The sequence below is a fragment of the Streptomyces sp. NPDC015139 genome (assembly GCF_043079785.1).
In the GTDB taxonomy this organism is placed as follows: Bacteria; Actinomycetota; Actinomycetes; order Streptomycetales; family Streptomycetaceae; genus Streptomyces; species Streptomyces albidocamelliae.
Genome location: NZ_JBIBUW010000006.1, coordinates 1 through 111,070, shown reverse-complemented (window position 1 = coordinate 111,070; position 111,070 = coordinate 1). Strand labels below are relative to the sequence as shown.

Sequence of the window (111,070 nt, the reverse complement as noted above, 5' to 3'; positions counted from 1 at the left end):
CCAGCGAGGCCAGCGCCCGCTCCAGGGAGGGCCACAGGTCCCGGCTGTAGAGGGCCTGCGCGAGGGCGCCCACCAGGTCCTGGCCGGAGAACGAGCCGCCGAGATCCGTCGGCACCGGGTTCTCGTCGAGCGAGCGCACGATCCGGACCACCTCGTCGCCCGCCGCACGCCGGTCGGTCCCGAACGGACACGCGATGTCCGTCGTACACCAGTCCAGGAAGTCGTCCAGCGCGGTCTGCTGCCCCTGGGCACCCGCCACTCCCTGCTCGGACAGCGGCTCGGTCAGGGTGTCCACCCCGTCCAGGACCAGTCGGCCGACGTGGTGCGGGAACTGCGCCGCGTACACCGCGCCGAGCCGCGTTCCGTAGGAGAAACCGAGGTAGTTGAGCTTCTTGTCACCGAGTGCCTGACGGATGACGTCCATGTCGTGGGCGGCGTTCACGGTGCCTACGTGCGGCAGCACCGGGCCCGAGTGCCGGGCGCACGCGTCGGCGGCCCGCCGCAACTGCTTGAACAGCGCCTGCGGATGATCGATGTCCGGCTGCCGGCCGGTCGGCGCCGCGGTGTCGTCGGTGCCGTCGCCGCAGCTGACGGGGGAGGAGCGGCCGACCCCGCGCGGGTCGAAGGTGACGACGTCGTAGCCGTTGGTCAGGTCCATGAACTGCCGGCCGTCGTCGGCGAGTTCGTTGACGCCCGCACCGCCCGGGCCGCCGAAGTTCAGCAGCACCGAGCCGCGCGACGTGCCGGTGGCGCGATAGCGGGCCAGCGCCACGTCCAGGGTGCCCGCGCGCGGGTGGGCGTAGTCGACCGGGACCGTGACCTTGCCGCACTGGAGGTCCTTCGGCACGTCGGGCGTCTGGCAGGCGGCCCACTTCACGTGCTGCCGGTAGAAGCGCGACAGATCCGGCTGCGGCTGTTCGGCGGCGGCCGCGGGCAGCCCGGCCCCGACGAGCGCCAGGGCGAGGGCCCCGGCGCCCGCGCAGCGCCGCACAGCGGGCCGTGGGGACAGCTTGACCAGCATCGATCGCCTCCCGGGGCGCCCCCGCGGACCGGGACCGCGCCCTCGGATCACCATAAGCGGGCCCCGCGGGACCCGCCTCCCGACGAGCGGACTGGCACCCGGTGCCGTACCCTTCGCACCCTCCGTCCCGGCCTTCCGGTTGGTGATCATTGGTCGGCTTTCCCTGCAGTTCGATAAGCCTGCCACTCGATGGGGTGAAAGACCGATAAGCCATAACTCGGATGGTGCGTCTGCGTTTGAAGAGGTGCGGGTGAGTGCCCGCGACGATGTCTGGAAGGCAGGGAACCTATGAGACGGGCTACCCGAAACGGTGTGATCGCCGTCGCCGCCGCGTCCGGCGCGATGGCCATGGCGCTCCCGGTGTCCGCCGCCTTCGCGGCGGACGGCGCCTCGGCCGACGGCGCCGCGGTCGGCTCGCCCGGGCTGATCTCCGGCAACGGCATCCAGCTCCCGGTGGACGTGCCGGTGAACGTCTGCGGCAACACCGTGGACGTGGTGGGGCTGCTCAACCCGGCGGCGGGCAACACCTGCGCGAACACCGGCGGCGCCGGAAAGGGCGGATCGTCCTCGTCCGGCGGGGCGTCCGCCCACGGTACGGCGCAGGACTCGCCGGGAGTGGCGTCCGGCAACGCCGTCCAGCTCCCCGTCCACCTGCCGGTGAACATCAGCGGGAACAGTGTCGACGTCGTCGGAGTGGGCAACCCCGCCACCGGCAACCAGTCGGTCAACGGCCCCACCGAGCAGCCGCGCACCCCGCGCCACCCGCACACCCCGGCGCCGAGGCCGCCGGCCCCCGTGAAGGCGCACCCGCATCGTGCCCCGCGGCCGGCCGGGGCCTCGCTGGCCCACACCGGTGCGGATCTGACGGCGCCCGCGGTCGCCGGCAGCGCCGCGCTGCTCGTCACGGGCGCGGTCCTCTACCGCCGCTTCCGCCCGGACCGCACCCGCTGATCGGGCGGGCTCCGAGGCCCCACCCGGCCGCGGCCCGGTGGGGCTTCGTCGCGCACCGGGCACGACGGCCGAACTCCTCATGGCGCCGCGGTCGTTGATCGGAAAGGATGCTGCGGGCGGCCCCGGCCGGGGCCGCTCCGCACGGCAGCCCGACCCCGAAGGAAACGGAGCGCACCGATGACCTCTGCGGCCCCCCACGACCTCGTCGTCACCCAGGCCACCCTCGCCGACTGGCCGGTGATCAGCGGGTGGGCGGCGGCGGAGGGCTGGAATCCGGGACTGTCCGACGGGCCCGCCTTCTTCGCCCAGGACCCCGACGGATTCTTCCTCGGCCGGATCGACGGCGAGCCGGTGTCCGCCGTCTCCGTCGTCAACCACGGCCCCGACTACGCCTTCCTCGGCTGCTACCTCGTCCGGTCCGACCTGCGCGGCCACGGCCACGGCCTCACCACCTGGAAGACCGCCCTGGCCCACGCCGGCGACCGCACGGTGGGTCTGGACGGCGTGGTCGCCCAGCAGGACAACTACCGCCAGTCCGGCTTCGAACTCGCCCACCGCACCGTCCGGTTCACCGGGATCGCCCACGAGCAGCGGCCGGCAGCGGGAGTACGGCCCGCGGGTCCCGCCGACCTCGCCGACATCGTGGTCTACGACGGCGCCTGCTGCCCGGCCGACCGCCCGCGTTTCCTCGCCGAGTGGCTCACCGGCCCCGGCCACCGCGCCTTCGTCCGTCACGACGGCGGCCGGCTCGCCGGGTACGGCGTACTCCGCCCCGGTGTCGACACCCTGCGCATCGGGCCCCTCTTCGCGGACACCGCCGAGGACGCCCGTGCCCTGTTCTCCGCCCTCGTCGCCGACGCCGCCGGACGCGAGGTCGCCGTCGACGTGCCCGAGCCGAACGCGGCCGGTGTCGCCCTCGCCGAAGAGGCCGGACTGCGGCCCTCCTTCGAGACCGCCCGCATGTACACCGGGCCGGTGCGGGCGCACGCGCGGGAGCGGGTGTTCGGTGTCACCACACTCGAACTGGGCTGACCCCGGCCGGTGTCACCCGCGCGGTGCCCGGCACCGGCGGTGCAGTTCCCGCACCTCGGCCACCAGCTCCGGCACCGGGCCCTCGACGGCCACACCGGGCGCGACCTCCCGCACGGGCAGGGGTCGCACCGGCGGCGCGGGCACGCCCAGCTCGGTCAGCCAGCCCGTGAGCTGCTCCGCGGAGGCGACGTAGACGATCCGGCCGAGCCCCACCCAGGCGTGCGCCGCCGCGCACATCGGGCAGTGCTCGCCGGAGGTGTACACGGTCGCCGCCGCACGCTCGCCGGGTGCGAGACGCTCGGCGGCCCAGCGGGCCAGTTCGAACTCCGGGTGCCGGGTGCGGTCGCCGCCGGCCACCCGGTTGCGGTCCTCCGCCAGCACCGTCCCGTCGCCGGCCACGAGCACCGAGCCGAAGGGCTCGTCCCCCGCCTCCAGCGCTTCGGCCGCCAGCTCCACGCAGCGGCGCAGATGTCCGAGCTCACTGTCCCGCACCATCGGCGCACCTCCTCACGGCATGATCTCCGGCCGGGCGGATTACGGCCACCGAGGCCGCCCCGGCCACCGGCCCTGCCTCCGCGGCGACCCCGCGCCGCCGCGCGGGAAAGGCGTGCCGTCGTGCGGCCAGGACCGTTGCGAGCGCCAGCAGAACCGGGGGCAGGGCGGTCCAGGGCAGTGCCCCGGGGCCCGCCGTGTCCAGGGCCAGGCCGCCGGTGAGCGAGCCGGCGGCGATGCCCATGTTGTACACCGTGGTCTGCAGCGAGGTCGCCACATCGGCGTCGGCCGGCCCGGAGGCGTCGACCAGCGCGGTCTGGATCAGGGTCGGCGCCCCGCCGAAGGCCACGCCCCACAGCGATACGGCGGCGACCAGCGGAACGGGCCGCCCGGCGCTCGCGCCCAGCACCGGCAGCACCCCGGCGAACAGGGCCAGCGCCCCGAGCAGGGTGCGGCGCGGCCACCGGTCGACCAGCAGGCCCGTGACCCAGATCCCGGCCACCGTCGCGCCGCCGAACACCGCGAGCAGCAGGTCCGTACGGCCGTACCCGGAGTGCGCGGCGAACGGGGCGACGTACGTGTACATCACCTGGTGCCCCAGCAGCAGGAACAGCGTCACGGCCAGCACGGGGCGGATTCCCGGACGCGTGGCGACGCGGGCGACCGGCACGCGCGCGTGCGCGGGTTCCCCGGGCAGGGCGGGCACCCGTGCCCGCACCCAGCCGACGAGCAGCACGGTGAGCAGGGCCTGCACGGCGAACGCGGCCCGCCAGCCCAGCGCGCCCGCCAGCGCGGTACCGGCGGGCAGCCCGCACGCCAGGGCCAGGGTGATCCCGGCGAGGACGACGGCGATCGCCCGGCCGCGCCGCTCGGCCGGCACCATACGGGCCGCGTAGCCGACCAGCATCGCCCACAGCGTGCCGCCCGTCGCCCCGGCGAGCAGCCGGGCCGCGAAGGTGAGCGGGTACGACCCGGAGAGCGCGACCAGTGTGTTGCTCAGGGCGAGCCCCAGCAGCGCACCGCACAGCACCCGCCGCCGCGGCAGTCCGCGCAGCGCGGCGGTCAGCGGGACCGCGGCCAGGAAGGAGGCGGCCGCGTAGGCGGTGACGAGGAAGCCGATCCGTGACCCGGCGACGCCGAGGGCCGGTGCCATCGCGGGCAGCAGGCCGGCCGGAAGGAGCTCGGTCAGAACGGCGGTGAACGCGGCGCAGGACAGGGCGAGCAGCCCCGGCCACGGCAGCGCACCGCCCTTGACGTGGGAGGACGCAGTCATGCGACCATGGTGGAAGTTTGACATCAGTGTGAAGGTCAAGCGGGTCCCAGGAGGTCGGCATGCGGATCGGTGAGCTCTCGCGCCGGACGGACGTCCCCACCCGGCTGCTGCGCTACTACGAGGAGCAGGGACTGCTGTCCCCCGACCGGACCGGCAACGGCTACCGCAGCTACCCCGAGTCCTCGGTCGCCGACGTCCGGCAGATCCGCGGCCTGCTCGACTCCGGACTCACCACCGAGATGATCCGCGTGATCCTGCCGTACCTCTCCGGGCCCGGCGAACTGCACCCGCCCGCGGAGTGCGTGACCCCGCGGACGGCCGCGCTGCTCCAGGACCACATCGACCGCATCCAGACCCGCATCGACTGCCTCGCCCGCAACCGCGACCGGCTGAGCACCTATCTGGCCGCGGTACGGCCGGGGGCGGGCACGTCCGGCCTCCCGTAACTCCGTTGCCCGGCGCGGGACGGGCGTGCTGGAGTGGGCGCATGGATCACACCGCGGTGCTCGCCCTCTTCGACCGCGACATGCGCGAGGGCGCCCGGCCCGACGGCCCCACCGCACGGATCGAGCGAACCGGCGCGGTGGTACGGCAGATCGCGGACGAGCGGGGCTGGAACGGCGTGCTCTGGTCCGGCCTGGACGAGGCCGGCGCGGACCGGGCGATCGACGAGCAGATCGCCTTTTTCACCGGCCTCGGCCGCGACTTCGAGTGGAAGCTGTACGGCCACGACCGGCCCGTGGACCTCGGCCGCCGGCTCGCCGCCGCGGGCTTCCGGGCCGAGCCCGAGGAGACGCTGATGATCGGCGAGGTGTCCCGGCTCGTCCTGGACGGCGAACCGCCCGACGGCGTACGGCTCGTGGAGGTCACCGACGCGGCCGGGGTCGACCTCGTCGTGGACGTCCACGAGCGGGCCTTCGGGACCGACGGCACCCGGCTGCGGCACCGGTTGCTCGACGGCCTCGCGGCCGCCCCCGCGGCGGTCGTCGCCGTGGTCGCGCTCGCGGATGGCGAAGCCGTCAGCGCCGCGCGCATGGAGTTGGTGCCCAGTACCCGGTTCGCCGGGCTGTGGGGCGGCGGCACCGTCGAGGCCTGGCGGGGCCGGGGTGTCTACCGCGCCCTGGTCGCCCACCGCGCCCGCGTCGCCGCCGCCCGCGGGTACCGCTACCTCCAGGTCGACGCCTCACCCATGAGCCGCCCGATCCTGGAGCGCCTGGGCTTCCACGCGCTCAGCACCACCACCCCCTACCTGTACGGCGGTTGACCGCGCCCAGGGCCTGCCGTTTGGATCATGCCCGCGTCGCGGGGCGTGGCACGCGCATCTGCGGCGTCGTCGTCGGTTGTCGACGCTCCGCGTCGCCGCCCTCCTCCGCCTTGCGGCTGAACGCACCACGCCCCGCTCGGGCCGGCCGACAAGGCACCGTGAGCCGGGCCGGCCTGATCCGAACGACAGGCCCTAGCGGCGGACCCGGGCCCGGTCGAGCGCCGCGACGCCCACGGCCGCCAGGGCGATCTGGACGAACCACTCGATCCAGTCCGGCCCGTTGGTGTCCGCGACTCCGAACCCGGCGGCGATCGCCGAGCCCAGCAGCGCGGCGACGATGCCGACGGCGATGGTCCACAGCACGCCGATGTGCTGGCGTCCCGGCACCACCAGCCTGCCCAGTACGCCGATGACGAGCCCGATGACGATGGCGCTGATGACGCCCGAGATCTCCATGGCTCTTCCCTTCCACGCTCCCCGCGGCGAACCCCGCTGCCGAGGATGTGCCCGCTGCGGGCCGAGGGCACGCCACCCCGAATGCCGCCACGACTTCTGTTCACCGCGCCTTCATGCCATGTACCTTTCAACCAATCGACGCGTGTAGAACCCTCAAGCGGGTTCTACGCGCGCAGACTTGGCGCCCCCACCGCCTTCTCCCCACCCCTCATGGAGGTTCGCCGGATGCCTGGATCCAGGAGATCCCGCCGCAGACTCACCACCGCCCTCGCCGGTTTCGGGCTGCTCCTCACCGGAGCCGCCCTCCAGGTCGGCACGGGCGCCCCCGCGCACGCGGCGACGACGCACCGCATCCTGTTCGACAACGCCCATGCGGAGACGGCCGGCAACGCCGACTGGATCATCTCCACCAGCCAGCCCGACCCGCTCGGGCAGAACTCCACCCCGTCCGCCGAGACTGACTGGACCGGCGCCCTCTCCTCGTGGGGCGTCGCCCTGCAGAAGGCCGGCGGCTACAGCCAGAAGACCCTGCCGTCCGGCTCCGGCCTGAGCTACGGCGGGTCGTCGGCGACCGACCTGTCGAACTTCGACACGCTGGTCCTGCCGGAGCCCAACACGATGTTCTCGAGCGCCGAGAAGACGGCGATCATGAACTTCGTGAAGAACGGCGGCGGCCTGTTCATGATCTCCGACCACACGGGCGCCGACCGCAACAACGACGGCTACGACGCGGTCGAGATCTTCAACGACCTGATGAGCAACAACAGCGTCGACTCCACCGACCCGTTCGGCTTCTCCGTCGACACGCTGAGCATCAGCTCCGATCACCCGGCGGCCATCAGCGACAGCACCGACCCCGTCCTGCACGGCGCCTTCGGCACGGTCACCAAGAGCCTGATCGCCAGCGGCACCACCGCCACCCTCAAGCCCGCCGACAACCCGGCCGTCAAGGGCCTGCTGTACCGCACCGGTTACTCCGGCAACACCGGCGCCTTCTTCGCCACGTCCACCTTCGGCAGCGGCCGGGTCGCCTTCTGGGGCGACAGCTCCCCGATCGACGACGGCACCGGCCAGTCCGGCAACACCCTGTACGACGGCTGGCACGACTCCACCGCCACCAACGCGCCCCTCGCCCTCAACGCCACCGCCTGGCTGGCCGGTTCGGGCACCACCGGCGGCGGTGGCGACGGAGGCGGCACCTGCACCGCCGCCCAGCTCCTCGGCAACAGCGGCTTCGAGTCCGGCGCCACCACCTGGACCGCCTCCAGCGGCGTCATCACGAACGACACCGGCGAGGCCGCCCGCACCGGCTCCTACAAGGCGTGGCTGAACGGCTACGGCTCGGCCCACACCGACACCCTCGCCCAGACGGTGACCGTCCCCGCCGGATGCACGCGCGCCGACCTCGGCTTCTACCTCCACGTCGACACCGACGAGACGACCACCTCGACGGCCTACGACACCCTGAAGGTCCAGGTCCTCAACAGCGGCGGGACCGTGCTGTCGACCCTCGCGACGTACTCGAACCTGAACGCGGCGAGCGGTTACACCCGGCGCGCGTTCAGCCTCGCGGGCTACGCGGGCCAGACCGTCACGATCAAGTTCACCGGCACCGAGGGCTCCACCCTCCCGACGTCGTTCGTCATCGACGACACGGCGCTCGACGTCGGCTGAACCCCGAGGGGGTGGGCCCGCCCGGCCCACCCCCGCTCCTTTCAGGCGGCCGGTACCGTCCGCTCCGCCGTGTTCCACCCGGAGACCCGCACACCCGGCGCCGAGCCGTGCAGATCGGCCGTCCGGTAGGTGGCGGTCAGCGTCACCGACTCGCCGGGCCACAGGCTCACGTCGTTGTCGGACCAGCGCACCGGCAGGACCGGACCGCCCTGCCCGCCGACCACACGGACGTCCGTGAGCAGCGACGGCGTCGTGCCGGCCCCCGTGTTGCGGAGGGTCACCGTGGTCGTCGACGTACCGCCGGACGACTCGGTCGAGGCCGTCGCCTCCACCGGCACCCGTGCCATCGAGGCCAGCCCGGTGAGATCCGCCGAGCTGGTCGTCGGCGTGTAGTACCAGGTGGTGCCGTTCCAGTCGAGGGTGTCGGCCTTGCCGGAGAGCCAGTAGACGTTCCGGCTCACCTCCCGGCCGGCCGCGTCGGTCAGCACCAGGCGGAGCAGATACGTCGGCTTCAGACCGCTCACCGAGGACGGCAGCGTGAGGGGCTTCGCGTGCGCCCCGTCGCCCTCCACCGAGACGCCCGGGGCGGTGCGGTCGTACCTCTGGGTGCCGTCCGGGTCGAACAGCGTCGCCCGTGCGGTCAGGCCCTGGGCGGGGGTGTGCAGGTTGTTGACCACCACGACCGAGCGGTCGTCGTAGGAGTACTGGACGTGCAGCGGCTCGTTCGCCTTCTTCGCCCCGAAGTAGGCGCCGTTCTGGTCGAGATAGCGGTCCACCAGCTGCCAGTGCAGCGACGTCCAGCCGCTGTTGAACATCCAGTGGATCACCCCGGTGGCGGGACGGTCGGTGTCGGCGGCGTTGCGTCCGTAGGCCTCGAACTGGGCGCGGACGTTCTCGTACTGGGCGAGCTGCGCCTTGCGCACGTAGTCGGTGAGGCTCGTGGGCGGCCCGTAGCGGTGGGCGAGGGCGTCGTCGTAGATCTTGAGCGTGCCGAACGTCGTGGACGGGGAGCGGTGGTACTGCCGGGCGCCCGGATCCTTCCAGAGGGTGTCGAGCTCCGCGGGCGTCATCATCCGGCGCAGGGTGTCGAGCGTGGGGATGCTGGGGCCGGCGCTGGTCTCGGAGTTGAATCCGGTGGCCCCGCCCTCCCGTTTGGCGTACCAGTAGCCGGGCGGCACCCAGTCGTACGGCCCGGTCATCTTCATGCCCGACGCGCCCAGTTGGGGCGAGGAGGCGTCGGAGGCGGCGGGCACGACGGGGACCGGCCAGTCGGCGGCCTTCAGGGCGTCCAGGTAGCCCTTCTCGATCGCCGCGTTCGGGGCGGAGTCGCTGCCGATCAGGAAGGAGAGCACGCTCGGGTGGCCGCGCAGCCGGGCGGCCTCGGCGGCCATGGACGCCTTCGCCACAAAGTGGTCGGCGTCGGTCCACTTCTTCCCCGACCCGCTGGGGTTGACCTGCCCCTCCCACTTGTCGCAGCACTCCCAGCCCGGCAGCGTCAGCACGCCGTACCGGTCGGCCAGGTCGAAGAACTCGTCGGGCTCCAGGTGGCCCTCCAGCCGGAGGGTGTTCAGGCCCAGGTCGACGGCGTACTTCAGGCGGTCCTCGACATAGGCGCGGTCCCAGCGCAGGAACTCGTCCGGTGACCAGCCACCGCCCTTGACCAGCAGCTTGCGGCCGTTGATCCGGTACTGGCGGGCACCGGCGGAGTTCAGCGGCGCCCGCACGTCGCGGATGCCGAAGGTCCGGTGCGCGGTGTCCGACGTCCCACCGGCGACGTCGGCGGTGAGATCGAGGTCGTACAGCGGCTGCCCGCCCATACCGGCGGGCCACCACACCCGCGGCGAGGTGAGGTGCAGGCCCGGCACGTCGGCGGGGGAGAAGGTGACCGTCTTCGTCTCGTGGGCGGCCAGCGGCACGCTCCGGGTGAAGTGCGTCCCGCCGACGCTCCCGGAGATCTCCGCGGTGACCGGCGCGCCGGAGTCGTTGCGGGCCAGGGTCTTCACCGTCAGGTCGGCGGTGGCGAGCGAGGGGACGGCCAGATCGGTGACCACGTGCGCGTCGCGCAGCGCGACCGGGCCGCCCCTGCGCACCAGGACGTCGCGGACGAGGCCCATGTTCCGGTCGGGGGGCGGCTGGAGCCAGTCCAGCCAGCCCATCGTCAGGTCCTGGTCCGGGTCGTTGGGGCGGACGCGCAGGGCGACCGTGTTGGTGCCGGACCTGACCAGCGAGGTGATGTCCAGCTCGTGGTGGGTGTAGGCGCCCGTCACGTCCGCAGCGGCCGCGACCCGGTGGCCGTTGACGTAGACGTCGGCCGCCGAGACGACCCCGCTGAAGTCGAGGGAGGTGCGCCGGCCGGTGTCCTCGACCGTGAAGTCCGAGCGGTACCACCAGGGGACCTGGAAGTCCGCGCGGGGGATCTTCTGCAGGTTCGTGGAGTGGAACGGGTCGGCGTACACGCCGTCGGCGAGCAGCGCCGCCAGGACTGTCGAACGCGGACCCGCCGGGTGCCAGCCGGCCGCCCGGTAGCCGGGGGAGGAGACCGCCTCGGGGGAGTCGCTCACCTTCGCCGTGGACTGGACGGCGAAGCCGGCGAGCGGGGTGGCCGAGCCGGCGGCGGAGGGGACGCGGGTGGCCTCGACGTGCCCGTGCGGTGCGGCCGGCTGCCGGTTCCCGGCCCAGGCGCCGGAGGTCAGCGTGGAGAGCAGGCCGACGACCAGCGCGGTGGTGGTGTACCGGCGTCGGTGCGGGGGGCGAGGGAACACGAGGGGTCTCCAGCCTGGTAAAGTTAGGAAACTTTACTAATCCGGTTCACGCTAGGTGTCCCCGGAGGCTCAGTCAACGACCCCGGCCGTGACGGGGGCCGCGAGGGTCAGGATCCGGCCGTCCGGCGCTCGAAGACCACGTCCCGCGCGGTGTCCAGCGCCGTGGCCACCGCGCCCAGCAGCACCGCGTCCTCGCCGAGCCGGCTCGGCACGATCCGCGGGCGCAGTGGGGTGAGGGCGCGCACGTGCTCCCGGACCGGCCGCAGCAGCAGGTCGACGCTGTGCCCGAGACCGCCGCCGAGCACCACCAGATCCGGGTCGAGCACGGCGGCGGCCGCCGCGACGGTGTGCGCGATCCGCTCGCCCTCCAGCTCCACGGCGCGCGCGGCGGCCGGATCGCCCCGCCGGGCCGCGTCGAACACGGCCTTCGCGGTCAGCTGCCCGCTCATCCCGAACCGCCGGGCGCTCTCCACCACGGCCACGCCCGACACCGCGTCCTCCAGCCGCTCCGGCTTCTGCCGGCCCGGCCAGGGCAGGAAGCCGATCTCCCCGGCCAGCCCGTGCGCTCCCGTGAACAGCCGCCCCTCGCTGACGACCCCCATGCCCAGGCCGGTGCCTATGAGGATGTACGCGAAGAGCCGGCTGCCCTCACCGACGCCGTACGTGTACTCGCCGAGCGCCGCCAGATTGGCGTCGTTGTGCACCTCCAGGGGTACGCCCAGCTCCTCGCGCATCCGGTCGACGATCCCGGTGCGCCCCCAGCCCGGCAGGTGCATCGCGTACCGCACCCGGCGCTGCCCCTCGTCGTACACACCGGGCGTACCGATGACGCCGTGCACCACCTCGGCCGGGTCCACGCCCGAGTTCTCCACCACCTGGCGGGCCGTCCCCACGACCAGGTCGGCGAGCGCGGCGGAGGCGCGGGTCCGGTTGCGCACGTCGGCCCGGGCGGCGACCGTGCCGTCCAGGTCGACCACGGCCACCCGCAGCCAGCCCCGGCCGATGTCCACGCCGAGCGCGTACCCGGCGGCCGGATCGGGGGCGTACAGCACGGCGGTGCGCCCGCGCCCGGGGGCGTGGGTGCCTGCCTCGCGGACCAGGCCGGCCGCCTCCAGCGAGGCCAGCGCGCTGGAGACCGTCGGCTTCGACAGGCCCGTCTCGCGGGCCAGTTGCGCACGCGACGCGGCACCGGCGCCCCGCAGCCGGTCCAGCAGCAGCCGCTCGTTGGTACTGCGCAGGCGGCGGCGGCTCCAGGGCTGTTCCTGCTGCTCCACGGCGTCGCTGACGGGCATCGCACCATTCTCGTGCATTTCTGACGCATACTTGACGCCTCTAGTAAGGCTCCTTAACTTTATCGGCCAGTCGGCCCCGCCGGGTGCCGTCGAGCGCCCGCCGCGTCAGGAGTCCCCATGTCCGGTAGCCCGCCACCCACGGGTGGCTTCGTCCGTCGCGTCGGCCAGTTCCAGGCGACGGCCATCAACATGAGCCAGATGTGCGGCATCGGCCCGTTCGTGACGATCCCGCTGATGGTCGCCGCGTTCGGCGGCCCGCAGGCGGTCATCGGGTTCCTCGCCGGCGCGCTCCTCGCGCTGTGCGACGGACTGGTCTGGGCCGAGCTGGGCGCCTCGATGCCCGGCTCCGGCGGCAGCTACGTCTATCTGCGCCAGGCCTTCCAGTACCGCACCGGACGCCTCGTGCCGTTCCTGTTCGTGTGGACGGCGATGCTGTTCATTCCGCTGATCATGTCCACCGGCGTGGTCGGTTTCGTCCAGTACCTCGGCTACCTCGCCCCCGGCCTCGGGCGGACGTCCGGCGACCTGATCGGACTGGGTGTCATCGCCCTCGTCGTCGTCCTGCTCTGGCGCGGCATCGAGCACATCGCGCGCATCACCGCCGTCATGTGGACCGTGATGATCGCCTCGGTCCTGCTGGTGATCGCCGCCGCCGCGACGGACTTCAGCCCGCACCGGGCCTTCACCTACCCGGCGGGCGCCTTCGACCTGACGAGCGACCACTTCTGGCTCGGCTTCGCCGCGGGCCTGACCATCGGCATCTACGACTACCTCGGCTACAACACCACCGCCTACATGGGCGCCGAGATCAAGGACCCGGGCCGCGTCCTGCCCCGCTCCATCGTCTTCTCGATCCTGGGCATCATGGCGATCTACCTGCTGCTCCAGATCGGCACGCTCGGTGTCGTCGACTGGCGCCGGATGGCCGACCCGCACGACATCGCCTCCACCTCCGTGGCCTCCGCGGTGCTGGAGGAGACCTGGGGCAGGGGCGCGGCCGACGTGGTGACCGTACTCATCCTGGTCACCGCGTTCGCCTCCGTGTTCACCGGCCTGCTGGGCGGCTCCCGAGTGCCCTACGACGCCGCACGCGACCGGGTCTTCTTCCGGCCGTACGGGAAGCTGCACCCCCGGCACCGTTTCCCGATGCTGGGCCTCGCCACCATGGGCGTGATCACCGCGGTCGGCTTCCTGATCGGCCGCCACACCGACCTCGCGACGCTGATCCAGCTGCTCACCACGGTGATGGTCCTCGTGCAGGCGCTGGCCCAGATCGTCGCGCTGACGGTGCTGCGCGGGCGGCGGCCGGAGATGCCCCGCCCGTACCGGATGTGGCTGTACCCGGTGCCGAGCGTCCTGGCCTTCGCCGGCTGGTGCGTGATCTACGCGTACGCCGACCAGAACTCCCCGGGGCGCCACCCCGTCGAGTGGTCCCTGGCCTGGCTGGCCCTCGGCTGCGTGGCCTTCCTGGTCTGGGCCCGGCTGGAGAGGGTGTGGCCGTTCGGGGCGAAGGAGATCAGCGAGGAGTACACCGTCGTCGCGGTGAGTTAGGACCGTGCGCGGCCGTTTGACATGCAAGTGATTGCCTGCATAACGTTGAGTGTGCGATCGGAGAGCGACAGCGGGATGGACAAGGTCTTCAAGGCGCTCGCGGACGACACCCGCAGACGCCTGCTGGACCGGCTCCACGAGAACAACGGCCAGACCCTGGGCGAGCTGTGCGAGCACTTCGCCATGTCCCGCCAGTCGGTCACCCAGCACCTGGCCCTCCTGGAGGCCGCCAACCTCATCGGTACGGTGCGGCGGGGGCGGGAGAAGCTGCACTACCTCAATCCGGTCCCGCTCCACGAGATCCAGGAGCGGTGGATCGACAAGTTCGAGCGTCCGCGCCTGCAAGCGCTCGGCGCCCTCAAGCGACGAGCCGAGGAAGCCATGACCGGCAAACCGAGTTTCGTGTACGTCACCTACATCGCGAGCACCCCCGAGAAGGTCTGGGAGGCGCTCACCGACGCCGACCTCACGGCCGCCTACTGGGGCCACCGGAACGTCTCCGACTGGCGGCCCGGATCCCGCTGGGAACACGTCCGCACGGACGGCTCCGGCATCGCCGACGTGGTCGGCCGGGTCGTGGAGAGCGAGCCGCCCACCCGGCTGGTCACCACCTGGGCGGCACCGGACCGGGAGGAGCAGGAGGACCGGCACTCCCGGGTCACCTTCGAGATCCGGCCGTACGAGGACATCGTCCGGCTGACCGTCGTCCACGAGGACCTCAATGACGAGGGGGAGCGCTCCGACGTGGCCTCGGGCTGGCCGGCCGTGCTCTCCAACCTCAAGTCGCTGCTGGAGACCGGCCGCACCCTGCCGCAGGAGCCCTGGCTGGTCCCGGGCCACTGAGCGGGCACGTGAAAGGCCGGTCCGCACGGGCGGGCCGGCCTTCCGGAATTCCTGTTCTGTCGTGTGCCTGTGTTTCCAGTGTGTCGTGTCCTTCCTTCCCTCGGTCCTCGCTTCTACGGCCTGGGGGTGCTCTTCACCGCCGTGACGGCGCACACCAGTCCAAGGGCGAGCGCGAGCGCGCCGATGACGATGTTGTTGACGATCACCCCGGTGTCCGGGCTGCTGCCCACGATCCACGGAGCGATGATCATCCAGATGCCCATGGCGCACATGGCCCAGCTGAGGCCGTACATCCGTTCGGGGGCCCTGGTGAATCCCAGTGCGAGCAGGCCTATCGCTATCCCCATGATCAGGTTGTGGGTCATGAGTGCCGGCTGGCTCAACGAGTAGTGCACGATCCACGGAGATGCCGCGCAGTACAGACCGAGCAGGAAGACCGGCCCGTCCACGAGCGCCACATCACGACCGCCGAGCATCCGGGCGTACCGCGCCCGCATCTCGGAGACATCGGGGTGGGTCGACATATCACCCCTGTGCGAGACGTCGGCCATGACTCGTCTCCTTCGACTTTGCAGGCCAGACCACGTCTGGTGTGAGTGCGACAAGCACCGCCTACCCAGTTTGCGCTTATTGAGCCTTTATGTGTAGGCCCGAGTCCAGTTGTCGTTCCTGCACGACGGTCGATGCCCGTCCCGGGGCCGGACCCGGCCCCCGCGCCCCCACGCGCAGCGTTTCTGCGTCGTATCGTCGGGGCCATGGACGACCAGCAGGGCCGCGCCGCACCGGACGCCGCGTCTCCCGTACCGGCCCTGACCACCGGCGCCCTCGCCCGCAGGCTCGGCCTGTCACCGACCACCCTGCGCTCGTGGGACCGCCGCTACGGCATCGGTCCCGCCCGCGCCGACGGGCGCCACCGGCGCTGGACCCCGCACGACGTGGCGATGCTGGAGACGATGTGCCGGCTGACCTCGGCCGGCGTCCCGCCCGCGGAAGCGGCCCGCGCCGCGCGGGAGGAGGGGCCGGACGAGGCAGGGGAAGCACGTCCCGGCGCGCCGGACACGGCCCCGCCGGCGCGGGACACGCCGGACGGGACGGCCGCCGCGCGCACCCGGTCCGGCGGGGTGCTGCCGCTCGGCACCGCCGTCCGCACCGAGTGCCGCGGCCTCGCCCGTGCCGCGGTGCGCCTGGACGCGCCCGCGGTCGAGGAGCAACTGGCCACCGCCGTCGCCGAGTACGGCGTGGTCAACGCCTGGCAGGAGGTGATGATGCCGACGCTGCACGCGGTGGGCCGCAAGTGGGCCTCGTCCGGGGACCGTTACGTGGAGGTGGAGCACCTGCTGTCCTGGCACGTCTCCACCACCCTGCGCCGCCACACCCGGCCCGCCGCCGCGGTGGGCGGACCGCCCGCCCCGGGACCCGTGATCCTCGCCTGCGTACCCGGCGAGCAGCACACCCTCCCCCTGGAGGCGCTGCACGCGGCACTGAGTGAACTCCGGGTGCCTGCGCGGATGTTCGGCGCCGCCGTCCCGGCGGAGGCGCTGGTCGCGGCGGTACGGCGGCTGGGACCGGCCGCCGTGGTGCTCTGGGCGCAGGCACGCTCCACCGCGAGCCCGCCCCTGGCCCGGCACATCGGGGACATGCGGTGGGGGGTGAAGGGCGCCCGCGCGCACCCGCTGGTCGTCCTCGGCGGCCCCGGCTGGGCGGGCCGCCCGGCCCCCGGCCTGCTCCGCCCCACCACCCTCACGGAAGCGCTGGACCTCCTGTCGAGCGGTTCGCGGTAGTCGTCCGGCGCCGGCGTATGCGCGCGGTGCGGCATCCGGGCCTGCCGGGCGGGTTGCGGTGGCCCGCAGTTCGTCACTCGCGGCCCCGGGCGCGGCGGAACCGGGCGAGGCCCTCCGCGAGGTCCACGACCGGGTCCGGGTAGCCGGCCGCCGCCGACCGGTCCCGGCCGCGCAGTTTCCAGGGTTCGTGCACCGCCCCGCCCTCGACGTCCGCCAGCTCGGGCACCCATCGCCGTACGTACGCGCCGTCGGGGTCGTGCCGCTTGCCCTGGGTCAGGGGGTTGAGGACCCGGTTCGGGCGGGTGTCCGTGCCGGTTCCCGCCACCCACTGCCAGTTCAGCTGGTTGTTGGCGATGTCCCCGTCGACCAGCAGGTCGAGGAAGTGCCGGGCCCCGATGCGCCAGTCCACGTAGAGCGTCTTGGCGAGGAAGCTCGCGGTGAGCAGCCGCGCGCGGTTGTGCATCCACCCCTCGTGGCGCAGCTGCCGCATCGCCGCGTCGACCACCGGGTATCCGGTACGGCCCTCCCGCCACGCCTCCAGGTCCTCCCGGGCCGTCCGCGCGGACCGCCAGCGGTCGTGCTTGGTCCGGTAGTCGGCCGTGGCCGCGTCCGTCCGCGCCGCCAGCACCTGGCGGTGGAAGTCCCGCCAGGCGACCTGCCGCACGAACGCCTCCGCCCCGGGACCGCCCACCCGGCGGACGCGGTGGACGACCTCGACCGGGGACAGCGTGCCGAAGTGCAGGAACGGCGAGAGCCGGGAGGTGGCGTCCCCGGCCATGTCGTCGTGCCGGTCCTCGTAGGCGGCCACCCCCGAGCGCAGCCAGGCGGCGAGCCGCTTGCGGCCCAGGGTCTCGCCGCCCTCGGCCAGCCCCGGCGACACCCCCGCCGTGGACCGGGACGGCAGTTCCTCGGAGCCGACGCCCGCCGGCACGCGTACCGCCCGGGGCGCACCGAGCGGGTCCCGCAGCCGCCGCCCCGACCACTGGCGGAAGTACGGCGTGAACACGGCGAAGTGGTCCGAGGAGGCGGGCGTCACCGCGCCGGGCGCCACGGCCGTCGTCACCGTGTCGTGGACGTGCAGCCGCCGTCCCTCGGCCTCCAGGGCGCTGCGCAGCCGCCGCTCCCGCAGGTGCGCGTAGGCGCTCACGTCGGCTGCCATGTGCACGTCGTCGGCGTCCGCCTCGGTGACCGCCTTGCAGACCTCCTCGACGACGTCCCCGGAGCGCACCACCAGCCGCCCGCCACGCCTGCGCAGGCCGGCGTCCAGGTCGCGCAGGCAGTCGTCGAGGAAGGCCAGCCGGTTGGGCGCGCCGCGGAACGGGTCCGCGATGCCGCTGTCCCGTACGAAGAGCGGCACCACCTCGTGGCCCCCCTCCAGGGCGGCGCGCAGCGGCGGGTGGTCGTGCAGGCGCAGATCGGCGGTGAACAGGACGACGGAGGTGGGCATGGGATGGCTCCGGGGGCGGTGCGAGGCTGTCGGGTGCCGGTGGGCGTCGGTCAGACGGGTGTGCGCGCCGGCCGGGTGGACGCGGCGGCGGCCCGGGCGATGTTGCGGGCCATGCCGCCGAACACGAGGGCGTGGAACGGCGAGATGCTCCACCAGTAGGCGTGGCCCAGCAGGCCGTGCGGATGGAACAGGGCGCGCTGGCGGTACCGGCTGCGGCCCGTGCCGTCCGGCTCGGCGTACATCTCCAGCCAGGCCAGCCCCGGCAGCCGCATCTCGGCGCGCAGCCGCAGCAGGTGCCCCGGCTCGATCTCCTCCACCCGCCAGAAGTCCAGCGAGTCGCCGACGCGCAGCCGCTGCGCGTCCCGGCGTCCCCGGCGCAGTCCGACCCCGCCGACCAGCCGGTCCAGCACCCCCCGCAGGTTCCAGGCGAGCGGGAAGGAGTACCAGCCGTTCTCCCCGCCGACGCCCTCGATCACCCGCCACAGCGCGGGCACGTCCGCGGCCACCGAGGCCGTGCGCCGGTCGGCGTAGAGGCTGCCGCCCGCCCAGTCGGGGTCGGTGGGCAGCGAATCGCTGGGGGCGCCCGGCACCGCGGCGGACGACCAGCGGGTGGTCACCCGGGCCTCGCGCACCCGGCGCAGGGCCAGCCGTACGGACTGGTCGAAGCCGAGCGGATGCCCCGGCGGGTCCGGCACGTACCGCGCGATGTCGTGCTCGTGGCAGACGACCTCGTGGCGCAGCGACTCCGTGAGCGGGCGGGCGATGCCGGTGGGCACGGGGGTGACCAGGCCGACCCAGAGGCTGGACAGCCGCGGGGTGAGCACCGGCACCGGGAAGATGAGCCGGCGGGGGAGATTCGCCACGCGCGCGTACCGGATCATCATGTCGCGGTACGTCAGGACGTCCGGTCCGCCGATGTCGAACGTCCGGTTCACGTCGGCGGGCATGTCGGCACTGCCCACGAGGATGCGCAGCACGTCCCGTACCCCGATGGGCTGGATACGGGTGCGCACCCAGCTCGGGGTGATCATCACCGGGAGCCGTTCGGTGAGGTAGCGAAGCATCTCGAAGGAGGCCGAGCCGGAGCCGATGATCACCGCGGCGCGCAGCACGGTGGTGGGCACGCCCGAGTCCAGCAGGATGCGGCCGACCTCCGTCCGGGACCGCAGGTGCGGGGAGAGCTCGCCCTCGGGAACTTCCCTCGGTGTGAGGCCGCCCAGGTAGACGATGCGGCTCACGCCGGCGGCCCGGGCCCGTTCCCCGAAGATCCGGGCGGCGCGGCGGTCGGTCGCCTCGAAGTCCCTGCCCGTGCCGAGGGCGTGCACCAGGTAGTAGGCCACGTCCACGTCCCGCATGGCCTCGGCCACCGAGGCGGAGTCGGTGACGTCGCCGCGTACCACCTCCACCTCGCGCGCCCACGGCTGGTCGCGGAGCTTGCCGGGGGAGCGGGCCAGACAGCGCACCCGGTGTCCGGCGGCCAGCAGATCGGGTACGAGGCGGCCGCCGATGTATCCGGTCGCGCCCGTCACCAGGCACAGCCGCCCGTCCGTGGGCTCGTCTTCCCGCATCGCTTCCGTCCTCCGGCTCGGCGCTTCTCCTGCCCTTTCCGGTTCCGTGCGGGACGCGGATGCACTCCCCGTCCTCGGTCATGGGACCGGTACGGACGCACCGTTCGGGTCACGTCGGCGGCCCCTGGGTGACATGTCCGCAGCGATCCGGGGCAGCGGAGATGTACAGGACGCACATTCCGTCCGACGGTGGAACGCTGGAGGTGACCGGCCGTCATGAGTGCGAAGGTGTTGGAACGGTTCCCCGCCGGGGCGCCGCGTGGATCGTGGCCGGCGGAGGAGTACGCGGCGGCCCGCCGCGCCGAGGGTGAACCCGCGACCGTGGTGATGGATCTGAGGTCCGACGCCTTCCTGGTGGTCGTCGTGGGGCAGGAGGACGACGCCCGCCCCTGACGCCCACTTCGCCGGGACCGGTCCCGGCGCCGAGGACGGGGACAGCGGTGTCGCCGTCCTGGCAGGATGGCGGCATGGAACGTGTACTGGGAATCGGTGGGTACTTCCTGCGGGCGGCCGACCCGTCGGCGCTGAACACGTGGTACCGCGACTGCCTGGGTCTGGACGCCGACGAGCACGGCCTGTGGCGTCAGGGGGACGGGCCGACGGTCTTCGCGACCTTCGAGTCCGGGACCGACTACTTCGGGTCCCCAGGCCAGCGGACCATGCTCAACTTCCGCGTCCGCGACCTGGACGCCATGCTCGCCCAGCTGCGCGCCGGGGGAGCGGACGTCGCCGAGGAGACGCAGGAGATGGAGGGCGTCGGCCGCTTCGGCTGGGTCACCGATCCCGAGGGCAACCGGATCGAACTGTGGCAGCCGGCCTGACGCCCCGCTGCCGCTGACCTCGGCCGCCCGGGCTCGCATCGACCGACCCCGAGCCCGGCTCCGGACCGACGGCGCGACACCGGACCACCCGTGGCATCGGGGCAAGACCGGTCTCGGCCGCGAGGCGTCAGCGCCCCCGGCGATGCCCCCGGTGGGTCTCTCGCAGAGGTGTCGGCGCCGCGCTCGGCAGTCTCGCTCACGTCCCGGCCGGGGCACGGTCGGGTGCGTCGCGTGGGGCTCGGCCATTTGTGGGCCCGCGCCGGTCGGCCGTCTGCCGCGCGAGGCGTCGGCGCCACCTCGGCAGCGCCGCCCGTACCCCCGGGAGGCGGTCAGGGCTTCGTCGCGTCGGTCTCGCTCACGCCCCCGTCAGCGCGGCCAGGTGGGCCGTGCGGGACTCGGTCGTCTGGCCTTGTACCAGCAGGAACAGCGCCTCTCTTGCCAGGCGTTGGGCCCGGCTCGTGAGGGCCATCGCACGGCCGCCCCCGGCGACCACCGCCGCCGTCGTGGCCGCACCCAGCACCTGGTACGCCTGCGCGCGTACCGCCAGCCGTTCCGCGGCCCGCTCGTCCGGCGCCGGGTCGTCGGCGAGGGCGTAGGCCCGGCGGCGGACGTCGGCCACACGGGCCCGCAGCGACCCGGCCGTCGCCTCGTCCAGCAGTGACAGGGCGGCCTCCGCGACGCCGAAGACCGCCGGATTGGCGTTCAGCGTCCTGGCCCGGTCCCCGGCCGCCCATCGCGCGTGGGGCGTCCGCAGGGCCACCGCGTCGTCCGGCAGCCACAGCCCGTCCAGCTCCAGCGACACCGTACGCGCGGCGGTGAGCGCCGCGAGCCGCATCGGCGGCGAGGCCTTCAGCCCCGGCTGGTCGTGCGCCTCGGCGAAGGCGAACAGCGCCTCGTCCGCGTCGGTCACCCCGGCCAGCAGCATGACGTCGTTCAGGCCCCACCCGGTGTACCAGGGAACCGTGCCCTCGAACCGCCAGCCCCCCTGCCACCGGCGGACCCGCACCGGGACCCGCGGGAACGACCGCAGATGCGCGTACGCCACCCCGGACAGCAGCTCCCCGCGCGCCAGCGGCCCCAGCAGCCGTTCCCGCACCGGCAGTCCGCTCCGTGCCAGGGTCTGCACCGGCGTATGGTGCTGGGTCTGCACGAACCACGTCGAACAGCACGCCCCGGCCAGGATCTCCGCGGTCTCCCGCAGCACGGCCGCCGACGCCCCGGAGCCGCCGTACTCCACCGGCGCCACCACCCCGAGCAGCCCGGACCGTTTCACCGCCTCGACATGACTCGCGGGCACGCCCTCCTGGTCCACCCGCTCGGCCTCGGGGACCAGCAGATCCGCCGCGAGCCGGCGGGCGCGGACGACCAGGGGGTGCGCGTCGGCGTTCATGCGGAAGATTCTTCCGGACTTTTTCCGCGCCGCTCGGCGCGCGGTGTCGATCCGGGGCCCGGCCGTTCGTGTAGGAGGTGACGGACAGCCCGACACGGGCACGACGCCATGGAGGACGTCATGAAGCACTACCTGCTCAGCGTGGTCCAGCCGGCCGACGGCACGCCGCCCGCCACCGAGGAACTCGCCGGGATCATGCGCGATGTCGAGGCCTTCAACGACGAGCTGCGCGCCGCCGGCGCCTGGGTCTTCGCGGGCGGCCTGCACGGCCCCGAGACCGCCACCATGCTCCGCCCGAAGGACGGCGACGTCCTCATCACCGACGGCCCCTACGCCGAGGGCAAGGAGTACCTGGGCGGACTGTGCCTGATCAAGGCGGCCGACCTGGACGAAGCCCTGGAGTGGGGCCGCAGGGCCGCCCTCGCCACCACCCTGCCCATCGAGGTACGGCCCTTCGTGGACCAGCACTGACGCCGGAGCCGCACCGATGACCGCCCCCGACGCCGAGGCCGTCTTCCGCGCGGAGTACGGGCGTGCGGTCTCCGTCCTCATCCGCTTCCTCGGCGACATCGACCTCGCCGAGGAGGCGGTGCAGGACGCCTTCGCCACCGCCGTGCGCACCTGGCCGGAGACCGGCCCGCCACCGAGCCCGGCCGGCTGGATCATCACCACCGCCCGCAACCGGGCCGTCGACCGGCTGCGCCGCGAGTCCTCCCGGCAGGCCCGGCACGCCGAGGCCGCCCGCCTGTACGCGCCCGACCCGACCCCGGAGGAGGGCCCCGTGCGCGACGACCGGCTCCGTCTGATCTTCACCTGCTGCCACCCCGCGCTCGCCCTCCAGGCCCGCGTCGCCCTCACCCTGCGCCTGCTGGGCGGCCTGAGCACCGCGCGGATCGCCCGCGCCTTCCTGGTGCCCGAGCCCACCCTCGCCCAGCGGCTGGTCCGCGCGAAGGCCAAGATCCGCGACGCGGGCATCCCGTACCGCGTGCCCCGCGACGCCGACCTGCCCGGCCGGCTCGACGGTGTCCTCGCCGTCGTCTACCTGATCTTCAACGAGGGCCACACCGGCGACGCGGCCCTGTGCGCGGAGGCCCTGCGCCTCGGCCGTCTCCTCGCCGAGCTGATGCCCGACGAGCCCGAGGTCACCGGCCTGCTCGCGCTGATGCTGCTGAGCGAGTCCCGGCGCCCGGCGCGGCAGGCCCCCGACGGCGCCCTCGTCCCGCTGCCCGAGCAGAACCGCGCCCTGTGGGACCGGGCCCTCGTCGCCGAGGGCCAGGACCTGGTCCGCCGCTGCCTGCGCCGGAACCGGCCGGGGCCGTACCAGATCCAGGCCGCGATCCAGGCGGTGCACAGTGACGCGCCCACCGCGGCAGCCACCGACTGGCACCAGATCCTGCGCCTGTACGACCAGCTCATGGCGGTGGCGCCGTCCCCGGTGGTCGCCCTGAACCGGGCCGTGGCCGTGGCCGAGACCGAGGGCCCCGGATCCGCCCTGGCTCTCGTGGACGCGCTCGGCCTGGACCGCTACCACGTGCTGCACGCCGTACGCGCCGACCTGCTGCGCCGCCTGGGCCGCCCCCGCGAGGCCGTCGCCGAGTACGCCCTCGCCGCCGAGCTCGCCGGGAGCGCGGCCGAGCGGGCGTACCTGGAGCGCCGCGGCCGCGGAACGGCCGTCCCGCCGACGTGACCCGCGTCACCGGTGATCACCGGAATGAACTTGAGAACCTGAAAGGTTGGCATATACACCTGACCTTTCGATCATGGCCCGGGCCGCACCGGCCCGTGCCGCACCAGCGAGGCACCCGTGAACCTCTCCAGCACCGAGCAGCCCGCCGACGTCGTGGCCCGGCTGCGCGCCACCTTCGCCACCGGCCGCACCAGGCCCGTGGCATGGCGCACCGCCCAGCTGCGCCGCCTGCGCGCCCTGCTCACCGAACGCGGCGCCGACCTCGCCGCCGCCCTCCGCGCCGACCTCGGCAAGAGCGAGACCGAGGCGTACCGCACCGAGATCGACTTCACGGTCCGGGAGATCGACCACACCCTGGAGCACCTGGACGCCTGGCTGCGCCCGGAGCCCGCGCCCGTCCCGGCGCACCTCGGCCCCGACGCCACCGCCTGGACCCAGGTCGACCCCCTCGGCGTGGTCCTGGTCATCGCCCCCTGGAACTACCCGGCGCAGCTCCTGCTCGCCCCGATGGTCGGCGCGCTCGCCTCCGGCAACGCGGTCGTCGCCAAGCCGAGCGAGCTGGCCCCGGCCACCTCGGCCGCGCTGGCCGAGCTGATCCCCGCCTACCTCGACACCGACGCGGTCGCCGTCGTGGAGGGCGGCGTCCCGGAGACGACGGCCCTGCTCGCCGAGCGCTTCGACCACGTCTTCTACACCGGCAACGGCACCGTCGGCCGGATCGTGATGCGCGCCGCGGCCGAGCACCTCACCCCGGTCACCCTCGAACTGGGCGGAAAGTCACCGGTGTTCGTGGACCGCGGCACCGACCTCGACACGGTCGCGGACCGGCTCGCGCGGGGCAAGTTCCTCAACGCCGGCCAGACCTGCGTGGCTCCCGACTACGTCCTGACCGACCCCGGGACCGCCGCCGCCCTGGAGGCCGCCCTGGTCCGCGCCGTCGAATCCCTCTACGGCACCGACCCGGCCGCCTCGCCCGAGTACGGGCGGATCATCGACGAGCGGCACTTCGACCGGCTGTCCGGTCTGCTCGGCTCCGGCCGCGTGGCGGTCGGCGGCGTGGGCGACCGCACGGCCAAGTACCTCGCGCCCACCGTCCTCGCCGACGTCGACCCCGGCTCCCCCGTCATGCGGGAGGAGATCTTCGGCCCCATCCTGCCGATCGTCACCGTGGCCGGCCTGGACGAGGCGATCGCCTTCATCAACGACCGCGACAAGCCCCTCGCCCTCTACGTCTTCACCGAGTCCGACGAGACCCGCGCCCGCATCGCCGCCGAGACCTCCTCCGGCGGACTCGGATACGGGCTGCCGCTCGCCCATCTCACCGTCTCCGACCTGCCCTTCGGTGGTGTGGGGGAGAGCGGCATGGGCAGCTACCACGGTCGCTGGTCCATCGAGACCTTCAGCCACCGCAAGGCGGTCCTGTCCAAGCCGCTGGCCTGACCGGCCGCACCCGCGACGCCGGGGGCCGGCGGGCCGTCATGCGGTGCCCCGGCCGGGTGCCCTGTGCGACACTCCGCCGATGACTGCAGAAACGATCACCGCGGACGCCTCCGGAACCTGGAAACTCGGCGACCTGCCCGTCCACCGCATCGGCTTCGGCGCGATGCGGCTGACGGGCAGTGCCGCCTTCCACCACGGCACCCCGAGCGACCGGGAACGGTCGCTCGCCGTCCTGCGCAGGGCCGTGGAGCTCGGGGTGAACCACATAGACACGGCGGCCTTCTACTTCTCGTCGCTGCGTTCCGCCAACGAGCTGATCAACAGCGCCCTTTCGCCGTACCCCGACGACCTCGTCGTCGTCACCAAGGTCGGCCCCCACCGTGACCACCAAGGCGAGTGGGGGACCGCGGCGCGCCCCGACCAGCTGCGCGGACACGTCGAGGAGAACCTCCGGCAACTCGGGCGCGACCACCTCGACGTCGTCAACTTCCGCCGCCAGCGCCAGGATTCGATCGCGGAGCACTTCGGGGCCCTCGCCGAGTTGCGGACGGCGGGTCTGATCCGGCACCTCGGCGTCTCCGCGGTGGAGCCGCGGCACCTGGCTGAGGCGCTGGAGATCGCGCCGGTGGTGTGCGTCCAGAACCGGTACGCCGTGGACCGTCCCGACCCCGTGGGGGACGAGGTCCTGCGGCTGTGCGGGGAGCACGGCATCGCCTTCGTCCCCTTCTACGCCGTGGCCGGGGACGCCGGGGAGCTTGGTGCGACGGCCGCCCACGACGAGGCGGTGCTCTCCGTCGCCCGGGCGCACGGCGTCGGCGCGGCGCAGGTCCGGATCGCCTGGACGCTGCACCAGGGGCCGCACATGCTCGCGATCCCCGGCACCGGCAACCCCGCTCACCTGGTCGAGAACGTCGCCGCCGGCGCGATCGAACTCACCGGCGAGGAGCTGGCCCGGCTCGACGCGGCCCGCACGCAGACCGGCTGACGCCGGCGCCGCAGGGGGCCTCGGTCGTTCCCGCACCTCTGTCCGTCGGGTGCGGCCGGGCCCGGCCCGCGGGCTCAACGGTGACCGCCACCGGAACGCCGGGCCGAGGAGCGGCCCCGGCACTCCGGGCGGCCGGGCCGATGGTCCGCGAGACAGGGCGAGTGGGATCGGCGGTGCCGTCACCACGGCCGGGCTCGCGACGGGCATCCGCCGCCGGGGGTGCCCGGCCGGTCACCGGCAGGGCGCTCGCCCGCCGACGGCACCGCCGGGCGAGCGGCTAACTACAATCGTGTAGACGGGACCGCGGACGACGACGGGGTGAGGGACCTTCCCATGACCGAGGCCAAGGACGAACGCCGGCCGGCCGGTGAACTCGAAGCGAGCGTCATGGCCGCGCTGTGGGCCGCGGGCACGCCCCAGACGCCCGGTCAGGTCCAGCGCAGTCTCGGGACGGAACTCGCCCGTACGACGGTGACCACGATCCTCTCCCGCCTGCACGACAAGGGGGTCGTCGACCGGCGGCGCCAGGGCCGCGGCTACGCCTACCAGCCCGTGCGGGACGCCCAGGACACCCACGGCCTCACCGCCCGCCGGATGCACAGCGAGCTGAACCGGGACAGCGACCGCGAGACCGTCCTCGCCCGCTTCGTCGCCCAGCTCAGCCCGGACGACGAGCGCATCCTGCGGGACCTGCTCGAATCCGACGGCTGACGCCCGCGCCGCTTTCGCTCGTGCCGAGGTGATCCAGGGACGGACGGCCCTGAGGCCGATCCCCGCTCCGCCCTTGTAGCAACGCGCGTAGAACAGAGACTGGCGTCCGCATAGTTTTACGTATAACCTCACCGGCTAACCACCCCCACCGGAAGGTTCCGATGCGACGCGTCGCCCTGGTCACCCTCGTCGTCGACGACTACGACGAGGCCATCCGCTTCTACACCGAGGCCCTCGGCTTCCGCCTGGTCGAGGACGCCCCGCGGCCCGACGGTTCCCGCTGGGTCGTGGTGGAACCGGGCGGCGGCGCGACCGCGACCGGACTGGTCCTGGCCCGCGCCAAGGACGAGGGCCAGCGCGCCCGCGTCGGCGACCAGACCGGTGGACGCGTCGGCTTCTTCCTGCACACCGACGACTTCGCCCGCGACCACGCCCGGATGACCGCCGCCGGTGTGACCTTCCTGGAGGAGCCCCGGTACGAGCCGTACGGCACCGTCGCCGTCTTCCAGGACCTGTACGGCAACCGCTGGGACCTGCTCCAGCCCGCCGCCTGATCTCTCCGTGAACCACCTGCCGAGGAAAGACCCTGCCATGACCGCGCCCCGCATCGACACCGAGACCCTCCGCCGGCTGCCCAAGGCCGTGCTCCACGACCACCTCGACGGCGGCCTGCGCCCCGCCACCGTCGTCGAGCTCGCGGCCGCGGTCGGCCACCAGCTGCCCACCACCGACCCCGACGAGCTGGCCGCCTGGTACTTCGAGGCCGCCAACTCCGGTGACCTGGTCCGCTACATCGCCACCTTCGAGCACACCCTCGCCGTCATGCAGACCCGCGAGGGCCTGCTGCGCGTCGCCGAGGAGTACGTCCTCGACCTCGCCGCGGACGGTGTCGTCTACGCCGAGGTGCGCTACGCCCCGGAGCTGAACACCAACGGCGGGCTGACGCTCGCCGAGGTCGTGGAGACCGTCCAGGAGGGTCTCGCCGCGGGCATGGCCAAGGCGGCCGCCGCCGGCACCCCGGTCCGCGTGGGCACCCTGCTGTGCGGCATGCGGATGTTCGACCGCGTCCGCGAGGCCGCCGAGCTGGCCGTCGTCTACCGCGACGCCGGTGTCGTCGGCTTCGACATCGCCGGCGCCGAGGACGGGTTCCCGCCCGCCGAGCACCTCGCGGCCTTCGAGCACCTGCGCCGCGAGAGCGTGCCGTTCACCATCCACGCCGGCGAGGCGCACGGCCTGCCCAGCATCCACCAGGCCCTCCAGGTCTGCGGCGCCCAGCGCATCGGCCACGGTGTCCGCCTCACCGAGGACATCGTGGACGGCAAGCTCGGCCGCCTCGCCGCCTGGGTGCGCGACCGCCGGATCGCCCTGGAGATGTGCCCCACCTCCAACCTCCAGACCGGCTGCGCCACCTCGATCGCCGAGCACCCGATCACGGCCCTGAAGGACCTCGGCTTCCGGGTCACGCTCAACACCGACAACCGTCTGGTGTCCGGTACGACCATGACCCGGGAGATGTCCCTGCTGGTCGAGGAGGCCGGCTGGACCGTCGAGGACCTGCGCACGGTCACGGTGAACGCCCTCAAGAGCGCGTTCATCCCGTTCGACGAGCGCAACGCCCTCATCGAGAACGTGGTCCTGCCGGGTTACGCCGCCGCGCTCTGAAGCAGCCCCCGCAGGTAGGCCGCCTGTCCGACGTGCTGAAGGTCGTCGGACAGGACGCTGACCAGGCGGACCCCCAGGGTGACCGGGGGGTCCCAGCGTTCGTCCACCACGCGTTCCAGGTCCTTGGCGGCGAGCCCCCGCAGGGCGCCGAGGGTCTGCTCGTGCACGGCGTCGTGGTACCCGGTCAGCAGGTCCGCCGAGTCGACCCGCACCTTCGCGACCTTGGCCGGACTGTGCCCGTAGCCGGTGTCGTGCCGGGGCAGGCCCAGGTCGAGGCGCTTGTCCCAGCCCTGGGAGAGCCACACCTGCTCCAGGCCGAAGGCGTCGGCGAAGTGGTCGTCCTGCACCCGGGTGAGGTGCCAGACGAGCCAGGCGACGGAGTTGGCGTCGGGTGCCGGGCGCCGGTGGAGTTCGTCCGGTCCGAGGCCGTCGAGGGCGGCATGGACTTCTTCCCGGATGCGGCCGAAGCCGTCGATGAGGATGTCCTTCGCATGCATACCGTCCACCATCGCAAACCGCGGCCGCTCACGCGTCCGGGCTCCGCGGACCCTCCTCGGGTGCCGTCGTACCGCCGGTTTCGAGGAGCGTGACGAGCGCGCGGGCGGCGGGGCTGGTGGACCCCTCCGGCGGCAGCAGGGCGACCGTCTCGTACTCCGTCTCGCTCGTCCCCTTGATCGGCAGCGCCGTCAGCGAGGGCCGCTTGTGCCGGAAGTGCCGGGGTACGACCGCGATCCCGAGGTTCTCGTCCACCAGGTCGAGCAGGCTGTGCACGTCGTTGACCTCCAGCGCCACCGTGCGCCGGACACCGGCCGCGGCGAACGCGGCGTCGGTGGTGCGGCGCGGCCCCCAGTCCGGATGGAAGTCGACGAAGACCTCGCCCAGCAGGTCCTCCGGGGCGAGGACGGCCGCGGCCGAGGCCAGACGATGGCTGGGGTGGCACAGCACGGTCATCGGCTCGGCGGTCAGCGACACCGACCGCAGCTGGTCGCTGTCCGCCTGGGTGCGGTAGGCGAAGGCCAGGTCGAGCCGTCCGGCCGCGACCTCCTCCGCCAGTGCGCCCGAACCCGCCTGGCGCAGCCGGATCTCGACGTCCGGGTGGCGCCCCCGGAACGCGGCCAGCAGCCGGGCCACGTGCACCCCCGCGATGCACTGCTCGGTCCCCAGGGCCAGCGTGCCGCGCAGCACGCCCTGGACCGCGGCCACCGCCTCGTGCGCCGACCGCACCTGTGCGAGGATCCGCTCGGCCTCCCCCAGCAGCGCGCGCCCGGCCTCGGTGAGCGTCACCCGCCGGGTGGTCCGCACGAACAGCGGCGCCCGCAACTCCCGCTCCAGCGCCCGGATGGACGCCGACAGACCCGACTGGGACACCATCAGACGCTCGGCGGCCCGGGTGAAGTGCTGGTCCTCGGCGACGGCGACGAAGTGCTGGAGATGGCGCAGTTCCATGATTGAGAAGCCTAACCGCACAATCGCATCGGATTCTTCTGTTGGACCGCTGCCCGGCGGCCGCGCCAGAGTGGAAGCGTTCCCGGGCGGCCGACGCCCGACCGGACCGGACGCCGCCGGGAGCCGGTAAGACCGTGTGCCAACCCCTCTGGAGTCGCGTTGTACACCGCACACCCCGACCGATACGCCGACATGCCCTACCGGCGCACCGGGCGCAGCGGACTGAAACTCCCCGCGCTGTCGCTCGGCCTGTGGCACAACTTCGGGCCCGACCGGCCCGCCGAGACCCAGCGCGCCATCCTGCGCCGCGCCTTCGACCTCGGCGTCACCCACTTCGACCTCGCCAACAACTACGGTCCGCCGCCCGGTGCCGCCGAGTCCGCGCTGGGCGACGCCCTGCGGGCCGACCTCGCGCCGTACCGCGACGAGCTGGTCATCTCCACCAAGGCCGGCTATCTGATGTGGCCCGGCCCGTACGGCGAATGGGGCTCGCGCAAGTACCTGCTGTCCTCCCTCGACCAGAGCCTCACCCGGATGGGCCTGGACTACGTCGACGTCTTCTACTCGCACCGCCCCGACCCGGACACTCCGCTGGAGGAGACGATGGGCGCGCTGCACTCGGCCGTGCAGCAGGGCAAGGCGCTCTACGTGGGCGTGTCCAACTACTCCGCCGAGCAGACCCGTGAGGCCGCCCGCATCCTCGCCGACCTCGGCACCCCGCTCCTCATCCACCAGCCGCGCTACTCGATGCTGGACCGGCGTCCCGAGGACGAGGGACTGCTCGACGCCCTCGACGAGCTCCAGGTGGGCTCCATCGTCTACTCCCCGCTGGAGCAGGGCCTGCTCACCGGCCGCTACCTCGACGGCATCCCGGAGGACTCCCGGGCGGCGAGCGACAGTCCCTTCCTGAACTCGGACGCGGTCACCGAGGAGCTCGTGGGCAGGCTGCGGGCCCTCGACGAGGTCGCCAAGTCCCGCGGCCAGACCCTGGCCCAGCTGGCCCTGGCCTGGGTGCTGCGCGGCGGCCGGGTCACCTCCGCCCTCGTCGGCGCGAGCAGCCCCCGGCAGCTGGAGGACAGCGTCGGCGCCATCCGGGCCCTCGACTTCGACGCCGAGGAACTGGCGCGCATCGACGCCATCGTCAAGGGCTGAACGGCTCGGGCGGGGGCGCGGTCAGGCGGTGAGCCCCTCGCTCACCGCCCACAGCCGCGCCGCCGCCTCCGGGTCGACCGCGTAGGGCAGCACACCGGGCAGCTCGGCCGTGGCGTACCAGTCGGCCTCCGTCTCCGGGGCGACCAGCGGGCTGATGTCGCAGTTCTCGCAGTAGACGCCGCCGAGTCCGTCGAGCCGCGGGCTGGTGGCGCACCACACGCCGGTGGCCGCTCCCTGCTGGACGGTCTTGAGCTGCCGGGCGGGGTCGATGACGACGCGGCCCTCGTCGTCGACGGCGCCGGCCGCCCGCAGGGCCTCGGCGGAGACGTGCTTGGCGAGACCGGTGTCGACGATGGTGCCGGGATGCACGGCTAAGGCCCGCACGCCGTGCGCCCGGCCCCGCCGGTCCAGCTCCACGGCGAACAGTGCGTTGGCGGTCTTCGACTGGCCGTAGGCGACGAACGGTTCGTAGGGCCGCCGCTCGAAGTGCAGGTCGTCGAAGACGACGGGGGAGAAGCGGATGCCCCGGGAGGACAGCGCGACCACCCGCGCCCCGTGCGCCGCCACCAGGGCGGGCCACAGCCGGGCGGTCAGCCGGAAGTGCCCGAGGTGGTTGGTCGCGAACTGCGCCTCGTGTCCGCGCGCGTCGCGGGTCAGCGGGGTCGCCATGATCCCGGCGCTGTTCACCAGGATGTGCAGCGGACGGCCGGAGGCCAGGAACCTCGCGGCGAAGGCGTCGACGGACGCCGGGTCGATCAGGTCCATCCGCTCCACCTCGACGCCGTCGAGCTCCTTCAGCGCGGCCCGGGCCCGCTCCGGGTCCCGGGCCGGTACGACGACCCGGGCGCCCGCGGCCCGCAGGGCGCGGCTGGTCTCCAGACCGATGCCCGAGTGGCCGCCGGTGACGACGGCGACCCTGCCGGTCAGATCGACGCCCTCGATGACGTCCTGCGCCGTGGACGCGGCGCCGAAACCGGAGGGGAGGGGCTGCTGTGCGGTGGTCATGACGGGTGTCTCCTCGTGCCGGGTCATGACTCCACCGTAGGCAGCGGGACTCGTACGATGAATGCTTGAGAGTGCGCCGTACTTGCGCGATAGTTCGACCATGTCCGTCGATCCCCTCTCCGACGCCCTCGCCGTGGCCGACGCCCGCGGGGTGTTCTCCGGCGGTTTCACGGCCGGTGGCCGCTGGGCCATCCGGCTGCGGGGGCGCGACAGGCTCAAGGTCAACGTCCTCGCGCGCGGCTCCTGCCTGCTCGTCGCCGAGGGCGGAGCCGGGCCGGTGACGCTGGCCGAGGGCGACGTCGTCGTCTCCGACGGCCGGCGTTCCTACGTGCTGTGCAGCGATCCGGCGCTCACCCCGACGGACCCGGCCGACGTCGCCGTGGACCCGGACACCGCCGTCGGCGCGCTCGGCGGGGGAGAGGAGGTGCTGTGCCTCTCCGGGCACATCGACCTCAGCCGGGACGGCGGCGACCTGCTGCGCCGGGCCCTGCCGGACCTGATCCACGTGCGGGCCGGCGCCACCGAGGCACCCGTGCTGCGCTGGCTCACCGGGCAGCTGATGGCGGAGATGAGCGGTGGCCGGGCCGGTTCCGCCTTCAGCTCCGACCACCTGGCCCAGCTGATGTTCGTCCAGGTGCTGCGCGCCTGCCTGAACGAGGCCGCGGGGCTGCCGCCCGGCTGGCTGCGGGCCCTCGCGGACGAGCGGCTGGCCCCGGCCCTGCGCCTGATGCACGCCGACCCGGCCCGGCCGTGGCAGCTGCGGGAACTGGCGGCGGCCGCCGCGATGTCCCGGACCACCTTCGCCGTCCGGTTCCGCGCGGCCGCCGGAGTGCCACCGCTCACCTACCTGCAGAACTGGCGCATGAGCCTGGCCGCCCGCGCGCTCCGCGAGGACGCCACCCCGGTGGCGGAACTGGCCCGCGCGGTCGGCTACGGCTCCGAGAGCGCCTTCAGCAACGCCTTCAAACGCACGGTCGGCGTCGCGCCCCGCCGCTACCGGGACACGGTCAGGGGCTGAGCCCGCCCGCGCGGGCACGGACAGGCGGTGTCAGGCGCCCGTCGGCACCCGGTCGAGGAAGCCGAGTACCTGCCGGATACGGCCCTCCTCGTCCAGCGTCACCACGTCGAACCCGGCCACCGGCGCCGAGCCGTCGGCCTCGTTCACCAGCTCCCAGCCGAAACGCGCGGTGTCGTGGTGCCCGTCCACCGCACCGAGCGGACGGAACACGAAGCCCGGGAACTGCTCGTGGACCGCGGCGATCACGGCTGCGATCCCCGCGTGCCCGCGCACCTCGGCGAGCGGGTCGGTGTACCCGCCGTCCGCGGTCCACGCGGCGGCGACCGCCTTCTCGACCGCCGCCGGCTCGGTGGCGTTCCAGGCCTCGAAGTAACGGGCGGCGGCACTCTCGTAACGGTTCGTGTTCGCGGACATGGTGATGCACCCTCCATCGAGGTCGTCATTCCTGCTCTGGGCCCGGATCCAGGTCTCGCCGATCCGGTGGGACCACCATGCCCGGGGCGTCATGGGCGGGTCGATTACCTCGGGCGTCATGCCCGCACCCCGGACGGCCGGTGTAATTCCGGCCAGAACGGACGGTGAATATGCCAACAGACTGGCCGGAAAGTCGTGGTGACTCTGTTTCGGCAGTGGCGATACTCGAACGTCAGGGGCACTTCACCGCACAGGGGCCGCGCGGAAAGCGAGGACCGGCCGGCCACCAGGCGAGGCGACGGGGGAGTGAGACGTGCACGACGAATTCCTGTGCCATGTCACGGCATACGGCATGTGCGACGGACGGCGCATCGGCGTACCGCTCGGCACCTACCGCGCGCCCACCCTGGCGCTGGCGCTGTGGTGGCTGCGGGACCGGGCCTCGTGGATCGCCGAGCGGCTCGATCCGAGCCCCGGGGACGGGACCTACCCGGCGGGCGCGCTCGTGCCGGTGGCGGACACGGTGGCCGACGTGCCCGCTCTGCTGCGGGCCTGGTGCGCCGACGACGCCCGGCAGGAGCTGGTCGCCGACGAGCTCGCGGGCGGGCGCCTGGTGCGGATCGCCGCCAGTGACGACACCACCGAGTACGAACTGCTCGCCGAGTCCGTCGACGCCCTGCGCATGCAGCGCACCCTCCCGGCCCTCGTCATGCCCGTCGCCTGACACGTGTCGGTGGACCGGGCCACCTCCGCGCATCTCCGTGGGCAGGCCCGAACGCGGATGAATCGGTAGAATCCTGACCATGGCGGAGCGGCCGGTCGCCCCGACGGCGCCCGAACTCGTCCTGGAGACCGACACGGGCTGCACGGTCATGAGCCCGGGTCACGACTATCACGTCGGACGTGACCCGCTGAGCGACATAGTCCTCGACGACGCCCGGGTCTCCTGGCACCACGCGGTCCTACGCTGCGCCCACGACCGGTGGACCCTGGCGGACGAGCGGAGCACCAACGGCACCTGGGCCGACGGACACAGGATCGAGCGCTGGGACGTACGGCCCGGCAGCGAGATCCGCTTCGGCAATCCCACCGACGGCCCGCGCGCCGTCCTGACCGGCGCCCCCGAACCCGCCCGGGACCGGCCCTCCGCGGTGTCGATGCCCGAACTCACCGGCACCTTCCGCCGGCCCACCAACGTCCGGCCGCTGCCCGCGCGCACCATCCGCATCGGCCGCGCCCCCGACAACGACCTCGTGGTGGACGACCTGACCGTCTCCCGCCGGCACGCCGAACTGCGCGCGCACACCGACGGCACCTACGACATCGTCGACCTCGGCAGCCACAACGGCACGTACCTCAACGGCCGGGCCACCACCCAGGCACCGGTCGGCCCCGGCGACACCATCGGCGTCGGGCACTCCGTGTTCTGCCTGGTGGGCGACGAACTCCAGGAGTACGTCGACACCGGCGAGGTCTCCCTCGACGTCCAGGACCTCACCGTCGCGGTCGACGACGGCGACACGGTCCTGCTGGACCACGTGTCCTTCCCGGTCGGGGAGAAGTGCCTGCTCGCTGTCGTCGGCCCGAGCGGCGCCGGCAAGTCCACCCTGCTGAACGCCCTGACCGGGCAGCGCCCCGCCGACCGCGGCACCGTCCTGTACGACGGCCGCGACCTCTACCGCGACTACGCCGAACTGCGCGGACGCATCGGACTGGTCCCGCAGGACGACATCCTGCACCCCCAGCTCACCGTCCGCGCCGCCCTGTCGTACGCCGCCGAACTGCGCTTCCCGGAGGACACCGCGAAGACCGAACGGCTCGCCCGGGTCGACGAGGTGATCCGCGAACTCGGCCTCGAACAACGCGCGGAGCAACCCGTGCACACCCTCTCCGGCGGCCAGCGCAAACGCGTCAGCGTCGCCCTGGAACTGCTCACCAAGCCCTCCCTGCTCTTCCTGGACGAGCCCACCTCCGGTCTCGACCCGGGCATGGACCGCTCGGTGATGAACATGCTCCGCGGGCTCGCCGACGACGGCCGCACGGTCATCGTGGTCACGCACAGCGTGCTGAGCCTGGGCGTGTGCGACCGCCTCCTGGTGCTGGCCCCCGGCGGCAAGGTCGCCTACTACGGCCCGCCCGGCGACGCCCTCGCCTTCTTCGGCTTCGAGCAATGGCCTGAGGCCTTCGAGGCGTTCGACCGCGACCCGGAGCGCGACTGGGCCCGGGAGTACCGCGAGTCGCCGTTCCACCGGCACTACGTCACCGAAGCCACCACCCGGCCCCACCACCCCGGACCGGCTCCCGTCGCGCCGGCGCCACCTCCCCGGCCCCGCAGTGCCGCGGCGCAGTTCGCCACCCTCGTCCGCCGGTACACGGCCGTCCTCGGCGCCGACCGCACCTTCCTCCTGATCATGATCGCCCTGCCGTTCGTCATGGGCGCCATGGCCCGGGCCCTGGCGGGCGGCGCGCTCGTCCGGGACACGGCGATGAACACGCTGCTCATCCTGTGCGTCGGGGCGGTACTGACCGGAGCCGCCAACGCGGTACGCGAACTGGTCAAGGAACGCGCCGTGTACCGCCGCGAACGGGCCGTCGGTCTGCCCAGATCCGCCTACCTGATGTCCAAGGTCGCGGTGCTCGGCACGATCACCGTCGCGCAGGCCGTCGTCCTCACCCTGGTCGCGCTGCTCGGCGTCGACCTCGGCGCCCCCGACGGCAAGGGCGTCCTGCTGCCCCCGCTCGCCGAGATCACCCTCGCCGTCGCGCTCCTCGCGTTCACGGCGATGATGCTCGGCCTGCTGGTCTCCGCACTGGTGCGCAAGGAGGAGGTGACGATGCCGCTGCTGGTGCTGCTCGCGATCGTCCAGGTCGTCTTCTGCGGTGCCCTGCTCCCCCTGGACGGCATGCCCGGCCTGGAACAGCTCGCCTGGCTCGTGCCGTCCCGCTGGGCGCTCGGCGCCATGGCCGGCACCGTCGGACTCTCCCGGATCGTGCCCGGCGACCTCACCGCCGACCCCCTGTTCCGGCACTCCGCGGGCGTCTGGCTGCTCGACCTGGCCATGCTGCTGGTGCTCTCCGCCCTCTACGGGTTGGCGGTCGCCCGGCTGCTGCGCCGGCACGAGCCGGCCGTGATGCGGAAGCGGGCGGCCCGATGACCAAAGTCCCCGGCCCCGGATTCCGGCCCACGCATGTCGTCCCGGCACACGGGCTGCCCGCCTGGGAGGCGCCCGACCCGGCCCGGCCCACCGTGCCGCTGGACCCCCTGCTGCCCGTCCAGCTCGTGGAACGGCGCGGCGACTGGGGGCACATCGTGTGCGCCAACGGCTGGGGCGCCTGGGTCGACGGCCGCCTCCTGGTCACCGTCCCCGAGGACCCGCCGGCCGGCGACGGCCCGGTCGGCACCGCCGATCCGCGGCCCCTGCTGGCCCGGGTCGAACAGGCCCTCGCCGACTTCCGGACCGCGGTGGAGCAACTGGCCGCCGGCGACCTGGACGGCGAGGACTTCCAGGACCGCACCGAGGGCCTGCGGATCGGGATCGTCGTCGACGGCGAGTCCATGTGGATCTACGACGCCCGGGAGGAGCGGTGGATGTACGGCGACGGACGCCGGCTGAACGCCTACGCCACCGACCGGGAGATCACCGACACGGAGGCCGCCGGGCACGCCTCGACCCGGTTCGCCGCACCCGAGGGTGAGCGCTGATGGCCGGGGAGACCAGCCTGTTCCGCGGGCGCCCCTCCGAACTGATCGGCCGCCGGGTGGCCGGCTACCTCATCGAGAGCGAGGTCGGCCGCGGCGGCATGGCCGTCGTCTACCGCGCCCGCGACCTGCGACTGGACCGCACGGTGGCGCTCAAGCTGCTCGCGCCGGAACTCGCCCGCAACGACACCTTCCGCCGACGCTTCACCCACGAGTCCCAGGTCGCCGCCGCGATCGACCATCCGCACATCGTGCCGGTGTTCGAGGCCGGCGAGACGGACGGCGTGCTCTACATCGCCATGCGCTACGTCCCCGGCAGCGACCTGCGCCACCTGCTCGACCAGCGCGGTCCGCTGCCGCTCGCGGACACCGTGCGGATCAGCGCCCAGGTCGCCTCCGCCCTCGACGCCGCCCATGAACACGGTCTGGTGCACCGGGACGTCAAGCCCGGCAACATCCTGATCGCCGCGGGCACCGACAGCGACCACCCCGAGCACGTGTACCTCACCGACTTCGGGCTCACCAAGAAGTCGCTCTCCCTGACCGGCTTCACCAGCGTCGGCCAGTTCGTCGGCACCCTCGACTACGTGGCCCCCGAGCAGATCTCCGGCCGCCCGGTCGACGGCCGCTGCGACGTCTACGGGCTGGCCTGTGTCGTCCACGAGGCCCTCACCGGGCGCCCGCCCTTCCAGCGCGAGGACGACATGGCGCTGCTCTGGGCCCACCAGTACGACGATCCGCCGCCGCCGAGCGGTGCGCGGCCGGGCCTCCCCGCCGCCGTCGACACCGTCTTCGCCCGCGCCCTCGCCAAGAGCCCCGACGCCCGCTACGACACCTGCCTCGACTTCGTCGCCGCCCTGCGCGCGGCCGGCACGCCCGTACCGGCCGCCCCGCCCGCCGCCTCGGCCCCGCAGGCGACCGCCAAGCCGACGCCCGTACCCACACCCGCGTCCCCGCCCGCGGCGAGCGGACCGGACCGTCCGGCGCCGACCGTGCCCGCGCCCCCGCGCTGGGCCGACCCCGTGTTCCGGGCCTAGGGCCCGCCCGTTCCGCGTCCGCGGTGCACCGGGCGGGCCGGCAGCGCCCCCAGGAAGCCGGTCACCAGCCCCCACAGCGCGCCCAGAGCCACCGCCTGCCACAGGTGGGGCAGGAGGAACAGTTCCCCGGACAGTCCGCCGCCCAGGTCGCCGATGCCGAGCAGGGACAGCGCGTAATGCGCCGAGATCCGCCCGGTCAGACAGATCATCAGCATCGTCAGGGCCAGCGCGACGGCCAGCCGCACGGCGTGCTGCCACGGACGGACCCGGGCCGGTGAGCACACCGCCGTCCGGAACGCGACGGCGAGCAGCAGAAGCGCGTCCACGACGACCAGCCACACGTACCGGCCGTCGTAGTCGGTGAGGGAGCCCAGGTTCAGTTCCGAGACGTCCGGGGTGCGCAGGACGGCGTCCAGGACGTGTGGCAGCGGCAGCCCGAACGGACCGTCGACGCGGCCGTCCCAGGTCGCCCCGAGGCCGAGACCGAAGCCCAGCCAGGCCACATTGGGCAGGCCCAGCAGGATCAGCGCGAAGGTCGTGGTCACGTGCCCGCGCGTGGCCGCGACGATCAGTGCCGTGACGAGGCCGATGGCGACGCAGGCGAGGAGCAGCACGACCATCGCGTGCGCCGCCGGGCGCACCGACTCCTGGAAGCGCAGCAGCCGCCCCGGCAGCGGCGCCCCGCGCGCGACCGCCAGCGCCAGTACGAGCACCCCGGCGAGCCACAGCAGTCCGAACAGCACGGTCAGCGGGACGTTCGTGGCGAAGCCCACCTTCGGCGCCGCGCCGAACAGCTCCGCGAGATCGCTGAGTGTGCCGCTGCCCATGTCGACGGCGAAGGTCTGCCGGGCGCCGAGGGCCAGACCGACCAGGGCGAGCACCCACAGCACCGCGATCCTCGCGGCCCACCCGGCCAGTTCCCGCACCGAGGCGACCGCCCGGTGCCGCAGCGGGCGCAGAAAGCCACCGCCGATCAGCAGCGCGCCGGCGAGGGTCACCGACAGCGGCATCACGGTGACCCCGGCCCGTGACTCGGCCAGCGCGCCCGCGTCGCCCGCCAGTTCGATGCTGCCGCCGACCGCCGTCACCAAGGTGGCCGCGACGACCCTCGCAAACGCGCCGTCCGGCAGATCGGCGGCCCCGGCCGCCCACAGCCCGAGTGCCGCCAACAGCGTCATGACCGCGAGCGCGACCAGCACGGTGCCCACGGCCTGGACCCAGCCGTGACGGGCGACCGGGCGCTCGGAGACGGTGGGAGGGCTCACGTCTGCCACGCTAAGCAGCTTCCGGGCACCGCGCCCGCCGGGTGGGCCGGCCGTCCGCGTCGGCTTGCGAGCGTCACCCGACTGCGACACACAATGGGATCAACGTGCACCCGAACGCAGCAGACAGGGTGTGACCGCCAAGTAGCCGCACGAGCCGCGCAGCGCGACGACCGCGACGGGAAGAAGGCCCCGTGAGCGTCGACCCTCCGTCCTCCGGCCGCCCCACCGGGCCGCCCTCAGGGCCCCTGTCGGGATCCAGCCGGCCGCCCACCGGGCCGCCTCCCTCGCAGCCGCCCGGCAGGGGCACCGGCCCCGGGCAGCCGCACGGGCCGTGGTGGAAGTCCGTGCCCCGCGTGGTCGCGGCCACTGCGGCCGTGATCGTCGCCGTCGTCCTGGCGGTCGTCTTCACCCGCGGTGGCGGCGGTTCCTCCGCCAAGGGCGGCGAGGTCTTCCTGCAGTCCGCCGGCAGCACGGGCCGGGACCCGTACACGCCGTCGACCGCCCGGCAGAACTCCGCCGCTCCGGAACCGGCCGTCTCCGCCATGCCCACCACGGGAGCGGCCAACGAGGTACGCGGAGTGGAGGGCGGGGCGCCCGGTCTGTACACCGGCACCAAGAACGTCCCCGCCTGCGACGTGGACAAGCAGATCACCTACCTGCGGGCGGACCCGGCCAAGAACCGGTCCTTCGCCTCCGCCTCCGGTGTCCAACCGTCCGGCGTACCGGCCTATCTGCGCTCGCTCACCCCCGTCCAGCTGCGCGTCGACACCCGCGTCACCGACCACGGCTACCGTGCCGGATCCGGCACCGCCCAGCAGGCCGTGCTCCAGGCGGGCACCGCCGTCCTGGTCGACGGACACGGCGTGCCCCGGGTGCGCTGCGCGAGCGGCAACCCGCTGACCCCGCCGGTCGCCCAGCGGGCCACACCCAGGATCGTGGGGCAGCGCTGGTCGGCGTACAGCCCCACGCGCGTGGTCGTGGTGACGCCCGCGGCGAAGCCCGTCAAGGTCTTCGTGCTCTTCGACACCCGCCACGACGACTGGATCCACCGCCAGCGCGGCGACCACGACTGCCGGCACGACCGGCACGCCGCGCCGCCGGTGCTGCCGAACCCCTGGAACGCGCCGAGGCCGAGCGGGTCCCCGACCTCGCCGCCGAACTCCTCCACGTCCCCGTCGTCCCCGTCGTCCACCTCACCGTCCGAGTCGAAGCCGTCGGGGTCCAAGCCGTCGGGGTCCAAGCCCTCGGGGTCCAAGCCCTCGGAATCCAAGCCCTCGGGGTCCGAGCCGTCGGGATCGAAGTCCTCCGAGTCGAAGTCACCGGAGTCGGGATCCAAGACGCCCGAGTCCAAGACCCCCGAGTCCAAGACGCCCGAGTCGAAGACTCCGGAGAGCAAACCGGAGTCGAAGACGCCCGAGTCCAAGACCCCCGAGTCCAAGACCCCCGAGTCGAAGACTCCGGAGAGCAAGCCGGAGTCGAAGACCCCCGAGTCCAAGAACCCCGAGTCCAAGACCCCGGAGAGCAAGCCGCCGGCGTCGAAGACCCCCGAGTCGGCCAGCCAGGCGCCGACCTCGCAGCAGCAGTCCGCGACCGAGCCGGTCGCCCCGACCTCCGGCTCAGCGCCGGCCGAGACGTCCACGTTCACCACCCGGTCCGGTAACGTCACGCCGCCGCAGTCGCCACGGAGCGTGTCGCCTACGGTATGAGCGGCGGATCCACACGCCCGGCCGTCGCCGTGAGCATCGCCACTGTGCGCGCTGGGCGAACGTGGGACTGCCGGGCCGGGCTCGGGGTAAGGGGACTGGTGCAACAGCGAGCGGCCGGCCGGAGCGGGCCTACCGAGAGAGACAGCATGACCGAACACCTGGGCGGGGCAGTGATACCGACTGGTTTCGACGTACCCGTGGAGCCACTGCGACGGGCGGCGCATTACACCGGCGAGCCCGGATGCATCGCGGAGGCGCGCGCGTTCGCCGCCCAGTTCCTGGAGCAGCTGCGCACGGAATGGTGCGCCGCCACCGACAGCCGTGCCGACGGTGAGCTGCTCCTCATGGTGAGCGAGCTGGTGACCAACGCCGACCGGCACAGCGACGGCCCGTACATCCTGGAGCTGGAGGGCACCGACAGCTCCGTCACGGTGTCCGTGTACGACAGCAGCGGCACCCTGCCCCGGCGCTACCCGAAGGACCCGCAGCGCGTCGGACGGCACGGTCTGGAGATCGTGCACGCCCTCGCCTCGGCGGTCACCGTGGAGCGTGTGCCCGTGGGCAAGTGCGTGCGCGCCCGCTTCGAGCTGAAACGCTGACCGGCCGGACACGGCCGAGGAGCGGACCCAAGGGGCGGACCGGACGGTCCGCCCCGAACCCGTGTCTCAGGCGCAGCCGAGTTCGCCGAGCATCCCCTGGCGCAGCCGGGTGATGATCCGCTTGATCAGCCGGGAGACGTGCATCTGGGAGCAGCCGAGCCGTTCCCCGATCTCCGCCTGCGTGGCCTCCTCGACGAAGCGCATGTGGATGATCTGCCGGTCTCGGTCGCTCAGCTCCGCCATCAGCGGCGCGAGCGCGTGGAAGTCCTCGACGAGCCGCAGGCCCTCCTCCTCGACGCCGATGAAGTCGGCGAGGACGGACTCGCCGTGCTCGGGACCGTCACCGGTGAGCGCGGCGTCCAGGGAGGCGGAGTTGTAGCCGTTGGAGGCGAGCTGGGCCTCGACCACCTCGCCCTCGGAGAGGTTCATGAGCGTGGCGAGTTCGGCGACCGTGGGGTCCCGGTCCAGCCGGCTGGACAGCTCCTCGCGCGCCTTGGCGAGTTCCACCCGCAGTTCCTGGAGCCGGCGTGGTACGTGCACCGCCCAGGTGGTGTCCCGGAAGAACCGCTTGATCTCACCGACGATGTACGGCAGCGCGAAGGAGGTGAACTCGACCTCGCGCGCCAGCTCGAACCGGTCGATGGCCTTGATCAGCCCGATCATGCCGGTCTGGACGATGTCCTCCATGTCGTCGCCGCGGTTGCGGAACCGGCCCGCGGCGAACCGCACGAGCGACATGTTCATCTCGATGAGGGTGTTGCGCGCGTACTGGTACTCGTGCGTCCCCTCGTCCAGTTCGGCCAGCCGGCGGAAGAACTGGCGGGACAGCTCACGTGCGTCACGCGGAGCGACGGTCTTGGGGTCCGCGATCCCAGGCAGTGATCCCTCGCCCGTCCTGTGCTGCTCGGTCTTCTCGGTGACCTCTGCTTGCGACCGGATCCCGGCGGTTTTCATTACCTCTCCCACGAAAGTCACGGTTCGACGACTACTGCACCTGCGGCCTCGGTGTCCGTTTCTTTCCGAATTCTGCGTAAGGCGCGTGTTCCCCGGTACCCCTCATCCGGAGGTTCACGCCTTCTCGGCGGAGTGCTCACTCCTCGGGTACCCCCGGTGACGCCGAGCATGCGTCCCCGGGGATTTCCCTCTGGGCGCAACGCCCGCCCCTTGATCCGGCGGCCCCGGCTCCTAGGCTGACCCGGGTGAGCGATCAGGTGAGCGACGAAGCCCGGGTGATCCCGCTGCGACCGGCCCCCGCCCGCCCCGACGCGGGCCGGCCCGGGGAACCGCCGCCGAGAGAACCGCTGTGGCGCGATCTGGTCGGCGAGGTGCTGCGCCGGGAGCGCCGGGCACAGGAGCGCACGATCAAGGACGTGGCCGAGGCGGCCCGTATCTCGCTGCCCTATCTGTCCGAGGTCGAGCGCGGCCGCAAGGAAGCCTCCTCGGAGGTCCTCGCGGCCGCCGCCCACGCGCTCGGCCTGGGCCTCGGCGAGCTGCTGTCGCTGGCGCACGGCGAGCTGACCCGCCGGACGACCCCGCACCGCCGGCCGGCCGCCGTGCCGCGCCGCCCGTACGACGGGCTCGCCCTGGCCGCCTGACGTCAGGTGCGGCGCAGCTGCCGGAAGAACGCCCGGACGTCGTCGACCAGCAGGTCCGGTTCCTCCATGGCCGCGAAGTGGCCGCCCCGGTCGAACTCCGTCCAGCGCACGAGGTTCTCGGTCCGCTCCGCCTTGTGCCGCAGCGCGATCTGCGGTTCGGCCGGGAACAGCGCGAGAGCGGTCGGCGCCGCGGACGGCTCCGTCGGCCGGGCGGTCCGGCCGACGGCGTGCGCCCGCTCGTAGTAGATACGGCCCGACGACCCGGCCGTACCGGTCAGCCAGTACAGCATCACGTTCGTCAGCAGCCGGTCCCGGCCGACCGCCTCCTCCGGCAGTTCCTCGGAGTCCGACCACTCCCGGAACTTCTCCACGATCCAGGCGAGCTGGCCGACGGGGGAGTCCGTCAGGGCGTACGCCAGGGTGTGCGGCCGGGTGGACTGCAAGGCGGCGTACCCCGTGCCCTCGCGCGACCACTCCGCCCAGCGCCGCCAGGACCGCAGCGTCCGCTCCCGCTCCTCGGGGCCGAGCCCGGCCAGCTCGTCCTCCGTCGGCTCGGTGGCCGCCTGGCCGCCGGGCAGCAGATTCAGATGGACGCCGATCACCCGGTCGCAGTGGGCCCGGCCCAGCTCCCGGGAGACGGCCGCGCCCCAGTCGCCGCCCTGCACCCCGAACCGTTCGTGACCGAGCCGCCGCATCAGCTCCGCCCAGGCGTCGGCCACCCGGCCCGCCTCCCAGCCCGGTTCGGTGGTGGGTCCGGACAGCCCGAAGCCCGGCAGGCTCGGCACGACGACGTGGAAGGCGTCCGCCGCGTCGCCGCCGTGCGCCACCGGGTCGGTGAGCGGGCCGACCACGTCCAGGAACTCCACGATCGAGCCCGGCCAGCCGTGGGTCAGCACCAGCGGGGTCGCGTCCGGCTCGGGGGAGCGCACCTGGGCGAAGTGGACGTTCGCCCCGTCGATCGTGGTGGTGAACTGCGGCCACCGGTTCAGCTCCGCCTCGGCGGCACGCCAGTCGTAGGTGTGCCGCCAGTACCGCACCAGGTCCCGCAGGTAGCCGGCCGGGACGCCGTACTCCCAGCCCGCGCCAGGCAGCTCGGCGGGCCAGCGGGTGCGGTCGAGGCGCTCGTACAGGTCGTCGAGGTCGCTCTGCGGGACGGACAGGCGGAAGGGCTCGATGCTCTCGGCAGGCGAAGAGGTCATGATCCGGATGCTAGGCGGACCCGCCGTTCACCCGCCCGGGTGTTTCCGGCGGACGGCCGATGAGTTCCGCACCGGGAACGGGTCGATACAGGCGAACGCATTCCACGCCCAGGAGGTGCCCATGACCACCGACGGATTCACCACGTGTCTCTGGTTCGACGGCCAGGCCGAGGAGGCCGCCGAGTTCTACGTGTCCGTCTTCAAGAACTCCAGCATCGGCCGGGTCAGCCACTACAGCGACTCCGGTTACGGAGAGACCGGCTCGGTGCTGACGGTCGAGTTCACCGCCAACGGACAGCGGTTCGTCGCCCTCAACGGCGGACCCCAGTTCACCTTCAACGAGGCCGTCTCCTTCCAGATCCTGTGCGCCGACCAGGCGGAGATCGACCACTACTGGGCCAAGCTCACCGAGAACGGCGGACAGCCCGGCCCGTGCGGCTGGCTCAAGGACCGGTACGGCGTGTCGTGGCAGGTCGTCTACGCCCGGCTGGCCGACATGATCCACGACCCGGACCGGGCGAAGGTCGACCGGGCCACGAAGGCCATGATGGCGATGGGCAAGCTGGACGTCGCCGCGCTCGACAGGGCGTACGCGGGGGAGTAGCGGGGTCAGGACGCCCGTCCGGCCTCGTCGAGGATCTCGGCGATCACATGCCGGGAGTTCTCCGCGAGCGCCGGATTGGTGTCCCGGTAGTACGGCAGCTGGATCAGCGAGATCGACAGCGCCCAGCCCCGTCCGCGCGCCCACTCGGCGTCGTCCGCGCCCACGGCCGCGCGGAAGACGCCCCGGGAGCCCGCGGGCAGCAGGTTCCAGGCGACGACGAGGTCCACGGCCGGATCGCCGGTCCCGGCGGTGCCGAAGTCGATCACGGCGCGCAGCCGGCCGTCGCCGCCGACCAGCACGTTCCCGGGAGACAGGTCGCCGTGGGCCCACTTCGGCTCCCCGGTGTGGGCGGGGGCGTCCAGCGCCCGCTCCCACAGGGCCGTCACCGCGCCGGTGTCGACGCTGCCCGCCAGTGCGGCGACGGCCGCACGCGTGGGCTCGTCCCGGTCCGTCAGGGGCCCGCCCCGGTAACCGTGCGGACCGTCCTGCGGGTCGGCGTCGCGCAGCGCGCGCACGAACGCCCCCAGGTCCCCCGCCAGCCGCTCCGGCTCCGCCACGGCTCCCGCGACGGGGTTGCGGCCGTCCAGCCAGCGGTAGACCGACCACGGCCACGGGAACCCCGCATCCGGCTCGCCCACCCCCAGCGGCTCGGGCACGGCCGCCGGCAGCAGCGGACCGAGCCGGGGCAGCCACTGCTGCTCCCGGACCACGTCCGGTACGGCTCCGGGGCGCCGGGGGAGCCGTACCACCAGCTCGGCGCCCAGCCGGAACATGGCGTTCTCGGTCCCGGAGGACGCGAGACGCCGTACCGGCAGACCGGCCCACTGCGGGAACCGGCGGGCGATCAGGCGCTGGACCAGCGGGGCGTCGAGGTCGGGCTCGTCCGCGTGCATCTTGCGCGGCGGCCCACTGTGGAAGGCACTCATCGGCACCCATCCCAGCGCCTCGACGCCCGTGCTGTCGACGGGATTTCGCGGGACTCAGACCCGGTCGGCCACGATCAGCAGATACTGGAAGCTGCCGTTGCGGTAGGCGTCGAGGAAGGTGTCCTCGATGCCCGTGACCAGGTGATCGGCCTTCTTGCGCAGGTCCCAGTAGGGGATCGTGGCCTGGGTCAGATCCTCGACGTGGACCGGTACCAGACGGTTGCGCGCCATCGCCCGGAAGTACTCCGAGCGCGGGTGGATGTCGCAGATGTAGTGCGCGTTGATCAGCGACACCTCACGGGAGGCCTGCCCGTAGGTGTCGTTGTAGCAGCCGGTGATCACGACGTAGCGCCCGCCGCGGCGCAGCAGCCGGGCGTGCTCGGCGAACAGCAGGTCCAGCTCGACGTACATGGTCGACTCGTTGTTCCACGAGGCCGCGTACGCGCCCGACTCGAAGCCGGTGTCGAGCATGTTGCGGTGGTGGTAGCGCACCCTGTGGTCGATGCCCCGCGCACGGGCCTGCTCGTTGGCGAACTCGGCCTGCTTGGTGGAGAGGGTGACGCCGTCCGCGTGGCAGCCGTAGCGCAGATGCGCCGTGACGCTGCCGCCGCCGCGGCCGCAGCCCGCGTCGAAGACCCGGTCGGTGGGGGAGAGCGGGCCGAGATGGGTGGCGAGCAGCTCGGCCTGGGCGTGTTCCAGGCGGTGCAGCTCGGTGGTGATGCGCTCCCTCCGCAGGTCGGGGTCGGGCTCGTCGAGCACCGACAGATCGGCTCCCCCGATGCCGTAGTGGTGGTGGTACAGATCGTCGATCCTGCCGAGTTCGAGGTTGACCGGGTTCTCCTCGGCGTTCCAGTAGTCCGCGACGCGGCTCTGGTACGTGGACTGGGCCGGCACCGGGGCGGATGCGGTCCGGGCGACGGGGACGGTCGTCAACGCTGACTCCTCGATGTGCATGTGCCTGTTCTTCGTTCGCTGTGCGGGACTGCCACCCGAAGGGGCGGTCACCAGTAGTCGGGCAGGTGGTAGCGGTGGCTGTTGGTGGCGTGCCACTCGTGGTTGCCGGACACCCAGGCGGCGAGCCCCTGGGCGTAGCGCTCCACGAGGGGCGAGGTCGCGGACAGGACGGCCGACTCCTCCTCGAAGGCCTCCATGATCCGGTTGTGGATCTCGACCGACTTCAGATAGGCGGCCTTCAGCCCGCACCGGTCGTTGGCGGCGACGACCTGCGGGAGGTTCAGATGGGTCGGATCGCTCGCCAGTTCCTTGGTGAAGGAGTAGAGGTCGTTCACGATGGTGGTCGCGTTGCACGCCAGCGCGGTGATCCGCTGGACCTCCGGGCGGGCGTAGATCTGCTCGGGCAGTTCGTAGCCGTCCACCGCGTCCACGATCGACAGACACGGACGGAAGTTGTTGAACTGCCGCATCACCAGGTACTCCCACACCCGCGGCACGTACCGGGTCTCGGCCCAGGCCGCCTCCGCGAGATAGCCGAGGTGGAGCCGGGCGATGTCGTGCACGAACCGGCCGGTCTGGCTGGGGGTGGCGAAGGCGCCGAAGTCGGCGAGGGCGAAGTGGTACGAGCGCAGCGGACCGTCGGCCCGTACGCCCTCGCGCCACTCCTCCTCCAGCTCCGGGACGCCGTGGTAGGGGTCGATGGCCGACTGGGCCATGATCAGCCGGCCGCCGAGACCGCGGCGCGCTCCGCCCCGGCCCTCGTCCTCCTCGCAGTAGCAGGAGTCGACGACGTTCTCGGCGAGCAGCAGCTGGCCGGCCACCGTCAGACGCTCCAGGTCGAGGGCGCCCGGATGCTGGAGCACGACGGCCCGGCCGAACTGGAACCCGGCGAAGTCCCCCTTCCAGGTCTCGGGGAACAGGTCCAGGCCGCGGGCCCAGGTCTCCAGCCGGCGGTCGATCTCGGCGGCCTTCGCGGGGTCGGCGGGGACGGCCTGCCGGTGGTGCAGCCCGGGGACGGCCCCGGTGCGCCGCTCGCGGCGCAGGCTCCGGGCGATGTCGGGCGGCCCGGGCAGCGTGTAGGAGGGGGTGGGTGTGCTCATGGCGCGCTCCAGGCCGTCAGTCGGCGGTCCGGCCGAGCTGGACGTTCTCCAGGATCCCCGCCGCGTCGGGGACCAGGATGGCCAGCGAGTAGTAGGCCGTGACGAGGTAGTTGACGATGGCCGCGCCGTCGATGCCCATGAAGCGGACGTTCAGCCCCGGCTGGTACTCCTCCGGGATACCGGTCTGGTAGAGACCGACGACGCCCTGGTCGGCCTCACCGGTGCGCAGCGCGATGATGCTGGTGGTGTGGTTCTCGCTGATCGGGATCTTGCCGCACGGGAGGATCGGCACCCCGCGCCAGGCGGGCACCTCGTGGCCGTCGACGCTCGCGGTGCCCGGCACCAGGCCGCGCCTGTTGCACTGCCGGAAGATGGCCGCGATCGCCTTCGGATGGGCGAGGAACACCTTCGTCCTGCGCCGCATGGACAGCAGTTCGTCCATGTCGTCCGGCGTCGGCGGCCCCGTGTAGGCGCTGATCCGCTGGCCGTGGTCGACGTTGTGGAGCAGCCCGAACTCCCGGTTGTTGACCAGCTCCCATTCCTGCCGCTCGCGGATCTCCTCCACGGTCAGCCGCAGCTGCTGGGCGGTCTGGTCCATCGGGTCGTTGTAGAGGTCGGCCACCCGGGTGTGCACCCGCAGCACCGTCTGGGTGAGGGACAACTCGTATTCGCGCGGGGCCAGTTCGTAGTCGACGAAGCCGCCGGGCAGCGTCGGCTCGCCCACATGGCCGGCCTGCACCGGGACCTCCGCCTCGCCCTTGCGGTTCATCGGCCGGCGCTGCCGCTCGACATAGGCCTGGAGGTGGGCGGCGAGCGACGGCGCCCGCTCGGTGAGCTCCTCCACCCCGTCCCAGGGCAGCGCCAGCACCACGCCCGCGGTCTCGGCGCGCACCGAGGCCGGCCACAGCGGATCGGACTGCCCGACCGCCTCGTCCCCCATCTGGTCGCCGCCGGTGACGACCCCGATGATCTCCTCCTCGCCGTACTTGCCGGTCGTGTAGCGGGTGAACCGCCCGTGCACGACGAGAAAGGCCTCGGTCACCGGCTGACCCGCCTCGAACAGCACCTGGCCGGCGCGCACGTCCCGGGACCGGAAACGGCCGGCGAGCTCCCGCAGCACCTCCGCGTCGTCGTAGCCGCGCAGGATCGGCAACTCGGTCAGCGTCTGCGGGACGACCCGGATGTCGTCGGCGCCGTTGTGCTCGAACTGCACGCGCCCACGGCCGGTGCGCAGCTGGAGCCGCCGGTTGACCCGGTAGGTGCCGCCCTTGACGTCCACCCACGGCAGGGACTTCAGCAGCCATCGCGAGGTGATGGCCTGCATCTGGGGTTCGGTCTTGGTGGTGCTGGTGAGCTGGCGGGCCGCTCGGGTGCTCAGGCTGGTGAGCTGCCCGTCGGCCGGGGCCTCGGGGCCCGGTTCGTCGACTGCTGGACCGGTGGCGATGTCCGGAGTGGACACGTTCCCTCCTGCGAAGTGGCGGACAGGGGTGATGCGGATCGGTCGGTGGTGCGCGGGGTGCCGGTGCGCTCGGACCAGCCAAACAGCACTCGTGAGCCGGGGGGTACAGCGCGCGGGGGGCGGTTTTGATCAAGAGGTGGTGCAAACCAGCCGGTGAGGGCGTGTGGTGCCGTGCGCCGTGATCGCGCGCCGGTCGGCTGCTCCCGCGCCCCTGTGTGAACGAGGTCCGCGCCGTTCGCCGCGCGGGCCCGGCACAGGATGGCTAGCGTGATGTCCCGGGAGAGTCCGTGCGATCGAGAGGGCCCCGGCCATGGCCGTGCAACCTGAAGGAAAGCCCTGCTGGGCCGACGCGATGTTCGGCGACCTCGAGGGCGCCAAGCGCTTCTACGGCGAGGTCCTCGGCTGGACCTTCGGCGAGTCGTCGTCGGAGTACGGCCACTACACGCAGGCCTACGCGGACGGCAGGGCGGTGGCCGCCGTCGTCCCGCCCATGCCCGGCCAGGAGGGGCAGTCGCAGTGGTGCCTCTACTTCGCCTCGCCGGACGCCGCCGCCACCGCGGAGAAGATCCGTGAGAACGGCGGCGAGGTGCTGATGGAGCCGATGCAGGTCGGCGATTTCGGCACCATGTGCCTGGCCCGCGAGCCCAGCGGTGCCGTGTTCGGGGTCTGGCAGGGAGGCACCCACGAGGGCTTCGAGGCCGTGGCCACCCCGGGCGCCTATTGCTGGGCCGAGGTCTTCACCCGCGAGCCGGAGAAGGCCGACGGCTTCCTCTCCGCGGTCTTCCCCTTCCGGATGAAGGAGATCGAGGACCACGCCATCGACTTCCGCATGTTCGACATCGGTGAGGAGACCGTCCTCGGCCGGATGAAGATGACGGACGACTTCCCGCCCGAGGTGCCCTCGTACATCAACGTCTACTTCACGGTCGACGACTGCGACGAGGCCGTCGCACGGGCCACCAAGCTCGGCGGGATCCTCCGCTTCGGGCCGATGAGCAGCCCCTTCGGCCGGTTCGCGGCGCTCAGCGATCCGCAGGGCGCGAACTTCTCGGTGATCGACATCACCACCACCGAGGGTGAGATGCCGAGGGTCAAGGACGTCTGACCGGGGCCGGAACGACGGCCTGCCGTGCCATGGCATGATCGAGCGCATGCGTGAACGTGTGGTGGCCGCGTGCGACGGGGCTTCGAAGGGAAACCCCGGACCGGCCGGATGGGCATGGGTGGTCTCCGACGACGAGCGGACCGCGGCCCGCTGGGAGGCGGGCCCGCTCGGCCGGGCCACCAACAACGTGGCCGAGCTGACCGCCCTGGAGCGTCTGCTCGCGGCCGTCGACCCGGACGTACCGCTGGAGATCCGGATGGACTCCCAGTACGCGATGAAGGCCGTCACCACCTGGCTGCCCGGCTGGAAGCGCAACGGCTGGAAGACGGCCGCCGGCAAACCCGTCGCCAATCAGGACCTGGTCGTCCGCATCGACGAACTCCTCGACGGCCGGTCCGTCGAGTTCCGCTACGTCCCCGCCCACCAGGTCGACGGCGACCCGCTGAACGACTTCGCCGACCGTGCGGCCAGCCAGGCCGCCACCGTGCAGGAGGCGGCGGGCAGCGCCCTCGGCTCCGCGGAGCCGCCGCCGTCGCCGGACACCCCGGCGGCGGCCGGGGCACCACGCAAGAAGGCGCCCCGCCGCACCGGCGGCGGAGCGTCCTCCCGCACCATCAAGGCCAAGTTCCCCGGCCGCTGCCCGTGCGGCCGCTCCTACGCGGCCGGCGAGGCGATCGCCAAGAACGCGCAGGGCTGGGGCCACCCGGAGTGCCGTACGGCCGGGGCCTGATCAGACGTCGAACGTGTAGTGCTTCGTGTGGTCCAGCAGCTCCACCGGGCGCACGTCGTTCCACGGCTTCATCGTGTCGTTCAGGTCCACGACGTCCGCGGTGCCGCCCGTGGGCACGTAACCGGCGCCCGGGTGCCGGCGCTGCCACTCGGCCCACAGCTTGTCGATGAAGGCGTGGTGCAGCCAGAACACCGGGTCGTTGGGGGAGACCCCGGTGGCCATCTGCCCGCCCACCCACACGTGGACCCGGTTGTGCAGGTTGACCCCGCGCCACCCCTCCAGGTGGTTGCGGAAGCCGTCCGAGGCGCTGTTGTACGGCGGCATGTCGTACGTCTCCATCGCCAGTACCGACTCCACCTCGGCCCGCGTCGGCAGGTCACGCACGGACGTGCCGAGCGAGCGGCGCAGGAAGGTCCGGCCGTCCACCCGCACGTTGATCGGCCAGTTGCCGGTGGACGCGGCGAACGGGCCGTCCGTCACCCGGCCGTCCGAGCTGCGCCCGGTACCGCCGAGGAAGTCCGGCGCCCACAGCGAGGCGCGGACCGTGCGGTCGGTGCTCCAGTCCCAGTACGGCAGCGCCACCGAGGAGTCCACCGACTGCAGCGCCGCCTCGAAGTCGAGCAGGAATCTGCGGTGCCAGGGCAGGAAGGACGGGGAGCGGTGGCCGGTGCGCTCACCGCCGTCGGTGTCGGACATGATGAACTCGTTGTGCGTGCGGACGAAATCGTCGTAGCGTCCGTCGCGCTTGAGCGCTATGAAGGCGTCGGTGAGCCGCTTCTTCTCGGTGGCGGTCAGGGCGGCCTGGTTCTTGCGTACGGTCATGGTGCGGGTGGCTCCGTAGATCCTTGCGGGGGCGGTCAGTTGGCGGGGAAGGGCAGCAGGGGCGCGCCCTGCAGCTCGTCCACCGCGGCACGGGCGGCGGCACGCGGGTTCGGCACCGGGTCGTAGTGGCTGACCACGCTGATCCAGGTGCCGTCGGCGTTCTGCATCAGGTGCAGCTGCACGCCGTCGACGAACACCGCGTAGCCGCCGCCGTGTTCGTGGTGGTGACCGCCTCCGCTCGACGGCCGGCCCTGTATCCGGCGGCCCTTGTAGACCTCGTCGAAGGTGTCGGGCGCGGTGTGGCCGTGGTCGTGTCCGGCGGCCGAGGCGGCGGGCGCGACCAGCGCGGCGGCCGAGGCCGTCGCGGCCAGGGCGGCCGCCGTGGTGAGCGCGCGGCGCCGGGTGATGTCGGGCATGCGGGTCCTCCAGGAGGGTGTTCCGGTGGTGACGACGCATGCCTATCGGGGGGTTCGGGGGCGCGGGAAATTCCGCGCGCCCGGTTGGCTGCGATCCGGACAATTACCCACATGCGGTACGGATTTGAACCAAGATGATCTTGCTGTGGAGTCGGCCGGATCGGCCCGGAACGGGGAATTCCTTGCCGAACCACCCGGATTCGCGGTGGTCCTTGCCGGGCGCGGCCCGCCCGGGTGGCACGGCTCACCGCGCCGAATTGACGTGATCGCGCGATCCCGGACCCTGCTACCCTGCGGTGCCGTTCGGCCACGTTGGGTGACTGTCAGGGGTGTGCGCGGTGAAGGTCGTCTGTGTCGGAGGGGGCCCCGCGGGCCTGTATCTCGCCATCCTGCTCAAACGGCAGGACCCGGCGCACGAGATCACGGTCCACGAGCGCAACCCGGAGGGCTCGACCTACGGCTGGGGTGTGACGTACTGGCGCGGTCTGCTCGACAGGCTCCAGGAGCACGACGTCGCCTCGGCCCGGGCGATCGAGGAGGCGTCCGTCCGCTGGCACGAAGGGGTCGCCCGGGTGGGAGACCTGACGGCACGTCAGCACGGGGACGAGGGTTTCGGCATCGGCCGCCACCGGCTGCTCGACCTGCTCGCCGACCGGGCCCGCACCCTCGGGGTGCGCCTGGAGTACGAGAGCGAGATCGCCGCACCGCCCGCCGGCGCCGACCTCGTCGTCGCGGCCGACGGGGTGCACAGCGCCCTGCGCGCCCATCACGCCGGGCACTTCGGCACCGAGGTCACCGCCGGCCGCAACCACTACATCTGGCTCGGCACCACCAAGGTCTTCGACGCCTTCACCTTCGCCTTCACCGAGACCGGGCACGGCTGGATCTGGGCCTACGGCTACGGGTACGGCGACGGTCACAGCACCTGTGTCGTCGAGTGCTCCCCGGAGACCTTCACCGGTCTCGGGCTGGACCGGGCCGACCGGGGCGAAGGCCTGGCCCTGCTGGAGAAGCTCTTCGCGGGCGTCCTGGACGGCCACCCGCTCATCGGCCGCGACGGCGCCTCCTGGCTGAACTTCCGCACCCTCACCAACCGGGCCTGGCACCACGGCAACCTCGTCCTGCTCGGCGACGCGGCCCACACCACGCACTACTCCATCGGCGCCGGCACCACCCTCGCGCTGGAGGACGCCATGTGCCTCGCCGGCGCCCTGCGCGAGCACGGCCGGCTGCCCGAGGCCCTCGCCGCCTACGAACGCCGGCGCCGGGCCGAGCTGCTGTCCGCGCAGAGCGCGGCCCGCTACAGCGCCCGGTGGTACGAGGACCTGCCCCGCTACATCCACCTGCCACCGCACCGGATGTTCGCCCTGCTCGGTCAGCGCCACTCGCCCCTGCTGCCGTACGTCCCGCCCCAGCTGTACTACGGCCTCGACAAGGCGGCCGGGCGACTGGAGGTGCTGCGCAGGCTGAAGCGCTGGCTCGGCCCGAGAGCGGCACGAACCCTGCAGGCCCGCTCCGCGGCCCACCGGGGCTGAGGGCCTCACCGGCCGGGCCGCTCGCGCCTTTGGCGGAGCCGCCCCGGCGCAGTCCACAGCCCGCCCCCGCCCCCGAAGGAGCCCCTGCCCATGGCCGTACCCGTCGACTTCGACCACTCCTCGTCCGGCTACAGCCTGCGGCGTGCCTACTGGCTGGCCCGCGCGGCCGACCTCGCCTACCGGGACCGGTCCGACATCGAGGAGCAGGCCGCACGGTGGGGGTTCGACCATGTGCGGCACCACGAGACCCGGTTCACCCCGCCCTTCCCGCTGGCGGACACCCAGGCGTACACCCTCGCGAGCGACCGCATGATCGTCACGGCGTTCCGCGGCACCGAACCGGACGAGATCAAGGACTGGCTCTCCGACGCCACCACCCCGCCCCGGCCCGGGCCCGGGGGCAACGGCTACGTCCACCACGGCTTCGCCGAGGCCCTGGACGCGGTCCACCCCGCCGTCGCCGGCGCCCTCGCGGAGCTGCGCACCGACGGGCAGAGCGTGTACTTCACCGGCCACAGCCTGGGCGGCGCCCTCGCCATGCTGGCCGGCGCCCGGCTCTACCTGGAGGCCCCGCACCTGACGGCGGACGGCGTCTACACCTTCGGCCAGCCGCGCACCTGCGACCGGCTCCTCGCCGAGGCGTTCCACCAGGGATTCGGCGGCCGGATGTACCGCTTCGTCAACAACGACGACATCGTGGCCCAGCTGCCGCCCGAGCCCGCGTACACCCATGTCCGCGCGCTGCGCTACATCGACTCCCGCGGAAAGCTGCACGAGACCATGCCCATGTTCTCGGCCCTCTCCGACCGGGCGCGAGGACTCACCGCCGACGCCCTGGCGCCCGCCTCGGACGGCGTCCGCGACCACTTCATGCGCAGCTATCTGACGGCCCTGGAGCAGAACCTGACCTGACCGTGCGGGCCCGGCCACCGGGACGGAAAATGTTGGTGAATGGCCATTCACTCGATAAGGTGAATTGTTATTCACCACGTCGCCACACCGTCCCCAGGAGCGCCGATGGACCACCCCGCCCCGATACCCACGCCGCCCGGTACCCCGTCCGCGGCGGCACCGCTGCGGGACCGGCTCACCATCCCGGTGCTGGCGTCGGGCGGCATCCTCATGGCGGTCATGCAGACCGTGGTCGTCCCCCTTCTGCCGGACCTGCCCCGGCTCACCGGCGCCTCGGCCGCCGCGGTCTCCTGGATGGTCACCGCGACCCTGCTCTCGGGCGCCGTGCTCACCCCGGTGCTGGGCCGCGCCGGCGACATGTACGGCAAGCGGCGGGTGCTCACGGGCGCGCTCGCCCTGATGACCGTCGGCTCGGTGCTGTGCGCCCTGTCCTCCGACATCGGCGTGCTCATCGCCGCCCGCGCTCTCCAGGGCGCCGCCGCCTCGGTCGTCCCGCTGTCCATCAGCATCCTGCGCGACGAACTCCCGCCCGAGCGCCGGGGCTCGGCGGTGGCCCTGATGAGCTCCACCGTCGGCATCGGCGCCGCGCTCGGCCTGCCGCTCGCCGCGCTCGTCGTGCAGTACGCCGACTGGCACACCATGTTCTGGCTGACCAGCGCCCTGGGCGCGCTGGGCGTCGCGGCCACCTGGTGGGCGGTCAAGGAGTCCCCGGTGCGGGAGCCCGGACGGTTCGACACGCTCGGCGCGCTCGGCCTCGCCGCCGGACTGGTGAGCCTGCTGCTGGGCGTCTCCCAGGGCGGCACCTGGGGCTGGGCCGGCCCCCGCGTCCTCGGGCTGTTCGCCGTCACCGTCGCCGTGCTCGCGCTGTGGTGGTGGCATCAACTGCGGGCCGAACGGCCGCTGGTCGACCTCAGGCTGGTGACCCGGCCGCGCGTCGGTCTGTCGCACGTGGCGGCCCTGCTGACCGGCTTCGCCTTCTACGCCAACTCCCTGGTCACCGCACAGCTGGTGCAGGCGCCGAAGGCCACCGGCTACGGCCTCGGACTGTCGATCGTCGCCACCGGTCTGTGCCTGCTGCCCGGCGGCGTGACCATGCTGCTGTTCTCACCGCTGTCCGCGCGCATCTCGGCCTCCCGCGGCCCGCGCATCACCCTCGCCCTCGGCGCCGCCGTCATCGCCTGCGGCTACGCCCTGCGCATCGCCGACAGCCGGGACCTGTGGATGATCGTCCTCGGGGCCACCGTGGTGGCGACCGGGACGACGCTCGCCTACTCGGCGCTGCCGACCCTCATCCTGCGTGCCGTGCCGGCCGGGCAGACCGCCTCGGCCAACGGCGTCAACGTCCTCATGCGCACCATCGGCCAGGCCACCTCCAGCGCCGCCGTCGCCGCCGTCCTCGTCCACCACAGCAGCCCCCTCGGCGGCATCCCGGTGCCGACGCTGCACGGCTACCTGCTGGCCTTCGCGATGGCCGGTGCCGTCGCCCTGGCCGCCTGCGCCGCCGCCCTGACCATCCCGGGCGACGCCCCCTCGGGAGGCACCCGCCGCGCCCGGGACGCCGCCCGGGACGCCCGCGACGAGGCACTGGAAGGAGCGTGAGGACCCTGAACACCGCATCGGAGCACGAGGCGACCGGGTCGGTCCCCGCGGGTGCCGCACCCCTGACGGCCCGGTCCGCCGCCCCGGAACCACCCGTCCCCGCCCGCCGCGACGCCGAGGCCACCAGGGCGGCGATCCTCAAGGCCGCCCGCCATCTCCTCGCCCGGCACGCCCACGCCGACATCACCCTCAAGGCCGTCGCCGAACGCGCCGGTGTCAGCCCGCCGTTGATCCTGAAGTACTTCGGCAACAAGGACACCCTGTTCGCCCGCGTGATGTCCTTCGAGACGGACGCCGACGCCCTGCTGGCCGCCCCCGTGCCCGGCCTCGGCCGGCACATGGCCCGGCACGTGCTCGCCAGCCAGCGCGACCGCGGCGCCGACCCCCTGGTGCGCATCGCCTTCGCCCCGCTGCACGGCGACCACGGCGACATCCTGCGCGGCAACTTCCGCGCCCAGGTGACCGAACGCCTCGCCGCCCGGCTCTCCGGCCCCGACGCCGGACTGCGCGCCGAACTCGCCGTCGCCGCCCTCGTCGGCCTCGGCGTGATGTACGGCGTGGCCCGCGGCCCGCACCTGCGCGAGAGCGACATCGACACCATCGCCGACCGTTACGGTCCCCTCGTACAGGCACAGTTGACGCCGACGGGCTGAGCGCCGCCGCCGCGCCCGGAGCGGCCCGTTCCGCGGGACGGCGGAGCGGGTGACAGACTGACGGCATGGACGAACGGGTAATCGGCAGGTCGGGTCAGTGGGCGTCGGTCGTCGGCCTCGGCACGTGGCAGCTGGGCGCCGACTGGGGCGACGTGGACGACAAGGAGGCCCTGTCCGTCCTGGAGACGGCCGCCGAGTCGGGGGTCACCTTCTTCGACACCGCCGACGTGTACGGCGACGGCCGCAGCGAGGAGACCATCGCCTCGTTCCTGAGCAGCCGGCCCGATCTGCACGTGCTGGTGGCCACCAAGATGGGCCGGCGGGTCGAGCAGCTCCCCGAGAACTACGTCCTGGACAACTTCCGCGCCTGGAACGACCGCTCGCGCCGCAACCTCGGTGTCGACCGTGTCGACCTGGTCCAGCTCCACTGCCCGCCCACCGCGGTCTACTCCTCGGACGCGGTCTTCGACGCCCTGGACACCCTGGTCGAGGAGGAGCGCATCGCCGCGTACGGGGTGAGCGTGGAGACCTGCGCGGAGGCGCTGACCGCGATCGCCCGGCCGAACGTGGCGAGCGTGCAGATCATCCTCAACCCCTTCCGGATGAAACCGCTGACCGAAGTCCTGCCCGCCGCCCGCGAGGCCGGCGTGGGCATCATCGCGCGCGTGCCGCTCGCCTCCGGCCTGCTGTCCGGCAAGTACACCAAGGACACGGTGTTCGCGCCCGACGACCACCGCACCTACAACCGGCACGGCGAGGCCTTCGACCAGGGCGAGACGTTCTCCGGCGTGGACTACGGCACCGGTGTGGAGGCGGCCGCCGAGTTCGCCGCCTTCGCCCCCGAGGGCTTCACTCCGGCCCAGCTGGCCCTGCGCTGGATCATCGAACAGGACGGCGTGACCACGGTGATCCCCGGCGCGCGCAACCCCGGGCAGGCCCGCGCCAACGCCGCCGCGGCCAAGCTGCCCCCGCTGCCCCCGCAGACGGCCGCCGCGATCCGGGAGCTGTACGACCGCCGGATCAAGGACCAGGTGGAGCACCGCTGGTAGAGGCGGCGACGCCCCGGCGTGCCGGAGCACCGCACCCCTCGTTTGAACGAACGGCCGGGCGGTTACACGCAACCGCATGACGGAGGACGGGCGGCGCAGAGGGCGCGACGAGACCGAGGAGGAACGGGCCGACCGGATGTGGGGTGAACTCATCCAGGAGGTCCGCGTGGCCCAGACGGGCGTTCAGATCCTGTTCGGTTTCCTGCTGACGGTGGTCTTCACGCCGAAGTACTCCCAGCTGGCCTCCACCGACAAGGGCATCTACATCGGGACCGTCGTCCTCGGCGCCTGCGCGACCGGCGCCCTCATCGGACCGGTCTCCCTGCACCGTCTGGTCTCCGGCCGCCGGGTCAAGCCGCAGGCCGTCCGGCTGGCGTCGAGGATGACGTTCGTCGGGCTGGTGCTGCTGCTCGCCACGATGACGTCCTCCCTGCTCCTGATCCTCCGGGTGGCCACCCACGACGGCTATGTGCCGTACCTGGTGTCGGCGGTCGTCGCCTGGTACCTCGTCTGCTGGTACGGACTGCCCCTGTGGGCCCGCCGCAGGCACACGACCGAGCCCGGCGAACGGCCGGCGCCCCCGAAGACGGAGGACGGCGGGCCGGGCCGCCGGTAGGCGGGCGGCCCCGGCGCCCTCACCGGCCGGCGCGCACCTCGGCGGCGGCCTCCAGGGCCCGCAGCCGGCGGTCGTGGACGCGGCTCAGCAGCAGCAGGGACAGCACGGACCCGATGAGGGCGCAGAACATGTCCCACTGGGTGTCCCACACATCGCCCTGGGTGGCGAGGAACGCGTCCGCGCCGTGCCCGCCGATCTCGGCCGCCGCCCACTCCAGGAGCTCGAAGCACGCACTGAAGGCCAGGCACGCGCAGACGGTGAGGGGCGCCAGCCAGCGGCTGCCGCGCAGCGGAGAGGTCCGGACGAGCAGTTCGCGCACGAGGACCGCCGGGACGAAGCCCTGCATCAGGTGCCCGAAGCGGTCGTACGGATTGCGGGCCAGAGCGAAGGTGTCGCGCACCCAGTCGCCGAGCGGGACCTGGGCGTACGTGTAGTGGCCGCCCATCGCGAGAACCAGCGCGTGCACCGCCAGCAGCCCGTACAGCAGACCCGTCAGCGGGAAGCGCCGCCGGAGCAGCACCAGCAGGGGCAGGCCGATCAGTGCCCACACGGTCTCCAGGAACCAGGTGGTGCGGTCCCGCGCCCCCCATGCGGAGACGGCGAGTCCGGCGGCCGCCACGGCGGCGTACACGGCGGGCGGCACGCGGCGCGGCGCGGCGTACGGGACGGGGTGCACTGCGGTCACGGGGGGCTCCTTGGCTCAGCGCGTCTCGGGAGCCCCCATCGTGGCGCCGGCCCCGGGCGGCCGGCATGAGTACGGCTACTCAGCCCCGGAGAGGATCTCCTCGAGCAACTCGTCGACCGCGACGCGCTCCTGCCCGCGCGCCACGACCTGGAGGGTGTCCCGCAGGAACGCCGCGACCGCGGGCGCCCAGGCGGACACCACCGCGTGGTGGCGGCCGCCGTCGGGCCGGTAGTCCCCGAGGAACTCCATGCGCAGCTCCCGCCACATCCCGTCGGCGGTCGGCCGCAGCCGCACGTCGCCGATGCCGACCGGCCCGGTCAGCCCGTCGAAGAGCATCTCCCGGTCCAGCCGCCACCGCGCCAGCACCCGGCCGTCGTGGCCGAAGACGGCGGTGACGGCGAACGGGTCTTCCACGTCGTAGCTGAGATGGGCGAGGACGGGACACCGGTCGGTACCCCCCGCGTGGAGCTGCACCACCAGGGTCTTGTGCACGAACGACTTCACGCGAGGGCCTCCGGGAACAATCGGTTCAGGGCCTCCTAGTACCCCCGTCCCGCAAGGAATGCTCACCCGTGCGAATGATGTGCGCCCGCGCCCCGCAAAGCGGACAGACAGGTGCCGATCGCCTGCTGGAGCTCCTCCAGCCGCCGGACCATGTCGTCCTCGTAGTAGTCCTGGGCGTCGTCGAAGGTCAGCTCCTCGAACGCCCGGGTCGCCTTCTGCAGGCTGCTGTAGAACCGGGTGCGCCGTTCCTGGACGCGCAGCTCGGGGTCGGCCTCGACGGTCTCGGCGACCAGCGACTTCATGGTGCCGTACGCCTCGGTGGCCCACTCGCCGGTGTCCTCGCCGTCCTCCAGCTCGTCCAGGAGGGACAGGTGCCGTTCCGCCTCCTCGCGCAGCCCGGCGGGTGCCTCCACCGTCTGTCCGGCGGGCGTCCTGATCTGCCCGGACTCGGCGATCTGGCGGACGTAGCCGATCCGGTCGGCGGCCCGGCTCTCGGTCGCCACGGCCTTCTTCAGATCGTCGGTCCGTACGACGTCCCGGGCCAGCTCGGCCTGCAGCCCGGGGTCCTCGCGGACCCGGTCCAGCAGAGCGGCCCGGGCCGCGTGGGCGGTGGACGGGTCGGCGAGGATCGCGGCCCGCAGGGCGGTCGGGTTCTCGGCCACCTCCAGCGCCTTGGTGGGGCGGATGCCCTCGGCCTCGGCGGCCTGGGCGATGGCCGTGCCCCGCTCGGAGGTGGCGCTGTTGCGCGAGACGTAGTAGCCCAGCCAGACGTCGGCGTCCGGGAGGTCGGTCTCCTGGCCCGGCGCGAGGGTCTCGAAGTGCGGCACGAGTCCGTCGTCGGCGGCCCGGTCCCAGGCCCTGTAGTGGCGCATGACCCGCTCCGGGGAGCAGCCGGCCAGCTCCGCGAACTCCTTCGCCGACACCTTCGGGGTCTCCCCGGCGGCCTGCCCGCCCGGCCGCACACTGCGCGCCACCATGAGGGCGAAGGCCCAGCCTCCGGTGCGCGCGTACACGCCGAACTCGCGGGCGTCGCGCGCCACGAGGTCGGACAGGGGCGGCGCGGCGGGGGCGGACGGCTCGGGCGACGGCTCGACGACCAGGGTCACGGACGACTCTCCTGCGGGTGCGTTCTCGGGACCCGCACCCGGGGCCGGGTGCGGACAGGAAAGCCTATATGGGCCCATTGACCATGCTTTGGCAGGCCCGCTCCGTGCGGCCCCCGCCTACGCGCGGCGCGGGGGAGCGGCGGGCCTCAGCCGAACGCCTCCCGCAGGGCGGGCAGCAGGGTGCCGGCCGACCATCGCAGGTACTCCGGTTGCGTGTCGCCGCCGATCTGCACCAGGGCGATCTCCCCGAAACCGGCCTCGGCGTAGGGCCGTACCGCCTCCACGAAGGCGTCCGGGTCGTCACCGCAGGGGATGGCGGAGGCGACGTCGTCCTCGGTGACGAACTGCGTCGCGGCCTCGAAGGAGTCGGGGTGCGGCAGCTCGGCGTTCACCTTCCAGCCGAGGCCGAACCAGCGGAACTGGGAGTGGGCGCGCTTGATCGCCGTGTCCCGGTCGGGGTCGTAGCACACCGGCAGCTGGCCGATCCGTGGCTTGCCGGTGCCGCCGTGCCGGTCGAAGGCCTCCAGCAGGCCGACCTTGGGCTCGGTCGCGATGACCAGATCGGCGAGGTGCCCGGCGAGCTTGCAGGACTGCTCGCCCGACACGGCGATGCCGATCGGCGGAGCGACCTCCGGGAGGTCCCACAGCCGCGCCGAGTCCACGTCGTAGTGCTGTCCGTGGTGCGTGACGTGACCGCCCTCGAAGAGCGCGCGGATGATCTGGACCGCCTCCTCGAGCATCTCGTGCCGGACGTCCGCCGGCGGCCAGCCGCCGCCCACGACGTGCTCGTTGAGGTTCTCACCGGCGCCGAGGCCGAGCCGGAACCTGCCCTCGGACAGCAACTGCACGGTGGCCGCCTTCTGCGCCACGACCGCCGGGTGGTAGCGCACGAGCGGACAGGTCACGTAGGTCATCAGCGGAATCCGCGAGGTGGCCTGGGCGGCCGCGCCCAGGACGCTCCACGCGTACGAGGAGTGCCCCTGCGCGCGCAGCCACGGAAAGTAGTGGTCCGAGGTCACCGAGAAGTCGAACCCGGCCTCCTCGGCCCCCACCACGTGCTCCACGAGGTCCCGGGGGCCGGCCTGCTCGGTCATCATCGTGTATCCGATTTGCACCATACGGGGCGAGTCCCCGGGGCGGCGGCGGGAAAACGGCCGGAGCGGTCCGGGTCAGCTCCCCGGCGCCGCGAACGTCCGCAGGAACGTCTTGCGCGCCTGCTGGCTGGCCGCGTCGTCCCAGATTCCGGCCGGGGTGGTGAAGCGCAGGGAGAACCCGCGCCGGCCGCCCAGCAGGAAACCCCGCCCGAAGGTGTGCACCCGGTCGTCGCCCGATCCCGCCAGCCACTCGATGTCGGCGGCCCTGCGGCCCTGGTAGGTGGTGGCCCGGACGTCCCCGATGCGCCGGTACCCGGGAAGCTCGCGCAGGCTCGGCTCGACGTCGTCCCGCCAGACGGCGACCGGGTCGGGGCCCACCCGTTCGCTGTAGGTGACGGCGAGGGTGGGGGAGCCGCCGCCGCGGCCGAAGGTGACGCGGTAGGCGAGGTCGTCCGCCCGCGAGGTGGTCAGCCGCTTCCAGCCCTCGGGCAGCGCCACGGAGAAGCCCTCGGGCGCGCTGTAGGTGCGGTATCCCGCCGGCAGGGCGGGGGAAGCGGGGGCCGCCGGGGAGGCCGGGGCCGTCGGAGCCGTCGGTGCGGGGGTGCCGGAACCGGTGTGGCGCCCGTCGGGGGTGGCCGGGGCGGTCGCCTCGGGAGGCGCGCCCGCCGTGTCCGTGCCGGGCAGCCGGTGGGTCGCGGCCAGCACGGCGGCCGTGACGGTGACGCCGGCCAGCACCGTGCCCGCGATCAGGACCCCTCGGCCCCGCCCGGTCGCGGCGAGCCGCACGCCCCGGTAGGCGCCGCGCACCCGGGGGACCGGCGCCGGCTCCCGGTCCTCTTCGGTGTCCCCGGTCAGGGCCCGGGTCAGGGCCTCGTGCACCACCGGCCGGGCGAGCCGGTCCACCGAGCTCTTGCGGAGCAGCCCCTGCACGGCCTGGGTGAGCGGGCCCGTCCGCAGCGGGGTGCGCAGCGGCAGCCGGTCCACGGCCTTCAGGGTGGCGTCGGGCCGGCCCCGGTCACGGAACGGCGGCCTGCCCTCGGCCATCGTGTACAGCAGCGCGCCCAGCGCCCACAGGTCGGCGGCCGGGCCGATCCGCTCGTCGCGGGCCTGCTCCGGTGAGGCGTACGACGGGGCCGCGAGCCGCGGGACCAGCGTCGCGCCCGCCAGCCCGAACCCCGTGACGACCACCGGGCCCTCCTCGCGCACGAACAGCTGGCCGGGGCTCAGCTCGCCGTGCGTGATGCCCTCGTCGTGGGCGGCGCGGAGCACGTCGAGCAGTTCCAGACCGATCCGCGCCGCCCGCGCGGTGGTGAACGCGCCCTCGCGGTCGAGGAGTTCGCTCAGCGGGGTGCCGTCGATCCACTCCGTGACCGTCCACAGGGTGTCCGCCTCCACCACGGCGTCCACGACGGTGGCGACCGCGCCGGGGCGCAGCAGCCGCATGGTCTCGGAGGTCCGCACGACCCGGGCGGTGACGCGGCGCGCGGTGTCGTCGTCGGACGGCTCCGGCAGCGCTGTCTGCGCCACCAGCCGCGGCTGCTCCGCCGCCACGTCCTCGGCGTACCACCACAGGCGGTTCGTCTCGCGGGCGAATACCTCCAGCAGCCGGTACCGCCCGGCGACCCACTCGTGTGCGGAGACGTGCGCCTTGGCCATGGTCATCCCTCGCTGCAACCCCTGCCTGGTGTTTCCCAGAGGTACGCGGGGTGCGCGGGGGTGCGTTCAAAGAATCCTCAACTCGGAGCGCTTCCTGCCTTTTATTCAATCGCCGGAACGCGCGTCCGAGTTAAGGATGGCCGCACCCACGGGTGTTCGACCTGCGGGTAACCGAGGGTAAAGCACGGGGCCGGCCGCGCCTCACAGCCCGAACCGGTCGGCCCAGCCCACGAGTTCGCGGAGGGTGACGTTGCCGCCGCAGACCACGAGTCCGATCCGGGCGTCCTCGCCGACGCGTGCCACCACCTGCCGGGCCGCCGGCAGCAGACAGCCCGCGGCCGGCTCGGCCCACACCTTGGCGTGGTCGGCGAGGTCCAGGCAGCCCCGCACGGCGTCCCGGTCCGGCACCACCAGCACCTCCTCGACCAGCGCGGACACATGGTCGTACGTCAGCTGCGAGGCCGAGGGCGCGCTGAGCGTGGTGACCAGGGACGTCAGCGGCACCGGCACCGGAGCGCCCGCCGCGAGCGCGCCGGACAGGGCCTCGGCGCCCGCCGTCTCCACGCCCCACACGCGGACCCCCGGCCGCCGGGCGCGCAGCGCCGCCGCGACCCCGGCGATCAGCCCGCCCCCGCCGATGCTGACGACGACGTCCGTCAGCTCGTCCGCGTCCTCGGCCAGCTCCAGCCCCACCGTGCCCTGCCCGGCGATCACCACCGGGTCGTCGAACGGGTGCACCAGGGTCAGACCCTCGTCCCGCAGCCGCGTCACCAGCTGGAAGGCGCTGTCCATGCCGTCGGTCAGCCGGACCGACGCACCCGCCTCCTCGGCGATCCCGATGGACCGGGCCGGCGCGGTACGGGGCATCACCACGGTCGCCTTCACATCGAGGGCCGCCGCCATCACCGCGAGCGCGATCCCGTGGTTGCCGCCGCTGACCGCGACCACACCCGCGGCCCGCTCGGCCTCGCTCAGCGACAGCAGCTTCGCCGTGGCCCCGCGGGCCTTGAACGAGCCGGTGCGCTGGAGCAGTTCGAGCTTGGCGGTGACCGGGACACCGAGCAGGGCGGACAGGCCCGGGCTCGGCACGGTCGGTGTCCGCACGACGTGTCCGGCGATCCGCTCGGCGGCGGCTTCGATGTCCGAGATGCCGATCAAGGTGCCTCACCCTTCCGGCGCGGGGGTGGGAACCGCGCCGATCGCACCTTCACCCGCCGGGGCGGCCGCGGTCAACGCGATTGCGGATCATGGTCACCGCTCGCGGTCGAGCAGCAGGTCCAGCAGACCGTTCAGCTCACCGACGGCCCCGGCCGCCAGAGGCGCCCGGGCGAGAGCCGAGCGGGCGGCGGCCGTGTGCGCCCGGGCCTCGGCCAGGGTCGCCGTACGGCCGCCCGCCTCCGCGATCAGGGCCGCCGCCTCCGCCTCCCGGCCGGGCGCGCCGAGCAGCGCGGGCAGGCCACGGGCAACCGGGGAGCCGAGCGCGACGAGCACCGGGAAGGTCTTCTTGCCCTCCCGCAGATCGCCGCCCGCCGGCTTCCCGGTGACGGCCGGGTCGCCCCAGATGCCGAGCACGTCGTCGACCAGCTGGAAGGCGACGCCCAGATGCCGCCCGGCCCGGTCCAGCGCGCCGATCGCGGACTCGGGTGCCCCGCCGAGCGCGGCCCCCAGGGCCGCGGCGCAGCCCAGCAGCGCGCCGGTCTTGCCCTCCGCCATCGCCCGGTACTCCTGCGGCGTCACCCGCTCGGGGCCGGTGCCGGGCCGGGTGGCGAACAGCAGGTCGTCGGCCTGCCCGCGCACCAGATCGGCGAGCGCGCCGGAGAGCAGCCGTACCGCGCCCGGCCCCTGGGGCGCGGCGGCGAGGGTGTCCACGGCCAGCGCGAACAGGGCGTCACCGGCGAGCACCGCGGGCCCCGTGCCGTACGCCTTCCACACGGCGGGGCGGCGGCGCCGGGTCGCGTCGCCGTCCATGATGTCGTCGTGCAGCAGCGAGAAGGCGTGCACCAGCTCCACCGCGACCGCGGCGGGGACACCGGCGCGCCCGTCGGCGCCCGCCGCCTCGGCGCCCAGGACCGCCAGCGCCTGCCGGACGCCCTTGCCGCCCGGGGTGCTCGCGGGCGCCCCGCCCACCTCGCACCAGCCGAAGGAGTACGCGGCCATCTCGGCGACCCACGGATGCAGCCGCCCGACCGCGTCCGTCAGCGCGGGCCGGACCAGTTCGCGGCAGCGGGCGAGGGTCCGGGAAGCCGCGAGCGGCGGGCGTACCGCCGCGGGGAGGACGGTCACCGTGCCACCTCCAGGGACGCCACCGACGCCACGGACCCCGCGGCAGCAACCGACTGCGCGGGCTCCTCGGCGAGGCCGAACTCCCGTTGCGCCCGGGTCACCATCTCCCGTGCGTGCTTGAGGCCGCTGCGGTCCAGCGTCCGGGCGAGATCCGCGAGTTCGGCCGCCGTCCCGTCGCGGTCCCGGCCGAGGTGGGCCCGCGACTTGGCGAGGCCCAGCCGGGCCAGGGCCTCGCCGCGCGGCTCGCTCATCGCCCGGAACTCCTCCAGCGCCAGCTCGTACAGGTCGCGCGCCTCGGCGTACCGCCCGGCGCGGTAGAGGACGTTGCCGCGCATCTTGTGGTTGTAGGCGAGCGCACTGGACAGGTTCATCGCACGGCAGGTGGCCTCGGCCTCGGACAGCAGCTCCAGGGCCCGGGGAGTGTCGCCGTCGCGCACCGAGACGATGTCCGCGAGGCCGCGCAGTGCCCAGGCGTGCCCGCGCCGGTCGTCGGCCCGCCCGGCTATCTCCGCGGCCTCCTCGAACAGTGCGTACGCCTCGTCGTAGCCGCCGGTGTTGCGGTGCATCTGCGCGATGCCCTCCAGCGCCCACACCGTGTGCCGGGCCTCGCCGCGCCTGCGGGCCTCGGCCAGCAGCTGCTCGTGCAGCCGGCCGACCGCCTCGTAGTCGCCCTGGATGCGGCCGGTCTCCGCCAGGCCGGCCAGCGAGTAGCCGCGGACCACCACGTCGCCGCCGCGCTCGCCCAGTTCGGCCGCGAGCCCCAGCAGTCGCCGGGCGAGCGGGAACGCCCCGCGCTGCCGGGCCAGGGTGCCGCCGCTCCACAGCGCCCAGGCCATGGCCGCCGTGTCGGCCGCCTCCCGGGCGGCGCGGTAACTGGCCTTCCAGGCCCGGTCGGCGTCCCCGACGTGGCCGAGGCGCCGGTGGGCCTCGGCCGCGGCGAGGCCGCAGCGCGCCGCCTCGGCGGGGCGGCCCGACCGTTCGGCCTCGCGCAGCCGTTCGGTCGCCTCGGCCAGTACGTCGACCAGGGAGGAGTTCACGGACAGGGTGGTGAGGGCGCCCTGGTACTCCGGGGCGGATGCCTTGCCGTACATGTGTACCCTTCTATACACGGAGTGTATACATGCCGTGTATAGCATCTCGGAAATGCGCCCCGGCCCTGAGGGAGCCGGGGCTTCGGTCTGTTGTCGATCAAGACGCGGGTACGGCGACGCGGGTTGCCCGCCCCGCCCGGGTCACTTGTGAAGGTTCAGTGCTGCTGTGCCTTCTGGGGCGTCAGCTCGCTCGGCCGCACCACGACGTAGCCCTCGCCCTGGAGCATCAGCTGCACGGCCTCGCCGGAGCCGCCCCGCAGCATCGAGCCGATGGACTGCGAGCGGTGCAGCGAGGTCTGCAGATGCGCGGTCCAGCCGACCACCGCGTCCGTGTCGACGTACACCGGGGCGTGCGCGGAGACCGGTATGACCAGCGGATTGCCCTCGCACACCAGGCCGAGCCGGCCCTGTCCGCTGAACACGCTGTTGAACAGCCCGCCGCCCGCGATGCCCGAACCCTTGACCGTCTTTATCTCGTAGGACAACGAAGCGTCGAAACACAGCACGTTGCGGCCGTTGACGGTGAACCGGTCGCCGTGCTCGACCTCGACGACGAAGCAGTTCTGCGCCTCGTGCGCGAACCAGGCCTCGCCCTGACCGCGCACCGCCATGAGGGGCAGTCCCTCACCGGTGACGGCGCGCTTCAGCATGCCGCCGACGCCCTGCCCCTTGCGTTCGAACTTGAGGTCGCCGCGGTAGGCGACCATCGCGCCCTGGCGGGCGTGCATCTCGCCGTTCACCGCGTACTTGAGGCACTTGGCGTTCTCGACGGACATTCCCGGCTCCACGGCCGGCTGCACGACGTGCTGACTGGAAAAGAGATCACCCTTCATGCCGGGCATGGTGTCCCGGACGAAGTGGTTCCGCCAAGATCGCCGCACCGGTCCGTCCGGCTCCGAACCGGGCGCCCGTGCGAACACGTTGGCGACGCCTCGCTGAGCCGTGTGACAAATCTCCCGCACCTGCACCGAAACCGGTGGGAATGCCCGAGGGGTCGCCCACGCGGGTTGCGTCCATGGGGATCCGTGCGGGACGGTTGTCAAAGGACATCTGTTTTCCATGGCAGGAAGGTGGTGAGGTGCGCACGACGCGTGCCTCCGGTTGTGTCATTCTCCCCCGGTTCCTCCGCCCGCCCACCCGACGCCGACCTCAGGGTCGGCGTGACGTGGGCCGAGGCCCCCTATCCGGTGCTGGTCGTCGACCGGCACGGCGGTCTGGTCCGGATCAATGAGGCCGCCCGACTGATACTCCCCGACGCGGCGAGCGGCGACTGGCTGCACGAACAGGTGCCCTCCTGGCTCTGGGGAGCGCACCAGCGCATCGACGCCGGCACCCGCGGCGCCTCCGAGGGCCCGCCGACGGGACGTATCAACGGGCGTCTGTTCGAGGCCCATCCCACGCAGGCCGGCGACGGCGACGTGGTCTGGTGGCTGGTCGACGAGACCGACCGGCGGCTGGCCGAGACGGCGCTGAGCGACGCACAGATGCGGACCGAGGTGCTCTCCGAGGCCTCCAGCGCGCTGCTGTCCACCCTGAACGTGCCGCGCTGCATGGAGGTGGCCGCTTCCATGGCCGCAGAGCACCTCGCCGAAGCCGCCGTCCTGATCGCACCGCCCCACGGACGCCGCTACCCGCTGACCTACGCACGCCAGGGCGGCCCCGTCACCCAGACCACGCGCAAGGTCGACGTCGCCGGCGTACCGGGCCTCGCCGAGGCGCTCCAGGGCTTCCCGCCCGTACCGGCCCGCTGGATCGACCCCGCCCTCATCCCCGACTGGGTGATCCCGGACGGCTTCTCCGGCCCCGTCGGCTCCGTGATCGTCACCCCGCTCCCCGGCCATGGAGTGCCCGCCGGCGCCCTCGTCCTGCTGCGCTCCAGCACCGAGCAGGCCTTCACCGAGGGCGAGGAGGTCTTCGCCCGCCTGTTCGCCGCCCGCGCCGGTGCCGCCCTCTCCGCCGCCCGCCTCTACACGGAACAGACCACCATCACCGCCACGCTGATGCGGGAACTGCTGCCGCCCGCGCTCGACAGCGTCCACGGAGTGGAGTACGCCGGCGGCTACCGCGCAGCCAAGGACCACGAGCGGGTCGGTGGGGACTTCTACGACGTCCACCCGGGCGCCGACCCCTCCCAGGAGACCCTCGTCGTGCTCGGGGACGTCGCGGGCAAGGGCCTGGACGCGGCGGTGCTGACCGGCAAGATCCGCAACACGCTGCAGGCCCTGCTGCCCCTGGCGGAGGACCACCAGCGGATTCTCGGCCTGCTCAACGGCGCCCTGCTGACCTCCCATCACACCCGGTTCGCCACCATCGTGCTGGCCTCGGTGCGCCGCCGCGGCGGCCGCGCGCAGGTGCGGCTGACCAGCGCCGGACACCTGCCGCCGCTGATCGTCCGCAACGACGGCACCGTCGAGGAGGTCCCGACGCACGGCACCCTGGTGGGTGCGCTGCCGGCGGTCAAGGCGACAACCGTGGAGACGGTGCTCGCGCCGGGCGAGACGTGCCTGCTCTACACCGACGGCATCACCGAGGCGCGCGGCGGCCCGCTGGGCGACGAACTCTTCGGTGAGAGGCGCCTGCAGCGGGCGCTCGCCGAGTGCGCGGGCATGCCCGCCGAGGCGGTCGTGGAACGGGTGCAGATGCTGGCGGCCCAGTGGCTGGGCGCGGGCCGGCACGACGACATGGCCGCCGTGGCCATCAGCGCGCCCCGCAACGGCTCGCTGAAGGTCGTCGACGGGCGCGCGGGCGGCACCAGGAGCAGGAGGAACATGTGAGTCATCGCACCGCGACGGCCCCCCTCGTCGACCGGCTGTGGGACGCCGTGACCGATGGCGACGAGTACTGGGCCGCCGACATCGTGCACGGGGCCCTGGACGAGGGCGCCGACGAGGAGACGCTGCTCCTGGAGGTCATAGCGCCGGTCCAGGAGAAGGTGGGCGTCGAATGGGCCGCCGACCGGCTCAGCGTGGCCCAGGAGCACGCCGCGACCGCCATCAACGAGCGGGTCGTCGCCTCCCTCGCCCACCGGCGCGCCGAGAAGAGCGCGACCCCGCCGCGCGGCCGGGTGACGGTCGCCTGCGTCGACGGGGAGTGGCACGCCTTCCCCGCCCGGCTCGTCGCCGAGGTCCTGCGGCTGCGCGGCTGGCGGGTCGACTTCCTCGGCGCCCAGACCCCCACACCGCACCTTGTGGCGCATCTGCACCGGACCAACCCCGACGCCGTCCTGCTGTCCGGCTCGATCCCGACCCACCTGCCCGTCGCGCACGGCGCCATCACCGCCTGCCAGGCCGTCGGCGTGCCCGTGCTGGCCGGCGGCCGCGCCTTCGGCCCCGGCGGGCGCTACGCCCGGACCCTGCGCGCCGACCGCTGGGCACCCGACGCCCGCGCCGCGGTCGCCGTGCTCGACGAGGGCATGGCGCGGCCGGACGCCTCGGCGAGCCGGCAGGCGGTGGACGACCTGCCTCACCTGGCCGACCAGGAGTACACGATGGTCGTCCAGACCCGGGCCCAGCTGGTCAAGCAGACGCTGTCCGACCTGGAGGACCGTTTCCCCGCCATGCGGGGCTACAGCGACACCCAGCGGGAGCGCACCGCGGAGGACCTCGCCCACGTAGTCGGCTTCCTCGCGACGGCCCTCTACGTCGACGACGCCGACCTGTTCACGACGTTCCTCACCTGGACCGCGGACATCCTCGAGGTCCGTCACGTGCCCGCCCGCTCGCTGGTGACCGGTCTGGAGGCCCTGGCCGGTCAACTGCGCGACTTCCCTCGCGCCTCTCACCTGATCCACGAGGGCTCCGCCGCCCTGAGCGGCCGCCCCGCCCGTCCTGTCCCCGGCCCCGACACCCGCGCATGATCAACCTGCCACCATCCGAGTTCACCCTCGTCGTCCTCAGTGAACCCGCCACGCTCACGGTGCGCGTGGCCGGCGAACTCGACTACGACACCAGCGACGATTTCGTGCAGACCGTCGTCGAGCACCTGGCGAGCGGCCAGCCGCCGCCCAGCGATGTCCGCCTGGACTTCGGTGATCTGACGTGGATCGACTCCTCGGGCCTGTCCGCCCTGCTGATGGTCCACCGCCGGACCAGCGCCACCGGGGCCACCCTGCACCTGGACAACCGGCCCGAGGTGCTGGAGCGCGTCCTCCGCCTGACCAACGTCCTGGACCACCTCACCGCCGTGGCGGGCGGCGTCCACGAGTCCGAGGACGACGACGGCCTGACCGGGGCGGGCGCCACCTGACCGGGGCGATGCCGACGTCCGGTCCCTGACGGCGGGCGGAGCGGCTCCACCGGGCGCGTTCGCCCCGGTGCGCGGGCCGCGCCGTGTGGCACGGCCCGCGCGGCGCCGTGGTGCGCCCGCCTAGCCCTCGTCCTCGACGGCGCCGGCGTGCTTCCCGGCGGCCGCCGTCCTCGGGGCGCCGCAGAACGCCGCGTTCAGCGTGCCGGCCAGCGTGTCGAGGACCTTGCCGTTGTTGGAGGTGTCGGCCACGGCGGTGATGCTGCGGCTGCCGTCCTTCGTCGCGAAGGCGTAGGTGTAGTACCCCTGGACCGCGCCCGTGTGGCCGTACACCGAGACCCCGCACGACAGGTCGCGGCGGCGCAGTCCGAGTCCGTACGCCGTCGTGCTGTTGACCGGGGTGAAGCGCTCCATCTCGGCGAGCCGCGCGGACGACATCAGCCGGCCGCCCAGCAGCGCGGAGTAGAAGGTGTTCAGGTCCCGCGCGCTGGAGATGATGGCGCCCGCGCTCTGCGCCCACGACACCGTCTGGGCGGTCGCGTCGACCAGCTGGCCGCCCGCCGTGTCCGGGGTGAGGTACCCCCGGGCGTACCGGCCGGGGATCGTGGTGTCGGGGTGCACGTAGAAGGTGTCCCGCAGGCCCAGCGGCTCGAAGACGCGCTTCTCGTACTCCGTCCGCACGGAGTGACCCGTGAGCTTCTCGATGAGCAGGCCGGCCACGACGAAGTTGGTGTTGGAGTACGCGTAGGCGGCGCCGGGCGCGTTGGTGCGGGGCTTCTTCAGGGAGAGCGCGACCAGTTGGCGGTAGGTGTAGACCTTCTTGCGCACCGCCTCGAAGCCGGACACGCTCTCGGCGAACATGTCGTTGGTGTAGTCGTACAGGCCGCTGCGGTGGCCGAGCACCTGGCGCACCGTGATCCGGTCGTCGGGCAGGAGTCCGGGAAGGTACCGGTTGACCGGGGCGTCGAGCGTCAGCTTCTTCTCGTCGACGAGCTGGAGCAGGACCACCGCCGAGAAGGTCTTGGTGACGCTGCCCACCCGGAACCGGTCGTCGGCGGCGATGGCCCGCCCGGTGACGCGGTCGGCAACTCCCTGTGTGGACCGGTATGTCCGGCCCTGGTCGTCGATCCGAGCCAGCGCACCGGGTGCGCCCTGGTTCACGGCCGTGCGCAGCACCGCCGCCAGGCCTGCCGTGTCGGGCGCCGGAAGCGCCGCCGCCACGGGCCTGCCCGCCTCCGCGGTCGCCGCGCGCGCCGGGACCGCGAGCAGCGACAGGACGACCGCCCCGAGGACCGCGCCCCTGCCCACCGTTGCTGAGACCATCCGGCATCCACTCCCATCCGTACGGTTCCTGATGCGATATCGGTCACATTCAGGCCTCGGAACCTAGGGGATGGCGGCAACGTCTCCGCTGTCGACACACAGTTGAGGGACCCGTGATCACCCTGTGGCGCCCATTCGTAAAGGATTCCTCTAGAAATCCGCGAAATGGATCATTCCGGCTTTACGGGGACATGACTGATCCGAAAGGGTGACGCCGGGGCCCTACCAGCCCCCGTGGCGCGTCAACTGCGCCATGTGACAAGGCGGTTGGCGACCCCTGCCGTCTTCACACGAAGGAACTTTGATCAGATTGCGTAGACCGCACATACGCTCCCTGGCGATCGCCGTCACTGTCGCGACGGCCGCCACGGGACTGGCCGGTACGGCCTTCGCGGGCCCCTCCACGACGGGGGTGGAGCGGACCGCCGCGTCCTCCGCCACGAACGCCACGGCGGTGGTGGAGGCGGCGCGCAGCGCGGCCTTCGCCCACGCCTCGGCGACCGGCGTCTCCAAGGGCGACGCGCTGCACGCCCAGGACGTCATGGTCGACCCCGAGGGTGCCCGGCACGTCCGTTTCGTCCGGACGCACGGAAACCTACCGGTGCTCGGCGGTGACCTCATCGTCCACCTCGACCGCAAGCTGGCCTACACCGGCGTGACCCGCGCGGCCGACCACGCGGTCAAGCCGGCGGCCACCTCGCAGGCGAAGCTGACCGCGGCGCAGGCCGCGGCCAAGGCCGCCAAGGCCGCCAAGGGTGACGCGAGCAGCGCCCAGCTGGTCGTCGACGCCCGTGGTGGCGCCTCCGCCCTCGCCTACCAGGTGACGGTGGCCACGCAGGGCAGCTCGCACACCGTCGTCGTCGACGCCGTCAGCGGCAAGGTGCGCAGCAACACCCCCGACAGCGACGAGTTCCTGTCGCCGAAGCTGCTCGACACCCTGCGCAAGCGCGGCGAGACGGCCGACCCGGCCACCGGTGTCGGCTCCTCCGCCCCGTCGGGCCTGCTCGGCTCGGGCTCCTCCGCCGCGGCGGCGTACCCGTCGGCCGCCAAGGGCACCGGCAAGACCCTCTTCGTCGGCAACGTCGGCCTCACCACCACGCAGACCTCGCGCGGCCACTACCAGCTCAAGGACCCGAGCCGGTACGGCACCGAGACGCGTGACGCCAAGGGCTCGATGACGGAGAAGTTCAGCTCCGGCTCGAAGTTCACCAACACGACCAACGTGTGGGGCAACAACAAGACCACCAGCCGGGTCAGCGCCGCTGCCGACGCCCAGTACGGCATCACCAAGACGCTGGACTTCTACAAGTCCACGTTCAAGCGCAAGGGCATCGCCAACAACAGCAAGCCCGCCCGGGCGATGGTCCACTGGGGCAAGAAGGTCGCCAACGCCTTCTGGGACCCGACCTGCAACTGCATGCTGTACGGTGACGGCGACGGCCAGATGTTCAAGAAGCCGCTCGTCGTCCTCGACGTCACCGGTCACGAGCTGACCCACGGCGTGGTGGAGGCGACCGCCAACCTGCAGCCGACCTTCGTCGACGAGAACGGCAACCAGTACGGTGAGCCGGGCTCGCTGAACGAGTCGCTGGCGGACATCTTCGGCTCCAACGTCGAGTTCTACGCCAAGAACGCGAAGGACACGCCGGACTACCTGGTCGGCGAGAAGCTGGGCCTCGCCCAGAAGTTCCTGCGCCGCCTCGACCACCCGTCGCTGGACAAGCTCGAGGGCACCATCGACTACTGGTCGTCGGACGTGTACTACACCGAGGTGCACGCCGGTTCGGGTGTCTCCTCGCACGCCTACTACCTCCTCGCCGAGGGCAGCGGCAAGAAGAAGATCGGCACGGTCACCTACAACTCGCCGACCTACCACAACATCGCGGTCAAGGGCATCGGCCGGACCAAGGCCACCGCCATCTACTACCGCGCGCTCACCCGCTACATGGTCTCCACGACCGACTTCCACCAGGCTCGCGTCGCGACCCTGAAGGCGGCCAAGGACCTGTACGGCGCCAACAGCACCGAGTACAAGACGGTGGACAAGTCGTGGTCCGCGGTGAACGTCACCGCCGCGAACACGCCGCGCGCCCACCGCTGACACCCGGCTGCACAGTTCGGCACAGCACGGCACAGCACGACCGGATGCCCCGCCCCGCGCGGGGCATCCGCATGTCCGGACCCGGCCGGCGGCCCCAACTGCCTCCGTAACAGCCGCTGTTTCTTTTACTGACAGCGGAAATGGACATCGGCCACGCCGCCGACTGGAAGAAGTACGCCGGTGGCTGGCGCGTCGACACCGACGTCGAGTGCTACTGCCACACCCTCGTCGGCTGGGAGAACTCCGTCGGCGACCGCTTCGACGACACCCCGGGCTGGACCCGGCACGCCGGTCCCGGCGGCTGGAACGACCTGGACTCCCTCGACGTTGGACGGCCTGACCAAGGCCGAACGGCAGACGTACGCCACCCTGTGGCCATCGCCAAGTCCCCCCTCCACACCGGCGACGACCTCACGAAGCTCGACGACCACGGCGTACGGCTCCTCACCGACCGCGAGGTCATCGCCGTCGACCAGGGCGACGGCCCGCCCGCCCGGCCGGTCACCCCCTCCGACCCCCAGCAGGTGTGGGCCGCGAAGAACCCGGACGGCACCCGCACCGTCGCGCTGTTCAACCTCGCCGACGCCCCCGCCGCCGTCACGGCCGACTTCTCCTCCCTCGGCTTCACCGGCAACGCGGCGGTCCGCGACCTGTGGAACCACGAGGACCTCGGCTCCCGCCGGAACCGGATCACCGAGGCTCTGCCCGCCCACGGCTCCCGCCTGTTCGATCGACGCGAACCTAGGCACCCCGGCCGCCGTGGCCGAGATGCTGCTGTACTCGCGCCCCGGGCACCTCGAACTGCTGCCGGCCCTGCCCGGCGCCTGGGCCGCCGCCGGCTCCGTGACCGGCGCCGGAGCCCGCGGCGGCTTCCTCGTCGACCTGAGCCGGCGGGACGGCCAACCCACCGAGGTGCGGATCCGCAGCGTCGGCGGCACCATGACCTCCGTGGGATACGCAGGGACGTCCCGGACGGTTCGGATGCGGCCGGGCGGGTCCGTCACGATCCGGGACCTCGCCCGGTGAGCGGCCGTCTCGCACGCGGTGGCCGCGTCGTCGCGGCGCTGCTGGCCGCCGTCGCCTGCCAGACCGCGCCCGCCCGGGCGGCCGGCCCGCCGCCCGACTCCACCACGCACGCCACCGGCGTCGTCACCTGGGCGGCGAGCGCCGACCTCATGGGCGAGGGCACCGCCGGCCAGGGCTACCGGCTGATCGTCCACACCAGCGTCGGCGGCAGCGACCTGCGCATCCGCTTCACGAACGCCTTCGGCGACCGCCCGCTGACCCTGGCCGGTGTCCACGCCGGACTGCGGGAGACGGGAGCCGCGCTGCGGCCGGGCAGCAACCGGCCGGTGACCTTCGGCAAACTCCCCACGGTCACCGTGCCCGCCGGCGCCGTGGCCTGGAGCGATCCGCTGCCCGGGAGGTGGCCCGCCGGAGCGGACCTCGTCGTCAGCCTCCGCACCCCCGACGCGGCGGGGCCCGCCTCCGGCCACTGGATGGCCATGCAGACGTCGTACACCGGCGGGGGCGACCACACCGCCGAGGAGAGCGGCGCCGCCTGGACGCGCACCACCGGTTCCTGGTGGTACCTGGACGCCGTCTCGGTACGGCCGGCCGACCGGGCCACCGGGGCCGTCGTCGCGCTCGGCGACTCGATCACCGACGGCTGGCAGTCCACCACCGACCTGAACCGCCGCTGGCCCGACTACCTGGCCCGCCGCCTCGGCACCCTCGGCACGCCGGTCAGGGGGGTGGCCAACGAGGGCATCTCCGGCAACAAGATCCTCGCCGACGGCGCCGGGCAGAGCGCCCTGCACCGGCTGGACCGGGACGTCCTCTCACAGCCCGGAGTGCGCACCCTGTTCCTGTTCGAGAGCGTCAACGACATCAAGGCGCACACCGGTGTCACCGCGGCCGACCTGGCCGCCGGCTACCGGGAGATCGCCCGGCGGGCCCACGCGGCCGGCATGTGCGTGGTCGCCGCCACCATCGGCCCGTTCAAGGGCTGGCCCGAGTGGGATCCGGCCGCCGAGGCCGTGCGGCAGGACGTCAACCGGTTCCTGCGCGGCAGCGGCGACTTCGACGCCGTCACCGACTTCGACCGGATCCTGCGCAGTCCCTACGACCCCTTGCGGATCCTGCCCTTCCTCGACGGCGGCGACCACCTGCACCCCAACGACAAGGGCATGCAGGCCCTGGCCGACGCCGTCGGCACCGGCAGCCTGGACTGCGGACGCTGAACCGCGCCGGCCGCCTCAGCGCAGTGTCTGCGCCCAGTTGGCGGGCACCCGCCCCACCGGGCCCGGGGCCGGCTGCTCGGCGGGATGGCTGCCCGGGGGCGCCAGATCGGGCCCGGAGCTGTACAGCTCGTCCGTGGCGAAGTTCCAGAACCAGCTCTCGCCCGGCTCGTAGCTCTGGATGACCGGATGCCCCGTCTCCCGGAAGTGGGCGGTGGCGTGCTTGGCCGGAGAGTCGTCGCAGCAGCCGACGTGCCCGCACTGCGCGCAGCGGCGCAGGTGGAACCACCAGCCGCCCGCCGCGTCGCACTCCACGCAGCCGGTGCCGCTCGGCGGGACGCTCGGGTCGATTCCCTCGACGGTGCTCATGCGTTGTCCTCCGCTTCCTCGGCGGGCGTCTCGGCGGTCAGGGGGAGCAGTACCTGGAAGCGGGTGTCGCCGGGCACCGACTCGACCCGCAGGGTGCCGTGGTGCTTGTTGACGACGATCCGCCAGGAGATGTCCAGGCCGAGACCCGTGCCCTCGCCGACGGGCTTGGTGGTGAAGAAGGGGTCGAAGATCCGGTCCTTGATCTCCGGCGGGACACCGGGCCCGGTGTCCCGGAACTCCACCAGCACCCGCTCGTGGTCGAGGGCGGTCCGCACCGTCAGCGTGCCCTCGCCGCCCGCGCCGTTGATGGCCGAGACGGCGTTGTCGATGAGATTGGTCCACACCTGGTTCAGCTCCGCCGGGTAGGCGGGAACCGGCGGGAGCGTCCGGTCGTACTCCTTGACGACCTTGATTCCGGGGCCCCTCTTGCCCGACAGCATCAGCAGCGTGCTGTCGAGGAGTTCGTGCACGTCCACCACCCGGTACGGCGCCCGGTCCAGTTGCGAGTACTGCTTGGCCGCGTCGACGAGGTGCGAGATCCGGGTGGTGGAGTCCTCGATCTCGTTCATCAACAGCTCGGTCTCGACGGTGTAGTTGAGCCAGCCGACCGCGTTGGGCAGGATGTCCGTGTGCACGGCCGCCGCGACCTGCTCCAGCCAGTCGACGTCGAGCCCGGCCTGGACGAAGGTCGGGGAGACCTGCCAGCCGTAGTCGATGCCGTGGTCCTCCAGCCAGTCGGTGAGCATGTCCTCGCGGTCGGACGCCTCCAGCGGACTGAGCGCCGGTGCCTTCGCCACGCGCTCGGCGGTGCGCTCCTGGATCTCTATCAGGCCGGCCATCACCTCGCGGGTGAACGGCGCCTCGGCGATCAGGGCGAGCTTGTGCCGCATCTTCGCGACGCGTTCCCGCAGCGTGGCGGTGGCCCGGACCGCCGCGGCCGCCGGGTTGTTCAGTTCGTGGGTGAGCCCCGCCGACAGTGAGCCGAGGGCGAGCAGCCGTTCCCGCTGCCCGATCGCGGCCTGGGTGTTCTTCGAACCGAAGAACAGGCCCTCCAGCAGGTGCACGGCCATCGGGAACCACTCGCTCATGACGTCCGCGAAGATGTCCGCGGGCAGCACGAAGAAACGGGTCGGCTCGGTGACCCGCATCGAGTTGTTGTACACCTGCCGCACCCGGTCGCCGAGGTACGCCTGCATCGCGCCCGCGTACACGCCGCGCTGCGAGGTCCGGCTGACCTCCACGTCGTCGCCGCCGACCCGGCGGGAGAGCACGACCGTGCCCTCGATCATCACGAAGAAGCAGGTGGCGGGGTCGCCCTCGGTGTACACCGGGCCGGCCTCGAACAGTTCCACCCGTCCCTCGCTGCACAGCCGCCCCAGCTGCTCGGGGCTCAGCTTCTCGAAGAGGAACAGGGAGCTGATCTCCCGCGGGTTGCACGGCATGAGCTGCCCGCTCATGACTGCTCCAGGTACCGGTGGACGAGCATCACGGCCATGGCTCCCTCTCCGACGGCGGACGCGACGCGCTTGGCGGACTCGGCGCGCGCGTCGCCCGCCACGAACACGCCGGGAATGCTGGTCTCCAGGTGGTACGGCGGCCGGTCCAGCTCCCAGCCCGCCGGCGGCCGCCCGTCGGCGGTCAGGTCGGGCCCGGCCAGGATGAACCCGCGCCCGTCACGCAGCACCGTGTCGCCCAGCCAGTCGGTGAGCGGGGCCGCGCCGATGAACACGAACACCCACTGGGCGTCGACCCGTTCGCGCTCGCCGGTCACCGTGTGCCGCAGCGTCAGGCTCTCCAGGCGGTCCCCGCCGTGAGCCGCGTCCACGACCGTGTGGGAGCGCACCGAGATGTTCGGCGCCTCACCGATCTGCTGGATCAGGTAGTACGACATGGACGCCGACAGGTCCGCGCCGCGCACCAGCAGCGTCACCGACTTCGCGCCCCGGGACAGGTACATCGCCGCCTGGCCCGCCGAGTTGGCGCCGCCGACGATGTAGACGTCCTGCCCCTGGCAGGAACTGGCCTCCGTCAGCGCCGAACCGTAGAACACCCCGCACCCGGTCAGGTCGGTGCAGCCCTCGGCCTCCAGCTGCCGGTACTGCACGCCCGTCGCCAGGATGATGCTGTGCGCCGCGATCGCCGAGCCGTCCGCGAACCGCACGACCCGCGCGGCGCCGTTGACCTCCAGCCCGGTCACCTCGCGCGCGGTCAGCATCTCGGCGCCGAACTTGGCGGCCTGCCGCCGCGCCCGGTCGGTGAGCTGGGCGCCGGAGACTCCGTCGGGGAAGCCCAGGTAGTTCTCGATCCGGGAGCTCTGCCCGGCCTGCCCGCCGGTCGCCGACCGCTCCACCAGAACGGTCCGCAGCCCCTCCGAGGCCCCGTACACGGCGGCACCCAGCCCGGCCGGACCGCCGCCGATCACGATGAGGTCGTAGAAGTCGGCCGTCGGCGTCGTCGCCAGTCCCACCCGCGCCGCCAGCTCGGGCGCCTCCGGCTCCACCAGGACCGTGCAGTCCGGGGTGATCACCAGCGGCAGCCGCTGCCCGTCCTGCCCGGCGGCCGCCAGCAGCCGCTGCCCCTCCGGCTCCTCCACCGAGTACCAGCGGTAGGGCACCTGGTTGCGGGCGAGGAACTCCCGTACGTCCGAGGAGCGCGCCGACCAGCGGTGCCCCACGACCTTGGTGCTGGGCACCGGCTTGTAGGCGCTGGTGCGCCAGGCGTCCAGCAGGTCGTCCAGGACCGGGTAGAGCTTCTCCTCCGGCGGGTCCCAGGGCTTGAGCAGGTAGTGGTCCAGGTCGACCACGTTGATCGCGTCGATGGCCGCGTTGGTGTCGGCGTACGCGGTCAGCAGCACCCGCCGCGCGCCCGGGTACACGTCGAGCGCCTGCTCCAGGAACTCGATGCCGTTCATCTGCGGCATGCGGTAGTCCGCCAGGATCACGGCCACCAGGTCGCCGCGCAGCTTCAGCTCCCGCAGCGCGTCCAGCGCGGACTCGCCGGACTCCGCGCGCACGATCCGGTACGACTCGCCGTATCGCCGTCGCAGGTCGCGGGCGACGGCGCGGGAGACCCCCGGGTCGTCGTCCACGGTCAGGATGACGGTCCGCGCTGCCTCGGCGGCCTGTGCCATACGTCTCCCACCCCGAGAGTCGGCTCACACGGCCCGGTGTCGAGGGGACCACCGCACCGGCTCGAAGCCCATCGTATGTTCGATCGCCCGGGTTCGCTCCGGGTATCCGGCAGCGGCCGTGACCGGTCGCGGGGGTCAGCCGCGGCGCTCCCCGAGCACGCAGAACTCGTTGTCCTCGGGGTCCGCGAGCACCACCCACGGCTGCTCGCCCTGTCCGACGTCCGCGTGCCGGGCGCCGAGCGCCAGGAGCCGGGCCACCTCGGCGGCCTGGTCCGTCGGCCGGAAGTCCAGGTGCAGCCGGTTCTTGACCGTCTTCCCCTCGGGCACGGGGACGAACAGCAGCCCGGGCAGCCGGTCCGGGGCGGGCCTGATCTCGAACTCGTCCGCCGTGTCGGCCACCACGACCCAGCCGAGCGCCTCGGCCCACCAACGGCCGAGCGCCACCGGGTCCGCCGCGTCCACGATGACCTGCTCCCACTCCAACGCCATGACGGCAGGGTAGCGGCGGACCGGTCACGGACACCCCGGCCGCACGGCATGATCGTGGCCGTGCGCATCCCCGCCCGACCGGGGCATGAGCACCACGAGGACACGGCGACGACGAGGAGGCCCACGCATGACACGCCCGATCACGGCAGGGGTGGACGGTACGGAGGAGAGCCTGGCCGCACTGGACTGGGCGGCCCGGGAGGCCGTACGCCGGGACCTGCCCCTGCGGGTGGTGCACGCGTGGCGCTACGCCGAGGCGCTCGCCACCGCCGACCGCGACACCCAGCACGGATGGGTGTCGGAGGGCGTCTCCGCGGCCGTGCGCGGCGTCCGCGAGCGGCATCCGGAGCTCCGGGTGAGCGTCGACGTGGTCGAGGGCGGCGCCGCGGACGCGCTGGCGACCGCGGCGGCGGAGGCCGAGATGCTCGTGCTCGGCTCGCGCGGGCACGGCCCCGTCCTCGGGTTCCTGCTGGGGTCCGTCGGTCAGCAGGTGATCGCCGAGGCGGCCCGCCCCGTCGTCCTGGTGCGCGCCGGTGACCGGCCGACGTCGGAGGCGGCCGGCCGGGACGTCGTGGTCGGCCAGCACGGCGGCGCCGAGGACAGCACGGAGGCGCTGCGGTTCGCGTTCGAGACGGCGGCGGCGCGCGGCGCCACCGTCCGGGCCGTCCGGGCGTGGACCCTGCCGCCCGTCTTCGCCTACAGCCCCGGCTCGATGAAGCTGCTGGACGACGTGGGCGGTCTGGAACCGTACGAGAAGCAGGCACTGGCCGACGCGCTCCAGCCGTGGCGGGAGCGGTTCCCGGACGTGCCCGTCGCCGAACACGTCGAGATGGGCAGCGCCGGCCAGGTGCTGCTGTCGGTGGCCGGCCGGGCCCAGTTGGTGGTCGTCGGCCGCCGGGCGCACCGCAGTGCCGTCGGCGCCCGTATCGGCTCGGTCGCGCACGGGGTGCTGCACCACGCGGACTGCCCGGTGGCCGTGGTCCCGCACGAGTGAGCTACTCCGGGGTGGTCGGCTCCAGCGTGCCTCGGGCCCGGGGCAGCACGTTCTCGACATAGTCCGTGACGGCGGTGTCGAGCCCCATGTCCTGCTGCGCCCGCTCGGACAGGTACCAGCGGTGTTCGAGCAGCTCGTGGTAGATCTCGGCCGGGTCCATGGAGCCGCGCAGTTCCGGCGGCACCGCCCGTACGGCGGGCCGGAACACGTCCCGCACCCAGCGGTGGGCGAGCACCTCGGGACGGGCGGCGAGGGGGTCGCCCGGGGCGTGGTCGTCCTGGGTGGCCATCCAGCTCTCCAGGTCGTTCAGCAGCCGCCGTGCCTGGTTCTCCTCGGTGTCCAGGCCGGTCAGCCGCAGCAGTTGCCGCTGGTGGTGGCCGGCGTCGACGACCTTCGGCACGAAGGTGACGGTGTCGCCGCCGGAGGAGTGCTCGATCTGCATCTCGGCGACGTCGAAGCCGAGTTCGGCCAGGCGGCGGATCCGGCGCTCGATGTAGTGGTACTCGCCCGCCGGATACACCGACGTGCGGGTCAGTTCCCGCCACAGCCCCTGGTAGCGGGTGCAGATCTCGTGGCCGAACTCGATCGGGTCGACGGACGGGTGCAGCGCGCCCGAGGCCTCCAGGTCGAGCAGTTCGCCGCTGATGTTCACGCGGGCCAGGTCGAGGTCGTACTCCCGCTGCCCCGGGCTCAGCCGGGGGTGCAGGTCGCCGGTCTCGGCGTCGACCAGGTAGGCGGCGTAGGCGCCCGCGTCCCGCCGGAACAGGGTGTTGGACAGCGAGCAGTCGCCCCAGGCGAACCCGGACAGGTGGAGCCGGACCAGCAGGACGGCCAGGGCGTCCATCAGCCGGTGCATGGTGGCGGGCCGCATGGTCGTCTCGAACATGGACCGGTACGGCATCGAGCCGCGCAGATGCCGGGTGACCAGCACCGGCTCCAGCGGGGCGCCCGAGCCGTCGGTGCGCCCGGTGACCACGGCGAGGGGGTCGACGGCCGGGATGCCGAGCCGGTCGAGATCGCGCAGCAGCTGGTACTCGCGCAGTGCGGGCCGTTCGGCGAGTTCCTTGACGGCGATCACCTCGTCGCCGGCCCGCGCGTAGCGGACGACGTGCCGGGAGATGCCGCGGGGGAGCGGCACGAGGTGTTCCTCGGGCCACTCCTCCAGGGGCACGTCCCAGGGCAGGGCGAGCAGGAGCGCGGGGTGCTCCGGGTTCGTGGCGCTGATCTGCAAGGCCATGACAGGAACCCTAAGGCCCCGCGCGGGTGTTCTAGGAGGCCCGTTCCCTGGCCTGTTCCGCCGCGGCGCGCACCGGGCCACGGTGGACGGGCCCGTGTCCGGGCAGCAGGGTGTCGGCGTCGAGCGCGCCGATGACGTCCAGGGAGGCGAGCGCCCGCGCCCGCTCGTGGTGGAAGAAGTCGTGGAGCAGCTGCGGGCCCTTGATCCGTGAGGTCGCGTGCCCGCTGACCAGGGCGTCCCCGGAGATCACGAGGCCGGCCCCGGGCAGGTGGTAGACGCAGTGGCCGTCCGTGTGGCCGGGGGTGTGCACGGGCACCGGGCGGCCGGGCAGGTCCAGCGGGCCCTCGGCCGGGAACGGCTCGGGTGCGGTGACGGGGTTGTGGTCGGTGCCGCCGACCTTGAGGACGTGCACGGCCCAGGGCAGCACACCCGGCCGCCAGGCGTTGCGTACCACGTCGCCGATGGTCGCCTGCTGCAGGAAGTCCCGCCGGGCGTGCGGTACTTCGGCCGGGTGCAGATACACCGGCGTGCCGTGGCCGGCGCGCAGGTACTCGGCCGAGCCCAGGTGGTCGTTGTGCGCGTGGGTGATCAGCACGGCGGCGACCGCCTCCGGTGAACTGCCCACCTCGACGAGGGAGCCGAGGAGCCCCTCGCGGTCGCCCGGATAGCCGGTGTCGACCAGCGTGACCGCGTCACCGTCCTTCAGGATGACCCAGTTGACGTGGTGGCCGTGCACCAGATAGGTGCCGTCGGCCACTTGCTGTACCTCTGCCCGCATGATCTCTCCGAGCCCGTGTCCGGCTGATCGTCGGGGACAGCCAACCAGATCCGGCAGCGTCGTGCGCAGGGGGCCGGGCGGTCAGCGCACGCCGTCCGGCCGGAACTGCACGCTGATGCGCGGGCCCGCGGCCCGCGCGGTCTTGGGCACGCAGTGCTCCCAGGTGCGCTGGCAGGAGCCGCCCATCACGATCAGGTCGCCGTGGCCGAGCGGCCGCCGCACGGTCCGGCCGCCGCCGCCCGCCGGGCGCAGCAGCAGGTCCCGGGGTTCGCCCACGGACAGGATCGCGACCATGGTGTCCTCGCGAGCGCCCCGCCCGATGCGGTCGCCGTGCCAGGCCACGCTGTCCCGGCCGTCGCGGTAGAAGCACAGCCCGGCGGTGGTGAACGGCTCGCCCAGCTCCTCGGCGTAGTGCCGGGACAGCGCGGCGCGGGCCTCGTCCAGCACCGGGTGGGGCAGCGGTTCGCCCGCCCTGTAATGGGCCAGCAGACGGGGTACGGCCACGACGTTGTCGTACATCTTCCGCTGCTCGGCCCGCCACGGGACTTCGGCGGCGAGCTGTTCGAACAGGGCGTCGGCGCCGCTCAGCCAGCCCGGGAGGACGTCGATCCAGGCACCGGCGCCCAGCGCGGTCCGGCTCAGTGCGTCGAGCCGGCCGAGCCGCAGCTCGTCGGTCTGGTCGAACAGGGAGCCCTGGAGGTGCGTGGACATGCGCCCAGCGTACTCCTTAATCGAAAATACGTTCCCATTGGATCAGGGGGGCCGCGGGAGAGTGCTGTGCGGACCCTTTCGATACATCGGTGTATCCGATACGTTCGTGCATCGAACGGAGGGCGAGGCGCATGGAAGAGACGACGAAGCGGGTCACCCGGCGGCGGGTCCGCACCCGGGCCAGGCTGCTCGACGCCGCCTTCGAGGTGTTCGCCGGCAAGGGCTTCGGGCGGGTCTCGATCGAGGAGATCTGCGAGGCCGCCGGGTTCAGCAGAGGCGCCTTCTACTCGAACTTCGCCACCCTGGACGAGCTGTTCTTCGCGCTCTACCAGGAGCGCGCCGACCTCATCGCCTCCCAGGTGGCCGAGGCCCTCGCCCAGGACGGACCCGACCTCGACGTGCCCGCCTCCGTGGACCGGGTCACCGAGGTGCTGCTGCTCGACGTGGACTGGCTGCTGGTGAAGACCGACTTCCTGGTGCACGCCGCCCGCGACCCGGACGTCGCCCGGGCCCTCCTCGACCACCGCGCCCGGCTCCGGGAGGCGATCGCCGACCGGCTCCGCCGGGCCCGGGGCCACACCGCACTGCCCGCCGTGCTCGGCGGGGTCGACGGAGCCGCCCACGCCGTGGTCGCCGCGTACGACGGTGTCACCACCCAGCTGCTGCTCGACCAGGACGTCGAGACCGCACGCCGCTGGCTCAAGCAGCTGCTCACCGCGCTGCTCACGGCCGGCGGCGGCACCCCCGGCTGAGCGGCACCGCCCGGGCCGGCCCCCCGTCGGCCCCCCGCCCCCTCTCCCGAGCCCCCCACTCCGAACCCCCCCCACTCCGAACCCCCCCCACTCCGAACCCCCCCCACTCCGAACCCCCTCGCTCCGAGCCCTCACTCCGAGCACCGTCAGGAAGGACACAGACGCCATGGACGCGGACGTCATCGTCGTCGGAGCGGGCCTCGCCGGCCTCGTCGCGGCGCACGAACTCACCAGCCGGGGCCGCCGGGTGGCCCTGGTCGACCAGGAGAACGCCGCCAACCTCGGCGGCCAGGCGTTCTGGTCCTTCGGCGGGCTCTTCCTCGTCGACTCCCCGGAGCAGCGCCGCCTCGGCATCAAGGACTCCTTCGACCTGGCCTGGAACGACTGGCGCGGCAGCGCGGGATTCGACCGGCTGGAGGACGAGGACTCCTGGGCCGTGCGCTGGGCCCGCGCCTACGTGCAGTTCGCGGCCGGTGAGAAGCGGACCTGGCTCCAGGGGCACGGCGTCGAGCTGCTGCCCACCGTCGGCTGGGCCGAGCGCGGCGACCTGCGCGCGGACGGGCACGGCAACTCCGTACCCCGCTTCCACGTCGCCTGGGGCACCGGCACCGGGGTCGTCGAACCCTTCGTCGGACACGCCCGGCAGGCCGCCCGGGACGGGCTGCTGACCTTCTACCACCGCCACCGGGTCGACGAGCTCGTCATCGAGGACGGCGCCGCCCGCGGCGTGCGCGGCACGCTCCTCGCCGACGACGACGCACCCCGCGGCGTCGCCTCCAACCGTGACCGGATCGGCGACTTCGCCCTCACCGCCCAGGCCGTGATCGTCACGACCGGCGGCATCGGCGCCGACCACGACATCGTCCGCCGCTACTGGCCCGAACGCCTCGGCACACCCCCCGCCGAGATGGTCACGGGCGTCCCCGCCTACGTCGACGGCCGGATGCTCGACATCAGCGCCGAGGCCGGCGTACGGCTGGTCAACCGGGACCGGATGTGGCACTACACCGAGGGCCTGCAGAACTGGAACCCCGTCTGGCCCGGCCACGGCATCCGCATCCTGCCCGGCCCGTCCTCCATCTGGCTGGACGCGCTCGGCCGCCGGCTGCCCGACCCCTGCCTGCCGGGCTACGACACCCTGAACACCCTCAAGTACCTGCGCACCACCGAGGACATCGCCGCGTACGACCACTCGTGGTTCGTCCTCACCCGGAAGATCATCGAGAAGGAGTTCGCGCTCTCCGGCTCCGAGCAGAACCCGGACATCACCGCCAAGGACCGCAAGGCCGTGCTGCGCGACCGGCTGCTCGGCAAGGGCGCCCCCGGCCCGGTGCGGGCCTTCCTCGACAAGGGCGCGGACTTCGTCACCGCGGACACCCTGGAGCAGCTGGTCGGCAGGATGAACGACCTGACCGGCAAGCCGCTGCTGGACGCGGCCGAGGTCCGCCGCCAGATCGAGGCCCGCGACCTCCAGATGGCCAACCCCTACAGCAAGGACGCGCAGGTCCAGGGCATCCGCAACGCCCGCCGCTACATCGGCGACCGGCTGGGCCGGGTGGCCGCGCCCCACCGCATCCTGGACCCGGCGGCCGGCCCCCTGATCGGCGTGCGGATGCACGTGCTCACCCGCAAGACCCTCGGCGGCATCCAGACCGACCTCGACTCCCGGGCCCTCGGCACCGACGGCACCGCCATCGACGGACTGTACGCGGCGGGCGAGGTGGCCGGCTTCGGCGGCGGCGGGGTCCACGGCTACAACGCCCTGGAGGGCACCTTCCTCGGTGGCTGCCTCTTCTCAGGACGCGCCGCGGGCCGGCACGCGGCCCGCCAGGCGGGCTGACCCGGACCGGCAGCCGGGGGCCTCAGCCCTCCAGCAGCCCCGCGAGCACGTGCGCGTGGCTCGAGTCCGGGTTCTTCGACGCCGTCAGCAGGGTCACGTGCCCCTCGCGGGCCGACTTCCTGAGGCCGTCGAGCAGTTCGGCGGCCTCAGGAGCGTCGAGTTCCGCCTCGTAGCGGCGGCGGAACTCGTCGTACGAGCCCTCGCCCGCGTGGTACCACTGGCGCAGCTCGGTCGACGGGGTGAGCCCTTTCGGCCACTCGTCCACGTGGGCCGCCTCCTTGGCGAGGCCGCGCGGCCACAGCCGGTCGACCAGGACCCGCAGTCCGTCGTCCGGCTCGGGCGGTTCGTAGATCCGGCGCACGCTCACGCTCACGGTCGGGCCCTTCCTCGGCTCGCGGACGGTCCCGCGAGCCTACTGCGCACAACCCGGCCCACCGGGCGGCGACGCGGCGTGACTTGACCTGAACAAGGGGGAAACCAGGCCCCCGGCGCCCCTAGTCTGGCGGCCGGTCGATCATCAGCCACCCCCTTCTCAGGAGCGCCCGTGACGCCACCGAGCAGACAGCCCGCCCGACGCCGGACCGCCGGGCTCCGCCGTGAGGCGGTCCTCGCCACCGTTCCCGTCGCGATAGCGGCACTCCTCTCCGCCGCCGGGCCCGCGGCGGCGAGCACCACCGGAACGTCCGGCGCCGGCGACCCGTACTTCCCGCTCGCCGGCAACGGCGGCTACCACGTCGGCCACTACGACCTGACGCTCCGTTACGACACCCAGGGCCGCAGGCTCGACGGCAAGGCCGTGCTCACCGCCCGCGCCACCCAGCGGCTCACCCGCTTCGACCTCGACCTCAAGGGCCTGAAGGTCACCTCGGTCACCGTCGACCGCACCGCGGCGGCCTTCCGCCGCTCCGGCCAGGAACTCGTCGTCACCCCGCGCCACGCCCTGCCCGCGGGCCGGTCCTTCCGTGTCACCGTCGCCTACCACGGCACCCCGAAGCCGGTCACCGACCCGGACGGCTCGGCGGACGGCTGGATCCCCACCGACGACGGCGCGTTCGTCGCGGGCGAGCCACAGGGCGCGATGACCTGGTTCCCGGCGAACAACCACCCCAAGGACAAGTCGTCGTACGACTTCACGATCACCGTGCCGAAGGGACGCACCGCCGTCGCCAACGGCCGTCTGCTCGGGCGGAGCACCGCGCACGGACGCACCACCTTCCGCTGGCGCGAGACCCGCCCCATGGCGGCCTACCTGGCGACCGCCACCGTCGGCACGTTCAAGGTCGAGCAGTACACCACCCCCGACGGCATCCAGGTCTACAACGCCGTCGACCCGCGCGAGGCGCGGGCGGCCGCACCGGTGCTGAAGAAGCTGCCCTCCGTCCTCGCCTGGGAGAGCAAGCTGTTCGGGCCGTACCCGTTCCGGGCCGCCGGATCGATCGTCGACCACGCCCCGGACGTCGGCTACGCCCTGGAGACCCAGACCCGGCCCCTCTACGACTCCGCGCCCGACCTGAGCACCCTCGTGCACGAGAGCGCCCACCAGTGGTTCGGCGACGCGGTGTCCCTGACGGCCTGGAAGGACATCTGGCTCAACGAGGGCTTCGCCACCTACGCCGAGTGGCTCTACGCCGAGCAACACGGCGGCCCCAGCGCCCAGAAGACCTTCGACGCCCTCTACGCCCGCCCCGCGGGCGACGACCTGTGGGCCTACCCGCCCGGGAACCCGGGCAACGGCGGGAACCTCTTCGGCAGCCCCGTCTACGCCCGTGGCGCGATGACCCTGCACGAACTGCGGCGCGCCGTCGGCGACGTGACGTTCTTCCGGATCCTGCGCGCCTGGACGGCCGCGCACGGCGGCGGACACGGCACGACCGCACAGTTCGTGAGGCTTGCCGAGGAGAAGTCGGGGAAGCCGTTGGACGCTCTGTTCCACACCTGGCTGTACACGAAGGGCAAGCCGACCGGCGCCTGAACCTGACCGGTTCCAAACAACTGTCGGCCAAGGTCGACCCATGATCCAACGCCGAACCGCCGTCGCACTCCTCGCCTCCCCGCTGCTGCTCACCGGCTGCGGCGGCGGAGCCGAGGCGACCGAGCGACGGACGCCGACCGGGCGTCCGGCGCCCACGGCCACCCCCGCTCCCGAGATCACGGCGGAACAGGCCCCGCAGGGCATACCCGGCCTCGGCCCCGAGCGGTCGGCGGCGATACCGGACCGCTGCGAGCAGGCCGTCGTCGTCACCGGGCGCGGCCGGAACTCCCCGCTGTGCACGGTCGTCCTGCACCAGCGCTCCGCCACCGGCTGGCAGCCGGGCCCCCGTTGGCCTTGCCACAACGCGCTGCGCGGCTGGAGCGCCCACCACCTCTCCGGCGACCTGCGCTCCCCGCTCGGGGTCTACACCCTCTCCGACGCCGGCGGCCTGCTCGCGGACCCCGGCAGCAGGCTGCCGTACCACCACTCCGGCGGATTCCACTCGCCCGGCACCGGCTTCGAGGGCGAACCGCTCGACGGGTCCTTCGACTACGTCGTCGCCATCGACTACAACCGCAGGCGCGGCACCTCGCCCCTCGACTGGACCCGTCCCCTGGGCCCGGCCCGGGGCGGGGGCGTCTGGCTGCACGTCGACCACGGCGGGCCCACGCACGGCTGCGTCAGCGTCGCCAAGGCGCACATGAAGGAACTCCTGCGTACCCTCGACCCGCACCGGCACCCGGTCGTCGTCATGGGGTACGCCGACTGGCTCGCCGGCCGAGCGGCCTAGGATCCGCACTCGTGTGCGCACATGTACTGGTCGCCGAGGACGACGAGAAGCAGGCCGAACTGATCCGCCGCTCCCTGCTGGCCGAGGGACACACCGCCACGGTGGTGCACGACGGCGCGGCGGCCCTCGACGCCGTGCGCCGCCTCAGACCCGACCTGGTCGTCCTCGACCTGATGCTGCCGGTCGTCGACGGCTTCGGTGTCTGCCGGGTGCTGCGCGGCGGCGAGGACCCGGACATCCCCGTGGTGATGCTCACCGCCCGCTCCGCCGAGGACGACGTGCTGCTCGGCCTCGAACTGGGCGCCGACGACTACATGACCAAGCCGTACAGCCCGCGCGAGCTGATGGCCCGCATCCGCACGGTCCTCCGGCGCGGCGGGCGGGGCGGCGGCACCCGGGACGAGGGCCCCGTGGTCCAGGCCGCCGGGATCAGCGTCGACCCGGTACGGTACGAGGTGCGGCGCGACGGCCTACCGGTGGAGTGCACGCCGGCCGAGTTCCAGATCCTGCTGGCCATGGCCGGGGAACCCGACCGGGTGTTCACCCGGCGGCAGTTGCTGCAGTGCACGCGCGGCCTCGACCGGGCCTCCACCGAGCGGGCCGTCGACGTGCACATCATGAACCTGCGCCGGAAGATCGAGGCCGACCCGCGCAGACCGTCCCGGCTGCTCACCGTGTTCGGCGTCGGCTACAAGCTGAGCGGTGCCCGGCCGTGAGGCGCCGGGCACCGGGCGGCCGGCGCGGACGCCGGATACCGCTGCGCAAACGGCTCCTCGTGCGCCTGCTGTTCGTCTCCGCCCTGATCGCGGTCTGCTCGGTGGCCGCCACCGCCTGGCTCGCGGTGACCACCACCACCAGCGCCCTGAAGGAGGAACAGGGCCAGGACCTCGCCGCCGACAACAGCATCCTCGCGCAGCTCAGCGGGTACGCCGCCACCCACGCGGACTGGGCGGACGTCCGGCACACCGTGCGGGACCTGGCCGCCAGGACCGGACGCCGGATCGCCCTCACCACCGCGGACCGGACCCTCGTCGCCGACTCCGCGCCGCGCGGCACCCCGCTGCCGCCCCGGCCCGCCGCCACCGTCGACCCGCTGCGCACCGACACCTACACCGAGTCCGGCGCCCAGCTCAGCGGCATCGACCCCCGTGTGGTGGGCCCCTACCGGCTGCCGGGGAAGGAACGCCGGAAGCTGGAGGCACTGGCCGCCCGGCGCAGGCAGTGCTTCGCACGCCACGGACTCCAGCCCGCCGTCGAACGGATGGCGAACGGGCGGCCGGTGGTCACCCTCGGCGACGGCACCGACGCGACCGACTACGGCGCGACGGAGTGCGAGGACGGCCGGCTGAACATTCCCACCCCGACCGAGGAGAAGGCCCTCGGCACCCTCTCGGAACTCGCCCGGCCCTGTCTGCGACAGGCCGGGCTGGACTTCGGCGGACGCCTCTTCCTCACCTTCGACCCCAGCGGCAAGGACCCCTTCGGCGGCGGATACCTGCTCGCCAAGTACGCCGCCCTGAAGAAGGGCGAGGTCGCGAAGACGGCCCAGCACTGCATCCTGGCCGCCCGCCGCACCCAGCTGGAGCCGTACGTGGCCCCGGTGACCGAGCTGTTCCTCGGCATCGGCGACCAGACGCCCTCCCGGTTCGACATGTCCCCGGCCAACAAGGCCAAGGTGGTCGGCGCCGCGGGTCTGGTCCTCGCCGTGACCGTCGCCGTGACGGCCGTCGTCGCCGTGCGGCTGGTACGGCCCCTGCGCGCACTCACCGAGGCCGCCGGAGCCCCGCCCGAACTGCACGTACGGGTACCGGTCACCACCCGGGACGAGACCGGCATCCTCGCCGAGGCCTTCAACGACCTGACCGAGCGCCGCGCCCGCCTGGAGGCCCAGCGCAAGGCGATGGTCAGCGACATCGCGCACGAGCTGCGCAGCCCCCTCACCAACATCCGCGGCTGGCTGGAGGTCGTCCGCGACGGCGTCGTCGAGCCCGAACCCGCCCTGCTGGACTCCCTGCACGAGGAGGCGCTGGTCCTCCAGCGGATCATCGACGACCTGCAGGACCTCGCCGCAGCCGACGCCGGCACCCTGCGCCTGCACCGTGAACCGCTGCGCGCCGGGGACCTGTTCGACCAGGTCGCCGCCGTCCACCGGGTCGCCTTCGACGCGGCCGGGGTCACGCTGCGCACCGAGGCCGACCCCGCCGCCTGGCTGGACGCCGACCCGGTGCGGATGCGCCAGGCCCTCGGCAACCTGGTCTCCAACGCGCTGCGCCACACCCCCGCCGACGGCACCGTCGCACTCGCCGCGCGCCGGGACGGGGACGAGGTCGTCCTCACCGTCACCGACACCGGCCCGGGCATCGCGGCCGAGGATCTGCCGCACGTCTTCGAACGGTTCTGGCGGGCGGAGAAGTCCCGCAGCCGCCGCACCGGCGGCAGCGGCCTCGGCCTGCCGATCGTCCGTCACCTGGTGGCGGCCCACGGCGGTACGGCCGAGGCGGGGGGCGAGCCCGGTGAGGGCGCGGTGCTCACCCTGCGGCTGCCGGCCGCGAGGCCGCCGCGGGAGGAGTCCTGACGACAGGGGGCTCGGCGGACCGGCACGGAAGCGGCGAAAGGGGGCCCGGCGGCCACAGGCGCGCCGAGCCCCCCACCCGCGGTGCCGGTTCAGCCGGAACGCGGCCGCGAGCGGGCGCGGCGGCGCAGCGCACGGCGTTCCAGCTCGGTCGTGCCGCCCCAGATGCCGATGCTCTGGCCCGTGTCCAGCGCCCAGTCCAGGCACTGCTCCCGGACGGGGCAGTGCCCGCACACCGCCTTCGCCTGCTGGGCCTGCACCTGAGCGGGTCCGGTGGTGCCGATGGGGAAGAACAGATCGGGGTCCTCGTGACGGCACGCGGCGTCGGTGCGCCAGTTGTCCATCGAAGTCTCCTGGATTCGCATCGAGGTGTTCGTGGTCCGGTTGTGCGTACTCGGGTTCGGGTGACCGGTCGGGGCGGTGTGAAACGACGCAACCGGCAGGGAATCCGGCGCGGACCGCGATCCGGTCACGGGCGCGCCTGCGACCTCCGGAGGTGCCGGGCGCGATCGACGGGCCGGGGGAGGGGACTTCGGTGCCCGAAAGCCCGTGCCCTGCCGGGCACCGGGGGCAGGGAATCCGGGGCGCCGCACGGGGCGGGCGCCGGCCGTCCGCCGGCGCGCGACCGCCGTACTGCGCGGCGGGCCCGAGGGAGCGCGTGCGGACGGGACGGAGGTCAGCGGCGCAGCGCCCGCGCCGCCGTCCGCGCCACCGAGTCCGCCAGCGCCGCGAGCGCGGGGGAGTCGAGCCGCCACTGCTGCCAGTGGAGCGTGACGTCCACCCATTCCTGCGGATCGAGCAGGGCCAGCCGCCCCTCGTCGAGCAGCGGGACGGCCTGGGCCTCGGGGACCATGCCCCAGCCGAGCCCCGCGGCGACCGCGGCCACGAAGCCCTCGGAGGTGGGCACCAGATGCCGTGACGATCCCGCGGACACCCCGCCGAGCCGGCGTACGAAGCCGTCCTGGAAGTCGTCCTTGCGGTCGAAGGCCACGACGGGAGCCTCGGACAGCGCGTCCCGCAGCGGCCGGCCGTCCAGCCGGTCACGGGCGAACTCCGGTGCCGCGACCGGCAGATAGCGCATCCGGCCCAGCGGGCGGACCGTGCAGCCGGGGACCGGCTCGGCCGACGAGGTCACCGCCGCCATCACCAGCCCCTCCCGCAGCAGGGCCGCCGTGTGGTCCTCGTCCTCCCGGTGCAGTTCGAAGCAGAGTCCCGCGACCCGGGGCAGCGCCGGCAGGAACCAGGTCGCCAGCGAGTCGGCGTTCACCGCGACGGACACCCGGGTCGGCTCCCCGGCGCCGCTCAGCCCCAGCTCGCCCCGGGCGTCCCGCTCCAGCCGGGCGAGCTGCCGGGCGAACCGCACCAGCACCGCGCCCGACTCCGTGGGGCGCACCGGTTTGGTGCGCTGGAGCAGGACCCGGCCGGTCCGCTGCTCCAGGGCCTTGACCCGCTGGCTGACGGCGGACGGCGTCACGTGCAGGGCCGCGGCCGCCGCGTCGAAGGTGCCCTCGTCGACCACGGCGAGCAGCGTCCGCACCTGTTCCAGGGGGAGCTCTGTCATCACGAACACTAAGGATACGTAAAAATCTTTAGCTGTACTTGCCGAGCTCCGGTCCGTAGCGTCGAGCGCATGAGCAACGCCCTGACCGCCGCGGTCGCCGGATTCGGCACCGGCCTCTCCCTGATCGTCGCCATCGGCGCCCAGAACGCCTTCGTCCTGCGGCAGGGGGTGCGCCGCGACGCCGTCCTCGCCGTGGTCGGCATCTGCGCGCTGTCCGACGCGTTGCTCATCGCGCTCGGCGTCGGCGGCGTCGGGGCGGTCGTGGTGGCCTGGCCCGGCGCGATCGAGGCGGTCGGCGTCGTCGGCGGTGCCTTCCTGCTCTGCTACGGCGCCCTCGCCGCCCGCCGGGTGCTCCGGCCCGGTACCGGGCTGCGGACCGACGGCGAGGCGGCCGGTTCCCGCCGGCGGGCGGTGCTCACCTGCCTCGCGATGACCTGGCTCAACCCGCACGTCTACCTGGACACCGTGTTCCTGCTCGGCTCCCTCGCCGCCGACCGGGGCCCGCTGCGCTGGACCTTCGGGCTCGGGGCGGCGGCCGCCAGCCTGTGCTGGTTCGCCGCGCTCGGCTTCGGGGCCCGGCTGCTCGGCCGGTTCCTGGCGCGGCCCGGAGCCTGGCGGGTGCTGGACGGCCTCGTCGCCGTGACCATGCTGGCGCTGGGAGCCATGCTCGTCCTCGGATCCTGAGACCACGGGGTCGCTGTGCACGGGGGTTCCTGAGATGGTTAGGCTCGCGAAGAGAAAAGATGTAACGAGCAACCAGGACATCCGTGGACACGAGCGAGAGCAGTACCGGCACCGACAGGGACGCGTCGGCGGCCGAGGCCCCGCCGGGGCGCGGCTGGCGCCGCTGGGCGATGGACACCCGTCCCCTGCGCATCCCCGCCTTCCGGCGCCTGTGGTCGTCGACGATCGTCACCGCCGTGGGCAGTCAGCTCACCGCCGTGGCCGTGCCCAAGCAGATCTACGACATCACGCACTCCTCGGCCTGGGTCGGCTACGCGAGCCTCGCGGGCCTCGTGCCCATGGTGGCGTTCGCGCTGTGGGGCGGAGCCGTCGCGGACACCGTGGACCGCCGCAAGCTGCTGCTGGTCACCAACGGCGGTATCGCGGTGACCTCACTGCTGTTCTGGGCGCAGGCCCTCACAGGGCTGGACTCGGTCGTCGTCCTGATGGTGCTCCTGGCGGTGCAGCAGGCGTTCTTCGGCCTCAACTCCCCGGCCCGCAGCGCCTCCGTCGCCCGTCTCGTCCCGCCCGCGCAACTGCCCGCCGCCAACGCCCTCGGCTCCACGGTGATGCAGACCGGACTGGTGGCGGGCCCGCTGCTGGCCGGCGCCCTCATACCCGTCATCGGGCTGCCCGAGCTGTACCTGATCGACGCCCTGGCGCTCTGCGCGACCCTGTGGGCGGTGTACCGGCTGCCCGCGCTGCCGCCGCTCGGCGGTCCCGCCGCGCGCCGGGCGGGGCTGCGCGAGATCGGGGACGGGTTCCGCTACCTCCTCCTGCGCAAGGTGCTGCTGCTCTCCTTCCTCGCCGACATCGTCGCCATGGTCTTCGGCATGCCCCGGGCGCTGTTCCCGGAACTCGCCGCGCAGACGTACGGCTCCTACGGCGAAGGTCTGGCACTCGGCGTGCTGTTCGCGGGCATCCCGGTGGGCGCGGTGCTCGGCGGTCTGTTCTCGGGCGTGTTCTCGCGGGCCCGCCGCCACGGCCGGCTGGTCATCGGGGCGGTGGTCGGCTGGGGCGTGGCCGTCGCCGGGTTCGGCCTGAGCGGCAATCTGTGGATCGCCATGGCCTTCCTCGCGGCGGCCGGTGTCGCGGACATGGTCTCGATGGTGTTCCGCGGGGCGATCCTGCTGTCCGCGGCGACCGACGAGATGCGCGGCCGGATGCAGGGCGTGTTCACGGTCGTCGTCGCCGGCGGTCCGCGCCTGGCCGACGTGCTGCACGGCACCGCGGGTTCCGCCTTCGGCCCCCGCGCCGCCGTCGCGGGCGGTGGCGTCCTGGTCGTCGCCGCCATGCTGACGCTGGCCTTCGCCATGCCGGCACTGCGCCGGTACCGGATCTGACGGGGATCGGCCGGCCGGCCAGGAGGACGGCGGACCCCGCTCAGAGGGGTCCGCTGCGGCGGCGGGACGTGTACTGGTCCATCAGCTTGCCGCGGGTGGTCTCCAGGCGGTGGGCGAGGATCTCGGCCACCGTGCGCACCACGGAGAGGCCCAGCAGCGGGTCCTCCACGCACAGCGCCAGCACCGAGGGCCCGTCGAACTCGTAGGCCCGTACGTTGCTGAAGGCGACCGCGCCGAAGTCCCACTCGTACGGCGGGAACAGCCAGGACCAGCCGAGCATGTCGCCGGCGCCGAGCGTGGCCACGGTCACCTGCTGCCGGGAGGTGACCTGCTGGTCCAGGTGGACCGCGCCCGAGCGGATCACCCAGAACCGGTCGGCCGTGCCGCCCGCCTCGAAGATGCGGCTGTCCTCCGCGAAGGACACCTCCTTGGCCAGCTCCATCAGGCGCTCGCGCTGGGGCTGGGGCAGGGCCGTGAGCAGTTTGATCGCTTTGGTCATGGCGCGGGGCTCCTCGCCGGCGGCGGATGGGGTGCGGTGCTCAAGCCCATTTCAGCCGCTGCGGCCGCCCCGGGCACCTCGAAGGACGCCCGCCCCGGTCCGTCCGCCCTGCCGCGGACGGCAAAAAGCCCTGGCTGGACGGGGGAGACCAGCCAGGGCCGTATGCGGTGACGCGCGAGGAGGGAGGAAGGACGGTTCCGGTCCGCTCCGGCATCACGTATGTATGAACGATAAACCATCTGGCGTACTTACCGGTAATCGGACACGTCTCATGTGACCTGCCTCACTCCGCCCGCCGTCGGCGGGGCCGCGCCGGGGTTCACGATCTCCTCCAGGACCAGCTGCACCGCCTCGTACGCCCGGGCCCGGTCCGCCGCCTCCCGGGCGCCGTCCGGATCGGTGGCCGTCAGGCTCTGCGCGCGCTCCCGCCAGGCACGTTCCTCATCGGCGGCACGCTCGCGGCCCCGCTGGATGCGCCGCAACAACTCGTCCGCGTCCACGACATCGGTCATGACCACCGCCTACCCGGCCGGGCCCGGGTGATGACAACCACACCGACCGTGTTTGACCGCGCCCACAGAGGTCAGCCGACAGAGGAGCGACCACACCATTGCGGGCGGCGTGTGAGGAGGAAGGGATGCGCGACAACCACCGGGCCGGCGCCATCGCCGCACCGAGGGAACCGCGTCCGCTGCCGTGCCGGCCGGCCGACGCCCGCAGAACGGTACGGCGGGCGGTCACCGAGGGTTGCCGGGCCCGGGCCGTGCGATGCGCTCCGGAGGTCATGGAGGACGCCCTGCTGGTCACCTCGGAGCTCGCGACCAACGCCATCCTGCACGGCGGCGGCATCACCGGCTTCGACGTGGACGTCGACTCGCGCGGCGTGCGGGTCTCGGTGAGCGACGGCAGCGACGAGGTCCCCGTGGCGCTCGCGACCGCGGACGAGCACGGCCGCTCCCTGCCGCACGGCCGCGGCTGGCCCATCATCTGCCGGCTGGCGCGGGACATCAGGGTCGCCGAGCTGCCCTCCGGCGGCAAGCGCATCACCGCCGTCGTACCGCTCGGCTGAAGCGGTCGGCGAAGTTCCGCTCACCCGCGTTTGCCGCCAGGGCCGCAGGGCAGACGGAATCTCGTGCTTCGGACCGGAGGCGCGCGCCCAGCGGGAGCAGTACGACCGCCTGGGCCCCCTACCGGCGGGCCAGGTGGTTGTCACCCGGGGCGAACCCTGACACCACCGTTCGGGCCGGGACCTGGAACCTGTGTTCCACCCGCGCCCTGAAACCCGTTCAGGAGCGATCCGCATGCTGACCGACCTGTCGACGAGCCGTTCCGGCACGCCCGCCACCACCACCGCCGCGGCCCCCGCCCGGCGCAGCCACGACGACGCCCCCGACACCGCGGAGCTGTTCGCCCGGCTCGCGGAGCTGGACGACGGCCCCGAGCGGGACGCCGCGCGCGACGAACTCGTCAACGCCTGGCTGCCCATGGCCCACCGGATCGCCGGCCGCTTCCGCGACCGCGGCGAGTCCGTCGAGGACCTGCGCCAGGTGGCCGCGCTCGGGCTGGTGAAGGCGATCGACCGGTTCGACCCGTCCCGGGGAGCCTTCGAGAGTTACGCCGTGCCGACCATCACCGGAGAGGTCAAGCGGCACTTCCGCGACCGGATGTGGGCCCTGCGGGTGCCGCGCCGGGTGCAGGAGCTGCGCAACCGGGTGCGCGTCGCCCGCCGGGAACTGACCCAGCACCCGGGCAGCCCCGAACCCACGACCGCCGCCGTCGCCGCGCACACCGGACTCACGGAGGAGGAGGTGGCCGCGGGCATGGAGGCGCTGGAGAGCTTCAGCACCCTCTCGCTGGACGCCGAACTCTCCACGGGCGACGACGGCTACAGCCTCGCCGACACCCTCGGCGCGGCCGACACCTCCTACGACGTCGTGGTCGACCGCGAGGCCGCCAAGGAGGGGCTGCGCCGCCTGCCCGAACGCGAACGGGCGATCCTCTACATGCGCTTCTTCGAGGACATGACGCAGAGCCGGATCGCCGACCAGCTGGGCATCTCCCAGATGCACGTCTCCCGGCTCATCAGCCGCAGCTGCGCCCGCGTCCGCGACGAGGCGATGGGCCGCCGCGCGGGCGGCGACGGACCCGTATGAAGCCCGCCGCCCGCCTCCGCGGTGTCACTTCGCCGGCTGCGCCGTCGTGCTGACACCCAGCGGCCGGCCCAGACCGGACACCGCCTCGTCCAGCCGCTGCAGATGGCGCAGCACCCGGTCGGTCACCCGCCCGTAGCGCGGGGTGCGCAGGGTTCCCGGCTCCAGCATCGACGCGATGCTGGGGCCGGTCCGCGTCCGGGCCTCGGACCGCGGATCCGCCACGTGGCCGGCGATCGCCTCGATGTTGTGCACGATCCGCCCGCACGCCTGGCGCAGCCGGGGGTCCGCCGCGATCGTCGGATGCGTCGGCAGCAGCTCGGCCGTGGCCGCCAGCGAACGCGCGTGGTAGGCGCACGTCTCCAGCAGCGCCACCACGTACCGTGCGGTGGCCCGGCGGGCGCGCATCGGAGTGATCGGATGCGTCAGCGGCTGGACGGCCGCGCGCAGGTCCGCCAGCGCCTGGTCCAGCTCCCGGGCCTGCTCGACCAGATCGGCGCCGGTGCCGCCGCTCAACTGCTCCACGGCGCCCCGGGTGACGTCGGCGAGCCGCTCCAGGACCGTCACGAGGAGCTCGTTGGTCCGGCGGTCGGTGTGGATCGGCAGCACCAGTGCCGCCGCGAACACCCCGCAGGCCGCGCCCAGCGCCGTCTCCTCCACCCGTAGCACCAGCACCGCCATCGTGTACGTGTTCAGCAGGGTGTACAGCAGTCCCAGCATCGCCGTGACGAAGAACGACATCAGCGTGTACGACAGCGGTGCGGTGTAGAACATCGCGAAGACGAACAGCAGCACCAGCCCGAACGCCGTCCAGGTGTGGTTCCCCACCAGCCCGGCCAGCAGGATGCCGGCCACCACGCCCAGCATCGTGCCCAGCAGCCGCCGGTAGCCCTTCACCAGGATCTCCCCGGTGGAGGCGGTGTTGATGAACACGATCCAGCAGGTCAGCACCGCCCAGTACCAGCGCTGACTGGACAGCAGTTCACCGCCCGCGATGGCCAGCGCCGAACCGATCGCCACCTGCACGGCGGCCCGGGTGGTGGGCCGGCCGAGCCCGGTCGGCTCCGGCTCCTTCGGTTCGTCCTCCTCGCTGCTCTCGATCGCGGCGTCCTCGGCCTCCAGTTCCTCCCGGGAGCGGGCCGTCGCCGGTGTGTCGTCCGACTCGTCCTGCGGCCCCTCCAGCGCGGTCCGCAGGCCGAGCACGGCCCGCGCCGCCTCACCGAGGCCGCGGAAGACGTCCTGCACGGCCGGGGCGGCCTTCGGCAGGTTCTCCTCCTCGCGGTAGCCCAGCAGCCGGTTGCGCACGTGCGCCAGCGCCGTCCCCGACGCCTCGCCCAGCGGCCGCAGCACGAGCAGCCGCAGCGCCTCGAGGTCCCGGCGCAGCACGGTGATCGCCTCGTCCCGCACCGGCAGCTCGCCGCCCGTCGGCAGGGGAGCGCCGGGCAGGTGCAGGGTCAGGGTGTCCGTCCGCTCGGCACTGCGCGCGGTGAGCAGCAGCAGCCCCAGCCGCTCGGCGGCGATCTCCGCGTCCGCGATCCTGCGCTGCAGCAGCCGTGCCGTCGCCTCGTCGGAGGTGCCGTCCTCCAGCCGCCCCTGGATCATCAGCGCCGTCTCGTGCAGCCGGGCCGTGCGGGTGCGCAGGTCCTCCAGGACCTTCTCCACCTCGCCGGGGCCCGCGTCCAGCAGCTCGACCTGACTGGCGATCAGCTGGCCGAGCCGGGCGCGGAAGGCGCGCCGCAGCCGGTCCAGGGTGCCCGTCGGGGTCTGCGGCAGCAGGACGAACCGGACGACGGCGCTGCACACGAACGCCACCGTGAGCACGCCGTAGAGCGCGGGCAGCGTCGCCGGGGCGGCACCCACGAACAGGGAGAGGAAGTAGACCTGGAAGCCGATCAGGCCCAGTGCCGTGCCGCGGTCGCCGAAGCGGCGGCTGTAGACGGCGCAGAAGATGAGGGCCACGAAGAACAGGTCGCCCGCGACGACCCGTTGGCTCAGCAGCGCGCCGAGCGACACCGAGGCGAGCGCCACGGGCAGGCCGAGCGCGAGGGTGACGGCCTGGCCCGAGCGCTGCTTCTCCCGGATGGCGAAGGTCGAGACCATCGCGGCGATCGCGCCGGCGACCAACTGGGGTGTCGGCACGCGCAGCAGCCCGAGCACGGCCAGCGTGAGGGCGATGGCGGCGACCGTGCGCAGCCCCGCGGTGAGTCTGAGCAGACCCGGATCGGACGCGGCGAGCCGGTCCCATGTACGTGCCCACCCGGACCGAACCGCTTGCCTCACGCTGTCGTGCTCTCTCCCGTGCCGTCGAACGATCTACGACCCAGCATGGCACGAGTGGCCGGACCGCCCGCCGTCGGCCGGCGTCGCTGCGCCCGGCGCGTTGCCGTGACCCGCGGGACGCCGGCACCGCGGAAGGCCGCCGGCCCGGTGGAAGGGGCCGGCGGCCTCCCGGCGGTCCGCGTCAGCTCACGACTGCTCGAGCGCCTTGCCCTCCACCCGGGCCCGCACCTGCTCCGGCGTCAGGTACGAGTCGGTGAACTCGAAGTCCTTCAGCCGGGCCGGCTTGCGGGCCTGGAAGCCGGTGCGGACGAAATCGTCGCCCGCCACCGCGTTCAGCAGCCAGTTGGTCATCACGCGGGCCTTGGCGACATTGGTGCGCAGCGCCCCCCAGTGGTAGCTGCGGGCCACCACCTGGGCGGGCAGGCCCCGCAGTTCGATGCCGAGCGGCTTGGACACCGCGTCCTTGCCGCCGAGGTCGACGACGAGGCCCAGGTCCTTGTGCACGTAGGGCGCCATCGGCTGGTTGCGCAGGGTCGCGATGACGTTGTCGGCGACCTTGCGGCCCTGCCGCATGGCGTGCTGTGCGGTGGGCGGGCAGACCGCGCCCGGCACGCCCTTGGCCTCGTCGGGCACGGCGGCCGCGTCCCCGAGCGCGAACACCCCGTCGTGACCCGGCAGGCACATCTCGGCGGTCACCGCCAGCCGGCCCTTGATCGTCTCCGCGCCGAGCGTGGCGATCAGCGGGCTCGCGACCACACCCGCCGTCCAGATGAGCGTGTGCGTCGGTACCACCCGGCCGTCGGTGAACGTGACCTCCTCGCCGGTCGCCTTGTCGATCGACACCCCGAGCGAGACGTCGATGCCGCGCCGCTTGAGGATCTCCTGCGCGCTGCGGCCGAGCTTGTCGCCCAGCTCCGGCATGAGCTTGGGCGCGATGTCGATCAGATGCCACTTGATCAGGCCCGGATCCAGCCGCGGGTAGCGCTGCACGGCGGCGTGCGTCAGCCGCTGCAGGCAGGCGGCGGTCTCCGTGCCGGCGTAGCCGCCGCCGACGACCACGAACTGCAGACGCGCCGCCCGCTCGGCCGGGTCGTCGCTGGCGTCCGCGAGGTCGAGCTGCGAGATGACGTGGTCACGGACGTACGCGGCCTCGGCGAGGGTCTTCATCCCGAAGGCGTGCTCGGTCAGCCCGGGGATGTCGAAGGTGCGGGTCACGCTGCCCGGCGCCAGCACGATGTAGTCGTACGGTTCGTTGACGATCTTGTCGGTGATGGTGCGGACGACGCACACCTTGGCCTTCAGGTCCACACCGATGGCGCCGCCCGGAATGATCCGGGTGCGGTACTTCTTGCTGCGGCGCAGCGAGAGGGCGATCGACTGCGGCGTCAGCACGCCGGAGGCGACCTGGGGCAGCAGCGGGAGATAGAGCTGGTAGGCGTAGGGCGTCACCAGGGTGACGTCGGCCTCGTCCGGGGACAGCTTCCGCTCCAGGCGGCGGATGCAATCGACTCCGGCGAAGCCCGCGCCAACCACCAGGATCCTGGGTCGTGTCACGGTGTTCATCCCTTTCTGCGGCTCCAGGCGGTCCGACTTGACGCCGTTCGCGTGCCCCGGATCGCTGCGCACCAACACCGATCCCACCGTGACCCCAGCCGTTCCGGCAGCTGGGGTGCGGCAGGCAGACGAACGCGTGGGCACCAGCATGCCCCCACTCGGCACGGAGTAACCGGTTGTCGCGCGGATACACGTCGTACACGCGTCGGATCCGGCGGACCGCCGCGGTGTCACCAGGGCAGGAAGACGTGGATGTCCTTGCCGTGGTCGTGTACGACGACGCTGACCTGGGTGCACAGCGTGTGCACCAGATGCCAGCCGATGCCGCCGCCGCCCGTGCGCGGGTGGAAGGGGCGCGGCTCCGGCTTGGTCGTGCTCGTGTCGCGCATCGTGACGTGTACTCCGTCGAAGGTGCGGCGCAGGCGCAGGGCGAACGGCCCGGGCGCGTACTGGATCACGTTGGCGGCCAGCTCGGTGACGACCAGCAGGATGTCGTCCCAGTACTCGTGCGCGCCCGGCGGGGCGTTGCCGGCCAGGACGCAGAGGAAGTCCTCCGCGGCGGACCGCGCCTCCGTGACGTTGCGCAGCTCACCCGCGAAGGAGAACGTACGCTCGTACGTCTCCTCCGAAGGTGGTGTGTCGTCCCAACGCGGCTCCGTCGCCATCTCGCATTCTCCGGTCCCGGCGGCAAGGGATTCCGAACCCCTCCGACCAGGAAGGTCGTCGTTGCTGATCTCCTCGTGTGTGGCGGGTTCCCACAGCGGCACAGGCTATCCGTTCACCCCTGCCCGGTGTTCGGGAGGATCGCACCCGATCAGCGGAAGACGTCGTCCGGCTCGTCCCAGTCGGCCTGCTCCCGAGGCCCCCTCCGGGCCTGCGACCGGGCCTCGTACATCGCCTCGATCTCCGCGGCGCAGTGCCGCACGATCGCGTCCCTGCGCAGTTTCATCGACGGAGTGAGCAGTCCGTTGTCCGGGGCGAACGGCTCCGGCAGGACCCGGTAGACCCGGATGGACTCCGCCCGGGACACCGCGCTGTTCGCCGAGGCCACGGCCCGCGCGAGCTCCTCCCGCAATGCGTTCTCCTCCCGCGCCTCACGGCCCGGCAGATCGCCCGGCAGCGCCAGCACGGCCCGCCAGTGCGTCAGGAACTCCGGGTCCAGGGTGATCAGAGCGCCCACACAGGGCCGGTCGTCGCCGATCACCACCGCCTGGTGGACCAGTGGATGCATGCGCAACCGCTGCTCCAGCGGGGCCGGGGCCACGCTCTTTCCGCCGCTGGTGACGATGATGTCCTTCTTGCGCCCGGTGATCGTCAGATAGCCCTCGGAGTCCAGCCGCCCGATGTCCCCGGTGGCCAGCCAGCCACCGCGCAGCGCGAAACGGGTGGCCCCCTCGTCGCTGACGTAGCCCTGGAACACCGACGGCCCCCGCACCAGGATCTCCCCGTCGTCGGCCACGTGGACGTCGGTGCCCGGCAGCGGCCGGCCCACCGTCCCCGACTTCTCCCGGCCCAGCGGCTGCATGGTGATCCCGCCGGAGGACTCGGTGAGTCCGTAACCGTCGTGGACGTACACGCCGATGCCCTCGTAGAACAGGGACAGTTCGCGGCTGAGGGAGGAGCCGCCGGAGGTGCCGCGCAGCACCCGGCCGCCGAGGGCCGCGCGCAGCCGGCGGTACACCGTCCGCTCGTACAGAGCGTGTTGCAGTCTGAGGTCGAACCCGGGCCCCGCGCCGCCGCCCAGCCGACGGCGTTCCTCGGCCGCGGCGAAGTCCCGCGCGGTCTGCGCGGCCCGCTCGAACAACGCGCCCCGGCCCGCCTGTTCGGCGGCGCGCAGGAAATTCTTGTACAGCTTCTCGAACACCGACGGCACCCCGTACAGGTACGTCGGCCGGAACGTGGTCAGCGCCGACGACAGGGCCGCCTCGGTCATCTCCGGCTCGTGCGCCATCAGCACCCCGCCGCGCACACACGTCAGCATGATCATGATGCCGTAGACGTGCGAGAACGGCAGGAAGGCCAGCACCGACGGCTGTTCGCCCGGCGGGGCCGCGGTGTGCAGCCACCCGGCCAGCAGGACGTCACAGGGGTAGGCGAGCCCGCGGTGGCTCAGCGCGCAGCCCAGCGGGCGTCCCGAGGTGCCGGAGGTGTACACGATGGCCGCGGTGGAGTCCGGCAGCACGATCCGGCGCAGCGACTCCACGGTCGTGTACGGCACGACCCCGCCCCGCTCGGTGAGTTGCCGCAGCGCGCCCGCGTCGAGCTGCCAGACGTGCCGCAGTCGCGGCAGCCGGGTGCACACGGTCCCCACGGTCATCACGCCCTGCTCGTCCTCGACGACCACGGCCACGCAGCCGGCGTCCCGCAGGATCCACTCGACCTGCTCCCGCGCCGACGTCGGATGGATCGGCACGACCTCGGCGCCGACGGCCCACAGCGCGTGGCAGAGCACCGTCCACTCGTAGCGGGTCCGGGCCATCAGGGCCACCCGGTGCCCGGGCGAGATCCCGGCGGCGACCAGCCCCTTGGCCAGGTCGGTCACCTCGTCCCGCACCTCGACCGCCGTCACCTCCTCCCACACGGTGGCCGCGGGGTCCGCGCGGCGCGCGAGGAGGGGCAGGGTCGGATCACGGTCCGCGAGGTCGAAGACGCTGTCGGCGAGGCCGCCGGCGATCGGCGAGGTGACGTCTGGAGCGAGGGCGACGTCCCGCATGCGCTGCTCCCGGGTGTACGGAGGGTCACGCCGCCGAACGGCTCGGTGTCGGCGGTGCTCGAATGTAGCCCAGGTGACCGCGTTCGGTGACGGGAACGCCGAAGTCGTGATCGGCTGATGATGTGGGCGTGTCCTGGGGACTCGGCAGGCATGAGCCATGTGAACCCCGATCCGGAACCCGAACGCACCACGGGGCTGGAACCCGGAGGAGGCGTACCGCCGGGCGAGACCCCGCCCGCGGAGAGCAGCATGCCCGAGGCCGGGCCCAGGGAGCCGCAGGCGCGGAGCCGGGGCTGGGCCAAGGCGCCGATGACGCTGATCCTCGTCCTCGTCGCCCTGATCGCGGCCTTCTTCCTGGTGTACGCCCTGGTGCTGATCCTGTGAGCGTGCCGCTCAGGCCTGGGTGAGCCGTACGCACCCGGTGACGACGTCCCGCAGGCTGTCGGTGCGCGCCAGCAGCCGGCGCTGCTCACGGGCGCCGTTCCCGGTGCGCAGCAGTTCCCGGACGGCCCGGTCGGCGCGGTCCGCGTCGCCGCTGCCGGTGAGCGCGTCCCCGCAGTGCTCCAGCAGGGAGCGCACGACCTGCTCGGCGGGCTTCGGCAGCAGCGTCACCGGATCCAGCAGGTCGTCCTCCAGACCGAACCGGGCGGCGTACCAGTCCGCCAGCCTGAGCAGGCTCACGCTGGGGTCCGGCGCCGGCCGTCCCGCCCGCCAGTCCCGCGCGGCGGTCTCCACGAGGGCACGGCTGAGCGTGGCGATCAGCACGGCGGTGTTCGCACACAGGCAGACGTCGGCCACCCGGATCTCCACCGTGGGGTAGCGGGCCGACAGCCGGGCGTCGAAGTAGACCATGCCCTCGTCCAGGATGGCCCCCGTGGCGACCATGTCGGCCACCCGCCGGTGATAGCGCTCGGCGGTCTCGAACGGCTCCGTGGGACCGGCCGACGGCCAGCGGTTCCACACCCGGCTGCGGTAGCTGCCGTAGCCGGTGTCCTGGCCCTGCCAGAACGGGGAGTTGGCGCTGATCGCGCGGAGCACCGCCAGCCACGGGCGGATCCGGTCCAGGACGGCGACGCCCTCCTCGTCGGACTCCACCGACACATGGACGTGGCAGCCGCACACGAGCTGCTCCCACGTGGGTATCCCGTACCGATCGGCCAGCCACCGGTACCGCTCGTTCATGCTGAGGGAGGGGCTGACGGACAGGGGGGAGGAGGCCAGCGCGGCGACCGCGCACCCGATCTCGCCGGCGTGCCGGGCCGCCTCCTTGCGGCAGCGGACGATCTCGTCGCCCAGGTCCGCCATGTCCGCCTGCGGATGCGTGGCGAACTCCAGCATCTGCCCGAACAGCTCCTTCTCGAAGACGTCCTGGCCGGGATCGTCCTGGGCCGCCCGGGCGAGGACGGGCGCGGCAAGCGCCCTCGGATCGCCGGTGTCCGGATCGACCAGGAGGAGTTCCTCCTCCACTCCGACGGTGCGCACGTGGTGCCGCCCTTCTGCCAGTGCCACGAGGGGCAGTCGCGGGTCGTTACGACCCCCGAATGCCCCTGGCGCGGCAGCCGACACCTACGGCCATCAGTGCTCCGGTGCCAGCCAGACGGTGGCGAGCGGCGGGAGGGTGAGTTCCAGGAACCCGTCCTCGGGCTTGAGCGGTCCGCCGGAGCCGACCCCGCCGCCGCCGTACCGGACGTCGTCCGTGTTCAGCTCCTCCTGCCAGGCGGGCACCTCGTCGGGCACCCACACCCGGTAGCCGTGCCGGACGACGGGGGAGAAGTTCGACACCGCCAGCAGCGGGCACCCCTCACGGTCGTGGCGCAGGAACGCGAACACGTTGTCGTCCGCGGCGTCGCACAGCACCCAGCGGAAGCCGGCCGGGTCGGTGTCCCGCTGCCACAGCGCCGGCGTCGCCCGGTACCGCTCGTTCAGGTCCCGCACCAGCTGCTGGACACCGCGGTGGTCGCCGGCCGAGTGGTAGCCGTCGTCGAGCAGCCACCACTCGGGGCCGTGCGCCTCCGACCACTCCGCTCCCTGGGCGAACTCCTGCCCCATGAAGAGCAGCTGCTTGCCCGGGTGCGCCCACATGAAGCCGAGGTAGGCACGGTGGTTGGCGCGCCGCTGCCACCAGTCGCCCGGCATCTTCGACACCAGGGCCTGCTTGCCGTGGACGACCTCGTCGTGGGAGATCGGCAGGACGTAGTTCTCGCTGTAGGCGTACACCATCGAGAACGTCATCTCGTTGTGGTGGTACTTGCGGTGCACCGGCTCCTTCTGGACGTACTCCAGGGAGTCGTGCATCCAGCCCATGTTCCACTTCAGCCCGAACCCGAGCCCGCCGCCGTCCGTCGGCCGGGTCACGCCGTCCCAGGCGGTGGACTCCTCGGCGATGGTCACCACGCCCGGGCAGCGCCGGTACACCGTGGCGTTCATCTCCTGCAGGAAGGCCACCGCGTCGAGGTCCTCCCGCCCGCCGAAGACATTGGGCTCCCACTGGCCGGAGTCCCGCGAGTAGTCGAGGTAGAGCATCGAGGCGACCGCGTCCACGCGCAGCCCGTCGATGTGGAACTCCTCGCACCAGTACACGGCGTTGGCGACGAGGAAGTTGCGCACCTCGGTCCGCCCGTAGTCGAACTCGTAGGTGCCCCAGTCGGGATGCTCGGCCCGCCGCCAGTCCCCGGGTTCGTACAGCGGGTCGCCGTCGAACCGGCCCAGCGCCCAGTCGTCCTTCGGGAAGTGCGCGGGCACCCAGTCCATGATCACGCCGATGCCGGCCCGGTGGAGCGCGTCCACCAGGTACCGGAAGTCGTCCGCGGAGCCCAGCCGGGGCGTCGGCGCGTAGTACGAGGTGACCTGGTAGCCCCAGGAGCCGCTGAACGGATGCCCGGCGACCGGCATCAGCTCGACGTGCGTGAAGCCCATCGCCCTGACGTACGCGGGCAGTTCGTCCGCCAGCTGCCGGTACGACAACCCCGGTCGCCAGGAGGGCAGATGCACCTCGTACACCGAGAACGGCGCCTCGTGCACGGGCGTGTCCCCGCGGTGCGCCATCCACTCCGCGTCCCCCCACTCGTGGCGCGAGGCGGCCGTCACGACCGACGCCGTGTCCGGTGGCACCTCCGTGCCCCGTGCCATCGGGTCCGCCTTGAGGAAGCGGTGGCCGTAGCGGGAGGTGATCTCGAACTTGTACCGGGCGCCCTCGCCGATCCCCGGCAGGAACAGCTCCCACACCCCGGACGCGCCGAGCGAGCGCATCGGGTACTGCGTGCCGTCCCAGTACGTGAACTCCCCGGCCACCCGCACGCCCTGGGCGTTGGGCGCCCACACGGTGAAGCGGGTGCCCGCCACGCCCTGGTGGGTCATCGGCTCGGCGCCGAGCGCCCGCCACAGCTGCTCGTGCCGGCCTTCGCGGATCAGGTGCAGGTCCAGCTCGCCGAGGGCGGGCAGGAAGCGGTACGGGTCGTGCACCTCCTGCTCCGCGTCGTCGTACGCCACCAGCAGGGTGTACGACGGGACCTCGGAGTGCGGGAGCACGGCCGCGAAGAGCCCGTCGCCCTCCGACTCCAGAGCGGTGCGCCTGCCGTCGATCACGACGCTCACCGCGCGGGCGTTCGGGCGCAGGGCGCGGAACAGGGTGCCGCCCGGGACCGGGTGGGCGCCCAGCAGGGCGTGCGGATCGTGGTGCGCACCGCCCAGCAGACGGCCGCGGTCGGCGGGGTCCGGCGGGGCGGCCGCGGCCGCCCCGGGGCCGGCGGCCTCGGGACGTGTGGTGTCGCGCAGTGCCATGACCTCAGCCTCCCCACACGGCGAGTCGCTTGATCGCCGCCATCGGTACCGGCAGCCAGTCGGGCCGGTGTCTCGCCTCGTACAGCACCTCGTAGACCGCCCTGTCCGTCTCGTGCGCGCGCAGGAGCGCGTGCTTCTTCCGTGGATCCCAGCCGGCACGGGCCGCGTAGCCCGCGCAGAACGCCTCCCGGCAGCGGCGCGCCCATTCGGGTCGCCAGGGGCGGCGCTGCCGGGCCGCGTAGTCGAAGGAGCGGAGCATCCCCGCCACGTCCCGCACCGGGGACTGGGGGGCCCGCCGCTCGGACAGCGGCCTGGACGGCTCGCCCTCGAAGTCGATGACGAACCAGTCGCGGCCGGCCCGGAGTACCTGTCCGAGGTGCAGGTCGCCGTGGATGCGCTGGGCGGCCGGCCCGGTGTCGCACGTGGCCAGCGCCCCGAATGCGGTCCTCAGACCCGGTACGAAGGGCCGCAGCCCGGGTACGGCGTGCGCGGCGGCGTCCAGCCGCGCGCACATCGCCTCGGCCGTCCGGCCGTTCTCGCCGGGCCCCGCCGGCGGGAAGGCCTCCGCCAGCGCCAGGTGCACCTCGGCCATGGCCCGGCCGAGTTCGTGGGCCTCGTCGGTGAAGTCGTCACCCGCGGCGAGCGCGCGCAGCGCCAGGGTCCAGCCGTCGGTGGCGTCCGGCAGGAAGGGCTGGAGCACGCCGAGCGTCGCGGGCTGCGGCTCGGTCGTGCCGAACCAGGCCACCGGCGCCGGCACCCGGGTGCACCCCTGCGCGGACAACGCGGCCGACACCTCGAGGTCCGGGTTGACGCCGGGCTGGATGCGGCGGAACAGCTTCAGGATGTACGCGTCGCCGTACACGATCGACGTGTTGGACTGCTCGGCGTCCAGCAGCCGCGGCGGCAGCCCCCCGGGCAGGTGCGCGCCCGGATCCGCCTCGAAGCGCAGCGGGCCCGCCGCGCCGGGCTGCCGCAGCCGCTCCAGCAGCAGGTTCGCCGAGCGGGGGTCGTGCAGCGCGTCGTAGACCGCGAGCCCCGCCAGCGGGCCCTCCACCGCCCGCCCGAGGTACGCCCGTTCGAGCCGCGGCACCGGGTTCTCGCGCAGCCCCAGCAGCAGCTGGTAGCAGTCCCCGGGCGGGGGAGTGCCGCCGGGCGTGGGCACGGGCGCGTGGGAGGCGTGCACCAGCAGGTGCAGACAGCCGGGGAACAGCTCGGTCACGGACAGCACCGACAGCTCGGTGACCGGCCGGTCCTTGCCCGCGAACCAGCGTTGCCTCGGCAGCCACTCGCGCAACAGCGCCCCGAGCGAGACCAGGGGGCCGTCGACCCCGACGGCGGTTCTCGGTCGGGGAGTGATGGTCTTCGGCATGGTGACGCGTCCTTTCCTCGGCGCCGGGGTTCAGCGGCGGCGGCCGATGCGGGATGCGACTCGGGTGAGCCGGAACCAGTAGAAGCCGTGGCCTTGCAGGGTGAGCAGGTAGGGCAGTTCACCGATCGCCGGGAAGCGCACGCCGCCGATCAGCTCGACGGGGTGCCGTCCGTCGTAGGCCCGCAGGTCGAGCTCGGTGGGCTGGGCGAAGCGGGAGAAGTTGTTCACGCACAGCACGAGGTCGTCGCCGTACTCGCGCAGGAACGCCAGGACCGCCGGGTTGGAGGACTGCAGCTCCGTGAACGACCCCAGTCCGAAGGCGGGGTTCTGCTTGCGGATCTCGATCATGCGGCGTGTCCAGTGGAGGAGGCTGGACGGGGAGGACATGGAGGCTTCCACGTTGGTGACCTGGTAGCCGTA

General features: G+C 73.1%; 105 protein-coding genes and 2 pseudogenes (1 of these 107 cut by a window edge). 54 read left to right on the top strand and 53 right to left on the bottom strand.

Annotated features, from left to right (window positions below):
* Positions 1–1,021 carry the 5' portion of an alpha/beta hydrolase gene (locus ACF08B_RS18100; RefSeq protein WP_392318238.1) on the bottom strand. 584 nt of this gene lie to the left of the window's left edge, so 1,021 of the gene's 1,605 nt are visible here — the first part of the coding sequence; it begins with the start codon at positions 1,019–1,021; the stop codon falls past the left edge of the window.
* A 288-nt stretch (positions 1,022–1,309) separates the two neighbouring features.
* On the opposite strand from ACF08B_RS18100, the gene ACF08B_RS18095 reads away from it, so the two are divergent.
* Both ACF08B_RS18095 and ACF08B_RS18090 read left to right on the top strand, forming a co-directional pair.
* Entirely contained in the window at positions 1,310–1,972 is a 663-nt protein-coding gene (locus tag ACF08B_RS18095) for a chaplin family protein (RefSeq protein WP_392318237.1), read from the top strand.
* A gap of 177 nt (positions 1,973–2,149) precedes the next feature.
* Positions 2,150–3,004, top strand: a complete 855-nt coding sequence (locus ACF08B_RS18090; protein ID WP_392318236.1) for a GNAT family N-acetyltransferase — start codon at positions 2,150–2,152, stop codon at positions 3,002–3,004.
* 12 nt (positions 3,005–3,016) lie between these two features.
* Here the strand turns inward: ACF08B_RS18090 and ACF08B_RS18085 are convergent, their stop codons facing one another.
* Both ACF08B_RS18085 and ACF08B_RS18080 read right to left on the bottom strand, forming a co-directional pair.
* Positions 3,017–3,499, bottom strand: coding sequence for a nucleoside deaminase (locus ACF08B_RS18085; protein WP_392318235.1), 483 nt, complete (start codon positions 3,497–3,499; stop codon positions 3,017–3,019).
* Positions 3,483–4,769, bottom strand: a complete 1,287-nt coding sequence (locus ACF08B_RS18080) for an MFS transporter (RefSeq protein WP_392318234.1) — start codon at positions 4,767–4,769, stop codon at positions 3,483–3,485. Before ACF08B_RS18080 ends, ACF08B_RS18085 begins: the two co-directional genes overlap by 17 nt.
* 59 nt (positions 4,770–4,828) lie before the next feature.
* On the opposite strand from ACF08B_RS18080, the gene ACF08B_RS18075 reads away from it, so the two are divergent.
* Together ACF08B_RS18075 and ACF08B_RS18070 are read left to right on the top strand one after the other, a co-directional pair.
* A complete protein-coding gene (locus ACF08B_RS18075) occupies positions 4,829–5,215 on the top strand; it encodes a MerR family transcriptional regulator (RefSeq protein ID WP_392318233.1) in 387 nt (128 codons plus the stop codon).
* Positions 5,216–5,256: 41 nt separating this feature from the next.
* Complete coding sequence (locus ACF08B_RS18070) at positions 5,257–6,033, top strand: GNAT family N-acetyltransferase (protein ID WP_392318232.1); 777 nt, start codon at positions 5,257–5,259, stop codon at positions 6,031–6,033.
* Positions 6,034–6,225: 192 nt separating this feature from the next.
* On the opposite strand, the gene ACF08B_RS18065 is transcribed toward ACF08B_RS18070, so the two are convergent.
* On the bottom strand, positions 6,226–6,489 hold the full coding sequence (locus ACF08B_RS18065; RefSeq protein WP_392318231.1) for a GlsB/YeaQ/YmgE family stress response membrane protein: 264 nt from the start codon (positions 6,487–6,489) through the stop codon (positions 6,226–6,228).
* 225 nt (positions 6,490–6,714) lie between these two features.
* Between ACF08B_RS18065 and ACF08B_RS18060 the strand changes: the two genes are divergently transcribed.
* On the top strand, positions 6,715–8,163 hold the full coding sequence (locus ACF08B_RS18060) for a hydrolase (protein ID WP_392318230.1): 1,449 nt from the start codon (positions 6,715–6,717) through the stop codon (positions 8,161–8,163).
* A 41-nt stretch (positions 8,164–8,204) separates the two neighbouring features.
* Here the strand turns inward: ACF08B_RS18060 and ACF08B_RS18055 are convergent, their stop codons facing one another.
* Both ACF08B_RS18055 and ACF08B_RS18050 read right to left on the bottom strand, forming a co-directional pair.
* On the bottom strand, positions 8,205–10,925 hold the full coding sequence (locus tag ACF08B_RS18055; RefSeq protein WP_392318229.1) for a sugar-binding domain-containing protein: 2,721 nt from the start codon (positions 10,923–10,925) through the stop codon (positions 8,205–8,207).
* 107 nt (positions 10,926–11,032) lie between these two features.
* Entirely contained in the window at positions 11,033–12,217 is a 1,185-nt protein-coding gene (locus ACF08B_RS18050; protein WP_392318228.1) for an ROK family protein, read from the bottom strand.
* Between the two features lie 117 nt (positions 12,218–12,334).
* Between ACF08B_RS18050 and ACF08B_RS18045 the strand changes: the two genes are divergently transcribed.
* Together ACF08B_RS18045 and ACF08B_RS18040 are read left to right on the top strand one after the other, a co-directional pair.
* Positions 12,335–13,768: an APC family permease gene (locus ACF08B_RS18045; RefSeq protein WP_392318227.1), complete on the top strand. Its 1,434-nt coding sequence runs from the start codon at positions 12,335–12,337 to the stop codon at positions 13,766–13,768.
* A gap of 75 nt (positions 13,769–13,843) precedes the next feature.
* Positions 13,844–14,611: an ArsR/SmtB family transcription factor gene (locus tag ACF08B_RS18040; RefSeq protein ID WP_392318554.1), complete on the top strand. Its 768-nt coding sequence runs from the start codon at positions 13,844–13,846 to the stop codon at positions 14,609–14,611.
* A gap of 113 nt (positions 14,612–14,724) precedes the next feature.
* Here ACF08B_RS18040 and ACF08B_RS18035 read toward each other — a convergent pair whose 3' ends face one another.
* Positions 14,725–15,162, bottom strand: a complete 438-nt coding sequence (locus ACF08B_RS18035; protein WP_392318226.1) for an SPW repeat protein — start codon at positions 15,160–15,162, stop codon at positions 14,725–14,727.
* Positions 15,163–15,366: 204 nt separating this feature from the next.
* Between ACF08B_RS18035 and ACF08B_RS18030 the strand changes: the two genes are divergently transcribed.
* The gene (locus ACF08B_RS18030; RefSeq protein WP_392318225.1) at positions 15,367–16,392 is read left to right on the top strand and encodes a MerR family transcriptional regulator; all 1,026 of its coding nucleotides are present in this window, start codon (positions 15,367–15,369) and stop codon (positions 16,390–16,392) included.
* Between the two features lie 73 nt (positions 16,393–16,465).
* Here the strand turns inward: ACF08B_RS18030 and ACF08B_RS18025 are convergent, their stop codons facing one another.
* Entirely contained in the window at positions 16,466–17,839 is a 1,374-nt protein-coding gene (locus tag ACF08B_RS18025) for a cryptochrome/photolyase family protein (protein ID WP_392318224.1), read from the bottom strand.
* A 50-nt stretch (positions 17,840–17,889) separates the two neighbouring features.
* Positions 17,890–19,407, bottom strand: a complete 1,518-nt coding sequence (locus ACF08B_RS18020) for an SDR family oxidoreductase (RefSeq protein WP_392318223.1) — start codon at positions 19,405–19,407, stop codon at positions 17,890–17,892.
* Positions 19,408–19,623: 216 nt separating this feature from the next.
* Between ACF08B_RS18020 and ACF08B_RS18015 the strand changes: the two genes are divergently transcribed.
* On the top strand, positions 19,624–19,800 hold the full coding sequence (locus tag ACF08B_RS18015; RefSeq protein WP_392318222.1) for a hypothetical protein: 177 nt from the start codon (positions 19,624–19,626) through the stop codon (positions 19,798–19,800).
* 74 nt (positions 19,801–19,874) lie between these two features.
* Positions 19,875–20,228, top strand: a complete 354-nt coding sequence (locus ACF08B_RS18010) for a VOC family protein (RefSeq protein WP_392318221.1) — start codon at positions 19,875–19,877, stop codon at positions 20,226–20,228.
* A 355-nt stretch (positions 20,229–20,583) separates the two neighbouring features.
* Here the strand turns inward: ACF08B_RS18010 and ACF08B_RS18005 are convergent, their stop codons facing one another.
* The gene (locus tag ACF08B_RS18005; RefSeq protein WP_392318220.1) at positions 20,584–21,618 is read right to left on the bottom strand and encodes an acyl-CoA dehydrogenase family protein; all 1,035 of its coding nucleotides are present in this window, start codon (positions 21,616–21,618) and stop codon (positions 20,584–20,586) included.
* Positions 21,619–21,738: 120 nt separating this feature from the next.
* Between ACF08B_RS18005 and ACF08B_RS18000 the strand changes: the two genes are divergently transcribed.
* The 7 genes from ACF08B_RS18000 (at position 21,739) to ACF08B_RS17970 (ending at position 28,103) form a co-directional block, all read left to right on the top strand.
* A complete protein-coding gene (locus ACF08B_RS18000) occupies positions 21,739–22,089 on the top strand; it encodes a YciI family protein (RefSeq protein ID WP_093481047.1) in 351 nt (116 codons plus the stop codon).
* 16 nt (positions 22,090–22,105) lie between these two features.
* Positions 22,106–23,305 (top strand): RNA polymerase sigma factor, encoded by a 1,200-nt coding sequence (locus tag ACF08B_RS17995; protein WP_392318219.1) that lies wholly within the window; start codon positions 22,106–22,108, stop codon positions 23,303–23,305.
* Positions 23,306–23,422: 117 nt separating this feature from the next.
* Positions 23,423–24,745 carry an aldehyde dehydrogenase family protein gene (locus tag ACF08B_RS17990; protein WP_392318218.1) on the top strand — a complete coding sequence of 441 codons (1,323 nt, stop codon included), beginning with the start codon at positions 23,423–23,425 and terminating at the stop codon, positions 24,743–24,745.
* A 79-nt stretch (positions 24,746–24,824) separates the two neighbouring features.
* Positions 24,825–25,730: an aldo/keto reductase gene (locus tag ACF08B_RS17985; RefSeq protein WP_392318217.1), complete on the top strand. Its 906-nt coding sequence runs from the start codon at positions 24,825–24,827 to the stop codon at positions 25,728–25,730.
* 333 nt (positions 25,731–26,063) lie between these two features.
* Positions 26,064–26,441, top strand: a complete 378-nt coding sequence (locus tag ACF08B_RS17980) for a BlaI/MecI/CopY family transcriptional regulator (RefSeq protein WP_093479739.1) — start codon at positions 26,064–26,066, stop codon at positions 26,439–26,441.
* Between the two features lie 161 nt (positions 26,442–26,602).
* On the top strand, positions 26,603–26,995 hold the full coding sequence (locus ACF08B_RS17975; protein WP_093695389.1) for a VOC family protein: 393 nt from the start codon (positions 26,603–26,605) through the stop codon (positions 26,993–26,995).
* A 37-nt stretch (positions 26,996–27,032) separates the two neighbouring features.
* On the top strand, positions 27,033–28,103 hold the full coding sequence (locus ACF08B_RS17970) for an adenosine deaminase (protein WP_392318216.1): 1,071 nt from the start codon (positions 27,033–27,035) through the stop codon (positions 28,101–28,103).
* Here ACF08B_RS17970 and ACF08B_RS17965 read toward each other — a convergent pair.
* Both ACF08B_RS17965 and ACF08B_RS17960 read right to left on the bottom strand, forming a co-directional pair.
* Complete coding sequence (locus ACF08B_RS17965; protein ID WP_392318215.1) at positions 28,085–28,600, bottom strand: DUF664 domain-containing protein; 516 nt, start codon at positions 28,598–28,600, stop codon at positions 28,085–28,087. The genes ACF08B_RS17970 and ACF08B_RS17965 overlap by 19 nt on opposite strands.
* 28 nt (positions 28,601–28,628) lie before the next feature.
* Positions 28,629–29,549, bottom strand: a complete 921-nt coding sequence (locus ACF08B_RS17960) for a LysR substrate-binding domain-containing protein (protein ID WP_392318214.1) — start codon at positions 29,547–29,549, stop codon at positions 28,629–28,631.
* A 159-nt stretch (positions 29,550–29,708) separates the two neighbouring features.
* Between ACF08B_RS17960 and mgrA the strand changes: the two genes are divergently transcribed.
* Complete coding sequence (gene mgrA, locus ACF08B_RS17955) at positions 29,709–30,701, top strand: L-glyceraldehyde 3-phosphate reductase (RefSeq protein WP_392318213.1); 993 nt, start codon at positions 29,709–29,711, stop codon at positions 30,699–30,701.
* Positions 30,702–30,722: 21 nt separating this feature from the next.
* Here the strand turns inward: mgrA and ACF08B_RS17950 are convergent, their stop codons facing one another.
* A complete protein-coding gene (locus tag ACF08B_RS17950; RefSeq protein ID WP_392318212.1) occupies positions 30,723–31,733 on the bottom strand; it encodes an oxidoreductase in 1,011 nt (336 codons plus the stop codon).
* Between the two features lie 73 nt (positions 31,734–31,806).
* Between ACF08B_RS17950 and ACF08B_RS17945 the strand changes: the two genes are divergently transcribed.
* Positions 31,807–32,724: an AraC family transcriptional regulator gene (locus ACF08B_RS17945; protein WP_392318211.1), complete on the top strand. Its 918-nt coding sequence runs from the start codon at positions 31,807–31,809 to the stop codon at positions 32,722–32,724.
* Positions 32,725–32,754: 30 nt separating this feature from the next.
* On the opposite strand, the gene ACF08B_RS17940 is transcribed toward ACF08B_RS17945, so the two are convergent.
* Positions 32,755–33,138: a nuclear transport factor 2 family protein gene (locus ACF08B_RS17940; RefSeq protein WP_392318210.1), complete on the bottom strand. Its 384-nt coding sequence runs from the start codon at positions 33,136–33,138 to the stop codon at positions 32,755–32,757.
* Between the two features lie 313 nt (positions 33,139–33,451).
* Between ACF08B_RS17940 and ACF08B_RS17935 the strand changes: the two genes are divergently transcribed.
* From ACF08B_RS17935 to ACF08B_RS17920, 4 genes are all read left to right on the top strand, one after another.
* Positions 33,452–33,862, top strand: a complete 411-nt coding sequence (locus ACF08B_RS17935) for a hypothetical protein (RefSeq protein ID WP_093479746.1) — start codon at positions 33,452–33,454, stop codon at positions 33,860–33,862.
* A 79-nt stretch (positions 33,863–33,941) separates the two neighbouring features.
* Entirely contained in the window at positions 33,942–36,293 is a 2,352-nt protein-coding gene (locus ACF08B_RS17930; RefSeq protein ID WP_392318209.1) for an FHA domain-containing protein, read from the top strand.
* Positions 36,290–36,841 carry a hypothetical protein gene (locus tag ACF08B_RS17925; protein WP_392318208.1) on the top strand — a complete coding sequence of 184 codons (552 nt, stop codon included), beginning with the start codon at positions 36,290–36,292 and terminating at the stop codon, positions 36,839–36,841. Before ACF08B_RS17930 ends, ACF08B_RS17925 begins: the two co-directional genes overlap by 4 nt.
* The gene (locus ACF08B_RS17920) at positions 36,841–37,875 is read left to right on the top strand and encodes a protein kinase (protein WP_392318207.1); all 1,035 of its coding nucleotides are present in this window, start codon (positions 36,841–36,843) and stop codon (positions 37,873–37,875) included. Before ACF08B_RS17925 ends, ACF08B_RS17920 begins: the two co-directional genes overlap by 1 nt.
* On the opposite strand, the gene ACF08B_RS17915 is transcribed toward ACF08B_RS17920, so the two are convergent.
* Positions 37,872–39,140, bottom strand: coding sequence for a streptophobe family protein (locus ACF08B_RS17915; protein ID WP_392318206.1), 1,269 nt, complete (start codon positions 39,138–39,140; stop codon positions 37,872–37,874). The genes ACF08B_RS17920 and ACF08B_RS17915 overlap by 4 nt on opposite strands.
* Before the next feature lie 344 nt (positions 39,141–39,484).
* Between ACF08B_RS17915 and ACF08B_RS17910 the strand changes: the two genes are divergently transcribed.
* The gene (locus ACF08B_RS17910; protein WP_392318205.1) at positions 39,485–40,846 is read left to right on the top strand and encodes a DUF6777 domain-containing protein; all 1,362 of its coding nucleotides are present in this window, start codon (positions 39,485–39,487) and stop codon (positions 40,844–40,846) included.
* 146 nt (positions 40,847–40,992) lie between these two features.
* Complete coding sequence (locus tag ACF08B_RS17905; protein ID WP_392318204.1) at positions 40,993–41,445, top strand: ATP-binding protein; 453 nt, start codon at positions 40,993–40,995, stop codon at positions 41,443–41,445.
* A gap of 66 nt (positions 41,446–41,511) precedes the next feature.
* On the opposite strand, the gene ACF08B_RS17900 is transcribed toward ACF08B_RS17905, so the two are convergent.
* Complete coding sequence (locus tag ACF08B_RS17900; protein WP_392318203.1) at positions 41,512–42,399, bottom strand: RNA polymerase sigma factor SigF; 888 nt, start codon at positions 42,397–42,399, stop codon at positions 41,512–41,514.
* A 245-nt stretch (positions 42,400–42,644) separates the two neighbouring features.
* On the opposite strand from ACF08B_RS17900, the gene ACF08B_RS17895 reads away from it, so the two are divergent.
* The gene (locus ACF08B_RS17895) at positions 42,645–43,040 is read left to right on the top strand and encodes a helix-turn-helix domain-containing protein (RefSeq protein ID WP_392318202.1); all 396 of its coding nucleotides are present in this window, start codon (positions 42,645–42,647) and stop codon (positions 43,038–43,040) included.
* Positions 43,041–43,042: 2 nt separating this feature from the next.
* Here the strand turns inward: ACF08B_RS17895 and ACF08B_RS17890 are convergent, their stop codons facing one another.
* Positions 43,043–44,239: an epoxide hydrolase family protein gene (locus tag ACF08B_RS17890; protein ID WP_392318201.1), complete on the bottom strand. Its 1,197-nt coding sequence runs from the start codon at positions 44,237–44,239 to the stop codon at positions 43,043–43,045.
* A 121-nt stretch (positions 44,240–44,360) separates the two neighbouring features.
* Here ACF08B_RS17890 and ACF08B_RS17885 point away from each other — a divergent pair, with 121 nt between their 5' ends.
* Positions 44,361–44,843: a VOC family protein gene (locus ACF08B_RS17885; protein ID WP_093479754.1), complete on the top strand. Its 483-nt coding sequence runs from the start codon at positions 44,361–44,363 to the stop codon at positions 44,841–44,843.
* A 5-nt stretch (positions 44,844–44,848) separates the two neighbouring features.
* Here the strand turns inward: ACF08B_RS17885 and ACF08B_RS17880 are convergent, their stop codons facing one another.
* Genes ACF08B_RS17880 through ACF08B_RS17865 form a run of 4 tightly spaced genes read right to left on the bottom strand, consistent with a single transcriptional unit; the run spans position 44,849 to position 49,282 of the window.
* The gene (locus ACF08B_RS17880; protein WP_392318200.1) at positions 44,849–45,769 is read right to left on the bottom strand and encodes an aminoglycoside phosphotransferase family protein; all 921 of its coding nucleotides are present in this window, start codon (positions 45,767–45,769) and stop codon (positions 44,849–44,851) included.
* A gap of 54 nt (positions 45,770–45,823) precedes the next feature.
* Positions 45,824–46,723: a geranyl diphosphate 2-C-methyltransferase gene (locus ACF08B_RS17875; protein WP_392318199.1), complete on the bottom strand. Its 900-nt coding sequence runs from the start codon at positions 46,721–46,723 to the stop codon at positions 45,824–45,826.
* 47 nt (positions 46,724–46,770) lie between these two features.
* A complete protein-coding gene (locus ACF08B_RS17870) occupies positions 46,771–47,823 on the bottom strand; it encodes a family 2 encapsulin nanocompartment cargo protein terpene cyclase (protein ID WP_392318198.1) in 1,053 nt (350 codons plus the stop codon).
* A 16-nt stretch (positions 47,824–47,839) separates the two neighbouring features.
* A complete protein-coding gene (locus ACF08B_RS17865; protein ID WP_392318197.1) occupies positions 47,840–49,282 on the bottom strand; it encodes a family 2B encapsulin nanocompartment shell protein in 1,443 nt (480 codons plus the stop codon).
* Between the two features lie 310 nt (positions 49,283–49,592).
* Between ACF08B_RS17865 and ACF08B_RS17860 the strand changes: the two genes are divergently transcribed.
* Positions 49,593–50,387 carry a VOC family protein gene (locus tag ACF08B_RS17860; RefSeq protein ID WP_392318196.1) on the top strand — a complete coding sequence of 265 codons (795 nt, stop codon included), beginning with the start codon at positions 49,593–49,595 and terminating at the stop codon, positions 50,385–50,387.
* 34 nt (positions 50,388–50,421) lie between these two features.
* Positions 50,422–51,117: a ribonuclease H gene (locus tag ACF08B_RS17855; protein WP_392318195.1), complete on the top strand. Its 696-nt coding sequence runs from the start codon at positions 50,422–50,424 to the stop codon at positions 51,115–51,117.
* Here ACF08B_RS17855 and ACF08B_RS17850 read toward each other — a convergent pair whose 3' ends face one another.
* Both ACF08B_RS17850 and ACF08B_RS17845 read right to left on the bottom strand, forming a co-directional pair.
* Positions 51,118–51,939: a tyrosinase family protein gene (locus ACF08B_RS17850; protein WP_392318194.1), complete on the bottom strand. Its 822-nt coding sequence runs from the start codon at positions 51,937–51,939 to the stop codon at positions 51,118–51,120.
* Positions 51,940–51,974: 35 nt separating this feature from the next.
* Positions 51,975–52,355, bottom strand: coding sequence for a tyrosinase cofactor (locus ACF08B_RS17845; protein WP_392318193.1), 381 nt, complete (start codon positions 52,353–52,355; stop codon positions 51,975–51,977).
* A 338-nt stretch (positions 52,356–52,693) separates the two neighbouring features.
* Between ACF08B_RS17845 and ACF08B_RS17840 the strand changes: the two genes are divergently transcribed.
* The 6 genes from ACF08B_RS17840 (at position 52,694) to ACF08B_RS17815 (ending at position 58,719) form a co-directional block, all read left to right on the top strand.
* Positions 52,694–53,890, top strand: coding sequence for an FAD-dependent monooxygenase (locus ACF08B_RS17840; protein ID WP_392318192.1), 1,197 nt, complete (start codon positions 52,694–52,696; stop codon positions 53,888–53,890).
* A gap of 90 nt (positions 53,891–53,980) precedes the next feature.
* On the top strand, positions 53,981–54,802 hold the full coding sequence (locus ACF08B_RS17835) for a lipase family protein (RefSeq protein ID WP_392318191.1): 822 nt from the start codon (positions 53,981–53,983) through the stop codon (positions 54,800–54,802).
* A 105-nt stretch (positions 54,803–54,907) separates the two neighbouring features.
* A complete protein-coding gene (locus ACF08B_RS17830) occupies positions 54,908–56,401 on the top strand; it encodes an MFS transporter (RefSeq protein ID WP_392318190.1) in 1,494 nt (497 codons plus the stop codon).
* A gap of 62 nt (positions 56,402–56,463) precedes the next feature.
* Positions 56,464–57,054, top strand: a complete 591-nt coding sequence (locus ACF08B_RS17825; RefSeq protein ID WP_093481054.1) for a TetR family transcriptional regulator — start codon at positions 56,464–56,466, stop codon at positions 57,052–57,054.
* A 65-nt stretch (positions 57,055–57,119) separates the two neighbouring features.
* A complete protein-coding gene (locus tag ACF08B_RS17820) occupies positions 57,120–58,103 on the top strand; it encodes an aldo/keto reductase (RefSeq protein WP_392318189.1) in 984 nt (327 codons plus the stop codon).
* Between the two features lie 76 nt (positions 58,104–58,179).
* Positions 58,180–58,719: a DUF6328 family protein gene (locus tag ACF08B_RS17815; protein ID WP_392318188.1), complete on the top strand. Its 540-nt coding sequence runs from the start codon at positions 58,180–58,182 to the stop codon at positions 58,717–58,719.
* A 19-nt stretch (positions 58,720–58,738) separates the two neighbouring features.
* Here the strand turns inward: ACF08B_RS17815 and ACF08B_RS17810 are convergent, their stop codons facing one another.
* From ACF08B_RS17810 to ACF08B_RS17770, 9 genes are all read right to left on the bottom strand, one after another.
* The gene (locus ACF08B_RS17810; RefSeq protein ID WP_392318187.1) at positions 58,739–59,404 is read right to left on the bottom strand and encodes a DUF2238 domain-containing protein; all 666 of its coding nucleotides are present in this window, start codon (positions 59,402–59,404) and stop codon (positions 58,739–58,741) included.
* Between the two features lie 75 nt (positions 59,405–59,479).
* Positions 59,480–59,908, bottom strand: coding sequence for an SsgA family sporulation/cell division regulator (locus tag ACF08B_RS17805; RefSeq protein WP_392318186.1), 429 nt, complete (start codon positions 59,906–59,908; stop codon positions 59,480–59,482).
* A 62-nt stretch (positions 59,909–59,970) separates the two neighbouring features.
* Entirely contained in the window at positions 59,971–61,092 is a 1,122-nt protein-coding gene (locus ACF08B_RS17800) for a hypothetical protein (RefSeq protein WP_392318185.1), read from the bottom strand.
* Between the two features lie 68 nt (positions 61,093–61,160).
* Entirely contained in the window at positions 61,161–62,132 is a 972-nt protein-coding gene (locus ACF08B_RS17795) for an LLM class F420-dependent oxidoreductase (protein WP_392318184.1), read from the bottom strand.
* A 51-nt stretch (positions 62,133–62,183) separates the two neighbouring features.
* Entirely contained in the window at positions 62,184–63,770 is a 1,587-nt protein-coding gene (locus ACF08B_RS17790; protein WP_392318183.1) for a serine/threonine protein kinase, read from the bottom strand.
* 195 nt (positions 63,771–63,965) lie between these two features.
* Positions 63,966–64,922 (bottom strand): threonine/serine dehydratase, encoded by a 957-nt coding sequence (locus ACF08B_RS17785; RefSeq protein WP_392318182.1) that lies wholly within the window; start codon positions 64,920–64,922, stop codon positions 63,966–63,968.
* A 93-nt stretch (positions 64,923–65,015) separates the two neighbouring features.
* Positions 65,016–66,047 carry a polyprenyl synthetase family protein gene (locus ACF08B_RS17780; protein ID WP_392318181.1) on the bottom strand — a complete coding sequence of 344 codons (1,032 nt, stop codon included), beginning with the start codon at positions 66,045–66,047 and terminating at the stop codon, positions 65,016–65,018.
* Entirely contained in the window at positions 66,044–67,138 is a 1,095-nt protein-coding gene (locus ACF08B_RS17775) for a tetratricopeptide repeat protein (RefSeq protein WP_392318180.1), read from the bottom strand. The genes ACF08B_RS17780 and ACF08B_RS17775 overlap by 4 nt, the downstream gene beginning before the upstream one ends.
* A gap of 155 nt (positions 67,139–67,293) precedes the next feature.
* On the bottom strand, positions 67,294–67,971 hold the full coding sequence (locus ACF08B_RS17770) for an AIM24 family protein (RefSeq protein WP_392318179.1): 678 nt from the start codon (positions 67,969–67,971) through the stop codon (positions 67,294–67,296).
* A 327-nt stretch (positions 67,972–68,298) separates the two neighbouring features.
* Between ACF08B_RS17770 and ACF08B_RS17765 the strand changes: the two genes are divergently transcribed.
* Genes ACF08B_RS17765 through ACF08B_RS17755 form a run of 3 tightly spaced genes read left to right on the top strand, consistent with a single transcriptional unit; the run spans position 68,299 to position 71,383 of the window.
* Entirely contained in the window at positions 68,299–69,912 is a 1,614-nt protein-coding gene (locus ACF08B_RS17765; RefSeq protein ID WP_392318178.1) for a PP2C family protein-serine/threonine phosphatase, read from the top strand.
* Positions 69,909–70,994, top strand: coding sequence for a B12-binding domain-containing protein (locus tag ACF08B_RS17760; protein WP_392318177.1), 1,086 nt, complete (start codon positions 69,909–69,911; stop codon positions 70,992–70,994). Before ACF08B_RS17765 ends, ACF08B_RS17760 begins: the two co-directional genes overlap by 4 nt.
* Positions 70,991–71,383: an STAS domain-containing protein gene (locus ACF08B_RS17755; protein ID WP_392318176.1), complete on the top strand. Its 393-nt coding sequence runs from the start codon at positions 70,991–70,993 to the stop codon at positions 71,381–71,383. The genes ACF08B_RS17760 and ACF08B_RS17755 overlap by 4 nt, the downstream gene beginning before the upstream one ends.
* Before the next feature lie 120 nt (positions 71,384–71,503).
* Here the strand turns inward: ACF08B_RS17755 and ACF08B_RS17750 are convergent, their stop codons facing one another.
* A complete protein-coding gene (locus tag ACF08B_RS17750) occupies positions 71,504–72,703 on the bottom strand; it encodes a serine hydrolase domain-containing protein (protein ID WP_392318175.1) in 1,200 nt (399 codons plus the stop codon).
* 310 nt (positions 72,704–73,013) lie between these two features.
* Here ACF08B_RS17750 and ACF08B_RS17745 point away from each other — a divergent pair, with 310 nt between their 5' ends.
* The 4 genes and pseudogenes from ACF08B_RS17745 (at position 73,014) to ACF08B_RS17730 (ending at position 77,047) form a co-directional block, all read left to right on the top strand.
* A complete protein-coding gene (locus ACF08B_RS17745) occupies positions 73,014–74,804 on the top strand; it encodes a M4 family metallopeptidase (protein WP_392318174.1) in 1,791 nt (596 codons plus the stop codon).
* 140 nt (positions 74,805–74,944) lie between these two features.
* A pseudogene (locus tag ACF08B_RS17740) lies at positions 74,945–75,532 on the top strand (carbohydrate-binding protein); the annotation flags it as partial.
* Position 75,533: 1 nt separating this feature from the next.
* Positions 75,534–75,830 (top strand): annotated as a pseudogene (locus ACF08B_RS17735) (glycoside hydrolase family 95-like protein); the annotation flags it as partial.
* A complete protein-coding gene (locus ACF08B_RS17730) occupies positions 75,827–77,047 on the top strand; it encodes an SGNH/GDSL hydrolase family protein (protein ID WP_392318553.1) in 1,221 nt (406 codons plus the stop codon). The pseudogene ACF08B_RS17735 and the gene ACF08B_RS17730, both read left to right, overlap by 4 nt.
* Before the next feature lie 15 nt (positions 77,048–77,062).
* Here ACF08B_RS17730 and ACF08B_RS17725 read toward each other — a convergent pair whose 3' ends face one another.
* From ACF08B_RS17725 to ACF08B_RS17710, 4 genes are all read right to left on the bottom strand, one after another.
* Positions 77,063–77,413: a UBP-type zinc finger domain-containing protein gene (locus ACF08B_RS17725; RefSeq protein ID WP_073894381.1), complete on the bottom strand. Its 351-nt coding sequence runs from the start codon at positions 77,411–77,413 to the stop codon at positions 77,063–77,065.
* Entirely contained in the window at positions 77,410–78,870 is a 1,461-nt protein-coding gene (locus ACF08B_RS17720; protein ID WP_392318173.1) for an ATP-binding protein, read from the bottom strand. The genes ACF08B_RS17725 and ACF08B_RS17720 overlap by 4 nt, the downstream gene beginning before the upstream one ends.
* On the bottom strand, positions 78,867–80,543 hold the full coding sequence (locus ACF08B_RS17715; protein WP_392318172.1) for an FAD-dependent oxidoreductase: 1,677 nt from the start codon (positions 80,541–80,543) through the stop codon (positions 78,867–78,869). Before ACF08B_RS17715 ends, ACF08B_RS17720 begins: the two co-directional genes overlap by 4 nt.
* A 135-nt stretch (positions 80,544–80,678) precedes the next feature.
* Positions 80,679–81,032 (bottom strand): VOC family protein, encoded by a 354-nt coding sequence (locus ACF08B_RS17710; RefSeq protein WP_392318171.1) that lies wholly within the window; start codon positions 81,030–81,032, stop codon positions 80,679–80,681.
* A gap of 127 nt (positions 81,033–81,159) precedes the next feature.
* Between ACF08B_RS17710 and ACF08B_RS17705 the strand changes: the two genes are divergently transcribed.
* The gene (locus ACF08B_RS17705) at positions 81,160–82,026 is read left to right on the top strand and encodes a universal stress protein (protein ID WP_392318170.1); all 867 of its coding nucleotides are present in this window, start codon (positions 81,160–81,162) and stop codon (positions 82,024–82,026) included.
* 1 nt (position 82,027) lies between these two features.
* On the opposite strand, the gene ACF08B_RS17700 is transcribed toward ACF08B_RS17705, so the two are convergent.
* The 3 genes from ACF08B_RS17700 to ACF08B_RS17690 all read right to left on the bottom strand — a co-directional run bounded on the left by ACF08B_RS17700 (position 82,028) and on the right by ACF08B_RS17690 (position 84,752).
* Entirely contained in the window at positions 82,028–83,263 is a 1,236-nt protein-coding gene (locus ACF08B_RS17700; RefSeq protein ID WP_392318169.1) for a DUF4032 domain-containing protein, read from the bottom strand.
* Between the two features lie 31 nt (positions 83,264–83,294).
* A complete protein-coding gene (locus ACF08B_RS17695; RefSeq protein WP_392318168.1) occupies positions 83,295–84,041 on the bottom strand; it encodes an MBL fold metallo-hydrolase in 747 nt (248 codons plus the stop codon).
* Between the two features lie 81 nt (positions 84,042–84,122).
* Positions 84,123–84,752, bottom strand: a complete 630-nt coding sequence (locus ACF08B_RS17690; protein ID WP_392318167.1) for an alpha-ketoglutarate-dependent dioxygenase AlkB — start codon at positions 84,750–84,752, stop codon at positions 84,123–84,125.
* A 131-nt stretch (positions 84,753–84,883) separates the two neighbouring features.
* On the opposite strand from ACF08B_RS17690, the gene ACF08B_RS17685 reads away from it, so the two are divergent.
* Positions 84,884–85,504, top strand: coding sequence for a TetR/AcrR family transcriptional regulator (locus ACF08B_RS17685; RefSeq protein ID WP_392318166.1), 621 nt, complete (start codon positions 84,884–84,886; stop codon positions 85,502–85,504).
* 166 nt (positions 85,505–85,670) lie between these two features.
* Positions 85,671–87,344, top strand: coding sequence for an FAD-binding dehydrogenase (locus ACF08B_RS17680; RefSeq protein WP_392318165.1), 1,674 nt, complete (start codon positions 85,671–85,673; stop codon positions 87,342–87,344).
* Between the two features lie 22 nt (positions 87,345–87,366).
* Here ACF08B_RS17680 and ACF08B_RS17675 read toward each other — a convergent pair whose 3' ends face one another.
* Complete coding sequence (locus tag ACF08B_RS17675; RefSeq protein WP_392318164.1) at positions 87,367–87,717, bottom strand: DUF488 domain-containing protein; 351 nt, start codon at positions 87,715–87,717, stop codon at positions 87,367–87,369.
* A gap of 171 nt (positions 87,718–87,888) precedes the next feature.
* Here ACF08B_RS17675 and ACF08B_RS17670 point away from each other — a divergent pair, with 171 nt between their 5' ends.
* Genes ACF08B_RS17670 through ACF08B_RS17655 form a run of 4 tightly spaced genes read left to right on the top strand, consistent with a single transcriptional unit; the run spans position 87,889 to position 92,681 of the window.
* Positions 87,889–89,316, top strand: a complete 1,428-nt coding sequence (locus ACF08B_RS17670; RefSeq protein ID WP_392318163.1) for a M1 family metallopeptidase — start codon at positions 87,889–87,891, stop codon at positions 89,314–89,316.
* A gap of 40 nt (positions 89,317–89,356) precedes the next feature.
* Positions 89,357–90,106 carry a L,D-transpeptidase family protein gene (locus ACF08B_RS17665; RefSeq protein ID WP_392318162.1) on the top strand — a complete coding sequence of 250 codons (750 nt, stop codon included), beginning with the start codon at positions 89,357–89,359 and terminating at the stop codon, positions 90,104–90,106.
* A gap of 11 nt (positions 90,107–90,117) precedes the next feature.
* Positions 90,118–90,822, top strand: coding sequence for a response regulator transcription factor (locus ACF08B_RS17660; RefSeq protein WP_392318161.1), 705 nt, complete (start codon positions 90,118–90,120; stop codon positions 90,820–90,822).
* Positions 90,819–92,681 (top strand): sensor histidine kinase, encoded by a 1,863-nt coding sequence (locus ACF08B_RS17655; RefSeq protein ID WP_392318160.1) that lies wholly within the window; start codon positions 90,819–90,821, stop codon positions 92,679–92,681. The genes ACF08B_RS17660 and ACF08B_RS17655 overlap by 4 nt, the downstream gene beginning before the upstream one ends.
* An 89-nt stretch (positions 92,682–92,770) precedes the next feature.
* On the opposite strand, the gene ACF08B_RS17650 is transcribed toward ACF08B_RS17655, so the two are convergent.
* Both ACF08B_RS17650 and ACF08B_RS17645 read right to left on the bottom strand, forming a co-directional pair.
* Positions 92,771–93,022 carry a WhiB family transcriptional regulator gene (locus ACF08B_RS17650; RefSeq protein ID WP_392318159.1) on the bottom strand — a complete coding sequence of 84 codons (252 nt, stop codon included), beginning with the start codon at positions 93,020–93,022 and terminating at the stop codon, positions 92,771–92,773.
* A 332-nt stretch (positions 93,023–93,354) separates the two neighbouring features.
* Entirely contained in the window at positions 93,355–94,242 is an 888-nt protein-coding gene (locus ACF08B_RS17645) for a LysR family transcriptional regulator ArgP (protein ID WP_392318158.1), read from the bottom strand.
* A 66-nt stretch (positions 94,243–94,308) separates the two neighbouring features.
* Between ACF08B_RS17645 and ACF08B_RS17640 the strand changes: the two genes are divergently transcribed.
* Both ACF08B_RS17640 and ACF08B_RS17635 read left to right on the top strand, forming a co-directional pair.
* Positions 94,309–94,923 (top strand): LysE/ArgO family amino acid transporter, encoded by a 615-nt coding sequence (locus tag ACF08B_RS17640; RefSeq protein ID WP_392318157.1) that lies wholly within the window; start codon positions 94,309–94,311, stop codon positions 94,921–94,923.
* Between the two features lie 83 nt (positions 94,924–95,006).
* A complete protein-coding gene (locus ACF08B_RS17635) occupies positions 95,007–96,305 on the top strand; it encodes an MFS transporter (RefSeq protein WP_392318156.1) in 1,299 nt (432 codons plus the stop codon).
* 40 nt (positions 96,306–96,345) lie between these two features.
* Here the strand turns inward: ACF08B_RS17635 and ACF08B_RS17630 are convergent, their stop codons facing one another.
* Positions 96,346–96,804: a cyclic nucleotide-binding domain-containing protein gene (locus ACF08B_RS17630; RefSeq protein WP_392318155.1), complete on the bottom strand. Its 459-nt coding sequence runs from the start codon at positions 96,802–96,804 to the stop codon at positions 96,346–96,348.
* A 269-nt stretch (positions 96,805–97,073) separates the two neighbouring features.
* Complete coding sequence (locus tag ACF08B_RS17625) at positions 97,074–97,316, bottom strand: hypothetical protein (protein ID WP_093698976.1); 243 nt, start codon at positions 97,314–97,316, stop codon at positions 97,074–97,076.
* Positions 97,317–97,441: 125 nt separating this feature from the next.
* Between ACF08B_RS17625 and ACF08B_RS17620 the strand changes: the two genes are divergently transcribed.
* Both ACF08B_RS17620 and ACF08B_RS17615 read left to right on the top strand, forming a co-directional pair.
* Positions 97,442–97,873 carry an ATP-binding protein gene (locus tag ACF08B_RS17620; protein ID WP_392318154.1) on the top strand — a complete coding sequence of 144 codons (432 nt, stop codon included), beginning with the start codon at positions 97,442–97,444 and terminating at the stop codon, positions 97,871–97,873.
* 232 nt (positions 97,874–98,105) lie between these two features.
* On the top strand, positions 98,106–98,957 hold the full coding sequence (locus tag ACF08B_RS17615) for a SigB/SigF/SigG family RNA polymerase sigma factor (protein WP_392318153.1): 852 nt from the start codon (positions 98,106–98,108) through the stop codon (positions 98,955–98,957).
* A 24-nt stretch (positions 98,958–98,981) separates the two neighbouring features.
* Here ACF08B_RS17615 and ACF08B_RS17610 read toward each other — a convergent pair whose 3' ends face one another.
* From ACF08B_RS17610 to ACF08B_RS17595, 4 genes are all read right to left on the bottom strand, one after another.
* Positions 98,982–101,234 carry an FUSC family protein gene (locus ACF08B_RS17610; protein WP_392318152.1) on the bottom strand — a complete coding sequence of 751 codons (2,253 nt, stop codon included), beginning with the start codon at positions 101,232–101,234 and terminating at the stop codon, positions 98,982–98,984.
* Positions 101,235–101,420: 186 nt separating this feature from the next.
* Positions 101,421–102,797, bottom strand: coding sequence for an NAD(P)/FAD-dependent oxidoreductase (locus tag ACF08B_RS17605; RefSeq protein ID WP_392318552.1), 1,377 nt, complete (start codon positions 102,795–102,797; stop codon positions 101,421–101,423).
* A gap of 221 nt (positions 102,798–103,018) precedes the next feature.
* Positions 103,019–103,453 (bottom strand): ATP-binding protein, encoded by a 435-nt coding sequence (locus ACF08B_RS17600; RefSeq protein ID WP_392318151.1) that lies wholly within the window; start codon positions 103,451–103,453, stop codon positions 103,019–103,021.
* Between the two features lie 149 nt (positions 103,454–103,602).
* Positions 103,603–105,501 carry an AMP-dependent synthetase/ligase gene (locus ACF08B_RS17595; protein WP_392318150.1) on the bottom strand — a complete coding sequence of 633 codons (1,899 nt, stop codon included), beginning with the start codon at positions 105,499–105,501 and terminating at the stop codon, positions 103,603–103,605.
* A gap of 150 nt (positions 105,502–105,651) precedes the next feature.
* Between ACF08B_RS17595 and ACF08B_RS17590 the strand changes: the two genes are divergently transcribed.
* A complete protein-coding gene (locus tag ACF08B_RS17590; protein ID WP_093479804.1) occupies positions 105,652–105,885 on the top strand; it encodes a DUF6480 family protein in 234 nt (77 codons plus the stop codon).
* Between the two features lie 9 nt (positions 105,886–105,894).
* On the opposite strand, the gene ACF08B_RS17585 is transcribed toward ACF08B_RS17590, so the two are convergent.
* The 4 genes from ACF08B_RS17585 to ACF08B_RS17570 form a co-directional block, all read right to left on the bottom strand.
* Complete coding sequence (locus ACF08B_RS17585; protein WP_392318149.1) at positions 105,895–106,983, bottom strand: glutamate--cysteine ligase; 1,089 nt, start codon at positions 106,981–106,983, stop codon at positions 105,895–105,897.
* A gap of 93 nt (positions 106,984–107,076) precedes the next feature.
* Positions 107,077–109,281: a 1,4-alpha-glucan branching enzyme gene (gene glgB, locus ACF08B_RS17580; protein WP_392318148.1), complete on the bottom strand. Its 2,205-nt coding sequence runs from the start codon at positions 109,279–109,281 to the stop codon at positions 107,077–107,079.
* A 4-nt stretch (positions 109,282–109,285) separates the two neighbouring features.
* The gene (locus ACF08B_RS17575) at positions 109,286–110,650 is read right to left on the bottom strand and encodes a maltokinase (RefSeq protein WP_392318147.1); all 1,365 of its coding nucleotides are present in this window, start codon (positions 110,648–110,650) and stop codon (positions 109,286–109,288) included.
* Positions 110,651–110,680: 30 nt separating this feature from the next.
* Positions 110,681–111,070: alpha-glucosidase C-terminal domain-containing protein (locus ACF08B_RS17570; RefSeq protein ID WP_392318146.1), on the bottom strand; the 390-nt coding region annotated here is incomplete at its 5' end.

Excerpts from the sequence above, each read along its gene's own strand:
- glgB (WP_392318148.1), bottom strand. The coding sequence starts at position 109,281 with ATGGCACTGCGCGACACCACACGTCCCGAGGCCGCCGGCCCCGGGGCG.
- ACF08B_RS17575 (WP_392318147.1), bottom strand. The coding sequence starts at position 110,650 with ATGCCGAAGACCATCACTCCCCGACCGAGAACCGCCGTCGGGGTCGAC.
- ACF08B_RS18030 (WP_392318225.1), top strand. The coding sequence starts at position 15,367 with ATGGACGACCAGCAGGGCCGCGCCGCACCGGACGCCGCGTCTCCCGTA.
- ACF08B_RS17820 (WP_392318189.1), top strand. The coding sequence starts at position 57,120 with ATGGACGAACGGGTAATCGGCAGGTCGGGTCAGTGGGCGTCGGTCGTC.
- ACF08B_RS17870 (WP_392318198.1), bottom strand. The coding sequence starts at position 47,823 with ATGAGCACACCCACCCCCTCCTACACGCTGCCCGGGCCGCCCGACATC.
- ACF08B_RS17770 (WP_392318179.1), bottom strand. The coding sequence starts at position 67,971 with ATGAAGGGTGATCTCTTTTCCAGTCAGCACGTCGTGCAGCCGGCCGTG.
- ACF08B_RS17890 (WP_392318201.1), bottom strand. The coding sequence starts at position 44,239 with ATGACCTCTTCGCCTGCCGAGAGCATCGAGCCCTTCCGCCTGTCCGTC.
- ACF08B_RS17630 (WP_392318155.1), bottom strand. The coding sequence starts at position 96,804 with ATGACCAAAGCGATCAAACTGCTCACGGCCCTGCCCCAGCCCCAGCGC.
- ACF08B_RS18000 (WP_093481047.1), top strand. The coding sequence starts at position 21,739 with ATGAAGCACTACCTGCTCAGCGTGGTCCAGCCGGCCGACGGCACGCCG.
- ACF08B_RS18080 (WP_392318234.1), bottom strand. The coding sequence starts at position 4,769 with ATGACTGCGTCCTCCCACGTCAAGGGCGGTGCGCTGCCGTGGCCGGGG.
- ACF08B_RS17775 (WP_392318180.1), bottom strand. The coding sequence starts at position 67,138 with ATGTACGGCAAGGCATCCGCCCCGGAGTACCAGGGCGCCCTCACCACC.
- ACF08B_RS17875 (WP_392318199.1), bottom strand. The coding sequence starts at position 46,723 with ATGCACATCGAGGAGTCAGCGTTGACGACCGTCCCCGTCGCCCGGACC.
- ACF08B_RS18010 (WP_392318221.1), top strand. The coding sequence starts at position 19,875 with ATGGAACGTGTACTGGGAATCGGTGGGTACTTCCTGCGGGCGGCCGAC.
- ACF08B_RS17960 (WP_392318214.1), bottom strand. The coding sequence starts at position 29,549 with ATGGAACTGCGCCATCTCCAGCACTTCGTCGCCGTCGCCGAGGACCAG.
- ACF08B_RS17595 (WP_392318150.1), bottom strand. The coding sequence starts at position 105,501 with ATGCGGGACGTCGCCCTCGCTCCAGACGTCACCTCGCCGATCGCCGGC.
- ACF08B_RS18090 (WP_392318236.1), top strand. The coding sequence starts at position 2,150 with ATGACCTCTGCGGCCCCCCACGACCTCGTCGTCACCCAGGCCACCCTC.
- ACF08B_RS17845 (WP_392318193.1), bottom strand. The coding sequence starts at position 52,355 with ATGCCCGACATCACCCGGCGCCGCGCGCTCACCACGGCGGCCGCCCTG.
- ACF08B_RS17795 (WP_392318184.1), bottom strand. The coding sequence starts at position 62,132 with ATGGTGCAAATCGGATACACGATGATGACCGAGCAGGCCGGCCCCCGG.
- ACF08B_RS17850 (WP_392318194.1), bottom strand. The coding sequence starts at position 51,939 with ATGACCGTACGCAAGAACCAGGCCGCCCTGACCGCCACCGAGAAGAAG.
- ACF08B_RS17695 (WP_392318168.1), bottom strand. The coding sequence starts at position 84,041 with ATGCGGGCAGAGGTACAGCAAGTGGCCGACGGCACCTATCTGGTGCAC.
- ACF08B_RS17620 (WP_392318154.1), top strand. The coding sequence starts at position 97,442 with ATGCGCGACAACCACCGGGCCGGCGCCATCGCCGCACCGAGGGAACCG.
- ACF08B_RS17705 (WP_392318170.1), top strand. The coding sequence starts at position 81,160 with ATGACACGCCCGATCACGGCAGGGGTGGACGGTACGGAGGAGAGCCTG.
- ACF08B_RS17985 (WP_392318217.1), top strand. The coding sequence starts at position 24,825 with ATGACTGCAGAAACGATCACCGCGGACGCCTCCGGAACCTGGAAACTC.
- ACF08B_RS18065 (WP_392318231.1), bottom strand. The coding sequence starts at position 6,489 with ATGGAGATCTCGGGCGTCATCAGCGCCATCGTCATCGGGCTCGTCATC.
- ACF08B_RS18070 (WP_392318232.1), top strand. The coding sequence starts at position 5,257 with ATGGATCACACCGCGGTGCTCGCCCTCTTCGACCGCGACATGCGCGAG.
- ACF08B_RS17815 (WP_392318188.1), top strand. The coding sequence starts at position 58,180 with ATGACGGAGGACGGGCGGCGCAGAGGGCGCGACGAGACCGAGGAGGAA.
- ACF08B_RS18060 (WP_392318230.1), top strand. The coding sequence starts at position 6,715 with ATGCCTGGATCCAGGAGATCCCGCCGCAGACTCACCACCGCCCTCGCC.
- ACF08B_RS18085 (WP_392318235.1), bottom strand. The coding sequence starts at position 3,499 with ATGGTGCGGGACAGTGAGCTCGGACATCTGCGCCGCTGCGTGGAGCTG.
- ACF08B_RS17945 (WP_392318211.1), top strand. The coding sequence starts at position 31,807 with ATGTCCGTCGATCCCCTCTCCGACGCCCTCGCCGTGGCCGACGCCCGC.
- ACF08B_RS17710 (WP_392318171.1), bottom strand. The coding sequence starts at position 81,032 with ATGGCGTTGGAGTGGGAGCAGGTCATCGTGGACGCGGCGGACCCGGTG.
- ACF08B_RS17665 (WP_392318162.1), top strand. The coding sequence starts at position 89,357 with ATGATCCAACGCCGAACCGCCGTCGCACTCCTCGCCTCCCCGCTGCTG.
- ACF08B_RS17715 (WP_392318172.1), bottom strand. The coding sequence starts at position 80,543 with ATGGCACAGGCCGCCGAGGCAGCGCGGACCGTCATCCTGACCGTGGAC.
- ACF08B_RS17995 (WP_392318219.1), top strand. The coding sequence starts at position 22,106 with ATGACCGCCCCCGACGCCGAGGCCGTCTTCCGCGCGGAGTACGGGCGT.
- ACF08B_RS17980 (WP_093479739.1), top strand. The coding sequence starts at position 26,064 with ATGACCGAGGCCAAGGACGAACGCCGGCCGGCCGGTGAACTCGAAGCG.
- ACF08B_RS17830 (WP_392318190.1), top strand. The coding sequence starts at position 54,908 with ATGGACCACCCCGCCCCGATACCCACGCCGCCCGGTACCCCGTCCGCG.
- ACF08B_RS17930 (WP_392318209.1), top strand. The coding sequence starts at position 33,942 with ATGGCGGAGCGGCCGGTCGCCCCGACGGCGCCCGAACTCGTCCTGGAG.
- ACF08B_RS17720 (WP_392318173.1), bottom strand. The coding sequence starts at position 78,870 with ATGAGCGGGCAGCTCATGCCGTGCAACCCGCGGGAGATCAGCTCCCTG.
- ACF08B_RS17755 (WP_392318176.1), top strand. The coding sequence starts at position 70,991 with ATGATCAACCTGCCACCATCCGAGTTCACCCTCGTCGTCCTCAGTGAA.
- ACF08B_RS18020 (WP_392318223.1), bottom strand. The coding sequence starts at position 19,407 with ATGCGGGAAGACGAGCCCACGGACGGGCGGCTGTGCCTGGTGACGGGC.
- ACF08B_RS17750 (WP_392318175.1), bottom strand. The coding sequence starts at position 72,703 with ATGGTCTCAGCAACGGTGGGCAGGGGCGCGGTCCTCGGGGCGGTCGTC.
- ACF08B_RS17685 (WP_392318166.1), top strand. The coding sequence starts at position 84,884 with ATGGAAGAGACGACGAAGCGGGTCACCCGGCGGCGGGTCCGCACCCGG.
- ACF08B_RS17700 (WP_392318169.1), bottom strand. The coding sequence starts at position 83,263 with ATGGCCTTGCAGATCAGCGCCACGAACCCGGAGCACCCCGCGCTCCTG.
- ACF08B_RS17950 (WP_392318212.1), bottom strand. The coding sequence starts at position 31,733 with ATGACCCGGCACGAGGAGACACCCGTCATGACCACCGCACAGCAGCCC.
- ACF08B_RS18075 (WP_392318233.1), top strand. The coding sequence starts at position 4,829 with ATGCGGATCGGTGAGCTCTCGCGCCGGACGGACGTCCCCACCCGGCTG.
- ACF08B_RS18045 (WP_392318227.1), top strand. The coding sequence starts at position 12,335 with ATGTCCGGTAGCCCGCCACCCACGGGTGGCTTCGTCCGTCGCGTCGGC.
- ACF08B_RS18035 (WP_392318226.1), bottom strand. The coding sequence starts at position 15,162 with ATGGCCGACGTCTCGCACAGGGGTGATATGTCGACCCACCCCGATGTC.
- ACF08B_RS17900 (WP_392318203.1), bottom strand. The coding sequence starts at position 42,399 with ATGAAAACCGCCGGGATCCGGTCGCAAGCAGAGGTCACCGAGAAGACC.
- ACF08B_RS17790 (WP_392318183.1), bottom strand. The coding sequence starts at position 63,770 with ATGACCATGGCCAAGGCGCACGTCTCCGCACACGAGTGGGTCGCCGGG.
- ACF08B_RS17975 (WP_093695389.1), top strand. The coding sequence starts at position 26,603 with ATGCGACGCGTCGCCCTGGTCACCCTCGTCGTCGACGACTACGACGAG.
- ACF08B_RS17800 (WP_392318185.1), bottom strand. The coding sequence starts at position 61,092 with ATGGGCCCATATAGGCTTTCCTGTCCGCACCCGGCCCCGGGTGCGGGT.
- ACF08B_RS18025 (WP_392318224.1), bottom strand. The coding sequence starts at position 17,839 with ATGCCCACCTCCGTCGTCCTGTTCACCGCCGATCTGCGCCTGCACGAC.
- ACF08B_RS18015 (WP_392318222.1), top strand. The coding sequence starts at position 19,624 with ATGAGTGCGAAGGTGTTGGAACGGTTCCCCGCCGGGGCGCCGCGTGGA.
- ACF08B_RS18050 (WP_392318228.1), bottom strand. The coding sequence starts at position 12,217 with ATGCCCGTCAGCGACGCCGTGGAGCAGCAGGAACAGCCCTGGAGCCGC.
- ACF08B_RS17835 (WP_392318191.1), top strand. The coding sequence starts at position 53,981 with ATGGCCGTACCCGTCGACTTCGACCACTCCTCGTCCGGCTACAGCCTG.
- ACF08B_RS17600 (WP_392318151.1), bottom strand. The coding sequence starts at position 103,453 with ATGGCGACGGAGCCGCGTTGGGACGACACACCACCTTCGGAGGAGACG.
- ACF08B_RS17615 (WP_392318153.1), top strand. The coding sequence starts at position 98,106 with ATGCTGACCGACCTGTCGACGAGCCGTTCCGGCACGCCCGCCACCACC.
- ACF08B_RS17690 (WP_392318167.1), bottom strand. The coding sequence starts at position 84,752 with ATGTCCACGCACCTCCAGGGCTCCCTGTTCGACCAGACCGACGAGCTG.
- ACF08B_RS17920 (WP_392318207.1), top strand. The coding sequence starts at position 36,841 with ATGGCCGGGGAGACCAGCCTGTTCCGCGGGCGCCCCTCCGAACTGATC.
- ACF08B_RS17860 (WP_392318196.1), top strand. The coding sequence starts at position 49,593 with ATGGCCGTGCAACCTGAAGGAAAGCCCTGCTGGGCCGACGCGATGTTC.
- ACF08B_RS17680 (WP_392318165.1), top strand. The coding sequence starts at position 85,671 with ATGGACGCGGACGTCATCGTCGTCGGAGCGGGCCTCGCCGGCCTCGTC.
- ACF08B_RS17940 (WP_392318210.1), bottom strand. The coding sequence starts at position 33,138 with ATGTCCGCGAACACGAACCGTTACGAGAGTGCCGCCGCCCGTTACTTC.
- ACF08B_RS17725 (WP_073894381.1), bottom strand. The coding sequence starts at position 77,413 with ATGAGCACCGTCGAGGGAATCGACCCGAGCGTCCCGCCGAGCGGCACC.
- ACF08B_RS17880 (WP_392318200.1), bottom strand. The coding sequence starts at position 45,769 with ATGAGTGCCTTCCACAGTGGGCCGCCGCGCAAGATGCACGCGGACGAG.
- ACF08B_RS17885 (WP_093479754.1), top strand. The coding sequence starts at position 44,361 with ATGACCACCGACGGATTCACCACGTGTCTCTGGTTCGACGGCCAGGCC.
- ACF08B_RS17970 (WP_392318216.1), top strand. The coding sequence starts at position 27,033 with ATGACCGCGCCCCGCATCGACACCGAGACCCTCCGCCGGCTGCCCAAG.
- ACF08B_RS18040 (WP_392318554.1), top strand. The coding sequence starts at position 13,844 with ATGGACAAGGTCTTCAAGGCGCTCGCGGACGACACCCGCAGACGCCTG.
- ACF08B_RS17965 (WP_392318215.1), bottom strand. The coding sequence starts at position 28,600 with ATGCATGCGAAGGACATCCTCATCGACGGCTTCGGCCGCATCCGGGAA.
- ACF08B_RS18005 (WP_392318220.1), bottom strand. The coding sequence starts at position 21,618 with ATGAACGCCGACGCGCACCCCCTGGTCGTCCGCGCCCGCCGGCTCGCG.
- ACF08B_RS17605 (WP_392318552.1), bottom strand. The coding sequence starts at position 102,797 with ATGAACACCGTGACACGACCCAGGATCCTGGTGGTTGGCGCGGGCTTC.
- ACF08B_RS17925 (WP_392318208.1), top strand. The coding sequence starts at position 36,290 with ATGACCAAAGTCCCCGGCCCCGGATTCCGGCCCACGCATGTCGTCCCG.
- ACF08B_RS17640 (WP_392318157.1), top strand. The coding sequence starts at position 94,309 with ATGAGCAACGCCCTGACCGCCGCGGTCGCCGGATTCGGCACCGGCCTC.
- ACF08B_RS17590 (WP_093479804.1), top strand. The coding sequence starts at position 105,652 with ATGAGCCATGTGAACCCCGATCCGGAACCCGAACGCACCACGGGGCTG.
- ACF08B_RS17650 (WP_392318159.1), bottom strand. The coding sequence starts at position 93,022 with ATGGACAACTGGCGCACCGACGCCGCGTGCCGTCACGAGGACCCCGAT.
- ACF08B_RS17855 (WP_392318195.1), top strand. The coding sequence starts at position 50,422 with ATGATCGAGCGCATGCGTGAACGTGTGGTGGCCGCGTGCGACGGGGCT.
- ACF08B_RS17625 (WP_093698976.1), bottom strand. The coding sequence starts at position 97,316 with ATGACCGATGTCGTGGACGCGGACGAGTTGTTGCGGCGCATCCAGCGG.
- ACF08B_RS18095 (WP_392318237.1), top strand. The coding sequence starts at position 1,310 with ATGAGACGGGCTACCCGAAACGGTGTGATCGCCGTCGCCGCCGCGTCC.
- ACF08B_RS17905 (WP_392318204.1), top strand. The coding sequence starts at position 40,993 with ATGACCGAACACCTGGGCGGGGCAGTGATACCGACTGGTTTCGACGTA.